The sequence below is a fragment of the Streptomyces sp. NPDC104761 genome (genome assembly GCF_055583445.1).
This window is the reverse complement of the sequence record NZ_JBVJNZ010000002.1, coordinates 113,175-228,517: the sequence shown is the minus strand read 5'-3', so window position 1 is coordinate 228,517 and position 115,343 is coordinate 113,175. Positions and strand designations below refer to the sequence as shown.

The 115,343-nt window shown below is 71.9% G+C and carries 96 protein-coding genes, 2 tRNA genes and 2 pseudogenes (2 of these 100 cut by a window edge); 59 read left to right on the top strand and 41 right to left on the bottom strand.

Features of this window, described 5'->3' with window-relative positions:
• From ACZ63F_RS07580 to ACZ63F_RS07565, 4 genes are all read right to left on the bottom strand, one after another.
• Positions 1–699, bottom strand: partial view of an S-methyl-5'-thioadenosine phosphorylase gene (locus ACZ63F_RS07580; protein ID WP_351957238.1) — the 5' portion only. 135 nt of this gene lie to the left of the window's left edge; 699 of the gene's 834 nt are visible here — the first part of the coding sequence; its start codon is at positions 697–699; its stop codon lies beyond the left edge, outside the window.
• 114 nt (positions 700–813) lie between these two features.
• On the bottom strand, positions 814–1,143 hold the full coding sequence (locus ACZ63F_RS07575) for an FmdB family zinc ribbon protein (RefSeq protein WP_469709592.1): 330 nt from the start codon (positions 1,141–1,143) through the stop codon (positions 814–816).
• 67 nt (positions 1,144–1,210) lie between these two features.
• On the bottom strand, positions 1,211–2,503 hold the full coding sequence (locus ACZ63F_RS07570; protein WP_469709591.1) for an MFS transporter: 1,293 nt from the start codon (positions 2,501–2,503) through the stop codon (positions 1,211–1,213).
• Between the two features lie 276 nt (positions 2,504–2,779).
• A complete protein-coding gene (locus ACZ63F_RS07565; protein WP_469709590.1) occupies positions 2,780–4,309 on the bottom strand; it encodes a potassium/proton antiporter in 1,530 nt (509 codons plus the stop codon).
• A gap of 234 nt (positions 4,310–4,543) precedes the next feature.
• Here ACZ63F_RS07565 and ACZ63F_RS07560 point away from each other — a divergent pair, with 234 nt between their 5' ends.
• Positions 4,544–7,306, top strand: a complete 2,763-nt coding sequence (locus ACZ63F_RS07560; protein WP_469709589.1) for a penicillin acylase family protein — start codon at positions 4,544–4,546, stop codon at positions 7,304–7,306.
• Positions 7,307–7,417: 111 nt separating this feature from the next.
• Here ACZ63F_RS07560 and ACZ63F_RS07555 read toward each other — a convergent pair whose 3' ends face one another.
• Positions 7,418–7,999, bottom strand: coding sequence for a 5-formyltetrahydrofolate cyclo-ligase (locus ACZ63F_RS07555; protein ID WP_469709588.1), 582 nt, complete (start codon positions 7,997–7,999; stop codon positions 7,418–7,420).
• A gap of 134 nt (positions 8,000–8,133) precedes the next feature.
• Here ACZ63F_RS07555 and galU point away from each other — a divergent pair, with 134 nt between their 5' ends.
• The 7 genes from galU to ACZ63F_RS07520 all read left to right on the top strand — a co-directional run bounded on the left by galU (position 8,134) and on the right by ACZ63F_RS07520 (position 14,032).
• A complete protein-coding gene (gene galU, locus ACZ63F_RS07550; protein WP_352356771.1) occupies positions 8,134–9,045 on the top strand; it encodes a UTP--glucose-1-phosphate uridylyltransferase GalU in 912 nt (303 codons plus the stop codon).
• Positions 9,042–10,364 (top strand): molybdotransferase-like divisome protein Glp, encoded by a 1,323-nt coding sequence (glp, locus tag ACZ63F_RS07545; protein ID WP_469709587.1) that lies wholly within the window; start codon positions 9,042–9,044, stop codon positions 10,362–10,364. The genes galU and glp overlap by 4 nt, the downstream gene beginning before the upstream one ends.
• A 277-nt stretch (positions 10,365–10,641) precedes the next feature.
• Positions 10,642–11,154: a cyclic pyranopterin monophosphate synthase MoaC gene (gene moaC / locus ACZ63F_RS07540; RefSeq protein ID WP_469709586.1), complete on the top strand. Its 513-nt coding sequence runs from the start codon at positions 10,642–10,644 to the stop codon at positions 11,152–11,154.
• Positions 11,151–11,687 carry a MogA/MoaB family molybdenum cofactor biosynthesis protein gene (locus tag ACZ63F_RS07535; RefSeq protein ID WP_469709585.1) on the top strand — a complete coding sequence of 179 codons (537 nt, stop codon included), beginning with the start codon at positions 11,151–11,153 and terminating at the stop codon, positions 11,685–11,687. Before moaC ends, ACZ63F_RS07535 begins: the two co-directional genes overlap by 4 nt.
• A 20-nt stretch (positions 11,688–11,707) precedes the next feature.
• A complete protein-coding gene (locus tag ACZ63F_RS07530; protein ID WP_469709584.1) occupies positions 11,708–12,388 on the top strand; it encodes a GNAT family N-acetyltransferase in 681 nt (226 codons plus the stop codon).
• A 185-nt stretch (positions 12,389–12,573) separates the two neighbouring features.
• On the top strand, positions 12,574–13,854 hold the full coding sequence (gene sepX, locus ACZ63F_RS07525; RefSeq protein WP_469709583.1) for a divisome protein SepX/GlpR: 1,281 nt from the start codon (positions 12,574–12,576) through the stop codon (positions 13,852–13,854).
• 104 nt (positions 13,855–13,958) lie between these two features.
• Positions 13,959–14,032: transfer RNA gene (locus ACZ63F_RS07520), tRNA-Ala, on the top strand.
• Positions 14,033–14,120: 88 nt separating this feature from the next.
• On the opposite strand, the gene ACZ63F_RS07515 is transcribed toward ACZ63F_RS07520, so the two are convergent.
• The gene (locus ACZ63F_RS07515; protein ID WP_469709582.1) at positions 14,121–15,119 is read right to left on the bottom strand and encodes a LysR family transcriptional regulator; all 999 of its coding nucleotides are present in this window, start codon (positions 15,117–15,119) and stop codon (positions 14,121–14,123) included.
• A gap of 166 nt (positions 15,120–15,285) precedes the next feature.
• On the opposite strand from ACZ63F_RS07515, the pseudogene ACZ63F_RS07510 reads away from it, so the two are divergent.
• Positions 15,286–15,663: pseudogene (locus tag ACZ63F_RS07510) on the top strand (nuclear transport factor 2 family protein); the annotation flags it as partial.
• Positions 15,664–15,674: 11 nt separating this feature from the next.
• Here the strand turns inward: ACZ63F_RS07510 and ACZ63F_RS07505 are convergent.
• Positions 15,675–16,175, bottom strand: a complete 501-nt coding sequence (locus ACZ63F_RS07505; RefSeq protein WP_469709581.1) for a GNAT family N-acetyltransferase — start codon at positions 16,173–16,175, stop codon at positions 15,675–15,677.
• A 58-nt stretch (positions 16,176–16,233) separates the two neighbouring features.
• Between ACZ63F_RS07505 and ACZ63F_RS07500 the strand changes: the two genes are divergently transcribed.
• Both ACZ63F_RS07500 and ACZ63F_RS07495 read left to right on the top strand, forming a co-directional pair.
• A complete protein-coding gene (locus ACZ63F_RS07500; protein WP_469709580.1) occupies positions 16,234–17,058 on the top strand; it encodes an exodeoxyribonuclease III in 825 nt (274 codons plus the stop codon).
• 70 nt (positions 17,059–17,128) lie between these two features.
• Positions 17,129–17,926, top strand: a complete 798-nt coding sequence (locus ACZ63F_RS07495) for a DUF4253 domain-containing protein (protein ID WP_469709579.1) — start codon at positions 17,129–17,131, stop codon at positions 17,924–17,926.
• Positions 17,927–17,988: 62 nt separating this feature from the next.
• Here the strand turns inward: ACZ63F_RS07495 and ACZ63F_RS07490 are convergent, their stop codons facing one another.
• On the bottom strand, positions 17,989–18,477 hold the full coding sequence (locus ACZ63F_RS07490; protein WP_469709578.1) for a MarR family winged helix-turn-helix transcriptional regulator: 489 nt from the start codon (positions 18,475–18,477) through the stop codon (positions 17,989–17,991).
• Between the two features lie 88 nt (positions 18,478–18,565).
• Here ACZ63F_RS07490 and ACZ63F_RS07485 point away from each other — a divergent pair, with 88 nt between their 5' ends.
• Positions 18,566–19,153 carry an NADPH-dependent FMN reductase gene (locus tag ACZ63F_RS07485; RefSeq protein WP_469709577.1) on the top strand — a complete coding sequence of 196 codons (588 nt, stop codon included), beginning with the start codon at positions 18,566–18,568 and terminating at the stop codon, positions 19,151–19,153.
• Between the two features lie 115 nt (positions 19,154–19,268).
• Here ACZ63F_RS07485 and ACZ63F_RS07480 read toward each other — a convergent pair whose 3' ends face one another.
• Complete coding sequence (locus ACZ63F_RS07480; protein ID WP_351957364.1) at positions 19,269–19,889, bottom strand: MerR family transcriptional regulator; 621 nt, start codon at positions 19,887–19,889, stop codon at positions 19,269–19,271.
• A 221-nt stretch (positions 19,890–20,110) separates the two neighbouring features.
• Between ACZ63F_RS07480 and ACZ63F_RS07475 the strand changes: the two genes are divergently transcribed.
• The 4 genes from ACZ63F_RS07475 to ACZ63F_RS07460 all read left to right on the top strand — a co-directional run bounded on the left by ACZ63F_RS07475 (position 20,111) and on the right by ACZ63F_RS07460 (position 23,840).
• A complete protein-coding gene (locus tag ACZ63F_RS07475; protein WP_469709576.1) occupies positions 20,111–21,637 on the top strand; it encodes a flavin-containing monooxygenase in 1,527 nt (508 codons plus the stop codon).
• Entirely contained in the window at positions 21,634–22,590 is a 957-nt protein-coding gene (locus ACZ63F_RS07470) for an alpha/beta fold hydrolase (RefSeq protein ID WP_469709575.1), read from the top strand. The genes ACZ63F_RS07475 and ACZ63F_RS07470 overlap by 4 nt, the downstream gene beginning before the upstream one ends.
• The gene (locus tag ACZ63F_RS07465) at positions 22,587–23,471 is read left to right on the top strand and encodes an SDR family oxidoreductase (protein ID WP_469709574.1); all 885 of its coding nucleotides are present in this window, start codon (positions 22,587–22,589) and stop codon (positions 23,469–23,471) included. Before ACZ63F_RS07470 ends, ACZ63F_RS07465 begins: the two co-directional genes overlap by 4 nt.
• Positions 23,472–23,570: 99 nt before the next feature.
• Positions 23,571–23,840 carry a hypothetical protein gene (locus tag ACZ63F_RS07460; RefSeq protein ID WP_469709573.1) on the top strand — a complete coding sequence of 90 codons (270 nt, stop codon included), beginning with the start codon at positions 23,571–23,573 and terminating at the stop codon, positions 23,838–23,840.
• Between the two features lie 138 nt (positions 23,841–23,978).
• On the opposite strand, the gene ACZ63F_RS07455 is transcribed toward ACZ63F_RS07460, so the two are convergent.
• On the bottom strand, positions 23,979–27,389 hold the full coding sequence (locus tag ACZ63F_RS07455; RefSeq protein WP_469709572.1) for a S41 family peptidase: 3,411 nt from the start codon (positions 27,387–27,389) through the stop codon (positions 23,979–23,981).
• Positions 27,390–27,556: 167 nt separating this feature from the next.
• On the opposite strand from ACZ63F_RS07455, the gene ACZ63F_RS07450 reads away from it, so the two are divergent.
• The 3 genes from ACZ63F_RS07450 (at position 27,557) to ACZ63F_RS07440 (ending at position 31,147) form a co-directional block, all read left to right on the top strand.
• Positions 27,557–28,159: a TetR/AcrR family transcriptional regulator gene (locus ACZ63F_RS07450; RefSeq protein WP_469709571.1), complete on the top strand. Its 603-nt coding sequence runs from the start codon at positions 27,557–27,559 to the stop codon at positions 28,157–28,159.
• 124 nt (positions 28,160–28,283) lie between these two features.
• A complete protein-coding gene (locus ACZ63F_RS07445) occupies positions 28,284–30,503 on the top strand; it encodes an MMPL family transporter (RefSeq protein WP_469709570.1) in 2,220 nt (739 codons plus the stop codon).
• 122 nt (positions 30,504–30,625) lie between these two features.
• Positions 30,626–31,147, top strand: a complete 522-nt coding sequence (locus ACZ63F_RS07440; protein ID WP_469709569.1) for a YbaK/EbsC family protein — start codon at positions 30,626–30,628, stop codon at positions 31,145–31,147.
• Between the two features lie 23 nt (positions 31,148–31,170).
• Here ACZ63F_RS07440 and ACZ63F_RS07435 read toward each other — a convergent pair whose 3' ends face one another.
• Positions 31,171–31,437, bottom strand: coding sequence for a hypothetical protein (locus tag ACZ63F_RS07435; protein ID WP_469709568.1), 267 nt, complete (start codon positions 31,435–31,437; stop codon positions 31,171–31,173).
• Positions 31,438–31,714: 277 nt separating this feature from the next.
• Here ACZ63F_RS07435 and ACZ63F_RS07430 point away from each other — a divergent pair, with 277 nt between their 5' ends.
• From ACZ63F_RS07430 to ACZ63F_RS07410, 5 genes are all read left to right on the top strand, one after another.
• Positions 31,715–32,671 (top strand): ABC transporter ATP-binding protein, encoded by a 957-nt coding sequence (locus ACZ63F_RS07430; RefSeq protein WP_469709567.1) that lies wholly within the window; start codon positions 31,715–31,717, stop codon positions 32,669–32,671.
• Positions 32,668–34,029, top strand: a complete 1,362-nt coding sequence (locus ACZ63F_RS07425; RefSeq protein ID WP_469709566.1) for an ABC transporter permease — start codon at positions 32,668–32,670, stop codon at positions 34,027–34,029. Before ACZ63F_RS07430 ends, ACZ63F_RS07425 begins: the two co-directional genes overlap by 4 nt.
• 14 nt (positions 34,030–34,043) lie before the next feature.
• Positions 34,044–36,797, top strand: coding sequence for an alkaline phosphatase family protein (locus ACZ63F_RS07420; protein ID WP_469709565.1), 2,754 nt, complete (start codon positions 34,044–34,046; stop codon positions 36,795–36,797).
• Between the two features lie 151 nt (positions 36,798–36,948).
• A complete protein-coding gene (locus tag ACZ63F_RS07415; protein ID WP_469709564.1) occupies positions 36,949–37,830 on the top strand; it encodes an NAD(P)-dependent oxidoreductase in 882 nt (293 codons plus the stop codon).
• A gap of 107 nt (positions 37,831–37,937) precedes the next feature.
• On the top strand, positions 37,938–38,213 hold the full coding sequence (locus tag ACZ63F_RS07410) for a DUF1876 domain-containing protein (RefSeq protein WP_089102439.1): 276 nt from the start codon (positions 37,938–37,940) through the stop codon (positions 38,211–38,213).
• A gap of 46 nt (positions 38,214–38,259) precedes the next feature.
• Here ACZ63F_RS07410 and ACZ63F_RS07405 read toward each other — a convergent pair whose 3' ends face one another.
• The 6 genes from ACZ63F_RS07405 to ACZ63F_RS07380 all read right to left on the bottom strand — a co-directional run bounded on the left by ACZ63F_RS07405 (position 38,260) and on the right by ACZ63F_RS07380 (position 43,221).
• Positions 38,260–39,420, bottom strand: coding sequence for a serine hydrolase domain-containing protein (locus ACZ63F_RS07405; protein ID WP_469709563.1), 1,161 nt, complete (start codon positions 39,418–39,420; stop codon positions 38,260–38,262).
• Between the two features lie 104 nt (positions 39,421–39,524).
• Positions 39,525–39,929: an organic hydroperoxide resistance protein gene (locus tag ACZ63F_RS07400; RefSeq protein ID WP_352365832.1), complete on the bottom strand. Its 405-nt coding sequence runs from the start codon at positions 39,927–39,929 to the stop codon at positions 39,525–39,527.
• Between the two features lie 270 nt (positions 39,930–40,199).
• Positions 40,200–40,673, bottom strand: coding sequence for a MarR family winged helix-turn-helix transcriptional regulator (locus ACZ63F_RS07395; RefSeq protein ID WP_469709562.1), 474 nt, complete (start codon positions 40,671–40,673; stop codon positions 40,200–40,202).
• A 10-nt stretch (positions 40,674–40,683) separates the two neighbouring features.
• Entirely contained in the window at positions 40,684–41,436 is a 753-nt protein-coding gene (locus ACZ63F_RS07390; protein WP_469709561.1) for an energy-coupling factor ABC transporter ATP-binding protein, read from the bottom strand.
• A complete protein-coding gene (cbiQ, locus tag ACZ63F_RS07385; RefSeq protein WP_469709560.1) occupies positions 41,424–42,185 on the bottom strand; it encodes a cobalt ECF transporter T component CbiQ in 762 nt (253 codons plus the stop codon). Before cbiQ ends, ACZ63F_RS07390 begins: the two co-directional genes overlap by 13 nt.
• Before the next feature lies 1 nt (position 42,186).
• Positions 42,187–43,221 carry an energy-coupling factor ABC transporter permease gene (locus ACZ63F_RS07380; protein ID WP_469709559.1) on the bottom strand — a complete coding sequence of 345 codons (1,035 nt, stop codon included), beginning with the start codon at positions 43,219–43,221 and terminating at the stop codon, positions 42,187–42,189.
• Positions 43,222–43,396: 175 nt separating this feature from the next.
• Between ACZ63F_RS07380 and ACZ63F_RS07375 the strand changes: the two genes are divergently transcribed.
• The gene (locus tag ACZ63F_RS07375) at positions 43,397–43,744 is read left to right on the top strand and encodes an SsgA family sporulation/cell division regulator (protein WP_093501907.1); all 348 of its coding nucleotides are present in this window, start codon (positions 43,397–43,399) and stop codon (positions 43,742–43,744) included.
• Between the two features lie 18 nt (positions 43,745–43,762).
• Here the strand turns inward: ACZ63F_RS07375 and ACZ63F_RS07370 are convergent, their stop codons facing one another.
• From ACZ63F_RS07370 to ACZ63F_RS07360, 3 genes are all read right to left on the bottom strand, one after another.
• Positions 43,763–45,433: a penicillin-binding transpeptidase domain-containing protein gene (locus tag ACZ63F_RS07370; RefSeq protein WP_469709558.1), complete on the bottom strand. Its 1,671-nt coding sequence runs from the start codon at positions 45,431–45,433 to the stop codon at positions 43,763–43,765.
• 102 nt (positions 45,434–45,535) lie between these two features.
• Positions 45,536–47,146, bottom strand: coding sequence for a penicillin-binding transpeptidase domain-containing protein (locus ACZ63F_RS07365; protein ID WP_469709557.1), 1,611 nt, complete (start codon positions 47,144–47,146; stop codon positions 45,536–45,538).
• 155 nt (positions 47,147–47,301) lie between these two features.
• A complete protein-coding gene (locus ACZ63F_RS07360) occupies positions 47,302–49,074 on the bottom strand; it encodes a dolichyl-phosphate-mannose--protein mannosyltransferase (RefSeq protein ID WP_469709556.1) in 1,773 nt (590 codons plus the stop codon).
• 129 nt (positions 49,075–49,203) lie between these two features.
• Between ACZ63F_RS07360 and rsmI the strand changes: the two genes are divergently transcribed.
• The 11 genes from rsmI (at position 49,204) to ACZ63F_RS07305 (ending at position 62,313) form a co-directional block, all read left to right on the top strand.
• On the top strand, positions 49,204–50,052 hold the full coding sequence (rsmI, locus tag ACZ63F_RS07355) for a 16S rRNA (cytidine(1402)-2'-O)-methyltransferase (protein WP_469709555.1): 849 nt from the start codon (positions 49,204–49,206) through the stop codon (positions 50,050–50,052).
• A gap of 456 nt (positions 50,053–50,508) precedes the next feature.
• A complete protein-coding gene (locus tag ACZ63F_RS07350) occupies positions 50,509–50,937 on the top strand; it encodes a hypothetical protein (RefSeq protein ID WP_469709554.1) in 429 nt (142 codons plus the stop codon).
• A gap of 46 nt (positions 50,938–50,983) precedes the next feature.
• The gene (locus ACZ63F_RS07345) at positions 50,984–51,886 is read left to right on the top strand and encodes a TatD family hydrolase (RefSeq protein WP_469709553.1); all 903 of its coding nucleotides are present in this window, start codon (positions 50,984–50,986) and stop codon (positions 51,884–51,886) included.
• A 157-nt stretch (positions 51,887–52,043) separates the two neighbouring features.
• Complete coding sequence (locus ACZ63F_RS07340; RefSeq protein WP_469709552.1) at positions 52,044–53,492, top strand: ubiquitin-like domain-containing protein; 1,449 nt, start codon at positions 52,044–52,046, stop codon at positions 53,490–53,492.
• Positions 53,493–53,556: 64 nt separating this feature from the next.
• Positions 53,557–54,426 carry a 16S rRNA (adenine(1518)-N(6)/adenine(1519)-N(6))-dimethyltransferase RsmA gene (gene rsmA, locus ACZ63F_RS07335; protein WP_469709551.1) on the top strand — a complete coding sequence of 290 codons (870 nt, stop codon included), beginning with the start codon at positions 53,557–53,559 and terminating at the stop codon, positions 54,424–54,426.
• Positions 54,423–55,334 (top strand): 4-(cytidine 5'-diphospho)-2-C-methyl-D-erythritol kinase, encoded by a 912-nt coding sequence (locus ACZ63F_RS07330; protein ID WP_469709550.1) that lies wholly within the window; start codon positions 54,423–54,425, stop codon positions 55,332–55,334. Before rsmA ends, ACZ63F_RS07330 begins: the two co-directional genes overlap by 4 nt.
• A gap of 170 nt (positions 55,335–55,504) precedes the next feature.
• Positions 55,505–55,741 (top strand): hypothetical protein, encoded by a 237-nt coding sequence (locus ACZ63F_RS07325; RefSeq protein ID WP_469709549.1) that lies wholly within the window; start codon positions 55,505–55,507, stop codon positions 55,739–55,741.
• A 49-nt stretch (positions 55,742–55,790) separates the two neighbouring features.
• Complete coding sequence (locus ACZ63F_RS07320) at positions 55,791–57,605, top strand: ABC-F family ATP-binding cassette domain-containing protein (RefSeq protein ID WP_352366900.1); 1,815 nt, start codon at positions 55,791–55,793, stop codon at positions 57,603–57,605.
• A gap of 262 nt (positions 57,606–57,867) precedes the next feature.
• Positions 57,868–59,604 carry an outer membrane protein assembly factor BamB family protein gene (locus ACZ63F_RS07315; RefSeq protein ID WP_469709548.1) on the top strand — a complete coding sequence of 579 codons (1,737 nt, stop codon included), beginning with the start codon at positions 57,868–57,870 and terminating at the stop codon, positions 59,602–59,604.
• Between the two features lie 79 nt (positions 59,605–59,683).
• Complete coding sequence (locus ACZ63F_RS07310) at positions 59,684–61,417, top strand: outer membrane protein assembly factor BamB family protein (protein ID WP_469709547.1); 1,734 nt, start codon at positions 59,684–59,686, stop codon at positions 61,415–61,417.
• Positions 61,418–61,620: 203 nt separating this feature from the next.
• Positions 61,621–62,313, top strand: a complete 693-nt coding sequence (locus tag ACZ63F_RS07305) for a helix-turn-helix transcriptional regulator (RefSeq protein ID WP_469709546.1) — start codon at positions 61,621–61,623, stop codon at positions 62,311–62,313.
• A gap of 105 nt (positions 62,314–62,418) precedes the next feature.
• Here ACZ63F_RS07305 and ACZ63F_RS07300 read toward each other — a convergent pair whose 3' ends face one another.
• Positions 62,419–62,751, bottom strand: a complete 333-nt coding sequence (locus ACZ63F_RS07300) for a hypothetical protein (RefSeq protein ID WP_469709545.1) — start codon at positions 62,749–62,751, stop codon at positions 62,419–62,421.
• Between the two features lie 36 nt (positions 62,752–62,787).
• Positions 62,788–64,488, bottom strand: a complete 1,701-nt coding sequence (locus tag ACZ63F_RS07295) for a sodium:solute symporter family protein (RefSeq protein ID WP_469709544.1) — start codon at positions 64,486–64,488, stop codon at positions 62,788–62,790.
• 125 nt (positions 64,489–64,613) lie between these two features.
• Between ACZ63F_RS07295 and galT the strand changes: the two genes are divergently transcribed.
• Genes galT through galK form a run of 3 tightly spaced genes read left to right on the top strand, consistent with a single transcriptional unit; the run spans position 64,614 to position 67,798 of the window.
• Positions 64,614–65,672: a galactose-1-phosphate uridylyltransferase gene (gene galT / locus ACZ63F_RS07290; RefSeq protein WP_469709543.1), complete on the top strand. Its 1,059-nt coding sequence runs from the start codon at positions 64,614–64,616 to the stop codon at positions 65,670–65,672.
• Complete coding sequence (gene galE / locus ACZ63F_RS07285; RefSeq protein WP_352366907.1) at positions 65,672–66,640, top strand: UDP-glucose 4-epimerase GalE; 969 nt, start codon at positions 65,672–65,674, stop codon at positions 66,638–66,640. The genes galT and galE overlap by 1 nt, the downstream gene beginning before the upstream one ends.
• Entirely contained in the window at positions 66,641–67,798 is a 1,158-nt protein-coding gene (gene galK / locus ACZ63F_RS07280; protein WP_469709542.1) for a galactokinase, read from the top strand.
• 3 nt (positions 67,799–67,801) lie between these two features.
• Here galK and ACZ63F_RS07275 read toward each other — a convergent pair whose 3' ends face one another.
• On the bottom strand, positions 67,802–68,248 hold the full coding sequence (locus ACZ63F_RS07275) for a GNAT family N-acetyltransferase (protein ID WP_352366909.1): 447 nt from the start codon (positions 68,246–68,248) through the stop codon (positions 67,802–67,804).
• A gap of 272 nt (positions 68,249–68,520) precedes the next feature.
• Between ACZ63F_RS07275 and ACZ63F_RS07270 the strand changes: the two genes are divergently transcribed.
• Entirely contained in the window at positions 68,521–69,294 is a 774-nt protein-coding gene (locus tag ACZ63F_RS07270; protein ID WP_469709541.1) for a LuxR C-terminal-related transcriptional regulator, read from the top strand.
• Between the two features lie 452 nt (positions 69,295–69,746).
• On the opposite strand, the gene tamR is transcribed toward ACZ63F_RS07270, so the two are convergent.
• Complete coding sequence (gene tamR / locus ACZ63F_RS07265; protein WP_352366911.1) at positions 69,747–70,244, bottom strand: MarR family transcriptional regulator TamR; 498 nt, start codon at positions 70,242–70,244, stop codon at positions 69,747–69,749.
• A gap of 89 nt (positions 70,245–70,333) precedes the next feature.
• Here tamR and ACZ63F_RS07260 point away from each other — a divergent pair, with 89 nt between their 5' ends.
• The 3 genes from ACZ63F_RS07260 (at position 70,334) to ACZ63F_RS07250 (ending at position 71,764) form a co-directional block, all read left to right on the top strand.
• Complete coding sequence (locus ACZ63F_RS07260) at positions 70,334–71,149, top strand: trans-aconitate 2-methyltransferase (protein WP_469709540.1); 816 nt, start codon at positions 70,334–70,336, stop codon at positions 71,147–71,149.
• Positions 71,149–71,511 (top strand): VOC family protein, encoded by a 363-nt coding sequence (locus ACZ63F_RS07255; protein ID WP_469709539.1) that lies wholly within the window; start codon positions 71,149–71,151, stop codon positions 71,509–71,511. Before ACZ63F_RS07260 ends, ACZ63F_RS07255 begins: the two co-directional genes overlap by 1 nt.
• Positions 71,512–71,590: 79 nt before the next feature.
• Entirely contained in the window at positions 71,591–71,764 is a 174-nt protein-coding gene (locus ACZ63F_RS07250; protein WP_351957296.1) for a CsbD family protein, read from the top strand.
• Between the two features lie 28 nt (positions 71,765–71,792).
• Here the strand turns inward: ACZ63F_RS07250 and ACZ63F_RS07245 are convergent, their stop codons facing one another.
• Positions 71,793–72,467, bottom strand: a complete 675-nt coding sequence (locus tag ACZ63F_RS07245) for a TetR family transcriptional regulator (protein WP_469709538.1) — start codon at positions 72,465–72,467, stop codon at positions 71,793–71,795.
• Positions 72,464–73,474: an acyl-CoA desaturase gene (locus ACZ63F_RS07240; RefSeq protein WP_469709537.1), complete on the bottom strand. Its 1,011-nt coding sequence runs from the start codon at positions 73,472–73,474 to the stop codon at positions 72,464–72,466. Before ACZ63F_RS07240 ends, ACZ63F_RS07245 begins: the two co-directional genes overlap by 4 nt.
• Before the next feature lie 307 nt (positions 73,475–73,781).
• On the opposite strand from ACZ63F_RS07240, the gene ppc reads away from it, so the two are divergent.
• A complete protein-coding gene (ppc, locus tag ACZ63F_RS07235) occupies positions 73,782–76,532 on the top strand; it encodes a phosphoenolpyruvate carboxylase (protein WP_469709536.1) in 2,751 nt (916 codons plus the stop codon).
• Between the two features lie 65 nt (positions 76,533–76,597).
• On the opposite strand, the gene ACZ63F_RS07230 is transcribed toward ppc, so the two are convergent.
• The 7 genes and pseudogenes from ACZ63F_RS07230 to ACZ63F_RS07200 all read right to left on the bottom strand — a co-directional run bounded on the left by ACZ63F_RS07230 (position 76,598) and on the right by ACZ63F_RS07200 (position 82,305).
• Complete coding sequence (locus ACZ63F_RS07230; RefSeq protein WP_469709535.1) at positions 76,598–77,098, bottom strand: hypothetical protein; 501 nt, start codon at positions 77,096–77,098, stop codon at positions 76,598–76,600.
• 52 nt (positions 77,099–77,150) lie between these two features.
• Positions 77,151–77,768 (bottom strand): aminoacyl-tRNA hydrolase, encoded by a 618-nt coding sequence (gene pth, locus ACZ63F_RS07225; RefSeq protein WP_352366917.1) that lies wholly within the window; start codon positions 77,766–77,768, stop codon positions 77,151–77,153.
• Positions 77,769–77,842: 74 nt separating this feature from the next.
• Positions 77,843–78,439: a 50S ribosomal protein L25/general stress protein Ctc gene (locus ACZ63F_RS07220; protein ID WP_469709534.1), complete on the bottom strand. Its 597-nt coding sequence runs from the start codon at positions 78,437–78,439 to the stop codon at positions 77,843–77,845.
• 224 nt (positions 78,440–78,663) lie between these two features.
• On the bottom strand, positions 78,664–79,644 hold the full coding sequence (locus ACZ63F_RS07215) for a ribose-phosphate diphosphokinase (RefSeq protein WP_294004061.1): 981 nt from the start codon (positions 79,642–79,644) through the stop codon (positions 78,664–78,666).
• 141 nt (positions 79,645–79,785) lie between these two features.
• A complete protein-coding gene (gene glmU, locus ACZ63F_RS07210; RefSeq protein ID WP_469709533.1) occupies positions 79,786–81,234 on the bottom strand; it encodes a bifunctional UDP-N-acetylglucosamine diphosphorylase/glucosamine-1-phosphate N-acetyltransferase GlmU in 1,449 nt (482 codons plus the stop codon).
• 122 nt (positions 81,235–81,356) lie between these two features.
• Positions 81,357–81,432: transfer RNA gene (locus ACZ63F_RS07205), tRNA-Gln, on the bottom strand.
• 14 nt (positions 81,433–81,446) lie between these two features.
• A pseudogene (locus ACZ63F_RS07200) lies at positions 81,447–82,305 on the bottom strand (hypothetical protein).
• A gap of 166 nt (positions 82,306–82,471) precedes the next feature.
• Between ACZ63F_RS07200 and ACZ63F_RS07195 the strand changes: the two are divergent.
• Positions 82,472–83,800, top strand: coding sequence for a sensor histidine kinase (locus tag ACZ63F_RS07195; protein ID WP_469709532.1), 1,329 nt, complete (start codon positions 82,472–82,474; stop codon positions 83,798–83,800).
• A gap of 14 nt (positions 83,801–83,814) precedes the next feature.
• Here the strand turns inward: ACZ63F_RS07195 and ACZ63F_RS07190 are convergent, their stop codons facing one another.
• Positions 83,815–84,312, bottom strand: a complete 498-nt coding sequence (locus tag ACZ63F_RS07190) for an SUKH-3 domain-containing protein (protein WP_469709530.1) — start codon at positions 84,310–84,312, stop codon at positions 83,815–83,817.
• A 61-nt stretch (positions 84,313–84,373) separates the two neighbouring features.
• Positions 84,374–84,913 carry a YwqJ-related putative deaminase gene (locus ACZ63F_RS07185; RefSeq protein ID WP_469709528.1) on the bottom strand — a complete coding sequence of 180 codons (540 nt, stop codon included), beginning with the start codon at positions 84,911–84,913 and terminating at the stop codon, positions 84,374–84,376.
• A 299-nt stretch (positions 84,914–85,212) separates the two neighbouring features.
• On the opposite strand from ACZ63F_RS07185, the gene ACZ63F_RS07180 reads away from it, so the two are divergent.
• The 3 genes from ACZ63F_RS07180 to ACZ63F_RS07170 all read left to right on the top strand — a co-directional run bounded on the left by ACZ63F_RS07180 (position 85,213) and on the right by ACZ63F_RS07170 (position 90,108).
• On the top strand, positions 85,213–86,238 hold the full coding sequence (locus tag ACZ63F_RS07180; RefSeq protein ID WP_469709526.1) for an SMI1/KNR4 family protein: 1,026 nt from the start codon (positions 85,213–85,215) through the stop codon (positions 86,236–86,238).
• Between the two features lie 8 nt (positions 86,239–86,246).
• Positions 86,247–88,907 (top strand): SUKH-4 family immunity protein, encoded by a 2,661-nt coding sequence (locus tag ACZ63F_RS07175; RefSeq protein WP_469709523.1) that lies wholly within the window; start codon positions 86,247–86,249, stop codon positions 88,905–88,907.
• Positions 88,908–89,220: 313 nt separating this feature from the next.
• Positions 89,221–90,108, top strand: a complete 888-nt coding sequence (locus tag ACZ63F_RS07170) for a cellulose-binding protein (protein WP_469709521.1) — start codon at positions 89,221–89,223, stop codon at positions 90,106–90,108.
• A gap of 16 nt (positions 90,109–90,124) precedes the next feature.
• On the opposite strand, the gene ACZ63F_RS07165 is transcribed toward ACZ63F_RS07170, so the two are convergent.
• From ACZ63F_RS07165 to ACZ63F_RS07155, 3 genes are all read right to left on the bottom strand, one after another.
• Complete coding sequence (locus ACZ63F_RS07165) at positions 90,125–91,735, bottom strand: sodium/solute symporter (protein WP_469709519.1); 1,611 nt, start codon at positions 91,733–91,735, stop codon at positions 90,125–90,127.
• Positions 91,732–92,187, bottom strand: coding sequence for a DUF485 domain-containing protein (locus ACZ63F_RS07160; protein WP_469709517.1), 456 nt, complete (start codon positions 92,185–92,187; stop codon positions 91,732–91,734). The genes ACZ63F_RS07165 and ACZ63F_RS07160 overlap by 4 nt, the downstream gene beginning before the upstream one ends.
• A 351-nt stretch (positions 92,188–92,538) precedes the next feature.
• Complete coding sequence (locus ACZ63F_RS07155; RefSeq protein ID WP_469709514.1) at positions 92,539–94,065, bottom strand: MFS transporter; 1,527 nt, start codon at positions 94,063–94,065, stop codon at positions 92,539–92,541.
• A 466-nt stretch (positions 94,066–94,531) separates the two neighbouring features.
• On the opposite strand from ACZ63F_RS07155, the gene ACZ63F_RS07150 reads away from it, so the two are divergent.
• From ACZ63F_RS07150 to ACZ63F_RS07135, 4 genes are all read left to right on the top strand, one after another.
• Positions 94,532–95,320 carry an ABC transporter ATP-binding protein gene (locus tag ACZ63F_RS07150; protein ID WP_093501978.1) on the top strand — a complete coding sequence of 263 codons (789 nt, stop codon included), beginning with the start codon at positions 94,532–94,534 and terminating at the stop codon, positions 95,318–95,320.
• The gene (locus tag ACZ63F_RS07145) at positions 95,317–97,896 is read left to right on the top strand and encodes an ABC transporter permease (protein ID WP_469709512.1); all 2,580 of its coding nucleotides are present in this window, start codon (positions 95,317–95,319) and stop codon (positions 97,894–97,896) included. The genes ACZ63F_RS07150 and ACZ63F_RS07145 overlap by 4 nt, the downstream gene beginning before the upstream one ends.
• Positions 97,897–98,314: 418 nt before the next feature.
• Positions 98,315–101,872, top strand: coding sequence for a transcription-repair coupling factor (gene mfd / locus ACZ63F_RS07140; RefSeq protein WP_469709510.1), 3,558 nt, complete (start codon positions 98,315–98,317; stop codon positions 101,870–101,872).
• Between the two features lie 350 nt (positions 101,873–102,222).
• On the top strand, positions 102,223–102,909 hold the full coding sequence (locus tag ACZ63F_RS07135) for an HNH endonuclease family protein (RefSeq protein ID WP_469709946.1): 687 nt from the start codon (positions 102,223–102,225) through the stop codon (positions 102,907–102,909).
• 35 nt (positions 102,910–102,944) lie between these two features.
• Here the strand turns inward: ACZ63F_RS07135 and ACZ63F_RS07130 are convergent, their stop codons facing one another.
• Genes ACZ63F_RS07130 through ACZ63F_RS07120 form a run of 3 tightly spaced genes read right to left on the bottom strand, consistent with a single transcriptional unit; the run spans position 102,945 to position 106,736 of the window.
• Positions 102,945–104,069, bottom strand: a complete 1,125-nt coding sequence (locus ACZ63F_RS07130) for a hypothetical protein (protein ID WP_469709508.1) — start codon at positions 104,067–104,069, stop codon at positions 102,945–102,947.
• Between the two features lie 45 nt (positions 104,070–104,114).
• Entirely contained in the window at positions 104,115–105,995 is a 1,881-nt protein-coding gene (locus ACZ63F_RS07125; RefSeq protein ID WP_469709506.1) for a M48 family metalloprotease, read from the bottom strand.
• A 27-nt stretch (positions 105,996–106,022) separates the two neighbouring features.
• Complete coding sequence (locus tag ACZ63F_RS07120; RefSeq protein WP_469709504.1) at positions 106,023–106,736, bottom strand: hypothetical protein; 714 nt, start codon at positions 106,734–106,736, stop codon at positions 106,023–106,025.
• A 180-nt stretch (positions 106,737–106,916) separates the two neighbouring features.
• Between ACZ63F_RS07120 and ACZ63F_RS07115 the strand changes: the two genes are divergently transcribed.
• The 7 genes from ACZ63F_RS07115 to ACZ63F_RS07085 all read left to right on the top strand — a co-directional run.
• Complete coding sequence (locus ACZ63F_RS07115; protein ID WP_469709502.1) at positions 106,917–109,073, top strand: N-6 DNA methylase; 2,157 nt, start codon at positions 106,917–106,919, stop codon at positions 109,071–109,073.
• Between the two features lie 236 nt (positions 109,074–109,309).
• Complete coding sequence (locus ACZ63F_RS07110; RefSeq protein ID WP_469709500.1) at positions 109,310–109,933, top strand: hypothetical protein; 624 nt, start codon at positions 109,310–109,312, stop codon at positions 109,931–109,933.
• A 38-nt stretch (positions 109,934–109,971) separates the two neighbouring features.
• On the top strand, positions 109,972–111,459 hold the full coding sequence (locus tag ACZ63F_RS07105) for a protein kinase domain-containing protein (protein ID WP_469709945.1): 1,488 nt from the start codon (positions 109,972–109,974) through the stop codon (positions 111,457–111,459).
• 99 nt (positions 111,460–111,558) lie between these two features.
• Positions 111,559–112,383: a glycoside hydrolase domain-containing protein gene (locus ACZ63F_RS07100; protein ID WP_469709499.1), complete on the top strand. Its 825-nt coding sequence runs from the start codon at positions 111,559–111,561 to the stop codon at positions 112,381–112,383.
• Positions 112,384–112,553: 170 nt separating this feature from the next.
• Positions 112,554–113,201, top strand: coding sequence for a SurA N-terminal domain-containing protein (locus ACZ63F_RS07095; protein WP_352364442.1), 648 nt, complete (start codon positions 112,554–112,556; stop codon positions 113,199–113,201).
• A 186-nt stretch (positions 113,202–113,387) separates the two neighbouring features.
• Complete coding sequence (locus ACZ63F_RS07090) at positions 113,388–114,395, top strand: nucleoside triphosphate pyrophosphohydrolase (RefSeq protein ID WP_469709497.1); 1,008 nt, start codon at positions 113,388–113,390, stop codon at positions 114,393–114,395.
• Positions 114,392–115,343, top strand: partial view of a cytochrome P450 family protein gene (locus ACZ63F_RS07085; RefSeq protein ID WP_469709495.1) — the 5' portion only. The gene runs 302 nt beyond the window's last position; 952 of the gene's 1,254 nt are visible here — the first part of the coding sequence; the start codon lies at positions 114,392–114,394; its stop codon lies beyond the right edge, outside the window. The genes ACZ63F_RS07090 and ACZ63F_RS07085 overlap by 4 nt, the downstream gene beginning before the upstream one ends.

Here is a 115,343-nt window from a genome sequence, read left to right as displayed (position 1 = left end):
CTGCAGCACCTCGTCGTGCGAGACGCCCTCACCGGTCTCGGCGCCCGCGTCCAGGTCGGTGACCAGCGTCAACGACGCGTAGCAGAGCTCCAGTTCACGGGCGAGCGCCGCCTCGGGATGGCCGGTCATGCCCACCACGGACCAGCCCTGTGCCTGGTGCCAGAGCGATTCGGCGCGGGTCGAGAAGCGCGGCCCCTCGACGACCACCAGCGTGCCTCCGTCCACCGGCTCCCAGTCCCGGCCGCGCGCCGCCTTCAGGGCGGCCGCCCGGCCGGTGGGGCAGTAGGGGTCGGCCAGCGAGACGTGCACCACGTTCGGCACGGCGCCGTCGGGCAGCGGCAGTCCGTCGAAGTACGACTGGGCCCGGGACTTCGTGCGGTCCACCAGCTGGTCGGGCACGAGCAGCGTGCCCGGGCCGTACTCGGGGCGCAGACCGCCCACCGCGCACGGGCCGAGCACCTGGCGCACGCCGACGGAGCGCAGCGCCCAGAGGTTGGCCCGGTAGTTGATGCGGTGCGGCGGCAGATGGTGGCCGCGTCCGTGGCGGGGCAGGAAGGCGACCCGGCGGCCGGCGATCTCGCCGAGGAAGAGGGAGTCGCTGGGCGGCCCGTAGGGCGTGTCGACCTGGATCTCGGTCACGTCGTCGAGGAACGAGTAGAAGCCGGAACCGCCGATTACACCGATCTCTGCGTTCACCATGCGCAGCACACTAGCTGCCCGCCCGGACCGGCCGCCCTGGCGGGCGGGCGCCGGGGCCGGGGAACGCCCCGGACCCCGCTGTCGCTCGACGGCGGGGTCCCAGGGGGTGGGGTCTCAGGCGGCGGAGCTGCTGGCCGAGCCGGACGAGGACGTCGACGTCGAGGACTTCGACTCGGAAGCCTTCGAGTCGGACGACTTCGACTCGGACGAGGTGCCCGCGGACGCGGAGCCGGACGACTTCGACGCGGGGCTGCTGCTCGACGAGGAGCCGCGGCTGTCGTTGCGGTAGAAGCCCGAGCCCTTGAACACAATGCCGACCGCGGAGAACACCTTCTTCAGGCGGCCACCGCAGTTGGGGCACTCGGTCAGGGCGTCGTCGGTGAACTTCTGCACCGCCTCGAGGCCCTCGCCGCACTCGGTGCACTGGTACTGGTAGGTCGGCACTGTCTTCCTCCTGGCACTCTCACTCAGTGAGTGCTAACGACGGTCCATACTGACGTATTCCCGAGGATCAGTCCACCGTCAGCGGTACGCGGTGACCGACGCCACGTGCGACGGTACGGTTCCGGGGCCGGGTGACGAGCCGCGAACGCAGCGCCAGGAGGGTCGCCAGGGCGAGCACGGTGCCCGCCATTGGCACCAGGAACCCGGCGCCGCCCCACAGCCGGTCCTCCAGCTGTCCCGCGACCGTGACCGCGGCCGCCTGGCCGAGCGCCACCGCGCCGGTCAGCCAGGTGAACGCCTCCGTGCGGGCGCCGGCCGGGACCAGGCCCTCGACCAGCGTGTAGCCGGTGATCAGGGCGGGCGCGATGCACATGCCGACGAGCAGGCCGAGACCGGCCAGGACGAGCACCGAGTGGGACGTCCACAGCGCCGACGCGGTCAGCGCGAGCGCCGTGTAGCCGACGACCAGGCGCCGGTGCGGGGCGGCCTTCCAGGCGAGCGCGCCGCAGACGACGCCGGAGAGCATGTTCCCCGCGGCGAAGGTGCCGTACAGGACGCCGTTCAGGCCGGGTTCGCCGATCGACTCGGTGAACGCGGCGAGGGAGACCTGCATGCCGCCGAAGACGGAGCCGATGCCCAGGAAGGCGACGACCAGCACACGCACGCCCGGGACGCGCAGCGCCGAGGCGTGCCGCACGCGCGCGTGGCCGGCGCCGGTCACCTGGGGCTGGGTGCTCTTGCGGGCGGCGAACAGCAGACCGCCGGCGAGGGTGAGCGCGGCCTCCGTGACCAGGCCGGCGGCCGGGGCCACGGTGGTGCACAGGGCGGTGGCGAGCAGCGGGCCGAAGACGAAGGTGAGCTCGTCGGTGACGGACTCGAAGGCGGCGGCGGTGGACATCAGAGGGGAGTCCTGGAGCTTGACGCCCCAGCGGGCGCGCACCATGGGGCCGATCTGCGGCACCGAGGCGCCGGTCGGCACGGCCGCCGCGAACACCGCCCACAGGGGCGCGTGCGCCAGCGCGAGCGCCGTCAGGGCGAGGCCCGACAGGGTGTGCACGAGGACACCGGGGACCAGTACCGCGCGCTGCCCGTAGCGGTCGGCCAGGCGGCCGCTGTAGGGCGCGAACAGTGCCATGGAAACGCCGGTCACGGCCGCGGCGGCGCCCGCGGCGCCGTACGAGCCGGTGGTGTGCTGCACGAGCAGCACGATGGAGATGGTGAGCATCGCGAACGGCTGGCGCGCCGCGAAACCGGGGAGCAGGAACGTCCAGGCGCCGCGGGTGCGCAGCAGCTGTCCGTATCCCGGGCGGGACGGCGCCGCCGGGTTCTCCGACGGCTCGGTGGTGACCGTGGATGCCACGGCCCGTGCCTTTCTGCCGCCTGGTAGCGCGGCCCCTCCGGATCAGGGGGCGGCGCCGAGAGCTGTCCTCTTGCGCGGAACTGCGGTAGATACCGGCATTCACTGCGAAGAGCGTTCCGGCCGCCATACGGTCGCGCCAGCTCTGCGTCAGGCAGAGTTGGTTCGATCAGGTGCTTTCATCGTACAGGGGAAGGGCCCGGTACACCTGTGAAAACGAGCACCATGACCCCGCTTCACCTGGGATTACCCGAGGTGTGAAGTGCCCGAAACATGCCCTTAACGCACGCCCGCCGTCCCGTTCGTGCCCAGCCAGCCCGCCAGCTTGCCCCCGTGGCCGACCGCGCGCAGCCGCCGTTCCGCGGCGTCCCGCACCGGGTCGGTGGCGACCACGAGGAGTTCGTCCCCGCGCCGCAGCACCGTCGCGGGCAGCGGAACAAACGATTTTCCTTCGCGGACGACCAGGGTGACGGCGGCCCCGGCCGGCAGCCGCAGCTCGTTGATCTCCACGCCGTGCATCCGGGAGCCCTCCGGGATCGACACGGACAGCAGGTGCCCGCGCAGCCGCTCCAGGGGCGCGGACTCGATGCCGAGGTCGGCGGCCTCGGGGCCTTCGCCGAGCCGCAGCCTGCGGGCCAGCCAGGGCAGGGTCGGCCCCTGGACGAGGGTGTAGACGACGACCAGCACGAAGACGATGTTGAAGATCCGGTGGCTGGTGTCGACGCCGTTCACCATGGGGATCGTCGCCAGGATGATGGGCACGGCGCCGCGCAGCCCGGCCCAGGACATCAGGGTCTGCTCCCCCCAGGGCACCCGGAAGGGCGCGAGACTGACGACCACGCTCAGCGGCCGCGCCACCATGGTGAGCACGAGCCCGATGATCAGCGCGGGCAGGAAGTCGTCGCCGAGTTCGTGCGGGGTGACCAGCAGTCCGAGCAGCACGAACATGCCGATCTGGGCGATCCAGCCGAGTCCCTCGGCGAAACCGCGGGTGGCCGGCCAGTGCGGCAGCTTGGCGTTGCCGAGCACCATGGAGGCCAGGTAGACCGCGAGGAAGCCGCTGCCGTGCGCCAGTGCGCCGGCGGCGTAGGCCGTGACCGCGATGGCCATCACGGCGATCGGGTAGAGGCCGGAGGCGGGCAGCGCGACGTGCCGCAGCCCCCAGGCGCCGAGCCAGCCGGCCGCGAGGCCCAGGGCCGCGCCGATGGCCAGCTCCATGGCTATCTCGGCCAGCAGCACGTACCAGTGCTGGACCGGTCCCGCGGTGGAGAAGGCGACGACCAGGATGACCACCGGGGCGTCGTTGAAGCCGGACTCCGCCTCCAGCGTGCCCGTCACGCGCGCCGGCAGCGGAATGCGCCGCAGTACCGAGAACACCGCCGCCGCGTCCGTCGAGGACACCACCGCCCCGATGATGAGCGCCTGCCGCCACTCCAGCCCGACGAGGTAGTGCGCGCCCGCCGCGGTGACGCCGACGCTCACGCCGACCCCGACCAGGGCCAGCACGGAGGCCGATGCCAGGACGGGTTCGACCTCCTTCCACTTCGTGCCGAGACCGCCCTCGGCCAGGATCACGACCAGGGCCGCGTACCCGATGACCTGGGTCAGCTCGGCATTGCTGAAGTGGATGTTCCCGATGCCGTCCTGGCCCATGAGGACGCCGATCCCCAGGTACACGAGCAGGCTGGGGAGCCCGCTGCGCGAGGAGATCCGGACGGCCGCGACGGCGACGAGCAGGACCAGGGAGCAGACGAGCAGAAGCTGGTTGAGGTGGTGGACAGTCAGCGGCGGTTCCCTTCCTTGGCTCACACGCGGGCGACGCGGAAGCGCACGTACACAGGACCGAGAGTGCGGCACCCCGCACCCAAGTACTTCGTTACCTTACCTAACTCTTGACGCTTTCTTGACGCTTCCCGAGGCAAGATCGAACGCCCGTGCCCGCCGGTTCCCTACTCCGGGTCAAGTGGCGTAGGGCCCTGCGCCTATGGTTGCTCCAGCACTCCAGGACCGCCTGCCGCTCGCGTTAGGACAGCAAGGACAGCGATGCCCCCCAACACCACCGCCACATCGGGTGACAAGCCTGGCAAGTCCGGCAGGAAGAAGGGGCGCAGAGCCCGGCTGATCGTGCTGGTGCTCGTCCTGGCCGTCGTCGGTGGCGTCTTCTACGGGGCGTACTGGTCGGTCAGCACGGTCCGTGCGTCCTTCCCGCAGACCAAGGGTTCGATCACGCTCGAAGGCCTCTCCGGACCCGTGACCGTGAAGCGCGACGGCTACGGCATCCCCCAGATCTACGCCTCGACCGACGAGGACCTGTTCATGGCGCAGGGCTACATCCAGGCGCAGGACAGGTTCTACGAGATGGACGTGCGCCGCCACATGACCTCCGGGCGCCTGTCGGAGATGTTCGGCAAGAGCCAGGTGAAGAACGACGAGTTCCTGCGCACCATGGGCTGGGACCGGGTCGCGAAGGAGGAGTACGACACCAAGCTGTCGGCCTCCACGAAGAAGTACCTCCAGGCCTACTCCAAGGGGGTCAACGCCTACCTCCAGGGCAAGGACGGCAAGGACATCTCCCTGGAGTACGCGGCCCTCGGGTTCGTCAACGACTACAAGCCCGCGCAGTGGACCCCCGTCGACTCGGTCTCCTGGCTCAAGGCGATGGCCTGGGACCTGCGCGGCAACATGGACGACGAGATCGACCGCGCCCTGATGACCAGCCGCCTCGGCCCGCAGCAGATCAGGGACCTCTACCCGGACTACCCGTACAGCCGCAACCAGCCGATCGTCCAGGAGGGCCAGTACGACGCGGTCACCAAGACGTTCGAGCAGAGCGACTCCACGAGCGGCTCCGGGACCTCGACGGGCACCAGCGGCACCTCGACCTCCTCGTCCACCGGTTCGGCCCTCACGAGCCAGCTGGAGAGCCTCTACAACGTCCTGGACGACGTCCCCACCGCGGTCGGTGTGAACGGCCAGGGCATCGGCTCCAACTCCTGGGTCGTCCGGGGCCAGTACACCATCACCGGCAAGCCGCTGCTCGCCAACGACCCGCACCTTTCGGCGTCGCTTCCGTCCGTCTGGTACCAGATGGGCCTGCACTGCACCACGATCTCCAGCAAGTGCCAGTACGACGTCACCGGCTACACCTTCGCGGGCATGCCCGGCGTGATCATCGGCCACAACGCCGACATCGCCTGGGGCATGACCAACTCCGGGGTCGACGTCACCGACCTCTACCTGGAGAAGCTCTCCGGCGACGGCTACCTGTACGACGGCAGGACCAAGCCCTTCACGACCCGCACGGAGACCATCGACGTCGCCGGCGGCGCGTCCAAGAAGATCGTCGTGCGCCAGACCGCCGACGGCATGCCGCTGCTGTCCGACCGTGACGACGAACTCGTAGAGGTCGGCAAGAAGGCGAGCGTCGACACCGCCGCACCCGATCGCGGCGACGGCTACGGCATCGCCCTGAGATGGACCGCCCTGGACCCGGGCACCACCATGGACGCCGTCTTCGCCATCGACAAGGCGTCCGACTGGAGTTCCTTCCGGGACGCGGCCGCCCAGTTCGACGTGCCCTCGCAGAACCTGGTCTACGCCGACACCAAGAACAACATCGGCTACACGCTGCCCGGCAGGATCCCCACGCGCTCGTCGGCGGACGACGGCTCGATCCCGGCGCCGGGCTGGGACTCCAAGTACAAGTGGACCGGCTTCATCAAGCAGGACGAGCTGCCCTACGAGTACAACCCGAAGCGCGGCTACATCGTCACCGCCAACCAGGCCGTGATCGACAAGGACAAGTACCCCTACACCCTCACCACGGACTGGGGTTACGGCACCCGCAGCCAGCGCATCACCGACCTGATCGAGTCGAAGATCAAGGACGGCGGCAAGATCTCCACCGACGACATGCGCCAGATGCAGACGGACAACAGCAGCGAGATCGCCAAGCTGCTGGTGCCCAAGCTGCTGAAGATCAACCTCGACGACAAGGACGTCCGGGAGGCGCAGAAGCTTCTGGAGGGCTGGGACTACACCCAGGACGCCGACTCGGCGGCCGCGGCCTACTTCAACTCGGTCTGGCGCAACATCCTCAAGCTCGCCTTCGGCAACAAGCTGCCCAAGGAGCTGCGGGTCAAGGGCCAGTGCCTGTGGGTCGACAAGATCGACAGCACCGGCCCGGTGGACGAGGACACCAAGGTGCGCGAGTGCGGCGAGCGCGACGCCGACCAGGCCCAGCCGGACGGCGGCGACCGGTGGTTCGAGGTGGTCCGCAACCTCATGAACAAGCCGGACAGCGACTGGTGGAAGACGCCGGCCGGCGCGGGTGACCGCCCCAAGGCCGACACCATGGACGAGCTCTTCAAGCGCGCCATGATCGACGCCCGCTGGGAGCTGACCGCCAAGCTCGGCAAGGACATCGACACCTGGAGCTGGGGCCGGCTGCACCGCCTGTTCCTGAAGAACCAGACCCTGGGCACCGACGGCCCGGCCGTCGTCCAGTACATCCTCAACCGCGGCCCCTGGAAGCTCAGCGGCGGCGAGGCCACGGTCGACGCGACCGGCTGGAACGCCGCCGGCGGCTACGGCGTCGTGTGGGTCCCCTCCATGCGGATGGTCGTCAACCTCGACGACTTCGACAAGTCCAAGTGGATCAACCTCACCGGAGCCTCGGGGCACGCCTTCAGCGCCCACTACACCGACCAGACCGGCAAATGGGCCGACGGCGAACTGCTCTCCTGGTCGTTCTCGGACCAGGCGGTCGACAAGAGCACCAGCGACACCCTCGTCCTCAAGCCCTGAGCCCGACGGTCACCGCCGCCGCAACGGCCCGCCACGCACGCGTGGCGGGCCGTTGCGCATGAGGGCGGCTCGCATGAGAGCGGCTTCGCGTGCGAGGCGGGCGAGCGCGGCTCAGGGGCTCGCGAACCGGCGCACCCCCGACGGCGTCACCACCGCCTGCACCGGCAGGTCGTGCGCCTCGGCGGGCACCCGCCCGACGACCTCCGTGTCGTACAGCAGCACCACCAGCGCCGGGTGCGCGCCCGCGCGTTCCAGACGCGCCAGCACCCGGTCGTACGACCCTCCGCCGCGCCCGAGCCGCATCCCGCGCGCGTCCACCGCGAGCCCCGGCAGCAGCACGGCGTCCGCACCGAGCACGGCGTCCGGCCCGAGGCGTTCACCGGTGGGCTCGAACAGCGCCATCTTCCCGCCGTGTTGGACGCGGGCGAGGGAGCCCTCCCCGGCGTACGCGCCCCAGTCCAGGTCGTGGTCCGGCAGCAGCGCGGGGAGCAGCACGCGCACCCCCCGCGTGACCAGCGCGTCCAGCAGTGCGAGCGTGCCTGGCTCGTTCCCGACCGAGACGTACGCCGCCACCGTGCGCGCACGCGCCAGCTCGGGCAGTTCCAGCGCGTGCCCGGCCAGCGCGTCGGCCGCCTCCCTGACGACATCCGCCGTCAACCTGTTCCTCACTCCGAGGAAGTCCCGGCGCAACATTCGCTTGTCACCCTCGGCCCCAGGTCCACCGTGCTCCACAGGTCGTTCCCGCACCCTTCTCCAATCCGCTCATATGAGTATCAAATGCCCGGAGCCTCAGATTCTCCATAAAGGCACCGGATAAGGTTGCGGACATGACTCAGTCGCACCCCAGGATCAGCAAGGCTGTCATTCCCGCAGCTGGCCTCGGCACCCGGTTCCTGCCGGCCACCAAGGCCACTCCCAAGGAGATGCTGCCGGTCGTCGACAAGCCGGCGATCCAGTACGTGGTCGAGGAGGCCGTGTCGGCGGGGCTCGACGACGTCCTCATGATCACCGGACGCAACAAGCGTCCCCTGGAGGACCACTTCGACCGCAACTACGAGCTGGAATCGGCGCTCCAGAAGAAGGGCGACGCCGGCCGGCTCGCCAAGGTGCAGGAGTCCAGCGACCTGGCCACCATGCACTACGTCCGCCAGGGCGACCCCAGGGGCCTCGGCCACGCCGTGCTCTGCGCCGCCCCGCACGTGGGCCACGAGCCCTTCGCCGTCCTGCTCGGCGACGACCTGATCGACCCGCGCGACCCCCTGCTCCAGCGCATGATCGAGGTCCAGGAGCAGCACGGCGGCAGCGTGATCGCGCTCATGGAGGTCGACCCGGAACAGATCCACCTCTACGGCTGCGCCGCCGTGGAGCCCACCGCCGACGGCGACGTCGTCAAGGTGACCGGCCTGGTCGAGAAGCCCGATCCGGCGGACGCCCCGTCCAGCTACGCGGTGATCGGCCGCTACGTCCTCGACCCGCACGTCTTCGACATACTGCGGCGCACCGAGCCGGGCCGCGGCGGCGAGATCCAGCTCACCGACGCCCTCCAGCAGCTCGCCCAGGACGAAAAGGTCGGCGGCCCCGTGCACGGCGTCGTCTTCAAGGGCCGCCGGTATGACACCGGCGACCGCGGCGACTATCTGCGTGCCATTGTCCGCCTCGCGTGCGAACGTGAAGACCTGGGCCCGGACTTCCGGACCTGGCTTCGCAGTTACGTAGCCGAGGAGATGCAGCAGAGTTGAGCAGCACCGCGACCCGCCCCGCCGGCCCGGACCACCTGTGGTCGGTGGACGAGCACCTGGAGGACATCCTCACCGCCGTCCGCCCCCTGGAGCCCATCGAGCTGCAACTCCTCGACGCCCAGGGCTGCGTCCTGGTCGACGACGTCACGGTGCCGCTCTCGCTGCCGCCGTTCGACAACAGCTCCATGGACGGGTACGCGGTGCGGGTCGCGGACGTGGCGGGCGCAAGCGAGGAGTTCCCGGCCGTCCTGGAGGTCGTCGGGGACGTCGCGGCGGGCGCGGTCGAGCTGACCCCGGTGGGCCCCGGTCAGGCGGTCCGCATCATGACCGGCGCCCCGCTGCCGCCCGGCGCCGAGGCCGTCGTCCCCGTCGAGTGGACCGACGGAGGACTCGGCGAGGGGCCGGTCGCCGGGATGCGGGCGCGCAGCCTCGCGCCCGAGGGTGCCGAGGGGCACGTGCGCGTGCACCGGCCGGCCGAGGCGCGCGCGCACGTACGCGCGCGCGGCAGCGACGTGAAGGCCGGCGACCTCGCCCTGGCGGCCGGCACCGTCCTCGGTCCGCCGCAGATCGCGCTGCTCGCCGCGATCGGCCGCGGCACGGCACGCGTGCGCCCGCGCCCCCGCGTGGTCGTCGTGTCCACCGGCAGCGAACTCGTCCAGCCCGACGAGGCGCTCGGCAGCGGGCAGATCTACGACTCCAACAGCTTCGCCCTCACCGCCGCCGCCCGGGACGCGGGAGCCATCGCCTACCGGGTGGGCGCCGTCGTCGACGACGCCGAGACCCTGCGCGCCACCATCGAGGACCAGCTCGTCCGCGCCGACCTGCTGGTCACCACCGGCGGGGTCAGCGTGGGCGCGTACGACGTGGTCAAGGAGGCCCTGGCGCACGTCGGCGACGCGGACGAGCCGGGCAGCGGCATCGACTTCCGCAAGCTCGCCATGCAGCCCGGCAAGCCCCAGGGCTTCGGCACCATCGGCCCCGACCACACGCCCCTGCTGGCGCTGCCGGGCAACCCCGTGTCGTCGTACGTCTCCTTCGAGCTGTTCGTGCGCCCCGCCATCCGCACCCTGATGGGCCTTGACGACGTCCACCGGCCGCGCACCACGGCCACCCTCAGGGCAGGCAAGGCGCTGAGCTCGCCCAGGGGACGCCGGCAGTTCCTGCGCGGGGCGTACGCCGACGGCGAGGTGACCGCCGTGGGCGGCGCCGGTTCCCACCTGATCGCGGCACTGGCGCACGCCGACGCGCTGATCGTCGTACCCGAGGACGTGGAGTCCGTCGAGCCCGGCACCGACGTCGAGGTCGTCCTGCTCGGCTGACGGGTGTCTTGATCGGCTGACGGTCGTCTTGATCGGCGATCGGCTGACGGTCGTCGTGCGCGGCTGACGGTCGTCGTGCGCGGTCGGCGGTCGTCGTGCGCGGTCGGCGTGCGTCCTGCGCGGTCGGCGGGCGGCCGCCGGTCGTCCCGCCCAGCACGTGTACCCGTCCGCCGGGCGGTCCTGCCCGCTGGTGCGCGCCGTCTTGGCGGTACCGTGTCGCGCACAGCAGGCCCGAGCGCCGCACCGCGACGGGCCAGGACCGGGAGCGCCACACAGCATGACTGAGCCCTTCCGGGGGGACACCCCCGGACCCTTTGCGCCAGACCGACTGACGCACCTCGACGACGCCGGCGCCGCCCGCATGGTCGACGTGTCCGGCAAGGACGTGACCGCACGCACCGCCCGCGCCAGCGGGCGGGTCCTCGTCTCGCCCCGCGTGGTCGCGTTGCTGCGCGGCGAGGGCGTTCCGAAGGGTGACGCCCTCGCCACCGCGCGCATCGCCGGGATCATGGGGGCCAAGCGCACCCCGGACCTGATTCCGCTGTGTCACCCCTTGGCCCTCTCCGGTGTGAAACTGGACCTGGCGGTCGCGGACGACGCGGTGGAGATCCTGGCCACGGTGCGGACGACGGACCGCACGGGTGTCGAGATGGAGGCGCTCACGGCGGTCTCCGTCGCGGCCCTCACGGTGATCGACATGGTCAAGGCGGTCGACAAGGGAGCGGTCATCACGGACGTACGCGTGGAGGAGAAGACGGGCGGGAAGTCGGGCGACTGGAGCCGGGCGTGAACGCCGGGCCGTACGCCGGTGGCGTGCCGCGCGCGCCGTATCGCGCGCTGGTCGTGACCGCCTCCAACCGGGCCGCCGCCGGTGTCTACGAGGACAGGGGCGGACCGCTGGTCGCGGCGGGCCTTGCGGGCCTCGGGTTCAGCGTGGACGGGCCGCGGGTCGTGCCCGACGGGGAACCCGTGGCGGCGGCGCTGCGCGCCGGGGTCGAGGCGGGGTACGACGTCGTCGTCACCACCGGCGGCACCGGGATCTCGCCCACCGACCGGACGCCGGAGGCGACCCGCGCGGTGCTCGACTACGAGGTGCCGGGCATCGCCGAGGCCGTCCGGGCGTTCGGACGGGAGAAGGTGCCCACCGCCGCGCTCTCCCGGGGCCTGGCCGGGGTGGCGGGCCGGACACTGATCGTCAACCTTCCGGGGTCCACCGGCGGGGTGCGGGACGGGCTCGCCGTCCTGGAACCGCTGCTGGCGCACGCCGTCGACCAGATCCGCGGCGGCGACCATCCCGGGCCGAGCAGTGGGGGTGCGAGCTGAACAGCCTGTCCTGGCCCGTCGTGCTGGTGGACGGCGACGTCGTCCTCCGGCCCATAAGGGTGCGTGACCAGCGGGCCTGGCGCGAGGTCAACCGGCGCAACCGGGACTGGCTGCGCCCCTGGGAGGCCACCATCCCGCCGCCCACGCCCAGCGGGCCGATCGCGCACCGGCCGACCTACCGGCAGATGGTCCGGCACCTGCGGTCCGAGGCGAACGCCGGCCGCATGCTGCCGTTCGTCATCGAGTACCAGGGGCGCCTGGTCGGGCAGTTGACGGTCGCCGGGATCACCTGGGGGTCGATGTGCTCGGGACATGTCGGCTACTGGGTGGACCAGTCGGTGGCCGGCCGCGGGGTGATGCCGACGGCCGTCGCGCTCGTGGTGGACCACTGTTTCCGCTCCGTCGGTCTGCACCGCATCGAGGTCTGCATTCGCCCCGAGAACCGGCCCAGCCGCCGGGTCGTGGAGAAACTCGGATTCCGTGAGGAGGGGCTGCGGCCGCGTTATCTCCACATCGACGGCGCCTGGCGCGACCACCTCGTCTTCGCCCTCACCGCGGAAGAGGTGCCCGAGGGGTTGCTCGGCCGCTGGCAGCGGGCACGCTCGCAGAGCACGTCCGCAAAGACGCCGGGCCCGACCGGCCCCGGCACTTCTCCGCACGTGCCCCGCAATCCGCAGAACACTCCAGGGAATCCCGGCTAGCCGAACAAATTGAATGAGTGTTCGAAATTGATCGGTTCTTGACCATCTCGGGGCGTTGAATTCGCGGCTCCGGCGGCCTACTGATCGCATCGGTCACAAAAAAAGCTCGAAATATCAGCCAGATCGTGCGACACACCGGCGCAATTGGCAGATGGCCCCACGCAAACCCCTCTACCGTGTGAGGCGTGAGCAGCAGCGGCCTCATCTACGCAGTCATTGTCGGGGCCTGGGCCGCCTACTTGGTGCCGATGTGGCTCCGTAGGCAGGACGAGCTGAACGAGGCCCGTCCGACGGAACGCTTCAGCACCGCCATCCGGCTGCTGTCCGGACGGGCGGGGATGGAGCGTCGGTACGCCAGGGACCTGCGGGCGCGCTCCGCCTCGGAGGGGGAGCAGGACGCCGGCCAACCGGACGCCGTCACCGACTCGGTGGACGTCCGGGCCTTCGCCATGCCTCCGACCCGCCGTCAGGTCCGGGCGGACATCCCGCCGGAGAGGGGGGCGGAGGCGCCCGGACGCCAGGAACCGGCGCGCGACCGGACGGTCACGCCGACGGCCACGTCCGCGCCGCCCCGCCAGGCGGGCGCACCATCCGTACCGGCCCCGGCATCCGCCCCCACGCCCGCGCCCAAGTCGGGCTCCGTGCCCGCCCGTAAACAGATCCCGACCCCTCGGCGCGCGCCCTCCGCACAGGCGGCCGCGGAACGCGCCCGGCGCTCGAAGGCGCTCGCCCGCCGCCGGCGCACCACCGTCATGCTCTTCGTCGCCTTCACGCTGGGCGCGATCGTCGCCGCGGTCGGCGGACTGGCGTTCCTGTGGGCACCGGGCGTGCCCGCCGTCATGCTCAGCGCCTACATCGCCTACCTGCGGGCACAGGAGCGCCGGCGCTTCGCCTACCAGATGGACCGGCGTCAGGCCGAGGCCGCCGCGCAGCGGTTGCGGGAGCGCCAGCCGCGCCGGCGCGCGCCCCTCGACCCGGCGGGTGTCGGTGCGGACGAACCGGAGGAGGGACCAGCGGCCGGGACCGACCCCGGCCTGTCCGCGCTGGCCGCCGACCGGCGCGCCCTCGTCGAGCAGACCGACCACGCCGAGTGGGTCGACCAGCAGCGCGAGCGGCAGCGGCGGCCCGGGCACGGGGACAGCTGGGACCCGGTGCCGGTGCCCCTGCCGACCTACGTGACCGCACCAGTCGCACCGCGCGCCACCTCCGACGTGGACCTGGGGGCGCCGGACGCGTGGAGCTCGGCGCGCTCCAGCGCGGTCGTGCCGGAGCAGGAGACCAGGCCGGCGGCGCCCGAGGCCGAGGCGGAGCAGGCGGAGTCCGCCGCCGACGGCAGCACGGCACCGGCCGACGGCAGGACCGACGCCCGCCGTGCGGCGTCCGCCCGCCGGGCGCGCGAACGCGGACGCACGCCTCTCTTCGACCAGTACGAGGACGGCGACCGCCCCCGCGCGGCCAACGAATGACCTGACGGCGAGGGCGCGGGGCGCCTCGGCACCCCGCGCCTGACCAGTCAGGGAACGGATTTCCAAGCACCCCGACGGGGATGCTAGAGTTTCACTCGTTGCAAGGGCCTGTGGCGCAGTCCGGTAGCGCACCTCGTTCGCATCGAGGGGGCCAGGGGTTCAAATCCCCTCAGGTCCACTGCACGATGAGACCCCGCACGATCGTGAAGATCGCGCGGGGTCTTCGTCGTTCTCAAGGTGACTGCTCAGCTTCCGTATCGCGTCTGTCACACCGGCCCCGGGCGGCCCCGTCGGCTTCCCTGGCGAGCGCGACCGGCTGACGCTCCGTCCGCCGCCGTCGGGTCCTTCTCGACCGACTGGTGCCCGGCTTGGGGCGGGCGGATCGCGTCGAAGGCCGCGGCGAGATGGCCGAGCAGGGGCACCGTGCAGGGGTGGGGGTCGCGGCGCGGTGTGATCGCGTAGATCCCACGGGTGGGGGGATCCACGAGGGGCACGGCGGTGACGTCGGCCCGAAGTGCGGACGTCAGCACACCGGGTATCAGCGCAATGGCGTGGCCCGTTGCCACCAGGGCCAGTTTGCCGGGCAGATCGGCCGCCGCCAGGTCGATGCGGGCGCCGACCCCGGCGCGCGCGGCGTGCCGGCGCAGGAGCGCCGCCGAGCCGTCGTTGTCCTCGACCCAGATCTGGTCGGCCAGCGTCCGCATGTGCACGGGGCCGGGCCCGGCCTGCGGGTGGCCGACGGGCAGGACGACGACCATGTCGTCCAGCCCGATGAACCGGCGTTCCACCCGCTGGTCCTCGGGCAGCCCGGGCGGTGCGTCGGTGACGACGGCGATGTCCAGACCGCCGTCGATCACACGGTTGTGCAGCTGCGCGCTGAGCCCTGGGAACAGGCTCCAGCGGACGGATCCGGACCCTTCCAGCAGGGCCCGGACCGCTTCGGGCACCACCCCCGCGGCCAGGGACGGAGTCGCACCGACCGCCAGCGGCCGGTCGGTCACCCCGTCACGGACATCCCGTACGGCGCGAACCGCGCGGTCGGCCTCGTTGAGCGTGGCCAGGGCATGGCGCCGGAACACCTCGCCGGCCGGTGTCGGACGTACGCCGCGCGCATGGCGCTCCACCAGAGGGACACCGAGCTGCCGCTCCAGTCCGGCGATCTGCCGGGAGACGGCCGACTGCGTGTGAGCGAGCTCGGCGGCCGCCGCCGACAGCGATCCGAGCCGGCACACGGTCACGAAGGTCCGCCACACCGTCAGGTCCATGGCACCCATTGTCCAGGTGATATGCGCGATCCGCAGAGCAGCACTGCCAGATCTGCGCTTGTCGCAGGCTGCACGGTGCACCACCGTGGCCCTCATGACCACATCACACACGAGCGCCGACCCCGTGCTCCTGACGTCGGGCGACGCTCCCGGCGCCGTGGAGGGCATCGCCGAGGCCGCCACGGCCTCCGCCGCCGACAGTGCCGTGCTGGAACCGCTCCGCGCCTACGTCCGCGGCCACGCCACCGGTGACCCCGCCCACTTCCGCGCCGCGTTCCTGCCCACCGCGCACGTCGAAGGGGTCCGGGACGGCGCGTTCGTCTCGTGGTCCCTCGACCAGTACTGCGCTCTCTTCCCGGGCCGGCCCGCCCCGGACGAACCGGCGCGCTCCCGCCGCGTCGACGCCGTAGCCGTCCACGGCACCGTCGCCACCGCGACCATGACGCTCTTCCACGGCGTGGACACGTTCACCGACATCTTCCTGCTGGTCCGCGGTGACGGCGGCTGGCGCATCGCCAACAAGGTGTATCACCGGCGCTCTTGAGCCCTGGGGAGCTACAGGCCGGCCGGCGGATCCGCCCGCAGGGCCTTCGCGAAGCAGCGGCTCGACTCGTAGTGGCGGTAGTAGCCGAACTTGACGCACGGTTCGTAGCCGCTTGAGGTGTAGAGGGCGATGGCCTCCGGCTGCTTGGTGCCGGTCTCCAGGACCATGCGGAGGCGGCCGGCCGCGCGGGCGTCGGCCTCCAGGGCCGCGAGCATGCGGCGGGCGAGGCCGCGGCCGCGCATCGCCTCGATGACGAACATGCGCTTGAGCTCGGCGTCGCCGTCCTCGTTGCCCTCGCCGTTCGCGTCCTGGCTGCGCCAGCCGCCGGTGGCCACCGGGCGGTCGGACTCGTCGTACGCGATCAGGTAGATGCCGTTCGGCGGTGCGAAGTCGGCCGTGTCGAGGACGGTGGCGTCGCCGCCGTCGCCGTAGCGCAGCTGGTACTCGGCCTGGACCTCGTCGTTCAGCTTGACGGCGTCGGGGTGGTCGAAGGCGACTGGGCGTATATTCATGTGAGGCATCGTATATTCGTGCGGGCGGTGAACGCGGTGGACAGCGGGACTCCGTCCAGTGTGCCGGTATCGTGCCCTGGTGCTGACTGTGACCTCGGTGAATGTGAACGGGCTGCGGGCCGCCGCGAAGAAGGGCTTCGTGGAGTGGCTCGCGGAGACCTCCGCGGACGTGCTCTGCCTCCAGGAGGTGCGCGCCGAACCGCAGCAGCTCCCGGAGGAGGTGCGCGCGCCCGGCGGGTGGCACGTGGTGCACGCCCCCGCGGCCGCCAAGGGGCGCGCGGGTGTCTCCCTCTACACCCGGCGTGAGCCGGACCGGGTGCGCGTCGGCTTCGGATCGGAGGAGTTCGACGCGAGCGGTCGCTATGTCGAGGCCGACCTGCCAGGGGTCACCGTCGCCTCCCTCTACCTCCCCTCCGGCGAGGTCGGCACCGAGCGGCAGGACGAGAAGTACCGGTTCATGGGCGAGTTCCTGGCCCATCTGAAGGACCTGCGCGAACGGGCCGCCGCCGACGGCCGCGAGGTCGTCGTCTGCGGCGACTGGAACATCGCCCACCGGCAGGCCGACCTGAAGAACTGGCGCGGCAACACCAAGAACTCCGGCTTCCTCCCGGAGGAACGGGACTGGCTCGGCAGGGTCCTGGACCCGGCCGACGGCGGATACGTCGACGTCGTACGCGCCCTCCATCCGGACGTCGAGGGGCCGTACACCTGGTGGTCGTACCGGGGGCGGGCCTTCGACAACGATTCGGGATGGCGCATCGATCTCGCCGTGGCGACCCCGGGGCTGGCGGCCCGCGCCGTGAAGGCGGTCGTGGAGCGGGCGGCCAGCCATGGGGAGCGGTGGTCGGATCACGCTCCGGTCACGGTGACCTTCGAGATGTGACGCGGACCGGCTGCGGCCCCGCCCGGGCGCGGCAGGCCGTGTTGTCAGTGCCGCGCTCTACGGTGCGGTCATGACATTCGCGCTGCCCGACGGTCTGCCTCCCGGCCGGTTCGTGCCCCTCGGTCCCACCTCGGTGTGGGTCTCCGACGACTTCCCGGACGACGTCCGACAGCTGTGGCCCCGCCTGCTGGACGGGCGGAGGGGACACGGCCTGCTTCCGCTCCTGTGCTGGCTCGACGAGATGGGGAAGCCGCTCGGCCCGGAAGAGGTCGACGCCGTCCGTCTCGAGGAGGTGCTGGCCGCGGACTTCGCCGAGTACCGCCGCAAGAGGCTCCCGTTCTGGACGAACCCCACGCCGGCCCCGGTACCGGAGGAGGAAGAGGAGGGGATCGAGCCGTGGCCGCACGACCCCGGACCGCCCTTCACGCGCTGGCCCGGCCTGGCGCCGCGGATGCCGGTCACGTCCGCCTGCCCGACCCCCGAGGGGGCCGCGTCGGGCCTGGTGTCCGGGCTTGTGGAGACCGCCCCCTACGGGCTGTACGACTGCCGCCTCGTGCTCGTTCCCGCCCGCCGCGGCAGCGACGCCCTGGCGGTGACCGGCTGGTCCGCGGAGGCACCGCTGCCCCTGCTCTGCGCACTCCTGCGCAGCTGGGAGGACCGCTTCGGTGCCGAGGCCGTGGCGGTGTTCGGCAGCGAGCTGTACGTCTCCGTCGCGCGACCTCCCGTCGAGGCGGAGCACGCGGACCTGCTCGCCCTGGAGCACGTGCTGTCGACCGCGGACAACATCGTCGACGACCCGCCCACGCCGTTCCCCGAGTACGCGGCGGAGCTCGTGGGACGGGCTTCCTGGTCGTTCTGGTGGGACTAGGTCTGTCCGACCGTGCCAAGGGTCGTATCGGCGGCGTCTATGAGGGCGGTTCGGGACGCGATCTATGCGGCGCCGTCGCCGGCAGCCTCGCTGCGGCGGGGCTCCAGGCGCTCGGCCGCTTGCTCGCTCCATGCCCGGATGACCGATGCCTGCTCGGGGGTCAGTGAGTCGAGGAAGTGGCGGCGGATGTTGCCGCCGTGCACGAGGGTGGCGTTCTGGGCGGCGCGGCGCCCCTCGGCGGTCAGCCCGATCCCCGCGCGGCGACCATCGGCCCCGTACTGGGTGCGCTTGACGAAGCCGCGTTTTTCCATGCGCGTCAGCTGATGTGAGACGCGGCTCTTGTCCCAGTCGAGCGATTCGGAGAGCTCGCCGACACGCATCTCGCGGCCGGCGGCCCGCCACAGCGTCACCAGCACGCTGAACTCGGCCTTCGAGATGTCGCAGTCACGCTGGAGACCACGTTCCAGCTCCCTGGTGAGCAGGCGCTGCGCGCGCATCCAGGTATCCCAGAACTCCCACTCCTCGGGTTCCAGCGATCGAGTCTCCGTCATGTCGCCGAGGATACCGCGACCAGCAGAGTTGTCACTTCAACTCTCATCGACCTAGAGTTGACGTGACAACTCTCCAGGGAGGAAGCCCGTGCCGCTTCGCATCGCAGTCATCCTCGGAAGCACCCGCCCCGGACGCCGCGGCGACCAGATCGCCGCCTGGGCGCTGGAGGCCGCCCGTGCCCACGGTGGAGCCGACTACGAACTCATCGACCTCGCCGACCACGACCTGGGCAACCTCGACGAGCCCGGCAACCCGAACTTCCAGCAGTACCAGCACGACCACACCCGCGCCTGGGGTGCACTCGTCGACAGCTTCGACGGCTACGTCTTCCTCGTCCCCGAGTACAACCACTCCTACCCCGGAGCCCTGAAGAACGCTCTGGACTACGTCTACCGGGAGTGGAACGACAAGGCCGCCGGGATCATCAGCTACGGCGGCTGGGTCGCCGGGGCACGGGCCGCCGAGGCGCTGCGGCTCGTCCTCGCCGAACTCCAGGTGGCCACGGTCCGCGCCCAGCCCACCATCTCGACACACGCCTCGTTCCACACCGGCGCCTTCGTCCCCCAGGAGGGCCTCGACACCGCCGTGGGCAGCATGCTCGACCAGCTGATCACCTGGTCCGGCGCCCTGCGCGGGGTGCGCCAGGCCGGGACACAGACGCCCACGGCCGCATGAGGCGACCAGAGGGCCGATCGCCGGCGCCGCGCCAGGGCCGGTGGCAGACCACCTGCCCTGCACCGCGGACGCCGAACGGCAGGCCGCCTTCCCCGACTGGCTGGACCGAGCGCCCCTAGGCCCGCTTGCGCAGCCGCCGGTCCAGTGCCAGGGACACCTCCGCCTCCACCACGCTGCGGGCCAGTGGGCGCAGGCGTTCCATGTCTTCCTCGGGGCCGTGGCGCAGGACGAGGTCGGCGAAGAGCTCGGCGAGGGCGTCGGCGTGCCGGCGGACGCTGCGGCCGGCGGCCAGGACCTCGGCGAGCGGGAAGCCCTCGCGGACCAGGGCCTCGGAGGCGTCCAGCAGGCGGCGGCTGATGTGGACGATGTCGTCGCCGTCGGTGCCGAGGTAGCCGAGGTCCATGGCGGCGGCGAGGTTCTCCGGAGTGACCTCGCCCTCGAAGCGGGCGGCGAGCTCCTCGGGGGTGAGGCGGACCGGCTCCTCCTCGGTGGGGGTGTCGACGCCGATCAGGTCGGCGACGTTGCGACCCTGGTCGAGGGCTTCGGCGAGCTCCGCGATGCCGTTCAGGGTGTGGCCGCGTTCCAGCAGCGCCGAGATCGTGCGCAGCCGGGCCAGGTGGTGGTCGTCGTACCAGGCGATGCGGCCCTCGCGGCGGGGTGGCCGGATCAGCTTGCGCTCGCGGTAGAAGCGCAGGGTGCGCACGGTGATGCCGGCCCGTGCGGCCAGTTCCTCCATGCGGTACTCGCGGCCGCCGCCCTGGGCGGAGGCCGTGGAGGTCGTTCGTCCGCCGTCGTCCGTCACGTGCGCAGCCTATGTTGTACCGCCGGTACCCGCGGCGGAGCCGCTGATGTGAACGTCCTCCGTCCGGGGCCTACCCATCGGTACGGAGCTGCTCTACAGTCCAACCGTGCCAGTGTTCACTGGCGTAATCACGGGCGAGGTGTGGAGGCTCCGGGATGGCCCAGCACGAGCATGTACGGGTGGCGGTGATCGGGTCCGGGTTCGGCGGGCTGGGCGCGGCCGTGCGGTTGCGCAGGGAGGGGATCACCGACTTCGTCGTCCTGGAACGGGCCGGCAGCGTCGGCGGTACCTGGCGGGACAACAGCTATCCGGGGTGCGCCTGCGACGTGCCCTCCCACCTGTACTCCTTCTCCTTCGCACCCAACCCCGACTGGCCGCGCACCTTCTCCGGGCAGGAGCACATCCGCGCCTACCTGGAGCACGTCACCGACGTGTTCGGGCTCCGGCCCCACCTCCGCTTCGACGCCGAGGTCAAGCGGATGGCCTGGGACGCGGAGGCGCTGCGCTGGGAGATCGAGACCGCCGCCGGCGCCTTCTCCGCCGACGTCGTCGTCTCCGCCACCGGTCCGCTCTCCGATCCGAAGATCCCCCGGATCCCGGGCCTGGACTCCTTCCCCGGCAAGGTCTTCCACTCGGCCCGCTGGGACCACGACTACGACCTGCGCGGCAAGCGCGTCGCCATGGTCGGCACCGGCGCCTCCGCGATCCAGATCGTGCCCGCCGTCCAGCCCGAGGTCGACCGCCTCACCCTCTTCCAGCGCACCCCGCCGTGGGTGATGCCCCGCGCCGACCGTGCCATCAGCGCCGCCGAGCGCCGGCTGCACCGCGCGCTGCCCTTCACCACCCAGGCCCGGCGCGGCCTGCTGTGGGGCATCCGGGAACTCCAGGTCCAGGCGTTCACCAAGCGGCCCGACGAACTCGGCCTGGTGGAGAGCCTCGCCAAGCGCAACATGGCCCGCGCGATCAAGGACCCCGCGCTGCGCGCCAAGCTCACCCCCGACTACCGCATCGGCTGCAAGCGGATCCTGCTCTCCAGCACCTACTATCCGGCGCTGGCCCGGCCGAACGTGGACGTGGTGGCGAGCGGGCTCAGCGAGATCCGCGGCTCGACGCTCGTCGCCGCCGACGGCAGCAGCGCCGAGGTCGACGCGATCATCTTCGGCACCGGCTTCCACGTCACCGACATGCCCATCGCCGAGCGGGTCGTCGGCGCCGACGGGCGGAGCCTCGCGGAGACCTGGAAGGGCGGCATGGAGGCGCTGCGCGGCGCCTCGGTCGCGGGGTTCCCCAACTGGATGACCATCATCGGGCCCAACACCGGCCTCGGGAACTCCTCCATGATCCTCATGATCGAGTCCCAGCTGAACTACCTGGCCGACTACCTGCGCCAGCTCCGCGTCCTCGGCGGCCGGGCGGCCCTGGACGCGCGCCCCGCCGCCGTGGCCGCCTGGAACCACAAGGTCCAGGAGCGCATGAAGCGCACCGTCTGGAACACCGGCGGCTGCACCAGCTGGTACCTGGACGCGAGCGGCCGCAACACCACCGTCTGGCCCGGTACGACCACGGAGTTCCGGCGGGCCACCCAGCGGGTGGACCTCGCGGAGTACGACGTGATCCGCGCGCCCCTGCCGACCGGCAGCGCCGGCGACAGTGACATGGCCGGCGCGGAGGTGGGGGCATGAGCCGGCTCACCCACGTGACCTCCGGGCCGTACGCGCCCCCCGCCCCCGCCCGCGAACTCACCGTCGTCTCCGCCGACGGCGCCCGCCTGCACGTCGAGGTGCACGGCCCCGAGGACGCGCCCCCCGTCGTCCTCACCCACGGCTGGACCTGCTCGACCGCCTTCTGGGCGGCCCAGACGCGCGAACTGGCCGTCGACCACCGGGTGATCGCGTACGACCAGCGGGGACACGGGCGCAGTCCCGCGAGCCCCGCGTGCACCACCCAGGCGCTGGCGGACGACCTCGAAGCGGTGCTCGCGCACACCCTCGCCCGCGGGGAACGTGCCGTGATCGTCGGCCACTCCATGGGCGGCATGACCGTCATGGCGGCCGCCGCGCGCCCGCGCTTCCGCGCGCACGCAGCCGCCGTCCTGCTGTGCAGCACCGGCAGTTCGCGGCTGGTCGCGGAGGCGCTCGTCCTGCCGTTGCGGGCCGGCGGCCTGCGCACCTGGCTGACGGCGCGGGTCCTGGCCTCGCGCGCCCCGCTCGGTCCTGTCACGCCCCTCGCGCGGCGCATCCTCAAGTACGCGACCATGGGCCCGGGTTCCGCCCCGCACATGGTCGAGGCGTGCGCGCGGATCGTGCACGCCTGCCCGAGCGCCGTGCGCCACACCTGGGCGCGCGTCCTCGCGCAGCTCGACCTCGACCACGGCGTACGGGAGTTGAGCGCGCCCACGGCGGTCATCACCGGCACGGCCGACCGGCTCACGCCCCCGGTGCACGCCCGCGCGCTGATCGCCGCGCTGCCGCACCCCCTCGGCCTCACCGAGCTGCCGGGGACGGGCCACATGACTCCGGTCGAGGCACCGGAACTGGTCAACGCAAAGATCCGGGAACTGGTCACCGCGTACGTGACCGGCGCCCCTGAGGAAGCCGGCGCCGACGGGCCCGCGCGGATCAAGGAGGGCTCATGAGCAGGGTCGGTCTCGAAGGGCAGGTCGCCGTCGTCACCGGAGCGGCGCGCGGTGTCGGCGAGTTGCTCGCCCGCAAGCTCTCCGCGCGCGGGGCGACGGTCGCCCTGGTCGGGCTGGAGGAGGAGGCGCTCAAGGAGGTCTCCGGCAGGCTGCACGGCGACAGCGCCCACTGGTACGCCGACGTCACCGACCACGAGGCGATGAGCCGGGTCGCGCGGGAGGTCAAGGAGCGGTTCGGGAAGACCGACATCGTGGTGGCCAACGCCGGGGTGGCGAACGGCGGTCCGTTCGCCGAGTCGGACCCCGAGGCCTGGCGGCGGGTGATCGAGGTCAACCTGATCGGCTCGGCCGTGACGGCGCGCGCGTTCCTGCCGGTGCTCACCGAGAGCCGCGGCTATCTGCTGCAGATCGCGTCGCTGGCGGCGATCACGCCCGCGCCGATGATGACGGCGTACTGCGCGTCCAAGGCGGGCGTGGAGGCGTACGCGCACAGCCTGCGCGCCGAGGTCGGCCACCAGGGCGTGCGGGTCGGGGTCGGCTACCTGTCCTGGACGGACACCGACATGGTGCGCGGCGCCGACCAGGACGAGGTGATGCGGGAGTTGCGGCAGCGACTGCCGTGGCCGGCGAACAAGACGTACCCGCTGGGTCCGGCCGTGGACCGGATCGTGGCCGGCATCGAGCGGCGCTCGGCGCACGTGTACGGGCAGTGGTGGCTGCGCGGGATGCAGGGCGTGCGCGGGTACCTGCCGGCGCTGATCGGCACGGTCGGGCAGCGGGAGATGAAGCGGTTCGCGCCCCGGCTGCAGGGCATGCGTACGGGGCTCGTCGGCGCAGGTGGGGCGGCCGACGAGGAGGCGCGCGCTACGCACCGTCATTGATCGAAATGCGCGCGTAGTCGCCCCGTGTGAGTCTGGTCGAGGCCCCGGTCGACACCGGCTGAGGGCCGATCCCCTCACCCTCCACGGGAGTGAACCCACATGGGTATGAAGGACAAGGCCGGCAAGATGCAGGGACAGGCCAAGCAGAAGATGCAGGAAGGCCGGCAGCAGGCCCCGCAGCGTGGCCAGCAGGCCCCGCAGCCCGGCCAGCAGACGCAGCAGCGTGGCCAGCAGGCCGCCCAGCACACTCAGCAGCGCGGCCAGCAGGCGCAGGAGCGCGGCCGGCAGATGACTGAGCGCGGTCGCCAGAACCTGGACGACACCGAGCAGGAGATGCAGGACCGGTTCGACCAGGACTACGACGCCTAGTCGTTGCCCTTGGCTCGGCCGAATCGACGTGGGGCGCCCTTCTTCGCGGAGGGTGCCCTGCGTCTGGTTCTGGGGGTGGTGACGGTGGTGGGGGCGGGTACGGGTGCGTGGGGGCTTGTCGCGCAGTTCCCCGCGCCCCTACAGGTCGGGACGCCCGCCGGTGTCGGGAGAAGTTCTGGGGGGCAGCTTCGGGCGGGAGCGGTCGGGGACTTCGCTGTAGTCCGGGGGGACCGCTGCCGGGTGGTCGGTGAGGAGGTCCAGGGCCAGTTGGATCGCGTCGTCCATCTCGACGTGGCGGCCCTCCGCCCAGTCCATCGGGGTGCGCAGGACCTCCAGGTCGGGGGTGACGCCGTGGTTCTCGACGGACCAGCCGTAGTCCTCGAACCAGGCCGCGTTCATCGGCACCGTGATCACCGTGCCGTCGCCCAGGCGGTGGCGGCCGGTCATGCCGACCACTCCGCCCCAGGTGCGCTGGCCGACGACCGGGCCGAGCTTCAGCAGCTTGATCGCGGCCGTGATCATGTCGCCGTCGGAGGAGGTGGCCTCGTCGGCCAGCGCGACGATCGGGCCCCGTGGGGCGTTGGAGGCGTACGACACCGGCTGGGCGTTCCGCGTCAGGTCCCAGCCGAGGATGGTCCGGGTGAGCTTCTCCACGACGAGTTCGCTGATGTGGCCGCCCGCGTTGCCGCGGACGTCGACGATGAGCGCCGGCCGGGAGACCTCCATCCGCAGGTCGCGGTTGAACTGGGCCCAGCCCGAGCCGCCCATGTCGGGGATGTGCAGGTAGCCGCACTTGCCGCCGCTCATCTCCCGTACCACCTCACGGCGTTTGGCCACCCAGTCCTGGTAGCGCAGCGGCCGTTCGTCGACCAGCGGGAGGACGGCGACCCGGCGCGGCGGCCCCGACTCGCCCTCGCCCGGGACGAACGTCAGCTCCACGGTCGTGGCCCCCGCCCCCGCGAGCAGCGGGAACGGGCCGGCCACCGGGTCCACCGGTCTGCCGTCGACATGGGTGAGGACCGCGCCCTCCCGGATGCCGGTGCCCGCGAGCGGGGAACGCGCCTTGGAGTCGGAGGAGTCGCCGGGCAGGATCCGCTGGACCGTCCAACCGCCTTCCCGGCGCACGAGGTTGGCGCCGAGCAGGCCCTGGAAGCGCTGGTAGTGCGGCGGGCCCTCGTTGCGGCGGGCCGGGGTGACGTAGGCGTGCGAGGTGCCCAGCTCGCCGAGGACCTCACGGAGGAGGTCCGCGAAGTCGTCGGGGGACGCGACCCGTTCGACCAGGGGCCGGTACTGGTCGAGCACGCCGTCCCAGTCGATGCCGCACATCCCGGGATCCCAGAAGTAGTCCCGGATGAGGCGGCCGGCCTCGGCGTACGACTGGCGCCACTCGGCGGGCGGGTCGACCTGGTGCAGGATGCGGCGCAGGTCGATCCAGACGGTCGTGTCGCCGTCGCCGGACTCGGTCGACGGCACGGCCCGCAGCTCGCCCTCGTCGACCACGACCAGCCGGCTGCCGTCGCCGCTGACCGTGAACCAGTCGAGGTGGTCCACGAGTTCGGACTTCTTCGCCTTGGTGATGTTGAAGTACTCCAGGGTCGGCCGCCCGCTGGTGTCGGCCGGGTTGACGAAGGTCTCGCCCAGCGCGCCCGAGATCGGCCAGCGCAGCCAGACCAGGCCGCCGCCCGCGACCGGGTACAGCGCCGAGTACTTGGAGGCGGTGACCGGGAACGGGGTCACCCGGCTCTCCAGCCCCTCCACCTCGACCGTCACCGCGCCGCCCTCGCCGGGTTCCTCGTCCTCGACGGGGTCCAGGCCGCCGGCCGCCGGCCGCCCGTCCGGGTTGAGCGCGAACGGGGAGGGGGTCGCCGAGGAGAGCGGGACCAGGTAGGGGCGGCAGCCGAGCGGGAACGACAGATCGCCGGTGTGCACGTCGTACACCGGGTCGAAGCCGCGCCAGGACAGGAACGCGAGGTAGCGGCCGTCGCGGGTGAAGACCGGGTTCTCGTCCTCGAAGCGGCCGTTGGTGACGTCGATGACGAGCCGGTCGCTGATGCGGGCCATCTTGATCTGCCGCAGCGAACGGCCGATGCCCGGATGCGACCAGGTCAGCCACGACCCGTCCGGTGAGAAGGCCAGATCACCGACCGGTCCGTTGACCGACTGGATCAGTTCGGTGACCACGTCGTCGGAGCCCGCACCGTCAACAGGGTCAATGTCGACGGGACCGGAGGCGTCAACGTGGTCAACTCCGGCAACTCCGTCAACGTCGTCAACTCCGGCAACGTCGTCAACTCCGTCAACGTCGACGGCCCCGACGGCCTCGGTGACGTCGCCCACCTCCTCGGTCACGTCGATGAGCAGCAGCCTGCCGTCGTGTGCCGCCACCGCCAGCCGTTCGCCGAGGGGGTCCGAGACCAGTTCGAGCACCCGGCCCAGCTTCCCGCAGGCGAGGCGGCGCGGTGGGCGGTCGCCGGTCGCCCGGGGCAGGTGGGCGATCTCGACGGCGTCCTCGCCGCCGGCGTCGGTGACGTAGGCGATCTGCCCGGTCGAGCCGAGCATCTCCGGGAGCCGTACCCGTACGCCCGGGGTGTCGGCGATGGTGCGGGCCGGTCCGTCGCGGTGGGTGAGCCAGTACAGGCTGCCGCGTACGACGACCGCGCTGGCCCGTCCGGTCTCGTCGACGGAGACGCCGTCGACGTGCTGGGCGGCCGGCACCTGGTAGGGGCGGCGCCCGGGCCGGGGCCCGGAGAGGCGTACGTCGAGGCGGCGCGGTGCGGCGTCCGGGCCGAGGTCGTCGACGAGCCAGAGGTCGCCCGCGCACTGGTACACGACCCTGGTGCCGTCGCTGGCGGCGTGCCGGGCGTAGAAGGCGTCGTGGTCGGTGTGCCGGCGCAGGTCGGAGCCGTCGTAGGCGCAGGAGTAGAGGTTGCCGACGCCCTCGTGGTCGGAGAGGAAGGCGATCCGGCCGCCGACGAACATCGGGGAGTCGAGGTGGCCGCCGATGCCCTCGAGCAGCCGCTGTCCGTGCAGCCACAGGCGGCCCATGGCGCCGCCCCGGTAGCGCTTCCAGCCGGCCGGCTCGTGCGGCGGGGTGCCGGTGAGCAGAAGGGTCCTGCGTTCGTCGGCGATGTCGGTGACCTGGATGTCGGCGACCGGCCCCCAGGGCAGTTTGCGGCCCGGGTCGCCGTCGGGGGAGACCTTGTAGGCCCAGGTGAAGTAGGAGAAGGGCTGGCCGTGCGAGGCGACCGCCAGGATGTCCCCCTCCGGCGTCCAGCCGCACACCCGGGTGTCGGCGCTGCCCCAGTACGTCAGCTGCCGGCCGGGCCCGCCGCCGGCGTCGACCAGGTGGATCTCGGGCACCAGGCTCCGCCAGCTCGTGTACGCGATCCGGCGGCCGTCGGGGGAGAAGCGCGGATGGCCGGTCTTGGTGCGGTCGACGGTGAGCCGCCAGGCGCGGCCCGGAGTGTCGATCGCGGTCAGCCAGAGGTCGTCCTCGGCCACGAAGCACAACAGGTCGCCGCTGAGGTGCGGCAGGCGCAGATAGCTCACCTCCCCATGCTTCGCCGGGGGCGGAGGGCCGGCAACTCGTGGCAGCTCGCGGTTTTCCCGGCCGCGTGAGACAGCACACGTACGAAACGGTTTCGTTTCTGTAGATCGCAGGGTATGTTCGGGGTGTAAGCACGAAGGCGATGGTGGAGCAATGAAGGGTGAGTGGCATGACTGAGGTCGCAACGGCGCGTCGCAGTCGCATCACGCCCGAGCGTGAGGCCGAGCTGTACGAGGCCGTGCTCGACCTGCTCCGGGAGGTCGGCTACGACGCCCTCACCATGGACGCCGTCGCCGCCCGCACCAAGTCCAGCAAGGCCACCCTCTACCGCCAGTGGGGCGGGAAGGCCGAACTGGTGGCCAAGGCGGTCCGGTACCAGAAGCCGGGGGCCGCGCTCGACGAGATCGACACCGGCTCGCTCCGCGGCGACCTGCACGCCATGACGCTGCGCTCCGACGACTGCGAGATGGAGCAGAACTCCGCGCTGATGCGGGGTCTCGCCATGGCGATCCACGGCAACCCGGATCTCCTGAAGGCGTTCAAGGAGCACCTGATCGAGCCCGAGATGGCCGGTTTCCGGACCGTGCTGCAGCGGGCGATCGACCGGGGCGAGGTCCGTGCGGACAACCCGGCGATCGACTTCGTGATGCACATGATGATCGGTGGATTCGCCGCCCGTTCGCTGATCGACGAGCAGCCGCCCACCCAGACCTTCCTGCTGTCGTACATCGACGCCGTGGTGCTGCCCGCCCTCGGCGCACCCACCTGCTGACCCATCCCCGCAGCCAGCCCACCTGACGTCTCCGCTCACGTCGTCGGGCCGATCACCCCTGCCACCCACCGGGTTGATCACCCCTGCCCTGAAAACCCCACGACCTGACCGGGAGTACGCCCCCGTGGCCACGTTCCTCTACAAACTCGGCCGGTTCGCCTTTCGGCGACGGCACTATGTCGCCCTCATATGGGTGGCGCTGCTGACCCTCGCCGGCGTCGCGGCCGCCTCCGCCCCCGCGGCCGGCTCCAGCTCCTTCTCGATCCCCGGCACCGAGGCCCAGAAGGCCTTCGACCTGCTGGACCAGCGCTTCCCCGGCGCCAGCTCCGACGGCGCCACCGCGCGGGTCGTCTTCAAGGCACCGGCCGGCGAGAAGATGACGGACAAGCTCAACAAGGCGACCGTCAAGAAGACCGTGAAGGAACTGGCCGCCGGCTCCGAGGTCACCTCCGTCACCGACCCCTTCAAGCAGCACGCCGTCAGCAAGGACGGCACGGTCGCCTACGCCTCGGTGCGCTACGACGTCTCCGGCACGGAGCTCAAGGACTCCTCCCGCAACGCGCTGGAGGCGGCCGGGCACCACGCCGAGAAGGCCGGGCTGACCGTCGAGGTCGGCGGTGACGCGCTCCAGTCCGGGGCCGACGCGGGCGGCGCCGGTGAGGTCATCGGTCTCGCCATCGCCGCCGTCGTCCTCGTCGTCACCCTGGGCTCGCTGGTCGCGGCCGGACTGCCGCTGCTGACGGCGATCATCGGCGTGGGCATCGGCGTCTCCACCATCACCGCCCTCGCCAAGGCGCTCGACCTCGGCGACACCACGTCCACCCTGGCGATGATGATCGGTCTCGCGGTCGGCATCGACTACGCGCTGTTCATCGTCTCCCGCTACCGCAGCGAGCTGGCCGAGGGCCGCGACCGCGAGGAGGCGGTCGGCCGCGCCGCGGGCACGGCGGGCTCGGCGGTGGTCTTCGCGGGCCTCACGGTCGTGATCGCGCTCGCGGGTCTCTCGGTCGTCGGCGTGCCGATGCTGACGAAGATGGGCCTCGCGGCCGCGGGCACGGTCGTGGTCGCCGTGCTCATCGCGCTCACCATGATCCCGGCGATGCTCGGCTACGCGGGCCGCAAGGTCAGGGCCGCGGGCGAGAAGCGCCGGACGCACGCCCATGCCACCCCGAAGGACAAGCCCGGCCTGGGCGCCCGCTGGGCGAGCTTCGTGGTCCGCCGCCCGGCGGCCGTGCTGCTCCTCGGCGTGGCCGGCCTCGGCGCGATCGCCCTCCCGGCCACCCAGCTCGAACTGGGCCTGCCCGACGACGGCTCGCAGCCCACCTCCACGACCCAGCGCCGGGCCTACGACCTGCTGTCGGAGGGCTTCGGTCCCGGCTTCAACGGGCCGCTGATGATCGTGGTCGACGCCAAGGGCAGTGACGCCCCCAAGAAGGCGGCCACCAAGGTGGCCGACGACATCAAGGGCCTCAAGGACGTCGTGACGGTGACCCCGGCGGCGTTCAACAAGGCCGGAGACACCGCGACGATCACGGTGATCCCGGACTCCAAGCCGTCCTCGGTACAGACCGAGGACCTGGTGCACGCCATCCGCGACCAGGGCGCCGACGTCAAGGCCGACACCGGCGCACGGGTCCTGGTCACCGGCACCACCGCGATGAACATCGACTTCTCGCAGAAGCTCAACGACGCGCTGGTCCCCTACCTGGCGCTGGTGGTCGGCCTCGCCTTCCTCCTCCTGATCGCGGTCTTCCGCTCCATCCTGGTCCCGCTGAAGGCGGCCCTCGGCTTCCTGCTCAGCGTGCTCGCCGCGCTCGGCGCCGTCGTCGCGGTCTTCCAGTGGGGCTGGCTCGGCGGCCTGCTCGGCGTCGAGCAGACCGGCCCGATCATGTCGATGATGCCGATCTTCATGGTGGGCGTGGTCTTCGGCCTCGCCATGGACTACGAGGTGTTCCTCGTGACCCGGATGCGGGAGGCGTACGTCCACGGCGAGACGCCCGGCCAGGCCGTGGTGACCGGCTTCCGGCACAGCGCGCGGGTCGTGGCCGCCGCGGCGGTCATCATGATCTCCGTCTTCAGCGGCTTCATCACCTCCAGCGAATCCATGATCAAGATGATCGGCTTCGGCCTCGCCATCGCGGTCTTCTTCGACGCGTTCGTCGTCCGCATGGCGATCGTCCCGGCGGTGCTCGCGCTGCTCGGCAAGCGCGCCTGGTGGCTGCCGAAGTGGCTGGACCGCGCGCTGCCCAACGTCGACGTCGAGGGCGAGGGCCTGCGCGCCCTGTCCGACGAGGCCGCCGGGGCCGGCCGGGACGACGAGGACCGGGAGCTCGTACGCGTCTGACGTACGGCTCGTGACAGACCGCCGGTGAGGGTCCGTGGGGACGGGGCGCCCTCACCGGCTTCCTCGTGTACCCCGCACTTAACCACTCGCCGCACCTTCCCCCGCCCCGTTAGCGTGCCCCCATGACGACGACAGCCGCCACCGGCGCCGGCACCGGGGACTCCGGCGCCCATCCCCGTTTCGCCGCCGCCCTGGCCGAGCTGGGCCTCGGGGAACTGACCTCGCAGATCCGGCGGTTCCCGGACGCGACCCGTACCGCGGCCGAGGCCGCCGCCGCGGTCGGATGCGAGCTGAGCGAGATCTGCAAGTCGCTGGTCTTCGCGGCCGACGGGGTGCCGGTGCTGGTGCTGATGGACGGCGCCTCCCGCGTCGACGTGGAACTGGTCCGCAAGGAACTCGGCGCCGCCCGGGTGACCCGGGCCGAGGCGGACGTCGTCCGCGAGACGACCGGGTACGCCATCGGCGGCGTGCCGCCCTTCGGTCACCGGACACGCACGCGCGTGCTCGCCGACCGGGCGCTGTTGCACCACGACGTGGTGTGGGCCGCCGCCGGCAACCCCCACGCCGTCTTCCCCATCGCCCCCGCCGCCCTGGTGAAGCACGCCGGCGCCACCGTCGTGGACGTACGCGAGCCCACCGCGTGACCCCGGCGGCCACCGCGGCCTGATCAGTCCCGCCGGAGGGACAGCAAGCGCGTCGCCACGGCCAGCACCAGCCCGGCGGCGATCAGGTACCAGCCGAGGCGCTCCTGGGGCATCGCCGGTGACCACACCCGCCAGACCGACGGGGTGTAGGCGTCGGCCTCCAGGTAGTCCGCGTACCTCATGGGCGGCGGGGCGGTGCGGCCGCGCACCCAGAGCAGGACGCCTATGGCGGCACACGTCGCGGATATCGCGTACAGGACCGGGGCGCGGTTCGAGGCGGGTCTCTTCACGGGTACTTCCTCGGCGTCGTCTTGGCGGTGCTCGGTGCTCGGTGCTCGGCTGTGGCGGGCCTCGTCCGCAGGTTAAGCCACGCTCGACGGTGCCCGGCCACATCGCCCCTGTGGCGCAGGGGCGTTGCAGACCGGGGCCCGGGCGGCCGCTCCGCTCACAGGACTTGCCGTTGCCTTGACGAACCGTTCCTCGAACGTTCAACCGGCCGCCTGTGCCCGGGTTGTGTGTTTTCCATAAAGTCCCTGCGGATCGTGGAAGAAGGGACGCACGGGACGCATGGACATACCGCACGCAGTCCGGGCCCGCGGGATCAGCAAGTGCTTCGGTGACGTCGTCGCGCTGGACGCCGTCGACCTCGACGTGACGCAAGGTCAGATCCATGGCCTGGTCGGGCCGAACGGCGCCGGCAAGACGACGCTGCTCGGCCTGCTGCTGGGGCTGGCCGTCGCCGACGGCGGCCGGCTGGAGATCCTGGGCACGCCGGTCGAGCGGGCGCTCGCCGCCCCCGACGGCGTCGCCGGCTTCGTGGACGCGCCCGGCCTCTACCCCTCGCTCACCGCCCGGCAGAACCTCGCCGCGCTGGCCACGCTGCGCGGTCTGGACACCGGGACGGCAGGGACCGCGGGTATCGACGACGTGCTCGCCGAGGTCGGTCTCACCGACGTCGCCGACGACAGGACCCGCGGCTTCTCCCTCGGCATGCGCCAGCGGCTCGGACTCGCCGCCGCCCTGCTCGTCCGGCCCCGGCTGCTCGTGCTCGACGAGCCCTCCAACGGCCTCGACCCGGCCGGCAAGAGGCACGTGCACGGCGTCCTCACCCGGCTCGCCGCCGACGGCACCGCCGTGGTGCTCTCCAGCCACCGGATGGACGACCTGGAGGCGCTGTGCTCCGAGGTCACCATCCTCGCCACCGGCCGCGTCGTCTTCTCCGGCCCGCTGACCAAGCTCGCCGCCGAGAACCGTGAACTCGACTACCGGCTGCGCACCTCCGACGCCGGGACCGCGCGCCGGCTCGCCGCGGACGCGCCCGGCATCCGGATCGTCGACGACCCCGGCCCCGGCCTGCGCAGCGACCCCGACGTGCTGGTCGTACGCGCCCTGGTGCCCGCCCTCGACGAACTCGTCGCGGACGTCGTGCGGTCGGGGGTCGCGCTGCGCGAACTCGCCCCCGTCGTCTCCCCCCTCGAAGCCGCCTTCCTCGACCTCACCGAAGACCAGGAGACCGGCCGATGACCGTCACGGAGCACGCTCCCGTCACCGGACCCGCCCCGGTCACCCGTCGCGTCCCCGTCTCGCGCGGCTACCGCTTCGAACTGGTGAAGCTGGTCTCGCAGTGGCGGATCCGGCTGCTGGTGCTCGCCTGCTGGATCGCGCCCGGGCTGTTCGTCGTGGGGGTCGGCCGGCAGAGCACGCTGCCCGCCGACACGCTCTTCGGGCGCTGGATGCACGCCACCGGGTGGGCCGGTCCGCTGGTGATGCTCGGTTTCGCCGGTACCTGGGCGCTTCCGCTGCTGACGTCGGTGGTCGCCGGTGACGTGTTCGCCGCCGAGGACCGCCTCGGCACCTGGCGCCACCTGCTGGTGGCGGTCCGTTCGCCCGCGCGGATCTTCGTCGCGAAGTCGCTGGCCAGCCTCACCGTCATCCTGCTGCTTGTGGCCGGACTGGCCGCCTCCAGCACGCTCGGCGGCCTGGCGTCGGTCGGCGACCAGCCGCTGGTCGGCCTCGACGGCCACCTCCTGTCGCCCGGCGACGCGGCAGGACGGGTCCTGCTCGCCTGGCTCGCGGCCCTCGCCCCCACCCTCTCCCTCGCCGCCATCGGGCTGCTCGGCTCGGTCGCCCTCGGCCGCTCCCCGATGGGCCTGCTGCTGCCCCCGGTCGTCGCGCTCGCGATGTCGGTCGCCCAGATGCTGCCGCTGCCCGTCGCGGTGCGCCTCGCCCTGCCCGGCTACGCCTTCATCTCCTGGAACGGCCTGTTCACCAGCCCCGCGCAGCTCGCCCCGCTGCTCATCGCCGTAGCGGTGAGCCTGGCATGGGCGGTGCTCGCGACGGCGCTCGCGTACGTGCTGTTCGTACGGCGGGACTTCACCAACCCTGCCTACGACGGCTCCGGGCGCCGCGCGCTCACCCTCGGCGTGCTGCCGCTGGCCGCGCTGACCGCCGTCACCGTCGGCGCGCTCGCCGTGGCCACCCCGTCGACGGGTTCCGGGATCCGGCAGGACAAGGTGCAGAAGTCCCTCGCCACGGTCTTCGGCCACCTCTACCGGCTGCAGACCGAGCAACTGCACCGGCCCGCCGTCACCGAGGCCCAGCTGAAGACGACGGCGGCATGCACCAAGAGCGACGGCCGGTCCGCCCAGGAGGGCGCGGGCAACGACTGGCGTTGCGTCGTCAGCTGGCACCTCCCCGGCGTCACGGCGGTCACGGGGACGGCGGTCTACCAGCTCGACATCACCTCGGACGGGCGGTTCGTGGCCGACGGCGACGGTCCCAAGGAAGTCAACGGCTACTTCCTCCTACGGACCTCGACCGGCGACGCCCCGAATCCGCTGTGGCAGTTCGACGGCAACGTCGACCTGCTCGACACCCAGTGAAGGGAAACAGTTCCGTGCAGGTAACCCGCCAGCGCCGGATCAACGAGAAGAAGCAGATCCACCTCTTCGGCAGACACGTCGGCCGCCACACCCTGCTGGTGACGGCGGGTATCGCCGTCGCCCTCGGGGTCACGGGCACCGCGGTCGCCTCGACGTACCAGTTCGGCACCCAGCAGGTCGGCCAGACCACCGCCAACGGCCAGGTCGTCTCCGCCGATCAGTACATCAACCCCTACGGCACGCGCAGCGTCATCAACGACGGCAAGATCATGTCGTCGGTCGTCAGCCCGGACGGCACCCACCTCGCCGCCTCGGTCGCCGACGGCGACGCGTCGCTCGTCATCGTGGACCTGGCGACGGGTCAGGTCACGCAGAAGATCGGCACCAACGCGGCCGACAACCTGCGCATCAGCAGCGGCGCGGTCGGCCAGGAAGGGCCGACCTACTCGCCCGACGGCAAGCAGCTGTGGCTGGGCCAGGCGAACGGCTACACCAAGTTCACCGTCAACGCCGACGGCACCCTCGCGAGCCCCACGGCCGTGCCGATCGCGGCCGACGGCACCAAGCAGGCACTGGTGGGTGCGGCGGTGTTCTCGGCCGACGGCGCCACCGTGTACTCCGCGGTCAACGGCCAGAACAAGGTGGTCGCCATCGACGCGGCGACTGGAACGATCAAGCAGACCTGGGCGGTCGGCAACGCCCCGCGCGGTCTCGCGCTGGTCGGCGGCAAGCTCTACGTCAGCAACGAGGGCGGGCGCCCGGCCAAGGCCGGCGACACCACCATCAACTCCTACGGCACCGATGTCGTGGCCAACCCGAAGACCGGCGCCAGCACCACCGGCACGGTCAGCGTCATCGACACCGCGGACCCGTCCGCCGCCGTCGGCACCGTCGACGTCGGCCTGCACCCGACCGCCGTGTACGCGAGCAAGGGCGCGGTGTTCGTCACCAACACCGCCGACAACACCGTGTCGGTCATCGACAGCCGCAAGGACAAGGTCGTCCAGACGATCTCCACCCAGCCGTGGCCCGAGGCGTCCGTCGGCTACGAGCCGAACGCGGTCACCCTCACCGACGACGGCCGCCTCCTGGTGACCCTCGGCCGCGCCAACGCCGTCGCCGTCTACCGCTACACCTCCGCGCAGCAGCCGGCCCGCTTCGTCGGCCTGCTCCCCACCGACTACTTCCCGTCGGGCGTCACCGCCCTCGGCAAGAAGATCGTCGTCGCCAACACCCGCGGCATCGACGCGCTGCGCCCCGACGCCGCCGGGCACAGCACGCACGACACCACGTCGAGCCTCACCCAGTTCACGATGCCGAGCGACCAGGTCGTCAGGTCCGAGACGAACAAGGTGTTCAAGCAGAACGGCTGGACGTCCAACTCGGTCAAGACCGCCAAGGCCAACAGCCACGAGAAGGCCGTCCCGGTCCCGAAGCGGATCGGCGACCCGTCGACGATCAAGCACGTCTTCCTGCTCGTCAAGGAGAACCGCACCTACGACCAGGTCTTCGGCGACCTGCCGCAGGGCAACGGAAACTCCGCGCTCACCCAGTTCGGCGAGAACGTCACGCCGAACCAGCACGCGCTGGCCCAGCAGTTCGGGCTGTACGACAACTTCTACGACGTCGGCACCAACTCCGCCGAGGGCCACAACTGGCTGATGCAGTCGGACAACCCGGAGTACACCGAGTCGTCGGCCGGCGAGTACACCCGCAGCTACGACACCGAGGACGACGTCCTCGGCCACCAGAAGACCGGGTTCATCTGGACCGGAGCGCAGGCGGCCGGCAAGTCCGTGAAGGACTTCGGCGAGTTCCAGTCGTACGAGAGCAAGCCCGCCGGTGCGACCTGGCAGAACCTGTACTGCGACAGCAAGAACATGGCCGCGACCGGGGCCCAGACCGCCTACCCGATCAAGACGGGCTCGGCGATCCCCTCGCTCAACGACGTCTCCGTGCAGGGCTTCCCGCTGTTCGACCTCAACGTCCCGGACATCTACAAAGAGCAGATCTGGAAGCACGACTTCGAGAAGAACGGCCCGGCGAACCTGAACATGTTCTGGTTCTCCAACGACCACACCGGCGGCCCCGCCAACGCGGCCGCCGAGGTCGCCGACAACGACCTCGCGGTCGGCCGGATGGTCGACGAGATCACCCACAGCAAGTACTGGAAGGACTCGGCGATCTTCGTCGTCGAGGACGACTCCCAGGCCGGCCTCGACCACGTCGACGGCCACCGCGCCCCGGTCCAGGTCATCAGCCCGTACGCCCAGCACGGCACGGTCGACGACCACTACTACTCGCAGATCACCATGGTCCGCACCATCGAGCAGATCCTCGGGGTGCACCCGATGAACCAGCTCGACAGCGCGGCCACCCCGATGTACGGGGCGTTCACGAGCAAGGCGGACGACACGCCGTTCACGGCCGTCCCGAACCGGACCTCGCTGACCCTCGGTGTGAGCCCGCAGCCGACCTGCGGCCCGGACACCCCGGCGGCCCAGGACGCCCATGCGGCGGCCGCGCCGACGTCGGTCTCCGTCCCGGCGGCCGAGGCCAAGGTCGCGGCGCAGTGGCGGACCTGGGCCTCGCACCAGCGGCTGACCGGCAAGAACGCGGTGCCGGACTACGCCAACCCCACTCAGATGAACCGTTACACCTGGTACCAGACCCACAACTGGACCAAGCCCTACCCCGGTGACAAGAAGATCTACTCACCGAACGACGTGCCCGGCGCCTACCTCCCGTCCGCGGAGAACGACGGCTGAGCCAGGACCGCTCACGTACCGGGACCCCGGCCCTCGCGGCCGGGGTCCCCGTGCGTTCCGCGGCGCGCCGCCGGGATACCCGGACGCCGCGCGCCGGGCGGCCCGCGGTGCGTCAAGCTGGCTGCGGAACGTACGAGGACAGGGAGACGTCATGACCGACAAGCTGACCGTGGGCGTGCTGGGCACCGGCATCATGGGCGCCGCGATGGCCCGCAACCTCCTGAAGGCCCGGCACACCGTCCGCGCGTGGAACCGCACCCGTGCCAAGGCCGAACCGCTCGCCGCCGACGGCGCCGAGGTCACGGACACACCGGCCGAGGCCGTCGAGGGTGCCGACGTCGTCCTGACCATGCTGTACGACGGCGCGACCGCCCTGGAGACCCTGCGCGAGGCCGCCGGGTCGCTGCGTCCCGGGGCCGTCTGGGTGCAGTCGACCACCGCCGGCCTCGACCAGATCCCCGTCCTGGCCGCGTTCGCCGCCGAGCACGGCCTGGTCTTCTACGACGCCCCGGTCCTCGGCACCCGTCAGCCCGCCGAGGCCGGACAGCTCACTGTCCTGGCCGCCGGGCCGCAGCAGGCCCGGGAGACGGTCACGCCCGTCTTCGACGCGGTCGGCGCCCGCACGGTGTGGACCGGCGACGACGGGTCCACGGCCGCCGCGACCCGGCTCAAGCTGGTCGCCAACAGCTGGGTCCTCGCGGCCACGGCGACGACCGGCGAGGTGGTCGCGCTGGCCCAGGCGCTCGGGGTGGACCCGCAGAGCTTCTTCGGCCTGATCGCGGGCGGCCCCCTCGACATGGGCTACCTGCGGGCCAAGGCCGGGCTGATCCTCGACGGCGCGCTGACCCCGCCGTCGTTCGCGGTGGACACCGCCGGGAAGGACGCCCGGCTGATCGTCGCCGCCGGCGCGAGCCACGGCGTGCGCCTGGACGTCGCCCAGGCGGCCGCCGAACGCTTCGCCCGCGCCGCCGCCCAGGGGCACGCCGACGAGGACATGGCGGCCGCGTACTTCGCCAGCTTCGAGGACAAGTAGCCGGGCGAGGGGGCCGGAGCGGGAGCGGGGGCCGGGCCGACGTGACGGGCCCGGCCCCGGAGGAGCACCCTGGAAGCAGCGATTCCGGAGGTGGTCCCGTGATGAACATGATGAAAACCGCTGTGGGATGGCATGTCGAGATGGAGTTCCTGGAGGACGACACGCACACGCGCGCGGTGGCCCTGGTACGCCTGCCCGACGGCACCGAGGTACGGGCGCACGGTCACGCGAGCCGGCACGAGTCCGACAGCAACCAGCCCAGAGTCGGCGAGGAGATCGCCGGCGCCCGCGCCCTGAACGAACTGGCCATGCAGCTGCTGTCCAAGGCGCACGGCGAGATCGACGCGCTGTCGGGGCGGCATTCGCACCCGATCAACGTGTGAGCGGTGCGCGGGGCGCCCGCGGGCGCGCAGGTGCGCGCGGTGGTGGTTACGACAGCGCCGTGCGCACCGCGCGGACCAGCGCCTGCGCCCGCGGGTCCGCCGTCACGCTCTTGCGGAAGCCGTTGGTGACGTAACCGAATGCGATGCCCGACTCGGGGTCAGCGAAGGCGAGCGCTCCGCCGCGGCCGGGGTGGCCGAAGGAGCCGGGGGAGAGCAGCGGGGACGCGCTGCCGTGCAGCATGTAGCCGAGCCCGAAGCGGGTGGCGACGACCAGCACCCGGTCGGGGCCGGCGGACTGCTCACCGCGGGCCAGCTCCACGGTCTCCGGCGTGAACAGCCGCCGGCCGCCGTCGAGGTCGCCGATCAGGGCGGCGTAGAAGCGGGCAAGCCCGTCGGCGGTGGCGATGCCGTTGGAGGCGGGCAGCGCGGCCGCGCGGTAGGCGGGGTCGTTCTCGTCCGGGAGCGGGTCGATCGCGCCGAACGCCCGGCGGGTGAGCGAGCCGGGGTCGGCGTACGCCTCGGAGACGGCCCGCTTGGGCCTGGTCCGCAGCGCGCCCGCGCTCTCGGGTGCCGGCACCGGACCGACGCGCCCCACGCGCGCCTGCTCGGCCTCCGGCAGCCCGAGCCACAGCCCGGCGCCGAGCGGCCCGGCGATCTCGTCCGCGATCCACTCGCCGACGGTCCGCCCGGTCACCCGCCGCACCAGTTCGCCGGTCAGCCAGCTGTACGTCTGCGCGTGGTAGCCGTGGTCGGTGCCCGGCTCCCACACCGGCGCCTGCGCCGCCACGGCGGCCGCGCCGAGGTCGGGGTCGGCGGCCTCCGCGGGCGTGAGCGGCCGGTCCAGCACCGGTACGCCCGCGGAGTGCGCGAGCAGCTGCCGCACCAGCGTCCGCTCCTTGCCGGCCGCCTTGTACTCCGGCCAGTGGTCGCCCACCGGCGCGTCCAGGTCCAGTTCGCCGCGCTGGTGCAGGAGCAGCAGGACGGCGGCGGCGACGCCCTTGGTCGCCGAGCGCACGATCTGGGCGGTGCCGTGCTCCCACGGGGTGCCACCGTCGACGTCCCTGCTGCCGCCCCACAGGTCGACGACCCGGTGCCCGTCCCGGTACACGGCGACCGCCGCTCCCCGGTCCCCGAGCAGCTCGAAGTTGCCCGCGAACGCGTCCCTGACCGGCTCGAAGCCCTCCGCCACAGTGCCGTGCACGTCCACGTCCGGATCCCTCCGCCTGCCCACTTGCCGGTGACAGTGAGTGAAACATGGCCGTGCGGTCGCGGATTCCTCGGTACGACGTGGCCTGCGGCACGTGCCCGGGGTCAGCCGAGCACGATGGTCACCTCGATGTTCCCGCGCGTGGCGTTCGAGTACGGGCACACCTCGTGGGCGGCGTCCACCAGTTTCGCCGCGATGTCCGCGTCCAGCACCGGGAGCGAGACGCTGAGGGCTACGGCGAGGCCGTAGCCGCGCTGCTTGTTGGGGCCGATGCCGACCTTCGCGGCGACCGTGGAGCCGGTCAGGTCGTAGCCCGCGCGGTTGCCGACGAGGATCAGCGCGTTGTGGAAGCAGGCGCTGTAGCCCGCCGCGAACAGCTGTTCCGGGTTGGTGCCGTTGCCGTCCCCGCCCAGCTCCGGCGGCATCGCGACCTTGAGGTCGATCTGGCCGTCCTGGCTGCTCACGTACCCGTCCCGGCCGCCGTGTGCGGTCGCCTCTGCGACATACATGATCTTCGTCGGACGAGAGTCGACGGTGGCGCCTTCGATCACGGCGGGACCTCCCCCAGGGCGGAAACGGTGGTGGGCAACACAGAAGTGTGCAAGCACATCGTGCACAAGGTACCGACCGGTAGGAAGCCCTGCGGCTACCAGGGGGTGGAAACCGTGGGTAACAGCTGTCGGCTGTCACGGCCGCGGGGCCATCGCGCCACGACGGCCGAAAGGCCAACCGGCTACGACGGCCGAAGGCCACCCACTACGACTGCCGAAGGCCACCCGCTACGACGGCCGCAAGGCCGCCCGGCCCGCCCGTTCCGCCAGGTCCCGCAGCTCCTCGCGCAGCCGGGCCACGTCGGCCCCGTCGAGCCCGGTCGTCGCGAGCAGGGCGCCGGGGATGCGCGCCGCGCGCTCCCGCAGTTCCTCCGCGCGCCCGGTGCATCCGACGAGCACGGAGCGCTCGTCCCGCTCCGAGCGCTCCCTGCGCACCAGCCCCGCCCCCTCCAGCCGCTTCAGCAGCGGTGACACCGTGCCGTAGTCGAGCCGGAGCGCCTCCGCCAGTTCCTTCACCGTGGTCTCGCCCCGCTCCCACAGGACGAGCAGGACGAGGTACTGCGGGTAGGTGAGCCCGAGTTCGTCGAGGAGCGGCCGGTAGGCGGCGGTCACGGCGCGCTGTGCCGCGTACAGCGCGAAGCACAGCTGGTCGTCCAGCCGCGGCGGCCCCGCGGGGGTCCCGGCGTCCTCTTGATGCGTCACGCGCCCATTGTCACGGACGCGGGACGAACCCGAAGGGCAGTTCAAGGCGATGGGCGCGCATCAGGGCGTCGTCGGCGAGGAGTTCGGCGGTGGGCCCGTCGGCGGCGATCGTGCCGTCGCTGAGCACCAGGGAGCGCGGGCACAGCTCCAGGGCGTAGGGCAGGTCGTGGGTGACCATCAGGACCGTCACGTCCAGGGCGCGCAGGATGTCGGCGAGTTCGCGCCGGGAGGCCGGGTCGAGGTTGGAGGAGGGTTCGTCCAGGACGAGGATCTCCGGCTCCATGGCGAGGACGGTGGCCACCGCCACCCGGCGGCGCTGCCCGAAGGACAGGTGGTGCGGCGGGCGTTCGGCGAAGCCGGCCATGCCGACCCGCTCCAGGGCGGCACGCACGCGTGCCTCCAGTTCAGCGCCCTTCAGTCCGGCCGCCGCCGGTCCGAACGCCACGTCCTCGCGGACCGTCGGCATGAACAGCTGGTCGTCCGGGTCCTGGAAGACGATGCCGACCCGGCGCCTGATCTCCGCCATGTGCCGCTTGCCCACGGGCAGTCCGGCCACCGTCACCGCGCCCGCGCCGCCGCCCAGGATGCCGTTGAGGTGCAGCACCAGGGTGGTCTTCCCGGCGCCGTTCGGCCCCAGCAGCGCGACCCGTTCGCCGCGCGCGACGCGGAAGTCCACGCCGAACAGGGCCTGGTGCCCGTCGGGGTAGGCGTAGGCGAGGCCGGAGACCTCCAGGGAAGCCGGAGCAGGGGTCACAGGGCCCATCCCAACAGGCAGACGACGAGAGCGGACAGCGGCAGCGCGAGGGCGTACGACCACTCGGCCCGCGACGCGGTCACCTCGTCGACGACCGGCATCGAGCCTGTGTACCCGCGGCTCACCATGGCCAGGTGGACGCGCTCCCCGCGTTCGTAGGAGCGGATGAACAGCGCGCCCGCGGACTTCGCGAGCACGCCCCAGTGGCGCACGCCCCGCGCCTCGAAGCCGCGCGACCGGCGGGCGATCCGCATCCGGCGCATCTCGTCGGTGACGACGTCGCCGTAGCGGATCATGAAGGAGGCGATCTGGACGAGCAGGGGCGGCAGCTTCAGCCGCTCCAGGCCGAGGAGCAGCTCGCGCAGCTCGGTGGTGGCCGCGAGGAGGACGGAGGCCGCGACCCCCAGCGTGCCCTTGACCAGAACGTTCCAGGCGCCCCAGAGGCCGTTCACGCTGAGCGAGAGGCCCAGCACGTCGGTCCGCCCGCCCTCCGCGACGAACGGCATCAGCACCGCGAAGGCGACGAACGGCACCTCGACCAGCAGCCGTTTCAGCAGGAAGCCGGCCGGCACGCGCGCGTGCCGCGCGACGACCGCGAGCAGCACGGCGTACAGCGCGAACGCCCACATCGCCGTGCGCGGGGTCGAGACCACGACGACCACGAAGGCGAGGACGGCGGCGAGCTTGGTGTGCGGCGGGAGCACGTGCACGCGTGAGTGTGCGTGCCGGTAGAGCCGGTGCGCGTGCCCGGCACCCACGTCAGCGCGCCTCGGAAGGGGTGCCGGTACGGCGCCTGCGCACCGCCCGGAACACCGCGCTGCCCGCGACCACGGTCGCACCGACCCCGATCACGCCCGCGAGACCGGCGGAGAGCCGGGCGTCGGAGACGTCCTCGACGCCGTAGTCGGCGAGCGGGGAGCCGGCCGAGGCGTGCTCCCTGGTCTGCGAGTCGATGCCGTGGTCGTGGGCGACCTTCTCCAGGCCGTCGGGGCTGGCGGAGGCGTAGTGGCTGACGAACCCGGCGAGCACCAGGGAGGTCGCCAGGCCGCTGATCCACAGCGCACGGCGGGAAGTGCGCGCCGCCACGGGCGCGGTCGGCTCCGGCGCGTCCACCAGTTCGCCGTGCACGCGCAGCTTCAGCCCCTGCCGCAGGCCGCGCGCCCCGTACACCAGATCGGGACGTACGGCGATCACCGCGCCCACCGTGAGTGCGGTGATCGCGGCCTCGCCGACACCGATGAGGACGTGCACGCCGATCATCGCGCCGGCCACCTTGCCGATGGCGACGTCGGTGGTGCCGCCGACCGCGTAGAGCAGGGTGAAGGCGACGGCCGCGGCGGGCACGGAGAGCAGGGCGGCGACGAAGGCGGCGCCGGTCACCGAGCGCCGGCCGCGGGGGAGGACCTTCACCAGGGCGCGGAAGACGGCGTAGGCGACCAGGGTGGTCACGATCGCCATGTCGGTGATGTTGACGCCGAGCGCGGTCAGCCCGCCGTCCGCGAACAGGATGCCCTGCATGAGGAGGACCACGGAGACACACAGGACGCCCGTCCAGGGGCCGACGAGTATCGCGGCGAGCGCCCCGCCCAGCAGGTGTCCGCTTGTTCCGGCCGCGACGGGGAAGTTGAGCATCTGTACGGCGAAGATGAACGCCGCCACCAGGCCGGCCAGCGGCGCGGTGCGCTCGTCGAGCTCGCGGCGGGCGCCGCGCAGGCTGACCGCGAGGGCGCCGGCCGCGGCCACGGCGGTGACCGCGGAGGTCGGGGCGTCGATGAATCCGTCAGGTACATGCACGGACCGATTTTAGGGTCCTATTGCGAAGCTTTTGCAAGTGACAGAAGGTCGTCACATGCGAACCGCGCGGGAAGAACGGCGGCCTCCGCAAGCGCATTACGGAAAATGTGGCACATTGGATAGGAAAGCGGATGCACAGCTTTCGCACAGATCACGGAGCGTAAAGGGCAGTCCGATGTCTGTAGTCGAGCAGTACGCGCGAGCCCACATCGTCACGGACGAGGACGCGCGAGACGATCCGGGCGCGGTGCCCGTCGTCCTGCGCTACGACCCCGATGCCGATCCGAGGACGGTACACATCGGTCTGCCCGGTACGGACGAGTGGACGTTCTCGCGCTCGCTGCTGGAACAAGGTCTCAGGGCACCCGCGGAGAGCGGCGACGTGCGGGTCTGGCCGCTGGGGCGGGTACAGGCCGTGGTGGAGTTCCACTCCGACCACGGCACGTCGGTGGTGCAGTTCGAGTCGAAGGCGCTGCTGCGCTTCCTCAGGCGCACCTACATGGCGACGCCGGTGGCCGGCTGAGTCGCGCCCTCGGGGGACTCAGAGGGACGCGCCCAGCTTCAGCAGTGCCGCCACGATCGGTCCTGCCGTGTCGCCGCCGTGGCCGCCCGCCTGGACCACGCCCGCGGCGGCGAAGTCGCCGCAGTAGGCGGTGAACCAGCCGTTCGGCTTCTTCTGGCCGTCGACCTCCGCCGAGCCCGTCTTGGCGCCGCAGCTCGAACTCAGGCCCGACATCGCCTTGGCCGCCGTGCCGTAGCCCGCCGTGTACTGCATGACCTCCTTCAGCTGCGCCTGCGTCTTCGAGGACATGGTGCGCGAGGCCTTCGCGATCGTCCGGTTGTCGACGCTCGGATCGACCAGGTACGGCTGGTGGAAGGAGCCGGTGTCCACCGTGGCCGACACCGACGCCATGTTCAGCGGGTTCATGCGCACCCCGCCCTGCCCGATCAGCGAGGCGCCCATCTGCGCGCCGCTCTGCACCGGCACCGAGCCGTCGAAGGTCGGGACGCCGATCGCCCAGTTGTTCATGCCGAGGCCGTAGACCTGCTGGGCCTCCGTCGTCAGGTCGCTGTTGGACAGCTTCGGCGCGAAATCGATGAAGGCGTTGTTGCAGGAGGCGCCGAAGCTCAGCTTGAACGTGCCCTGCTTGATCTCGGAGTCGTCGTCGTTGTGGAACGTCCACCCGGCGAGCTTGTACGTCTTCGGGCAGGGGTGCGAGGCGTCGGGGGTGATCAGCCCCTTCTCGAACAGCATGGTCGACGTGATGATCTTCATCGTGGAACCGGGTGCCAGGGACCCCTGGAAGGCCACGTTGAAGCCGTGGCTGGAGTTGGCGACGGCCAGGACCTCGCCGGTCGACGGGCGCATCATCACCACCGAGGCGTTCTTCTGCGTGGTGACCTGCTTCTCGGCGGCCGCCTGGAGGGTCGGGCTGAGCGTGGTCTTCACGGTGCCCGGCGTGCCCTTGCTGAGCTCCAGGAGCGTCTTGTCGGACAGCTTCGCCTTCTCGGACGCCGCGCCGCGCACCACGCGCAGTTCGACGCCCGCCTTGCCGCCGGCCTTCTTGCCGAACTTCTCCCGCAGCCCGTCGAGCACCGAGCCCAGTGACGGGTACTTGGCGGTGGTGATCTCCCCGCCGTCCCGGTCCAGCGCCTTGATCGGCGGGGTGCCGGACTCGCCGGTGACCAGGGTGTCGCCGTCCGCGAGGTCCGGGTGGACGACCGCGGCGTGCCAGTTCACCACCGGCTTGCCGTCACTGGTCCGCCGGATCACGGTGAACGCGGAGTCGTACGACAGCGGCTTGCTGACGCCCTTGTACGACACGGTCGCCTTGACGGAGAACGGGACCTTGCCGCCGGTGCGGGTGCCCTCGGTGAGGGTGACGCCCGTGACGTGGGCGTCCTTGGTGTAGCCGGTGAGGAGCTTGATGCACGCCTTGCTGTCGTCCGTGACGGCGGCGGCCTGCGTGACCTTGCCCTGCTGCCAGGACGACAGGAAGGTGCGCGCGGTCGTCTGCACCTCGGTGGCGGACAGCGGGCCGGTCTTGACGGGCTTGTGGTCGGCCGTCCCCGCCGTCGAGGCGTCGGCGGCCCCGCCGTCGTAGAGCGCGTAGAGGCCGAAGCCCACGCCGCCGACGACGACGGCGATCACCCCGCCGATGACGGCGGGTCTGTGCTTCCGTCGCTCGGCGACGCGCCTTCTCTTGCCCACTGGTCAGTTCCTCCGCGCATTCCCCAGGGTCCCCGTCGCCCCGTAGCCCTCACGCTCCCCAACGACGGCACCAGCCTAGAGTCCCGCCCTGTGAGGGTGACGTCACCCACCGATCCGTAGCACGCTTGCGACAATCGGACCGGCCGCGTCGATGCCGTGGCCGCCGTCCTGGGTCATGGCCGCGGCCGCGACGTCGTCGCGGTAGCCGGCGAACCAGCTGTTCGACTTGGACTGGCCGTCGACCTCCGCAGACCCCGTCTTGGCGCCGATGCTGCCGCTCAGCCCGCGCATCACACCGGCCGCGGTGCCGCTGGTCGCGGTGCGGTTCATCATGGCACGCAGCTGGCCGGCCGTGGACGCGGACAGACCCTTCGCGGTGGCCAGCTCACGGCCGTCCAGCTTCGGCGAGACGAGCACCGGCTGCCGGAAGGTCCCCGTCATCGCGGTCGCCGCGACCGACGCCATGTTCAGCGGGGACATCTGCACCCGGCCCTGCCCGATCAGGTTGGCCGCGGTGTCCGGGCCGCCGGAGGCGGGGACCCGGCCGTCGAAGCTCGGGATGCCCACCTTCCAGTTGTTCTTCCCGAGCCCGAACCGGTCCTCGGCCTCCTTGGTGAGCGAGTCGACCTGGACCGAGTCGGCGTACTTCACGAACGCCGTGTTGCAGGAGCGCGCGAAGCTGTCCGAGAGGGTGGCCTTCTCGTCCGGCTGGAGTCCCTTGAGGTTGCTGAAGGTCTGGCTCTGCCAGGTCGCGGTCGGCGGGCAGGGCGCCGGGCCGCTCGCCGTCGTCAGGCCCGTGTCGATGAGGGTGGCCGCGCTGATGATCTTCATGGTGGAGCCGGGCGCCAACTCGCCGAGGAAGGCAGCGTTGAAGCCGTCCTCGCGGTGGTTGGCGACCGCCAGCACCTCGCCGGTGCTGGGCTTGACGGCCACCACCGACGACTCGGCGTACTTCGTCACCGCGGTCTCCGCGGCGGCCTGCACGCGCGCGTCGAGCGTCGTGCGCAGCTTGCCCGCCTTCCCCTCCGCGAGGGTCAGCAGCGTGGTGTCGGCGGACTCCGCGGACGCGTGCTGGATGACCAGCTCCACACCGGGGGTGCCGCCCGCCTTGTCGCCGTACCGGCTGCGCAGCTCGTCCAGGATGGGGCCCAGGGACGGGTACCTGTCCTTCGTGAGGACCACGCCGTTGCGGTCCACGGCCTCGATGGGCGGGCTGGCCGCCTCGCCGGTGGACAGGGTGTCGCCGCGCTTCAGCTCCGGGTGGACCACCGACGGGTCCCAGTCGACCAGCGCGCGGTGCGTGGTCTGGCCGCGCACGACCGTCAGCCGGCTCTTGTAGGCGAGCGGCTTCGACTTCCCGCCGTAGGACACGGTCGCCCGCACGCTGTACGGCACGGTGGCGCCGGTCGCCTTGCCGGGCGTGATGTGCACGTCCTTGATGTGCGCCACGTCGCTGAAGGAGGTGAGCACGGGTTCGGCGTCGGCGGAGTCGTTCGTGAGCGACGCCGCGGTCGCCGACCGGCCCTTCTCCCAGGCGCCGAAGAACTTCTGCGTGGTGTCCTTGATCTCGTCCTTCGTCGGCGGCCCGGTCCGCACGGCCGGCGCGGCGTCGCCGTGCAGCGCCGACAGAACGTTGTAGGCGCCGTACCCGCCCCCGCCCAGCACGGCCGCGCAGACGCCGCCGATCAGAGCGCCCTTGACCCCCTTGCGCATGATGCGAAAGTCCCTCCCCGTGAGCTTTTGCGCATTTTGTGAACGCGTTCAAAAGCTGGTTGTGACGCGCACTCTAGGTCGTTGTGGGGCTCCTGTGACAGGCGTTGACCGATTGTTGGCCGAACTGTTGGTCGAACAGAGATCAGGGATGTGGCTCACACCCAGGTATCCAGCCACATACGTGAACGCCAGGAGTCGATCGGGATCGCCGTGCCCGTGTACAGCGGCCAGAAGTAGATGAAGTTCCACACGATCAGCAGCACCAGGACGCCCGCACTCGACGCGCCGACCAGCCGGCGGGTGTCACTGGAGCCCGGCGGGCCGATGATCGCGCCGATCATCATCGCCACCGCGAGACACAGGAACGGCACGAAGACGACGGCGTAGAACAGGAAGATCGTGCGCTCCTGGTACATGAACCAGGGCAGGTACCCGGCCGCGATCCCGCACGCGACCGCTCCGGCCCGCCAGTCGCGGCGGAACGCCCACCGCCACAGGACGTAGGCGATCGCGAAGCAGGCCGCCCACCACAGCAGCGGGGTGCCGATCGCGAGCACCTCACGGGCGCACTTCTGGCCGGCGTCCGACGGGCAGCCGTCCACACCCGGGGACGGCGACTCGTAGTAGTACGACACCGGGCGGCCCAGCACCAGCCAGGACCACGGGTTCGACATGTACGTGTGCGGCGAGGACAGGCCGATGTGGAAGAGGTAGACCTCGTGCTCGTAGTGCCACAGACTGCGCACCCAGTCCGGCAGGAACGTCCAGTTCCCGCCCTTGCCGGCGGTGGCCGCCCAGTTGCGGAAGTAGCCGCCGCTGCCGTCGGTGGGGGAGAGGATCCAGCCGATCCAGGAGGTCAGGTAGACGGCGACCGCCACCGGGACCGTCGCCAGGAACGTGATCCCCGTGTCATGCGCCAGGACCGCCCGGTACGGGTGCCGGGCGCCGGCCACCTTGCGGGCGCCGACGTCCCACAGCAGCGCCATCACGCAGAACGCGGCCAGGATGTACAGGGCGTTCCACTTGGTGCCGAGCGCGAGGCCCAGCAGCACCCCCGCGGCCCAGCGCCAGGGACGCCAGCCGAACCGGAAACCGTCGGCCACGCGCGCGTCCGGGCGGACCCGGCCGTCGGCCTCGGCCGGCAGCGCGGCCGCGAGCTTCTCCCGCGCCTTGTCCCGGTCGATGACCAGGCAGCCGAACGCGGCCAGCACGAAGAACATCAGCACCCCGTCGAGCAGCGAGGTGCGGCTCATCACGAAGTGCAGACCGTCCACCGCCATCAGCGCGCCCGCCAGGCAGCCCAGGAAGGTGGAGCGGAACATCCGGCGCCCGATCCGGCACAGCAGCAGCACGCTCAGCGTGCCGAGCAGCGCCGTCATGAACCGCCAGCCGAACGGGTTGAAGCCGAAGACCAGCTCCCCGAGCCCGATGACGTACTTGCCGACCGGAGGGTGCACGACGTACGCGGCGTCCACCGGGATGCCGACGTGACCGGCCTTCTGCAGGATCAGGTCGTTGGCGTTCTTGTCCCAGTTGACCTCGAAACCGCGGTGGACGAGCGCCCACGCGTCCTTCGCGTAGTACGTCTCGTCGAATATCACCGCCTTGGGGCTGCCCAGGTTCCAGAACCGCAGCAGGCCCGCCATCAGTGTCACCAGCAGCGGGCCGACCCAGCCCGACCAGCGCGTGATCCGCTCGGCGAGCACCGGGGGCACCCCGAGGGCGGCCCACAGCCGGGGGTTGGGCTCCGCGTACGGCGGCACCAGACGGTCGACGACACCTGCGTGCGCGCCGGAGCCGACGGCGCCTCTGTCACCGGAGGCGTGCGCCGGGTAGCCGAACCGGTGCAGCCGCTGCTGCCACGTCGGCCGCTCGTCGAGCACTGCCTGGCCCTGCCGGGTGTCCGAGGAGGACGCGGTACTGGTCACCGCGCCATCGTAGGGAACCGTTCTGTGTGAGTCCCGTGCAATGGGGCTTCGCGGTGGGTTCCTTTGCGTTCACCGCCCCCGGGGTCCGGCGGGGACGGCGCTGTCGGTGGCGGCTGCGAGGATGGGGGTGTGACTGGAACCCTTGTCCTCGCAGGCACCCCCATCGGCGACGTCGCGGACGCGCCGCCCCGGCTCGCCGCGGAGCTGACCGGCGCCGACGTGATCGCGGCCGAGGACACGCGGCGGCTGCGGTGGCTCACCCAGGCACTGGGGGTGACGCCCAAGGGGCGCGTGGTGTCGTACTTCGAGGGCAACGAGGCCGCCCGCACCCCGGAGCTGGTCGAGGAACTCGTCGGCGGCGCGCGCGTGCTGCTCGTGACCGACGCCGGGATGCCGTCCGTCTCCGACCCAGGCTACCGGCTGGTCGCGGCCGCCGTGGAGCAGGAGATCCGGGTCACGGCCGTACCGGGGCCGTCCGCCGTGCTCACCGCGCTCGCGCTGTCGGGGCTGCCCGTCGACCGGTTCTGCTTCGAGGGGTTCCTGCCGCGCAAGGCGGGCGAGCGCCGCTCGCGGCTCCAGGAGGTCGCCGAGGAGCGCCGCACCCTCGTCTACTTCGAGGCCCCGCACCGCCTCGACGACACCCTCGCCGCCATGGCCGAGGTCTTCGGCGCCGAGCGGCGGGCCGCCGTCTGCCGCGAGCTGACCAAGACGTACGAGGAGGTGCGGCGCGGGCCGCTGGCCGAGCTGGCGGTGTGGGCCGCCGAGGGGGTGCGCGGCGAGATCACCGTCGTCGTCGAGGGCGCGCCCGAGCGGGGGCCGGAGGAGCTCGACGCGGAGGAGCTGGTGCGGCGGGTGCGGGTGCGGGAGGAGGCCGGGGAGCGCCGCAAGGAGGCGATCGCGGCGGTTGCGGTGGCGGCGGGGATTCCCAAGCGGGTCGTTTTTGACGCCGTGGTCGCCGCGAAGCGTGTTGATGGGTGAGGTCGGTCTTCGGAGCGCCGTTGTGGTTGCTCTTGTGTAGTCGTGTGCGAGGCGGTGGGGGCTGGTCGCGCAGTTCCCCGCGCCCCTGACGGGGCGCTTCCGGACCCGGCGTTCCAAGGGGCGCACCCTGATCTCCGAGCGGGTCGCTCCTCTTCTGAGCGTGCGCCCCTGACCTGCGGTGATGTGTCCTCTGAGCGGGGTGCTTCTCCTCTGAGCGCGCGCCCCACGGGACGGTAAAGCAAGGGCGGGAAACGCAAAGCCCAGCCCTGTCCGGTGAGGCCCGTTTGGCAAGCCGGCGCCAAATCGCCTCCAACACTCGGCAGGCCTGTCGCATTCGCGTGGGCGAAGGCGTCCACTGGTCGTGAGGGACGCACCCGTCCCTCACCCCCATGGGATTCCGGGGGGAATCCCCGCGCCGGGGGTGCGTGCTTGTCCAAGCGGACAAGAGGAGCTGGCATGAGTGAGATCGCAGGGCAGACCGGCCTCCACGGTGCGGCCACGGCCGTCGTCCACGAGTCGTATTCCTTCGCCTGCATGCGATGCGGGCACGGCTGGGAGCAGTCGTACGAGATACAGCACCACACCGACGCCGACCACCACGAGTACGTCAGGTACGTGGCCGACGGCCGGGTCGTCCCGTCGCCGCTGAGCAGGCCCTCGTGCCAGAACTGCGACGGTCATGTCCTGCGGATCATGCGCGCGGGGCAGGTCTCGTCGGTGCGCAACGCCGCGCAGCGCTCGCACCAGCCGACGGCTCGTCCCGCGGGACAGTCCGGTGCGCAGGGCGGGCCGGCCGAGGCGGCGGAGACCTCCGCGGAGGCCGGGCAGCCGCACCACTGGCACCTGTCGGACCTCCTGCATCCCTTCCAGCGCGAGGCGAGCTGACCCGGGCGCGGGACCGGCGGGCATGCCCCTTTCGTAGGATCGGGGCATGCCTTCGAACGCCTCCGGTACGGCCTCCCGTACGGCCGACAAGAACGCGGCGCCGCCGCTCCCGGAACCCCTCCGGGTGCCCGTCGCCGACTCCCACACGCACCTCGACATGCAGTCCGGCACGGTCGAGGAGGGCCTCGCGAAGGCCGCGTCGGTGGGCGTCGCGACCGTCGTCCAGGTCGGCTGCGACATCAAGGGCTCGCGGTGGGCGGCCGACACCGCCGCCGCGCACGCGAACGTCCACGCGACCGTGGCGCTGCATCCCAACGAGGCGCCGCGGATCGTGCACGGCGACCCCGACGGGTGGTCCCGGCAGGGGGCGCGCGCCGGGGGCGGGGACGCGGCGCTGGACGAGGCGCTCGCCGAGATCGACCGGCTGGCCGGGCTGCCCCAGGTGAAGGGCGTCGGCGAGACCGGCCTCGACTACTTCAGGACCGGGCCCGAGGGCAAGGCCGCCCAGGAGCGCTCCTTCCGCGCCCACATCGAGATCGCCAAGCGGCACGGCAAGGCCCTCGTCATCCACGACCGCGACGCCCACGCCGACGTCCTGCGCGTCCTCAAGGAGGAGGGCGCCCCCGAGCGGACCGTGTTCCACTGCTACTCCGGGGACGCCGTGATGGCCGGGGAGTGCGCCCGCGAGGGCTACTTCATGTCCTTCGCCGGCAACGTCACCTTCAAGAACGCCCAGAACCTGCGGGACGCGGTGGCGGTGGCCCCCCTGGAACTGCTCCTGGTGGAGACCGACGCTCCCTTCCTGACCCCGGCGCCGTACCGCGGACGGCCCAACGCCCCGTATCTCATTCCGGTCACGGTGCGCGCGATGGCCGCCGTGCGCGGCATCGACGAGGACGCGCTGGCGACGGCCCTGGGCGCGAACACGGCCCGCGCTTTCGACTACTGAGCGTATATCGATCGTAACTGCCGCATAACGTTCGGCGGGGTGCGCCTTCGGTCCGCACGCGACGGTGGGTAGTCGTGCCGCTTTGGAGAGTGACGGACGCTCCGCTAGGTTCTGGGGGCCCGATCCGGACCCCTCTGGCCCTCTGGAGCGTGTCGGCGTGAGCACATCGCAGTACGAGACGTCTGGGACGTACGACCCCTACGGCGCGCCCGGAGTGCACGGCGCGCAGGAGATGCACGGCGCGCAGGAGACGCACCGAACGCACGGCGTGCACGACGCCGGGGTGCCGGCGCACCCCACGGCGTACGGGGACGACACGTACCAGCCGGCGTACGAGGCCGCGGCGCAGGCAGCGCAGGCCGCCGCGCAGGCCGCGCAGGCGTACGCCGGAGAGCAGGTGCCGCCGCGGCCGGACGAGCGCGTGGCGGCAGGGGAGGCGCGAGGGGCGGGTGAGCGCCCCGGCGCGGGGCGACGCGCCGCGCGCCGGCGCAAGGCGCGGTACTCCAGGCGCCCCGAGTCCGCCGTCCGCCGGCTGCTGCCGCAGGCGCTCGTCGTCGCGTTCCTCGCGGGCGGCACCACCGCGTTCCTCGCCAAGGACAAGGCGATCGAGCTGACCGTGGACGGGAAGCCGCGCACCCTGCACACGTTCGCCGACGACGTGACGGGACTGCTGGCCGAGCAGGGCGTACCGGTCGGCGCCCACGACGTGGTCGCCCCCGCCCCCGGTACCGCCCTGGCCAGCGGTGACGAGGTCGCGGTGCGCTACGGCCGCCCCGTACGGCTCACGCTGGACGGCGAGCGGCGCGAGGTGTGGACGACGGCGCGCACGGTGGACGGGGCGCTCAGGCAGCTCGGCGTGCGGGCCGAGGGCGCCTACCTGTCCGCCTCGCGCTCCCAGAACATCGGACGCGCCGGGCTCGCGCTCGACGTCCGCACCGAGCGCACGGTCACGATCCTGGCGGACGGCCGGACCCGGACCATCCGCACCAACGCCGCGACCGTCGGCGAGGCCGTCGAGGAGGCCGGGATCACCCTGCACGGCCAGGACACCACCTCCGTGTCCCAGGCCGGCTTCCCGCGCGACGGACAGACGGTGACCGTGCTGCGCGTCACCGGCAGCAAGGAGGTCCGCGAGGAGACCATCCCTTTCCAGGTGCGGCGGACGGCGGACCCGACGCTGTTCAAGGGCACCGAGGTGGTGGAGCGGGCCGGGCGGCCGGGGCTGCGCCGTGTGACATATTACTTGCGCTCCGTCAACGGAGTCCGGCAGAAGCCGCGCCGTGAGACGGCCGAGGTGGTCCGGGAGGCGCGCACCCAGCTGGTCAAGGTGGGGATCAAGCCGCACCCCGACTCGGTGACCGGCGCCGACGGCCTGAACTGGCACGGTCTCGCCGTCTGCGAGTCCGGCGGCCGGCCGCACGCGGTGGACCCCTCCGGGACGTACGGCGGGCTGTACCAGTTCGACACCCACACCTGGCACAGCCTCGGCGGCAGCGGACGCCCGCAGGACGCCTCGGCCGAGGAGCAGACGTTCCGCGCGAAGAAGCTCTACATCAGCCGCGGCTCCACACCCTGGCCGCACTGCGGGGTGCGGCTGCACAAGTGACCGCCGGAAGCCGCCGCACGGGCGGCCGGCCGGAGGCGATCGCGGCGGCCCGTACCCTTGTCCCGTGAGCAGCCCCACCCCCGACGCCCTCCTCGGCCCCGCCGACATCCGTGAGCTGGCGGCAGCGCTCGGTGTCCGCCCCACCAAGCAGCGCGGCCAGAACTTCGTGATCGACGCCAACACGGTCCGCCGTATCGTCCGCACCGCCGAGGTCGGCCCGGCCGACGTCGTCGTGGAGGTCGGCCCGGGGCTCGGGTCCCTCACGCTCGCGCTCCTGGAGGTCGCCGACCGGGTCACCGCCGTCGAGATCGACGACGTGCTGGCCGGCGCCCTGCCCGCGACGATCGCGGCGCGCATGCCGGCGCGCGCGGACCGGTTCGCGCTCGTCCACTCCGACGCGATGCACGTCACCGGGCTGCCGGGACCGCCGCCGACCGCCCTCGTCGCGAACCTCCCCTACAACGTCGCCGTCCCCGTCCTCCTCCACATGCTCGACACCTTCCCCAGCATCGAGCGGACGCTGGTGATGGTGCAGTCCGAGGTCGCCGACCGGCTCGCCGCCGGACCTGGCAACAAGGTGTACGGCGTGCCGTCCGTCAAGGCCAACTGGTACGCCGAGGTCAAGCGCGCCGGCGCCATCGGACGCAACGTCTTCTGGCCCGCGCCCAACGTCGACAGCGGGCTCGTCTCCCTCGTCCGGCGCGCGGAGCCCCTGAAGACGACCGCCTCGAGGCGCGAGGTCTTCGCGGTCGTCGACGCGGCGTTCGCGCAGCGCCGCAAGACCCTGCGGGCGGCGCTCGCCGGCTGGGCCGGGTCCGCGGCGGCCGCCGAGGCGGCGCTGATCGCGGCCGGGGTCTCGCCGCAGGCCCGCGGCGAGGCGCTGACGGTCGAGGAGTTCGCGCGGATCGCAGAGCACAAGGAGTCCGGCCAGTGAGCGTCACGGTACGCGTCCCCGCCAAGGTCAACGTCCAGCTCGCGGTGGGCGCCGCGCGCCCCGACGGCTTCCACGACCTGGCCAACGTCTTCCTCGCCGTCGGCCTCTACGACGAGGTCACGGTCACGCCCGCCGACGAGCTGACCGTCACCTGCGAGGGCCCGGACGCCGCCGAGGTCCCCCTCGACCGCACCAACCTCGCGGCGCGCGCCGCGCTCGCGCTCGCCGCGCGCCGGGGCATCGAACCGGCCGTGCACATCCACATCGCCAAGGACATCCCGGTCGCCGGCGGCATGGCCGGGGGGAGCGCGGACGGCGCGGGCGCGCTCCTCGCCTGCAACGAGCTGTGGCAGGCGGGCGCCTCCCGCGCCGAACTCCTCGCCATCTGCGCCGACCTGGGCAGCGACGTACCGTTCAGCCTGGTCGGCGGGGCGGCCCTCGGCGTCGGGCGGGGCGAGCAGCTGACCGTGCTGGAGACCGGCGGCACCTTCCACTGGGTCTTCGCGATGGCCGGGCGGGGTCTGTCGACGCCGGCGGTCTTCCGCGAGTTCGACCGGCTCGCACAGGGGCGGGACATCCCGGAGCCGGTGGCCTCGCCGGAGCTGCTGCAGGCGCTGGCCAAGGGGGACGCGGACGCGCTGGCCGCCGCCGTCTCCAACGACCTGCAGCCCGCGGCCCTGTCCCTCTTCCCGGAACTCGGCGACACCCTGGACGCGGGGCGCGGGGCCGGAGCGCTCGCCGCCCTCGTCTCGGGCTCGGGGCCCACGACGGCCTTCCTCGCGCGCGACCCGGAGACGGCCACCAAGATCGCCGACGCCCTGCGCACCTCCGGCACCTGCCACACGGTACGCACGGCGACCTCCCCCGCCCCGGGCGCCACGGTGACCCGGCACGCCGCCGCGCCGTAGCGCCCCGAAGGGGCGCGGGGCCGTATCCGACGTGCGGCTCCACCGCGCGGGCGCGACCAGCCACGACGGCGCGGCAGCCGGCAGGCCGCGGCACTTCCCGCAGAGCAGCTACGCTCCCTCGGCCGCTCGTCACACGGTCGGCCACGCGCGGGCACGGGGGGAGCACACAGATGACCACGGGGGACGCGGTCGCCGACCGGCTCGTCGCGGCCGTACGGCGAGGCGACGCCGGCCGGGCCGAGGACCTGCTGGCCGCGGGCGCCGACCCGGACACCCTCGACGGGAGCACGGGCCTGCCGGGCCCCGCCGGCGGACCCGGCACGAGGACGAGAGCGGCTGCGGGCACGAGCGGCTCCGCGGTCTGGTGGTATCACCGGCGTCGGCGGGAGCAGAAGGATCACGGCTGACCTCCGACTACCCTGGATGGGCGATCCATCCCCCGTGCGCAGGAGTGAAATGGCCGTCAACCTGGTCAATGTCGAGAACGTCAGCAAGGTCTACGGCACCCGTGCCCTGCTGGACGGCGTCTCGCTCGGCGTGTCGGAGGGGGACCGCATCGGCGTGGTGGGCCGCAACGGCGACGGCAAGACCACCCTGATCCGGATGCTCGCCAAGCTGGAGGAGGCCGACACCGGCCGGGTCACCCACTCCGGCGGGCTGCGGCTCGGCGTCCTCACCCAGCACGACTCCCTGGACCCGGCCGCGACCGTCCGGCACGAGGTCATCGGCGACATGGCCGACCACGAGTGGGCCGGCAACGCCAAGGTCAGGGACGTCCTGACCGGTCTCTTCGGCGGGCTGGACCTGCCCGGTTTCCCCAAGGGCCTGGACACCGTCATCGGACCGCTGTCCGGTGGTGAGCGGCGGCGCATCGCGCTCGCCAAGCTGCTCATCGAGGAGCAGGACCTGCTCGTCCTCGACGAGCCGACGAACCACCTCGACGTCGAGGGCATCGCCTGGCTCGCCCGGCACCTGAGCACGCGCCGCTCGGCGCTGGTCTGCGTCACCCACGACCGGTGGTTCCTCGACCAGGTCTGCACCCGCATGTGGGACGTGCAGCGCGGCGCCGTCTACGAGTACGAGGGCGGCTACTCCGACTACGTCTTCGCCCGTGCGGAGCGCGAGCGGATCGCGGCCACCGAGGAGACCAAGCGGCAGAACCTCGTCCGCAAGGAGCTGGCGTGGCTGCGCCGCGGCGCCCCGGCCCGTACCTCCAAGCCGCGCTTCCGGGTCGAGGCCGCCAACGAGCTGATCGCCGACGTGCCGCCGCCGCGCGACTCCAGCGAGCTGATGAAGTTCGCCTCGTCCCGGCTCGGCAAGACCGTGTTCGACCTGGAGGACGTGACCGTCCAGGCGGGGCCCAAGGTGCTGCTCAAGCACGTCACCTGGCAGCTCGGCCCCGGCGACCGCATCGGCCTGGTCGGCGTCAACGGCGCCGGCAAGACCTCGCTGTTGCGCGCCATGGCCGAGGCCGCCCGGACGGAGGGCGAGACGCAGCCGGTGGGCGGCCGGATCGCCGTCGGCAAGACCGTGAAGCTGGCCTACCTCTCCCAGGAGGTCGCCGAACTGAACCCGAACACGCGGGTCCTGGAGGCCGTCCAGCAGGTGCGTGAGCGCGTCGATCTCGGCAAGGGGCGCGAGATGACCGCCGGGCAGCTGTGCGAGACCTTCGGCTTCAACAAGGAGAAGCAGTGGACGCCGGTCGGCGACCTGTCCGGCGGTGAGCGCCGCCGCCTCCAGCTGCTGCGCCTGCTGATGGACGAGCCGAACGTCCTCTTCCTCGACGAGCCCACCAACGACCTCGACATCGAGACCCTCACCCAGCTGGAGGACGTCCTCGACGGGTGGCCCGGCTCGATGATCGTGATCTCCCACGACCGGTTCTTCGTCGAGCGGACCACCGACCGCGTCTTCGCCCTCCTCGGCGACGCCACGCTGCGGATGCTGCCGCGGGGCATCGACGAGTACCTGGAGCGCAGGCAGCGCATGGAGGAGGCGGTCGCCGCCACCGCCGGTGCCGCGGCCGCGGCCGCCAAGCCCGCCACGACCGAGCGGAGCGCCGCCGACCAGCGGGCGGCCAAGAAGGAACTCCAGAAGATCGAGCGGCAGTTGGACCGGGTCTCCGAGAAGGAGAGCAAGCTGCACGACCAGATCGCCGCGAACGCCACGGACTTCGCGAAGGTCGCCGAACTCGACGCCCAGTTGCGCGACCTGGCCGGAGAGCGCGAGGAACTGGAGATGCGCTGGCTGGAGTTGGCGGAGGACGCGTAACCGGCGTACCCACCGGCGTGAATCGGCCCTCCTCACGTCCCCGCGCAACCCCCTTGCGCGGGGACGGTGGAGGGGGCGTGAAGGCGCGTAACGGCGCCATCACGGGCCGGTTCTCCCTTGGGAACAGCGGCAGATGCGGGCCCGTGGGCTGTCGGTGCCGGGTGGTACAAAGGTCAGTCTGAGAACTGCCTGAGTGCGACCGTGGGTCCGTCACCGGCCTCCGGCAGTGGCTCGAAATCAGTGAACGAGGGGGAGAACGCTGATGTCACAGGCGTCCGGTCAGCCGCCGCAGGGCGCTTTCGGAGCACCACAGGACCCGCCGGCACCGGGCGGCTTCGGCCCTCCGCAACAGCCGCCCGCGCAGGGAGGCTTCGGCGCACCCCAGGGCATGCCCCCGCTCCCTCCGCAGCCGCCCCACCAGCCGCAGCCGGGGTACGGCTACCCGCAGCAGCCCGCCCCCGGCCCCTACGGCACGCCGGGCCCGTACGGGCCGCAGCCCGGGTACGGCTACCCCCCGCAGCAGCCGCAGTACCCCGGCGGACCGGGGATGCCCCCGCCTCCCGGCGGAGGCGGCCGCGGGCCGTTCAAGGGGAAGCCCGCGCTGATCGTCGCGGCTGCGGTGGCCGGACTGCTGGTCGTCGGCGGCACGGTGTACGCCGTGACCAGCGGCGGGGACGGCGGCGGGAAGCCGGTCGCCGGGCAGTCCGACGACCCCGGGGCCTCCGGCACCCCGGTCGACCCCGGTGACGGCAGCGGCGACGGCGGCGCGGACCCGGAGAACCTCAACGCGGGCCGCAGGTCCGGCGAGGCCAAGGTGCTCTGGTACAAGTCGGCACCCGACGCGCCCGCCTCCGGCGCCGACGCACCCGGCATGTGGATCACCGCGAGGACAGCGGTGAAGGCGGCGTACAAGCAGGTCTTCGCCTACCGAGTGGGCAACGGCGACCCGGCCTGGGCCCCGATCACGTTCCCGCAGAAGATCTGCGCGGTCACCTCGCAGAAGTCCGCGGACGACAAGGTCGTCGTGGCCTACATGAACGGCACCAGCGACCGCGCCAAGTGCAACCAGCTGCAGGAGATCGACCTCGACACGGGCCGCAGGGGCTGGACCGCGACCGTCGCCGACGGCGGGCTGTTCGACAGCGCGCTCAGCATCGAGCTGACCATCAGCGGAAAGACGCTGATGGTGGGCCGTTCCCAGTCCGGCACGGCGTACGACCTCGGCAGCGGCCACAAGCTGTACGACAAGAAGGAGTACGGCGCGTCCTGCTTCCCGACGGCGTTCGCGGGCGGCACGGACCGGCTGGTCCAGGTGGCGTCCTGCGCCGCCGGCGCCGCCGCCGAGCACGACGAGATCTCGCAGCTCGACCCGGCCACCGGCAGGGTCGAGTGGACCCGTCCGGTCAAGAAGGGCTGGCAGGTCGAGCGCACCTACTCCGTCGACCCGCTCGTGGTCTACATGACCAACGAGGAGAAGAAGGCCTGGAACATCTCGGTCCTGGACGGCAAGGGTGCGTTCCGTTCCGAGGTGAAGGTGAACGAGAAGTTCGCGCCCGAGTGCGGCTGGGCGCTGCTCGCCCGCGACCTGCAGGGCTGCCAGGGCGTGGCCGTCGACGCGAACACCCTCTACCTGCCGACGGACGTGAGCGGCAGCGCCAACGAGATCGTCGCGATCAGCCTCACCGACGGCACCGCGAAGTGGCGGGTGAAGTCCCCGACGGACGAGTCGATGTACCCGGTCGAGGTCGAGGGCGGCAGACTCGTCGCCTACGTACGGCCGTCGTACGACGCGGGCGGCCAGGTCGTGTCGGTCCCGACCACCGGCGCGAGCCACCGGACCACCAGGCTGCTGCAGAACCCGCGGCACACCGCCGACATCGAGGGCGGCTTCTACGACGGCGCGGTCGACTGGGCCGGCGGCCGCTTCTACCTCTCCTCCACACGGCTGACCGGCAGCGACGACGCGAAGGAGAAGCTGATGATGGCCTTCGGCAACTGAGCGGAGCCCGTCCCGGGCCGTCCCGCAGCCCACGCCGTCCCCAGCCGTCGCACGCGCCGTCTCCCGAGGTACCTCCGCCATGACCCAGCCGCCCCCGCCCAACCAGCCCCCGAACCCGTACGCCCAGCAACCCGGTTACGGCTACCCGAACCAGCCGCCCCCGCAGCCCGGTCACGGCTATCCGCAGCAGCCCCCGGTCCCGAACCCGTACGCCCAGCAGCCCGGCTACGGCCACCCGCAGCAGCCGCCCCAGCCCGGCTACGGCTACCCGCAGCAGCCGCCCCAGCCCGGCTACGGCTATCCAGGCGGCCAACCAGGCCAACCAGGCCAACCAGGCCAACCAGGCCACCCAGGCCAACCGGGCGGCCCCCGCCGCAACAACGCCGCGCTGTTCATCGTCGTCGCCGCGGTGGTCGCCATCGCGCTGATCGTCGGCGGCGGCATCTGGTACGCCAAGTCCTCCGGCGGCGACGGCAAGAGGGACGACACGGCGAACTCCACCGGTGGTGGCACCGGCGGCCAGGGCGCGGACGGCGGCGAGAACGGCAAGGGGACCGAGAAGGTGCCCGCGGACACCACCTCCAAGGTCCTCTTCCAGGTCCCGCTGCCCACGGCGAAGGACACCACCGTCACCGCCGGTTCCTGGCTCACCGGCAAGGTGTACGCGAAGACCGGCATCGCCCGGATCACCGGCTACGACCCCGGGACGGGCGCCCGGCTGTGGACGATCCCGCTGTCCGGCCCGGTCTGCCACGCCACCGGGCACGTCAGCGCCGACGGCCGGACCGCGGTCGTCTTCCAGCCGAGGATGCCCGCGAAGGGATCCACGGCCGGCTGCACCCGGGTTGCCGCGATCGACCTGAACACCGGCAGGAAGCTCTGGACCCGGACGGTCAGGTCCGGTGACGTGCCGGTCAACTTCGACAACGTGACGGTCGCTCAGCAGACGGTCGCGGTCGGCGGCTCCAGCGGCGGCGCCGCCTTCGACCTCGCCTCCGGCAAGGTCCGCTGGCAGCCGAAGGCGGCCGACAGCTGCGACGACGCCGGCTACGGCGGCGGTGCCAAGCTGGTCGCGGTCCGCAGGTGCGGCAGCGGGGACGCCGGCCAGCTGCGCATCCAGACCCTCGACCCGGTCTCCGGCAAGGTGCTCTCCGAGTACCGGATGGCCTCGGGCATCGACTACGCCAGCGTCGTGTCGACCGACCCGCTGGTGGTGGCCGCCGACGTCAACGACAGCGCCGGCGACGGCAGCGGCTTCTCGGACGTCTTCTCCATCGACAACAGGACCGGCGCCCTGCGCACCCGCATCTCCACGCCGGGCAGCTCCTACGCGGCCCGCTGTGACGGCATCTACGAACTGGAGAAGTGCACGGGCGTGGTGGTCGGCAACGACCGGCTCTACCTGGCGACCGAGCGGCACGACGGCGACGGGGACTACACGAAGACCAACGAGATCGTCGCCTTCGACCTGGGCACCGGCAAGCAGACCGGCCAGCGCGCCGACGCCGGGGACAACTACACGATCACGCCCCTGCGCATGGACGGTCCCGATGTGATCGCCTACAAGAACGCCCCGTACGACAAGGGCGCTCAGGTCGTCAGCATCGACGGCGGCTCGTTCAAGGAGACCAAGCTGCTGGAGAACCCGGTGACCACCGCGGTCAAGGCCGTGGAGACCACCATGTCACCCGACTACGCCGAGGTCCGCTACTCCCAGGGTCACCTCTACCTGTCCGCCGCGTACGCCCACGCCCCGACGTCCTCGTCGTCGGCCAAGGACTACCTGGTCACCGCCTTCGGCGCGGGTGGCTGATACGCGCTCTTCACCCTCGAATACGAGAAAACCCAGAGATTCCTCCGATCCGGGGCAGTTCTCATCAGTAGGGGCAGCGCAACGTCGAACAAGCGTGTAGCTTCCGGGGGCATGAAGGACGGGGTGCCGGGGGGCCCTCTGTCCACGCGGACCAGTGGGCATCCATAGTGGGGCATCCATTGGGGGGACTGGGGGGTTGCTCTATGGGAGTGCGGCTCATGGTGGTCGACGACCACCGGTTGCTCGCGGAGGCGCTGGCCTCGGCGCTGAAACTGCGCGGCCACCGGGTGCTCGCGGCGGCGGCACCGGCGGCGGGCGCGGCCGAGCTGGTGATCACACGGGCACCCGAGGTGTGCCTGCTGGGGACGGCGGCACCGGCCGAGCCGGGGATCTTCGACCCGGTGGTGAAGATCAAGCGGGAGCGTCCGCAGGTCGCCGTCCTGGTCCTGGGCCCGGTGCCGTCCCCGCGGGGCATCGCGGCGGCCTTCGCCGCGGGCGCCTCCGGGTACGTACGGCACGACGAACGGATAGAGGGCGTCGAGCGGGCCATCATGAAGGCGCGGGCCGGGGAGGCCGCCGTGGCACCCGCCCTGCTCCAGGGTGCCTTCGGCGAACTCCTCAACCCGGCCGCCCAGCCCGACGACGAGGGCCAGCGCCTCCTGCAGATGCTCACCCCGAGGGAGGTGGAGGTCCTGGTCCGCGTCGCCGACGGCGAGGACACCCGCCTCATCGCCGCCGGCATGGGCATCGCCCCGAGCACGGCCCGCACCCATGTGCAGCGGGTGCTCATGAAGCTGGGGGTGGGGTCGAGGCTGGAAGCGGCGGCATTGGCGGCACGTACAGGCCTACTGGACAGGGCGGGCCCACTCGGCAATTCGACAGGGCTGGACCTTTAGCCCACGGCAGGACCGCCCACCCAGGGGCGCTGGGGGTACCCCCGGCCGAAGGCTGGGGGAGGAACTGCGCGACCAGCCCCCACGCACCCGCAGACAACCGACTCCTTACTCCGCCTCCTTCTCTCCTTCCACCGAAGGAACCGGCGGCGGGGTAGGCCGAAGCCATAGCCACACCAAGAAGAACACCCCCAGCAGCAGCATCCCGATCCCGGTCCACAGGTTGATGTTGATCCCCTGTGCCTTGTCGATCTCGGCCTGCGAGTCCGTGATGCCGGTGATCGTGACGATGATCCCGTACAGCACGAACAGCCCGCCGATGATCCGCCGCAGATCGAAGATCCGCGCGGCGGTCGCGGACCGGCCCTCCAGCTCGGTGACCTCGCGCTGGACGTCCTGCTCGGAGTAGTGGAACCCGGAGTGTCCGGAGTCGTCGGTCATGGTGTTTCTCCCTTCTCCATTCTCCAGCGACGGCGATCAGAACGAGAACGGGATGTAGCAGAGGGCCGCGAGGACCACCGCACCCCATCCCAGCAGCGCCGGCCGCCGGTACCAGGCCTCGTCACCGGGCGCGGGCGCCTCGGCCATGCCGGGGGAACTCGTGCCGTAGACGAGCCCGGCCAGCTCCGCCTCCGGCTTCGGCGCGGTGAACAGGGACACGATCACCATCACCACCGCCCCGGCGACGAACCCGGCGATCGCGGAGACGAAGTTGGCGCCCTGGTCGGAGGGGATGCCGATGATGCCCTTCTTGTAGAGGACGAAGTAGTTGACCATCGCGGTCACGGTCCCCGCGAGGAGCCCCCAGAAGCCGGATTTCGCCGAGGCCCGCTTCCAGAACATGCCGACGATGAAGACGACGAACATCGGCACGTTGAAGAAGGAGAACAGCGTCTGGAGGTAGCTCATGATGTTCGAGAACGACGACGCCAGGAACGCCGTGCCGATGGACGCGCAGACACCGATCGCGGTGATGAGGCGTCCGAAGCGCACGTAGTAGCCGTCCTCCCGGCCCTTCACCACGTACTTCGCCCAGATGTCCGTGGTGAACACGGTGTTGAAGGACGACACGTTGGCCGCCATGCCGGCCATGAAGGCGGCCAGCAGACCGGTCACCGCGATGCCGAGCACCCCGTTGGGCAGCAGCTGTGACATCAGGTACGGGATCGCGTCGTTGTACTGGAGGCCGGACTTCGCGGTGCCGATGTTCGGCACCAGCGCGGCGGCGACCAGCCCCGGGATCATCACCAGGAAGACGATGAAGATCTTCGGGTAGGCGGCGATCAGCGGGGTGCGCTGGGCGGCGGACAGGTTCTTCGCCGACAGGGCGCGCTGCACCTCGGCGAAGTTCGTCGTCCAGTAGCCGAAGGAGAGCACGAAGCCGAGGCCGAGGACGATGGTCAGCCAGTTCGCGCCGAGCGGGTTGGCGGAGCCGATGCCGGTGCCGCCCCAGGCGGTCGTGAAGTTGTGGCCGTGGGTGGCGGTGAGCTTGTCGACCAGGCCGCCCCAGCCGCCCACCTTCTTCAGGCCCAGCACGGACAGCGGGATCAGGGCGGCCAGGATCACGAAGAACTGCAGGACCTCGTTGTAGATGGCCGAGGAGAGACCGCCGAGGGTGATGTAGGCCAGCACGAACGCGCCGGCCACCACGATCGCCACCCACTGCGGCCAGCCGAGCAGTGCCTCCACGACGATCGCCAGGGCGTACAGGTTCACACCGGCGATCAGAATGGCAGCGAAGGCGAACAGGATCGAACTGAGCAGGTGTGCGGCTCTGTCGAAGCGGAGCAGCAGCATCTCGGGGACCGAGCGGACCTTGCTGCCGTAGTAGAAGGGCATCATCACCAGGCCCAGGAAGACCATGGCCGGGATGGCACCGATCCAGTACCAGTGCACGGTGTACGCGCCGTACTGCGCGCTGTTGGCGGCCATGCCGAGGATCTCGGTGGCGGCCAGGTTGGCGGAGATGAACGCGAGGCCGGTGATCCAGGCGGGCAGGGACCGTCCGGAGAGGAAGAAGTCGAGGCTGGTCCTCACCGAGCGGCGGGCCGCGAAGCCGATGCCCAGGACGACGGCGAAGTAGATCGCGAGGATCGCGTAGTCCAGGCCGTTGGTCGGGAGCCGCAGCCCCGCAGCGAGGAATGTGGGGGATGCGGGGGCATCTGTGGGGTTCTGCACCCAGTAATTCAACACTTTCGTTGTCTCACCTTGATTGATTGCGATGTTGACTGGCGTGGTGAGTTGTGTTTTGGTGTGTTCGGTTCTGTTGGATGGTTGGCTGGCTCGATCAATGGGAGTCCGCAGTGAAGAAGACCTCGACCCGGCTGGCCGACGGTCGCGAACTCATCTACTACGACCTGCGCGACGACACCGTGCGGGACGCGGTGGACCGCCGCCCGCTGGAGCGGACGCACACCACCTCGGAAATCCGCCGGGACGCGCTGCTCGGCGACCAGGTCGCGATCGCCTCGCACCGGCAGGGCCGCACCTACCACCCGCCGGCCGACCAGTGCCCGCTGTGCCCGACCCGGGGCGACCGGCTGAGCGAGATCCCCGACTCGTCGTACGACGTCGTGGTCTTCGAGAACCGTTTCCCCTCGCTGGCCGGCGACTCCGGGCGCTGCGAGGTGGTCTGCTTCACCTCGGACCACGACGCGTCCTTCGCCTCCCTCACCGAGGAGCAGGCGCGGCTCGTCCTCGACGCGTGGACCGACCGGACCTCGGAACTGTCGCATCTCCCCTCCGTCGAGCAGGTGTTCTGCTTCGAGAACCGCGGCGAGGAGATCGGCGTGACGCTCGGTCACCCCCACGGCCAGATCTACGCCTACCCCTTCACCACCCCGCGCACCGCCCTGATGCTGCGTTCTCTCGCGCAGCACAAGGAGGCCACCGGCGGGGAGAACCTCTTCGACGCCGTGCTGGAGCGTGAACTCGCCGGCGAACGGGTCGTCCTTGAGGGTGAACACTGGGTCGCCTTCGTGCCGTTCGCGGCACACTGGCCCTACGAGGTCCACCTCTACCCGAGGCGCCGCGTCCCCGACCTGCTCGGGCTCGACGAGGCGGCACGCTCAGAGTTCCCCCAGGTTTATCTGGAACTCTTGAGGCGCTTCGACCGTATCTTCGGTGACGGTGAGCCTCCCACGCCCTACATCGCCGCCTGGCACCAGGCGCCGTTCGGGACGCTGGAGGAGTTCGAGGGTGTCACGCGTGACGATTTCGCGCTGCACCTGGAGCTTTTCACCATTCGCCGAACGTCCGGCAAGCTGAAGTTTCTCGCGGGTTCCGAATCAGGCATGAGCGTGTTCATCAACGACGTGCCGCCGGAGCGCGCGGCCGAGCGACTGCGAGAGGTAGCGAGTTGATGAAGTACCTGGTGACGGGCGGGGCAGGATACGTCGGCAGCGTGGTCGCCCAGCACCTGCTGGAGGCGGGCCACGAGGTCACCGTCCTCGACAACCTGTCCACGGGCTTCCGCGAGGGCGTCCCCGCGGGCGCCGCCTTCGTCGAGGGCGACATCCGCGACGCCGCCAAGTGGCTGGACCCCTCCTACGACGCGGTGCTGCACTTCGCCGCGTTCTCCCAGGTCGGCGAGTCCGTCGTGAAGCCCGAGAAGTACTGGGACAACAACGTCGGCGGCACCATGGCGCTGCTCGCCGCGATGCGCGAGGCCGGCGTGCGCAAGCTCGTCTTCTCCTCCACGGCGGCCACCTACGGCGAGCCGGAGCAGGTCCCGATCGTCGAGACCGCGCCGACGCGGCCCACCAACCCGTACGGTGCCACCAAGCTCGCCGTCGACCACATGATCACCGGCGAGGCCGCCGCGCACGGCCTGGGCGCCGTCTCCCTGCGCTACTTCAACGTGGCCGGCGCGTACGGCGCACAGGGCGAGCGCCACGACCCCGAGTCGCACCTGATCCCGCTGGTCCTCCAGGTCGCCCAGGGCAGGCGCGAGGCCATCTCCGTCTTCGGCGACGACTACCCGACGCCCGACGGCACCTGCATCCGCGACTACATCCACGTCGCCGACCTGGCCGACGCCCACCTGCTGGCCCTGACGGCCGCCAAGCCCGGCGAGCACCTGATCTGCAACCTCGGCAACGGCGAGGGCTTCTCGGTCCGCCAGGTCATCGAGACCGTCCGCCAGGTCACCGGCCACCCGATCCCCGAGGTCGTGGCCCCGCGCCGGGGCGGCGACCCGGCCGTCCTGGTCGCCTCGGCGGCCACCGCCCGCGAGAAGCTGGGCTGGAACCCGACCCGCGCGGACCTCGCGGGGATCGTCGCGGACGCCTGGGAGTTCGCGCAGCGCACCGGCACAGCAAGGGAGCGGTAAGTGGGGGCAGCACAGCAGGTCGCGGGCGCCTTCGAGGAGCTGTACGGCACGGCTCCCGACGGCGTCTGGGCGGCGCCGGGCCGGGTCAACCTGATCGGCGAGCACACCGACTACAACGACGGCTTCGTGATGCCGTTCGCACTGCCGCACGTCGCGACGGCCGCCGTCGCCCGCCGCACCGACGGTGTGCTGCGGCTGCACTCCTCGGACGTCGAGGGCGGGGTCGTCGAGTTCTCCCTCGACGCCCTGGAGCCCGGCACCGACCAGGAGTGGACGGCGTACCCGGCGGGCGTGGTCTGGGCGCTGCGGGAGGCCGGCCACCCGGTCACCGGCGCCGACGTGCACCTCGCGTCCACCGTGCCGACCGGCGCGGGCCTGTCCTCCTCCGCGGCCCTGGAGGTGGTGATCGCCCTCGCCCTCAACGACCTGTTCGCACTGGGCCTGCAGCGCTGGCAGCTGGCCCGCCTGTGCCAGCGCGCCGAGAACGTCTACGTCGGGGCGCCGACCGGCATCATGGACCAGACGGCGTCCGCCTGCTGCGAGCAGGGCCACGCCCTGTTCCTGGACACCCGCGACCTCTCGCAGAAGCAGATCCCCTTCGACCTCGCGGCCGAGGGCATGCGCCTGCTCGTCGTCGACACCCAGGTCAAGCACGCCCACAGCGGCGGCGAGTACGGCAAGCGCCGCGCGGGCTGCGAGAAGGGCGCGGCCCTGCTCGGGGTGGACGCCCTGCGGGACATCCCCTACGAGGAGCTGGACTCCGCGCTCGACCGCCTCGGCGACGAGGCGGAGGTACGGCGCCTGGTCCGGCACGTCGTCACCGAGGACCACCGTGTCGAGCGCGTGGTCGCCCTCCTCGAAGCGGGCGACACCCGTGCCATCGGCCCGGTCCTCACCGAGGGGCACGCCTCGCTGCGCGACGACTTCCAGGTCTCCTGCCCCGAGCTGGACCTGGTCGTGGAGGCGGCGAACGCGGCCGGCGCGCTGGGCGCCCGGATGACCGGCGGTGGCTTCGGCGGCTCGGCGATCGTCCTCGCGGAGGCGGCCGACGTCGACACGATCGCGAAGGCGGTCGAGGAGGCCTTCGCGGCGGCCGGGTTCACGGCTCCGCGGGTCTTCGAGGCGGTGCCGTCGGCGGGCGCCCGCCGGGCGGACTGAGGCTCAGCCCAGCCGCTTCACCAGCGTGTACTCCGTGATCCCCGGCGGGTAGTCGGGGATCACGCACACCACGTCGTATCCCTGCTTCTTGTAGAACTCCGGGGCCTGGAAGTCCCAGGTCTCCAGGCGGGCCGCGGTGCAGGCGCGGTCGGTGCGGGCGATGCGCTCGGCCTCCGCGAGCAGGCTGCCGCCGAGGCCGGTGCCGCGGTGCCGGGCGTCCACCCACAGGTACGTGACGTGCAGCCAGGACGCCCAGCTGTGCCCGACCAGGCCGCCGGCCATCCCGCCCGAACTCTCGTCCATCGCCCACAGGTGCAGCGGCACGTCGCGTTCGGCCGGGGTGCCGCGCAGCGCGGCCAGGACCGGAGAGGCCGCCGTGTTGGTGGCCAGCAGCCGCGCGCGGAGCAGATCGCGTCGTTCCTTGTCGACTTCCGCCTCAATACGAAACATGCGGCACACCATAAACGCGTCGGCCGGGCAGTTCTGCAAATTGCCTTCCGCTCACGGCGACCGGTCGTACTCTGATGAGCAGTGCCGGTGGGGGCCGGCGCTGATCAGGGGGCGAGACAAGTCGGATACGACGCCCGCGGTGGGGGTAGCAGTTCAGGCACGGCGGCGGCCGTGCGTTCCGCCCTCGCGCGGGTGTCGTGTCCGCATGGGTCGTCGTTCTCCGGACCTTGGGGTATCCCCGGCTCGTGAAGAGCACTGGGGAAGGGGGTTTCGTGGTTCGCATCCGAGTCCTGGTCGTCGACGACCACCGCATCTTCGCCGAGTCACTGGCCGCGGCACTGGCCGCCGAGCCGGACGTCGACGTGTCCGCGGCCGGCAGCGGTCCGGCCGCGCTGCGCTGCCTGGAGCGCGCGGCCGCCGAGGGCCGCCGCTACGACGTGCTGCTCGTCGACGCCGACCTGGGCGGTCAACTGCCGGGCGGCCGGGCGGCCGTGCCGGTGCAGGAGGCCAACGCGGAGGGGCTGGTCGACGGCATATCGCTGGTCTCCGGGGTCCGTTCGGCCCATCCGGCCGTCCGGGTCGTCGTCCTCGCCGAGAAGGACGACCCGCGGCGCGCGGCCCTGGCCCTGCAGGCCGGCGCCTGCGGCTGGGTCGCCAAGGACTGCTCGCTCTCCCGGCTGCTCAACGTCATCCGGGGCGTGCTGCGCGACGAGACGCATCTGCCGCCCGCCCTGCTCACGGGCGTCCTGCGGGAGCTGACCGCGGCCCGCAAGCACCGCACCGAGAGCGAGCGGCTGGTGGAGTCCCTCACGCCGAGGGAGCGCGAAGTGCTCCGGTGCATGGTGGCGGGCCTGGGGCGCAAGGCGGTCGCCGAGCGCCTCTTCCTGTCTCCGCACACCGTCCGCACCCACATGCAGAACGTCCTCGGCAAACTGGGCGTCCACTCCACCCTGGCCGCGGTGGCACTGGCACGCCGGGCCGGGGTAGGACCGGTGGACCTGGCACCCGCCGGCCGAATCCTCCCGGAGGAAAGCAGCAGCGCCTGACCGCCGCCCCGCAAGGGACGCGGGAACTGTGGCGATCCGGCAGTGCCCCGTCAGGGTCGCGGGGAACTGCGCGACCAGCCACGACGGCGCGGCAGCCGAGAGGCACCGGAGTGCGGCGCTTGCAGGTGCAGTCAGCCGCGGTCCGGCAGTGCCCCGTCAGGGGCGCGGGGAACTGCGCGACCAGCCACGACGGCGCGGCAGCCGAGAGGCGCCGAGGTGCGGCGCTTGCAGGTGCAGTCAGCCGCGGTCCGGCAGTGCCCCGTCAGGGGCGCGGGGAACTGCGCGACCAGCCACGACGGCGCCGCAGCCGAAAGACACCGAAAAGCGGCGCTTCCAGGTGCAGTCAGCCGCGGTCCGGCAGTGCCCCCGTCAGGGGCGCGGGGAACTGCGCGACCAGTCACGACGGCGCGGCAGCCGAAAGGCACCGAAAAGCGGCGCTTCCAGCGGAGCGCCTAGCCGGGGATGTTGTCGAACGGCGCCGTCAGCTGGCGCAGCAGCCCGGCGAGTTCCGCCCGCTGTGCGGGGGAGAGCTCGCCGAGGATCGCCCGCTCCTGGTCGAGCAGGCCCGCCAGGGCCTGGTCCGCGCGGTCCTGGCCCTCGGTGGTCAGCCGGACCAGCACGCCACGCCGGTCGCTCGGATCCGGCAGCCGCTCGACCAGGCCCTTCTTGGCCAGCCGGTCGATGCGGTTGGTCATCGTCCCCGAGGTGACCAGGGTCTGGGTCAGCAGCTGGCCGGGGGAGAGCTGGTACGGCGTGCCGGCGCGCCTGAGCGCGGTGAGCACGTCGAACTCCCAGGGCTCCAGGCTGTGCTCGGCGAAGGCCAGCCGACGTGCCCGGTCCAGGTGCCGCGCCAGTCGGCTCACCCGGCTGAGCACCTCGAGCGGTTCCACGTCGAGGTCCGGGCGCTCCCGGCGCCACGCAGCGACCAGCCGATCGACCTCGTCCTCCATGGCGATCAGTGTAGTGGTTGTGTCGACGTGAAGTCTCTTGATGTCGAGTCTCTTGACATCGAGATATATGCCCGGGGAAGGTGGAGGACATGACGACTCCTGCCTGGGACCCCGCCCAGTACCTCCGCCACTCCGGCCACCGCGCCCGCGCCTTCGCCGACCTCCTCGCCCACGTCCCCGGCCTCCCCGGCGACCCCCCGGCCATCGCCGACCTCGGCTGCGGCCCCGGCAACGTCACCGCCGTCCTCGCCGACCGCTGGCCCACCGCGCGCATCACCGGCTACGACAACTCGACCGCGATGCTCGACAAGGCCGAGGTCGACCACGCCGGCCCCACCCCCGGCGGCGGCCGCCTGGACTTCGCCCACGCCGACCTGCGCACCTGGGCGCCCGAACGGCCGTACGACCTGATCGTGTCCAACGCGGCACTCCAGTGGGTCCCCGGTCACCTGGACCGCTTCGCCGACTGGCTCGACGCGCTCGCCCCCGGCGGCACCTTCGCCTTCCAGGTGCCCAACAACATCGACGCGCCCCTGCACGCCCTGATGCGCGAGCTCGCCGCCACGCCCCGCTGGAAGGCCCGGCTCGCCGACGTGCTGCGCCACGAGGACTCCGTCCACCCGCCCGCCGCCTACCTCGACCGGCTCGCCCGCCTCGGCTGCGCCACCGACGTCTGGGAGACCACCTACCTGCACGTCCTGACCGGCGAGGACCCTGTCCTTGACTGGGTCAAGGGCACCGGGCTGCGCCCCGTCCTCACCGCCCTCGGCGACGACCCCGAGGCCCGGGACGCCTTCGTCGCCGACTACCGCGACCTGCTCCGGGAGGCCTACCCGAGCGCCCCCTACGGCACGCTCCTGCCCTTCCGCCGCCTCTTCGCCGTCGCCCGCAAGGAGGACGCCTGATGCTCACCGCCCTCGACCACGTCCAGCTCGCCGCACCGCCCGGCTCGGAGGACCTGCTGCGGGCCTACTACGTCGACCTCCTCGGCATGACCGAGATCCCCAAGCCGCCCGTGCTCGCGGCGCGCGGCGGCTGCTGGTTCCGGGCCGGGACCGTCCACCTGCACCTGGGGGTCGAGGCCGCCTTCCGGCCCGCCCTCCAGGCCCACCCGGGACTGCGGGTCACGGACATCGAGGCCTACGCCGAACGGCTCGAAGCCGGCGGCGCCCCCGTCACCTGGGACCACGACCTCCCCGGACACCGCCGCTTCTACTCCCAGGACCCCGTCGGCAACCGCCTGGAGTTCCTGGAACCGGCGCCCTGAGCCCCCGTTTGCCCCGGCCCGCTCCTGGTTACCCGAAGCAATGACCCCACGTACCTATCCGCCTCAGGAGGGATCGACGGTGTCAGGACACCAGAAGGCCAAGGGCAAGAAGGAACAGATCAAGGGCAAGACCAAGGAGGTCGGCGGGCGCGCGACCCGTGACGTTCCCCTGGAGGCCGAAGGGCGCCTGGAGCAGTCCAAGGGTGACGCCCGCCAGGCCAAGGAGAAGATGAAGGACATCTTCAAGCACTGATGCGCATACTGCGCGCGGCCCGCAGGGCTCACGCCTTGCGGTGCCCTATCAGCCGCGGCTTCTGCTCCAGGCCGTCCAGGCCGTGCCAGGCCAGGTTCACCAGGTGGGCGGCCACCTCCGCCTTCTTCGGGCGGCGCACGTCCAGCCACCACTGGCCGGTCAGCGCGACCATCCCCACCAGCGCCTGCGCGTACAGCGGGGCCAGCTTGGGGTCGAAGCCGCGGCTCTTGAACTCGCGGCCCAGGATGTCCTCCACCTGGGTCGCGATGTCCGAGATGAGCGAGGCGAAGGAACCCGTCGACTGCGGGATGGGGGAGTCCCGGACCAGGATCCGGAACCCGTCCGTGTACTCCTCGATGTAGTCGAGCAGCGCGAACGCCGCCTGCTCGCACAGCTCCCGCGGGTGCCCGGCCGTGAGCGAGCCGGTCACCATGTCCAGCAGCCGCCGCATCTCCCGGTCGACCACCACGGCGTACAGGCCCTCCTTGCCGCCGAAGTGCTCGTACACCACCGGCTTGGACACCCCGGCCTTCGCCGCGATCTCCTCCACCGACGTGCCCTCGAACCCCTTCGTCGCGAAGAGGGTGCGACCGATCTCCAGCAGCTGCTGGCGGCGCTCCGCACCGGTCATACGGGTACGACGCGCCCGCCGCTGTTTGTCGGTGCTGGGGGTGCTGGAGTCGGTCGCCACGGCGTCAATCATGCCGCCTTCGCGGCCTCGGCCCCCCGCGGAGAGCCGCCTTCCCCGGTGTTACGGCGCGAATCGATACGCGAGCGTGACGGCCAGCGCACGTCGTACGCCCAGCCCAGCTGCTCGCACCAGCGGATGATCCGCGCCGACGAGTCGATCTGGCCGCGCTCCACCCCGTGCCGCGCGGACGTCGGGTCGGCATGGTGCAGGTTGTGCCAGGACTCGCCGCACGACAGGACCGCCAGCCACCACACGTTGCCCGAGCGGTCCCGGGATTTGAACGGCCGCTTGCCCACCGCGTGGCAGATCGAGTTGATCGACCACGTCACATGGTGCAGCAGCGCCACCCGGACGAGTGAACCCCAGAAGAACGCGGTGAACGCACCCCACCAGGACATCGTCACCAGCCCGCCGATCAGCGGCGGCAGCGCCAGGGAGAGCACGGTCCAGTAGATGAACTGCCGGGAGATCGCCCGGATCGCCGGGTCCTTGACCAGATCCGGCGCGTACTTGTCCTGCGGAGTCCGCTCCTCGTCGAACATCCAGGCGATGTGCGCCCACCACAGGCCCTTGATCAGCGCCGGCACGGTCTCGCCGTACCGCCACGGCGAGTGCGGGTCGCCCTCGGCGTCGGAGAACTTGTGGTGCTTGCGGTGGTCGGCCACCCAGCGCACCAGCGGGCCCTCGACCGCCATCGACCCGGCGATCGCCAGCGCGATCCTGAGCGGCTGTTTCGCCTTGAAGGAACCGTGGGTGAAGTAGCGGTGGTAACCGATGGTCACACCATGGCAGCCGAGGTAGTAGAAGAACACCATCAGGCCCAGGTCGAGCCAGCTCACCCCCCAGCCCCACGCCAGCGGCACCGCCGCCAGCAGCGCGAGGAACGGCACGACGATGAACAGAAGCAGGGTGACCTGCTCCAGCGAACCCTTCCGCTCACCCCCCAGGGTGGCGGACGGGGGTGCGGTGTCGGCCGCCTTCCGGGGGTCTTCGATCACATCGGGATGAGAGGAGGTCATACGCGTCCCCTGTGGGGTCGAGGGTTGAGAGATGCGCCGATCCGCGGCGACCGAACGGGACGGCAAGAAGCTTCCCTACGGTTCCGTAACCTACGGCGACGTAAGTATGGCAGCGGGGCGTCTCACGGCAAGAGCCCCAGCACCTGCGCGTCCTCATGGACACCTATCCTTGGAGTCGGTCGGACAGCGCGGTCCGCTCTGTTTCCTTCCCTGATGTCCGGCCGCTATGCGGACAGGCGCCACCTGCCGCCCGGCCGACGGAAGGGTTCCCTCCAGACGAGCTTCAACACTGCAAGGAGCCGCACCTGTGAGCAGTGCCGACGACCAGACCACCACGACCGGCAGTGAGCTGCGCGCCGACATCCGCCGACTGGGCGACCTCCTCGGCGAGACCCTCGTCCGCCAAGAGGGCCCCGAGCTGCTGGAGCTCGTCGAGAAGGTCCGCCGCCTCACCCGCGAGGACGGCGAGGCAGCCGCCGCACTGCTGCGCGGCACCGAACTGGAGACCGCCGCCAAGCTGGTACGCGCCTTCTCCACCTACTTCCACCTCGCCAACGTCACCGAGCAGGTGCACCGCGGCCGCGAGCTGCGCGCCCGCCGCGCCGCCGAGGGCGGCCTCCTCGCCCGCACCGCCGACCGGCTCAAGGACGCCGACCCCGAGCACCTGCGCGAGACCGTGCAGAACCTCAACGTCCGCCCGGTGTTCACGGCCCACCCCACCGAGGCCGCACGCCGCTCCGTCCTCAACAAGCTCCGGCGCATCGCCGCGCTCCTGGACACCCCGGTCATCGAGTCCGACCGCCGCCGCACCGACGTCCGCCTCGCCGAGAACATCGACCTCGTCTGGCAGACCGACGAGCTGCGCGTCGTCCGCCCGGAACCCGCAGACGAGGCCCGCAACGCCATCTACTACCTGGACGAGCTGCACGCCGACGCGGTCGGCGACGTCCTGGAGGACCTCACGGCGGAGCTGGAGCGGGTCGGCGTGAAGCTCCCCGACGACACCCGCCCCCTCACCTTCGGCACCTGGATCGGCGGCGACCGCGACGGCAACCCCAACGTCACCCCCCAGGTCACCTGGGACGTCCTCATCCTCCAGCACGAACACGGCATCAACGACGCCCTGGAGATGATCGACGAGCTGCGCGGCTTCCTCTCCAACTCCATCCGCTACACCGGCGCCACCGAGGAACTCCTCCAGTCCCTCCAGGCCGACCTGGAGCTGCTCCCCGAGATCAGCCCCCGCTATAAGCGCCTCAACGCCGAGGAGCCCTACCGCCTCAAGGCCACCTGCATCCGGCAGAAGCTCACCAACACCAAGCAGCGCCTGGCCACCGGCACCCCGCACGAACCCGGCCGCGACTACCTCGGCACCGCCGAACTCCTCGCCGACCTGCGCCTGATCCAGACCTCCCTGCGCGAACACCGCGGCGGCCTGTTCGCCGACGGCCGCCTGGCCCGCACCATCCGCACCCTGGCCGCCTTCGGCCTCCAGCTCGCCACCATGGACGTCCGCGAACACGCCGACGCCCACCACCACGCCCTCGGCCAGCTCTTCGACCGCCTCGGCGAGGAATCCTGGCGCTACGCCGACATGCCCCGCGACTACCGCACCAGGCTCCTCGCCAAGGAACTCCGCTCCCGCCGGCCGCTCGCCCCCACCCCGGCGCCCGTCGACGCGGCGGGCGCCAAGACCCTCGGGGTCTTCGAGACGGTGAAGAAGGCCCTGGAGATCTTCGGCCCCGAGGTCGTCGAGTCCTACATCATCTCGATGTGCCAGGGCGCCGACGACGTGTTCGCCGCCGCCGTCCTCGCCCGCGAGGCCGGACTGATCGACCTGCACGCCGGCTGGGCCAGGATCGGCATCGTCCCCCTCCTGGAGACCACCGACGAGCTCAAGGCCGCCGACACCATCCTGGAGGACATGCTCTCCGACCCCTCCTACCGCCGCCTGGTGGCACTGCGCGGGGACGTCCAGGAGGTCATGCTCGGTTACTCCGACTCCTCCAAGTTCGGCGGCATCACCACCAGCCAGTGGGAGATCCACCGCGCCCAGCGCAGGCTGCGCGACGTCGCCCACCGCTACGGCGTACGCCTGCGCCTCTTCCACGGCCGCGGCGGCACCGTCGGCCGCGGCGGCGGCCCCTCCCACGACGCCATCCTCGCCCAGCCCTGGGGCACCCTGGAGGGCGAGATCAAGGTCACCGAACAGGGCGAGGTCATCTCCGACAAGTACCTCATCCCCTCCCTCGCCCGGGAGAACCTGGAACTGACCGTCGCGGCCACCCTGCAGGCCTCCGCCCTGCACACCGCCCCCCGCCAGTCCGTGGAGGCCCTGGCCCGCTGGGACGCCGCCATGGACATCGTCTCCGACGCCGCCCACGCGGCCTACCGCCGCCTGGTGGAGGACCCGGACCTGCCGACGTACTTCCTCGCGTCGACCCCGGTGGACCAGCTCGCCGACCTGCACCTGGGCTCCCGGCCCTCCCGCCGCCCCGGCTCCGGCGTCTCGCTCGACGGCCTGCGCGCCATCCCCTGGGTGTTCGGCTGGACCCAGTCCCGGCAGATCGTCCCCGGCTGGTTCGGCGTCGGCTCCGGCCTCAAGGCCCTGCGCGAGGCCGGCCTGACCGCGACACTGGGCGGAGAGGGCGTCCTCGACGAGATGCACGAACAGTGGCACTTCTTCCGCAACTTCATCTCCAACGTCGAGATGACCCTCGCCAAGACCGACCTGCGGATCGCCCAGCACTACGTCGACACCCTCGTCCCCGACGAGCTCAAGCACGTCTTCGACACCATCCGCGAAGAGCACGCCCTGACCGTCGCCGAGGTCCTGAAGATCACCGGTGAGGCCGAGCTCCTCGACGCCACCCCGGTCCTCAAGCAGACCTTCGCCATCCGCGACGCCTACCTGGACCCGATCTCCTACCTCCAGGTCACCCTGCTCAAGCGCCAGCGCGAGGCGGCAGCCGCAGGCGAACCGGCCGACCCGCTCCTCGCCCGCGCCCTGCTCCTCACCGTCAACGGCGTGGCAGCGGGCCTGCGCAACACCGGCTGACGCCCATCAGCCAGACATGACGGTGCCCCCGGGGTCGTACCACGACCCCGGGGGCACCGGTCGTCCTACTGCAACGCGGCGAACGCCGCCGTGAGCAGCGCGATCCCCGAAACCCCCAGCACCCACGCCACCCGCCGCAGCCGCAGCCCCCCGGCCACCACCACCGACGCCAGCAGCAACGCACCGCCCAGCGGCACCCACGCGTACAGCACACCGGCCGTCCCCGACCGGACCACATCCCCGGTACCGGGCTTCACGATCACGTCGTACGTCTGCCCCTTGCGCACCCCGACCGACTTGTCGAGCACGACACTCGCCCGCCTCGACGCGCCGGCCGAGGCAGGCGCGAACGGCCCCGTGCAGGTGTCGGCACCGCACGCCGACACCGTCACCGTGCCCCGCTCCTTGCCCTTCGTCAGCATCACGTCCTGCGCGGTGCCCCACGACCCCCACACCCCGGCGACCAGGATCAGCACGGCGACCGCCCCCATCAACAGGACACGCAACACGTCGACCGGGGCCGTACGGGAGGAAGAGGCGGAGGCAGCAGGCATGGCCGGGATCATTGGCCATGTCCCCACGGCCGGTCAACTGCCGTAGGGACGAGCGGGGGACAAGTCAGGAGTTGTACGAGCTTTGCGCCCGCTCAAGACCCTCGGCGACCAGCGCCTCCACCGCGTCGGCGGCCCGGTCCACGAAGTAGTCCAGTTCCTTGCGCTCGGCCGAGGAGAAGTCCTTCAGCACGAAGTCCGCGACCTGCATACGACCCGGAGGCCGCCCGATCCCGAACCGCACCCGGTGATAGTCCGGGCCCATCGCCTTCGTCATCGACTTCAGCCCGTTGTGCCCGTTGTCGCCGCCGCCCAGCTTGAGGCGGAGCACGCCGTAGTCGATGTCCAGCTCGTCATGGACCGCGACGATGTTGGCGACCGGCACCTTGTAGAAGTCGCGCAGCGCGTTCACCGGGCCACCGGAGAGATTCATGAACGACATCGGCTTGGCCAGCACCACCCGCCGGCTGCCCGGCCCCGGCGCCCCGAGCCGCCCCTCCACGACCTGCGCCTGAGCCTTCCCCGCCCGCTTGAACTTCCCGCCGATCCGGTCGGCGAGCAGGTCCGCGACCATGAACCCGACGTTGTGCCGGTTCATCGCGTACTCCGGCCCGGGATTACCGAGCCCGACGATCAGCCAGGGGGCGTTGGCGGGGGAGGCCCCGGTGGGGGTGGTCACGTCCATGTCTCCTTGATACGCGCCAGCCGCCGCTCCCGGGAGGAAGCAGCGGCTGACGAACGATGAAACGAAGGTGAGGATCAGGCCTCGGCGGCCTCTTCGCCCTCGGCGGCCTCGCCCTCCGGGGCCTCCTCCGCCTGCGCGGCCAGCACCTGGAGGACGACCGCGTCCTCCTCGACGGCCAGCGTGGTGCCCTTCGGGAGGGTGATGTCCTTGGCGAGGACGGAGGCGCCGGCCTCCAGGCCCTCGACGGAGACGGTGACGGCCTCGGGGATGTGCGTGGCCTCGGCCTCGACCGGCAGCGCGTTGAGCACGTGCTCCAGCAGGTAGCCGCCGGGAGCCAGCTCGCCCTCGGTGTGCACCGGGATCTCGACCGTGACCTTCTCGCCGCGCTTGACCAGCAGCAGGTCGACGTGCTCCAGGAAGCCCTTGATCGGGTCACGCTGCACGGACTTCGGGATCGCCAGCTCGTTCGACTTGCCGTCGATGTCGAGGGAGATCAGGACGTTCGGCGTACGCAGCGCGAGCAGCAGGTCGTGGCCCGGCAGGGTCAGGTGGAGCGGGTCCGAACCGTGGCCGTACAGGACACCGGGAACCTTGCTGTCACGACGGATACGGCGCGCGGCACCCTTGCCGAACTCGGTGCGCGTGCTGGCGGTGATCTTCACCTCGGACATGGTGATCACTCCTCGTAGAGATAGGAACGGACGTGGTCACCCGGCCACGAACGGCCTGCTACGAAGAGCGCGTCGATAACGGAGGCGTGGCCTCCCTCGCCGAGCAACTGGAGAAGTCTACTCGGCGAGGGAGGCCACGGAGAAATCGATCAGTGTCCGCCGGACGCGGACGATCATGCAGAAGCGTTTTTACAGCTCACTGCGCGCTGGATACCGCCCGCTGCTCACTGCTCGTCGAACAGGCTCGTCACCGAACCGTCCTCGAACACCTCACGCACCGCACTCGCGATCGTCGGCGCGATCGACAACACCGTGATCTTGTCCAGATCCCGGCTCAGCTCACCCGGCGTCGGCAACGTGTTCGTCAGCACGAACTCACTCACCCGCGAGTTCTTCAACCGGTCCGCCGCCGGACCCGACAGCACACCGTGCGTCGCCGTCACGATGACGTCCTCCGCACCGTGCGCGAACAACGCGTCCGCCGCCGCACAGATCGTGCCGCCCGTGTCGATCATGTCGTCGACCAGAACACACACCCGGCCCTTGACCTCACCCACGACCTCGTGGACGGTCACCTGGTTCGCCACGTCCTTGTCACGCCGCTTGTGCACGATGGCGAGAGGCGCGCCCAGACGGTCGCACCAGCGGTCCGCCACCCGCACCCGGCCGGCGTCCGGAGACACGATCGTCAGCTTGTCCTTGTCCACCTTCGTGCCCACGTAGTCCGCGAGCAGCGGAAGCGCGAACAGGTGGTCCACCGGACCGTCGAAGAAACCCTGGATCTGGTCCGTGTGCAGATCCACGGTCAGGATCCGGTCCGCGCCCGCCGTCTTCATCAGATCCGCGATCAGCCGCGCCGAGATCGGTTCACGACCCCGGTGCTTCTTGTCCTGCCGCGCGTAACCGTAGAACGGCACAATCACCGTGACGGACCGCGCCGACGCCCGCTTCAACGCGTCGATCATGATCAACTGCTCCATGATCCACTGGTTGATCGGAGCCGTGTGGCTCTGGATCACGAAACAGTCGGCACCACGCGCCGACTCCTGATAACGGACGTAGATCTCGCCGTTCGCGAAGTCGAAGGCCTTCGTCGGGACGACCCCGACACCCAGCTGGTGGGCGACCTCCTCGGCAAGCTCGGGGTGGGCGCGGCCGGAGAAGAACATCATCTTCTTCTCGCCGGTCGTCTTGATCCCGGTCACAGCACTGTCTCCTCAGAGGTGTCTCAGCCGTACAGCTGGATCTTCCGCGCCCCGAGTGCCTGACGCGGAAGGGCGAAACAGCTGGTTAGGTGCGGGTGTGCACTTATCACGGTACGACGTCTTCGGCGCACCTGTTTCCGGTCAGTCCTCGCTCACGCCCCGCCGGGAAGCCACCTCGGCAGCCTTCGCCGCCGCACTCCCCGGACGCTTCCGAGCCACCCAACCCTCGATATTCCGCTGCTGACCGCGGGCCACGGCCAACGAACCGGGCGGCACATCCTTCGTGATCACGGACCCGGCAGCGGTGTACGCACCGTCCCCGACCGTGACAGGCGCCACAAACATGTTGTCCGAACCCGTCTTGCAGTGCGACCCGACCGTCGTGTGGTGCTTGCTCTCACCGTCGTAGTTCACAAACACACTCGCCGCACCGATGTTCGAATACTCGCCGATCGTCGCATCACCCACATACGACAGATGCGGAACCTTCGTCCCCTCCCCGATCGACGCGTTCTTCGTCTCCACGTACGTACCGATCTTGCCCTTCGCCCCCAACCGGGTCCCCGGCCGCAGATAGGCATACGGTCCCACGCTCGCGTCCGCACCGACATGAGCGGAATCGGACACCGTGTTGCTCACCCGCGCCCCCGCGCCGACCCGGGTGTCCTTCAGCCGGCTGTTCGGCCCGACCTCGGCACCCCGGGCGAGGTGCGTCGAACCGAGCAGCTGCGTCCCCGGAAGCACGACGGCGTCCTGCTCGAACGTCACGGTCACGTCCACCCACGTCGTCGCCGGGTCCACGACCGTCACGCCGTCCAGCATCGCCCGCTCCAGCAGCCGGTCGTTGAGGATCCGCCGCGCCTCCGCCAGCTGCACCCGGTTGTTGATCCCGGCGATCTCGCGGTGGTCGTCCGCCACCGAGGCCCCCACCCGGTGCCCGGCCTCCCGCAGGATCCCCAGCACGTCGGTCAGGTACTCCTCACCCTGGCTGTTGTCCGTCCGCACCTTCCCCAGCGCGTCCGCCAGCAGCCGGCCGTCGAACGCGAACACCCCGGAATTGATCTCCCGGATCGCCCGCTGCTCGTCGGTTGCGTCCTTGTGCTCCACGATCGCCGTCACGGCCCCCGAAACGGCGTCCCGCACGATACGGCCGTAACCCGTCGCGTCCGGCACCTCGGCGGTCAGCACCGTCACGGCGTTCCCGTCACCGTGATGCGTACCGGTCAGCCGCGTCAGCGTCTCCCCGGTCAGCAGCGGAGTGTCCCCGCACACCACGACCACGGTCCCCTCGACCGACCCGCCCAGCTCCTCCAACGCCATCCGCACCGCGTGCCCGGTGCCGTTCTGCTGCTCCTGCACAGCCGTACGGACGCCGGCGTCGACCTCGCCGAGATGCGCGGCGACCTGCTCACGCGCGTGGCCGACCACGACGACCAGGTGCTCGGGGTCCAACTCGCGGGAGGCGGCGAGCACATGACCCACCAGGGAACGGCCGCAGATGTCGTGCAGGACCTTGGGTGTGGCCGACTTCATACGGGTGCCCTCACCCGCTGCGAGAACGACGACGGCTGCCGGGCGAATGGCGCTCACGGGGTTGCCCTTCGGCTTCTTGGACGGGGGTGACATCCGCAGGATACCGGGGCGTTTCAGGGGCGACATGAGAGCGGGCCCTGACGGAGCTGTCAGGGCCCGAACCGAGGTCTTGTGTGCTGTGGCTCCCCCGCAAGGATTCGAACCTTGTCCTGCTGGTACCAAAAACCAGTGTGCTGCCAGTTACACCACGGGGGACAGCGCTCCTGACCTTACCGGAGACGTGCCTCGGCCTGAGCCACGATTCCGTTCCACCAGCCTTCGATCCGGTTGTACAAGTGGGCGCTGCGGGCAACCCCGATGGTCAGGCAGCCGTGATAATCGTCGCCGGTGTTCTTGCGGACGGTCTTCGGGTTGTGCCTCTTGAGGGTCGGCCTGGCGAAGACCGCCGGGTCGACGTCCGCGATCCCCGCCCAGAACCGGTGCGCCGCTTCGACGTCGGCCGATTCGTGGATGAGCAGCCTGAAACCCAGCCTCTCGCGCTCCACCTCCAGAAGGTCGAGCCAGGCGAGGTAGACGCGGATGACACCCGGGTCGCTGTTTACGAAGATCGCCCGCTCTCGTCGGTCGTACGGTTTGCTCTTCGAGCCCTCGGCCCAGTACAGCGCGACACCTGCCATGAACAGCTCGCGGTCCGTCATCGTGCCGATCTCCTGATGAGCCCCGGCCCTGGTCTTCTTCCGCTCCTCGTCGTCAGCCGCGCGGCGCTTCGCGAGTCCTCCTGCATGAGTGCACGCTGCTCTTCCGGTGTGTAACGGGGCTCGGGCGCGGCAGATCCCGGACCCACAGCGAAACCGAGCTCCTCGAACAGCCCAGCTCCATCTCGATCTGGTCGTACGTCCAGCCCTGCAGTCGCAACTCCCGGGCCCTGGCCCGCAAGTCGTCCTTCGCGTTCGGTCGCTTGGTCCACTCGGGCGGGGGCTCCCCTTTCACCAGCTGGTTGAGGATGTCGTTGTTGAAGATCTTCAGTTCGTCCCGGATCTGCCGAAGGCTGTAGCCGCCGCGCCGCAGCGCCACCGCCTGCTCCCGCAGCCCCTCGAAGTCCCGGTATTTGCTGTGTGGATGTGCCATGGGCATACCGTCCGGGCGGAATGGTCGGTTCCGGGGTCGAACGTGAGTGGTTCAGTAGTTCGAGGGATTCTGGTGGGTTTCGGTGTTGTTCGGTTACGGAGTGTGGTGTAGGCGAGTAGACGAAACTCACCGGAAAAGCCCACCCTCGCGCCCGTAGGCTGGAGGCATGACCACGACGGGGGCAGACCACGCGACGGCCTTGACCGGGCCGTGGTGGTGGGTGCGGTGGCGTAGTGCGGTGCTGGACGTGGGGCTCGCGCTGGTGTCGGCGCTGGAGTGCGCCGCGGAGGGGATTCCGTTCGCGCGGGACGCGGGGATCCCGGTGTCGGTGGGGATCGTGTTCGGTTTGCTGGCCGGTTCGGTGCTGGTGCTGCGCCGGAAGTGGCCGATCGCGGTGGTGCTGGTGGCGATCGCGATCACGCCGGCCCAGATGGGTTTCCTGATGGGGATCGTCGGCCTGTACACGCTGGCGGCGGCGGAGCTGCCGCGGCGGATCATCGTGGCGCTGGCGGGGATGACGTTCCTGGGGACGTTGATCGTGACGTTCGTGCGGGTGCGGCAGAGCATGGCGCGGGGGGATCTGACGCTGGGGGACTGGTTCGTTCCGTTCGCGTCGCTGGCGACGTCGTTGGGGCTGACGGCGCCTCCGGTGCTGTGGGGGTTGTACGTGGGGGCGCGGCGGCGGTTGATGGAGAGCCTGCGGGAGCGGGCGGACAGTCTGGAGCGGGAGCTTCAGTTGCTGGCGGAGCGGGCGGAGGAGCGTGCGGAGTGGGCGCGGGGTGAGGAGCGGACGCGGATCGCGCGGGAGATGCATGACGTGGTGGCGCACCGGGTGTCGTTGATGGTGGTGCATGCGGCGGCGTTGCAGGCAGTGGCGCGGAAGGATCCGGAGAAGGCGGTGCGGAACGCGGCGCTGGTGGGGGACATGGGGCGGCAGGCGTTGACGGAGTTGCGGGAGATGCTGGGGGTGTTGCGTTCGGGGGAGGCGGCTCAGCGGCGTACGTCTGCGACTGCGGCTTCGGCGTCGGTTGCGGTGCCGTTGGCTGCGGTGGGGGTGGCGGCCGCGGCGGCGGCTTCGCGGGTGGCGGTGGAGGAGGAGGGGCCGTGGCTGTCGGAGCTTGAGGTGCTGGTGGGGCAGTCGGCGGCGGCGGGGATGGTGGTGGATCTGTCCGTCGAGGGGGATGTGCGGTCGTATGCGGCGGTGATCGAGCAGACGGCGTTCCGGGTGGTGCAGGAGGCGTTGACGAACGTGCACAAGCATGCGGCGGGTGCGAAGACGCATGTGCGGTTGGCGCATCGGGTGGCGGAGATCGCGATGCAGGTGGAGAACGAGCCGCCGCCGGAGCCGGCGTCCGCGGCGGCCGCGGGCCTGCCGTCGGGTGGGAACGGTCTGGTGGGGATGCGTGAGCGGGTGCTGGGGCTGGGTGGGGTGTTCGTGTCGGGGCCGACGGATGCGGGGGGTTTCCGGGTGTCGGCGGTGATTCCGGCGGCGTGACTGCTGGGCAGTCCCTAGGGCTGGGTGGTGAGGCGTTGGGGTTCGACGCCTGCGATGAGGGTGGTGAGGGCGTGGTCGATGTCGGGGCCGACGTACCAGTCGCCGGTGTGGTCGAGGGTGTAGATGCGGCCTTCGGCGTCGATGGCGAGGACGGAGTGGGTGTCGGTCTCGGCGCCGAGGGGGCAGATCTGGGTGTCGAGGGCGCGGCCGAGGTCGCCGAGGGTGCGGGCGAGGTGGAGGCCGTGGAGGGGGTCGAGGTGGAGGGTGGCGGGGGCGATCTGGCGGCCGGTGCCGGTGGGGTTGATGTGGAGGCCGCCGAATTCGGCCCAGGCTTCCACGGCGGCGGGGAAGACGGCGTGCCGGTGTCCGGCGGGTGAGGCGTGGTCGCGCAGGGTGTCGGCCCATACTTCGGCCTGCTTTATGTCCCAGCGTCCGGGTTGCCAGCCGGCGGCGCGCAGGGCTGCGTCGACGGGCACGGAGAAGCGTGTGGAGGTGGTGCGGTCGGCGTGCATCTGCCCTTCGATCGTCCTGGTTGCTGTGCGGGTGCGGGTGTGTGGCGCGTGGGGGTGTGGGTCAGGCGTCGTCGGTGGTGGGGTCGACGACGCGGACGCCGAAGTGGGCGGTGAGGGCGGCGCAGGCCCGGCAGGGGGCGGCGAAGCTGCCGTGCAGGGGGTCGCCGTCCTCGCGTATGCGGCGGGCGGTGAGTTTGGCCTGCTTGAGGGATTTGCGGGCTTCGCCGTTGGTCATGGGTTTGCGGGCGGCGCGTTTGCTGCGGGCGCTGTCGGCGGTGCTGAGGTGCCGTGAGATGAGGATGGCCTCGGCGCAGCGGCCGGTGAAGCGGTCGCGCTGTCCGCTGGGGAGGGAGTCGAGGAACTCCTGGACCAGCGGGTGCAGCGGGGGCGGCTGGTCGCCGCGGGCGGCGGTGCCGGTGAGGGTGGCGCCGCGGACGGAGAGCGCGGCGGCGACGGTGGGCAGGATGCCGTCGCGGCGGTGCTGGAGGGTGGGGGCGGGAGGTATTTCGTTGCTGCTCCAGCCGATGCGGGGGTCGCCGTTGGTGGCGCCGTGGGTGGCGCCGGACATGGCGGTGTGTGGTCCCGTCTGTGTGGTGTTCATGATCGTCTTCCCCTCCCGGGCATCCCCCCGAAAGTCACAGACTGCCAAATCCCGTGGCGGGTGCGGTAGCTGGGGCGGCGCGACACGCCCGGGTCTGGGCAGGCTGTCACGTTGGGGTGACGGCTGGTCACGGAACCGGAGGGCCGGTGACCGGGGTTCGTGTACCGCATAGGCTGTCGGCAACCGGGACGGGCGCGGTCGACGCGTCCGGGACGTGGGAGAGACAGCCGGATACGGGCCGTGCCGCGCCGCAGGGGTGTGATGCCGGTTCGTACAGAGTGCCGCAGGGGGCATCGGTCATGACGACAGGTCGGCTCGGGCTGGGGGCACCGCCCAGCGGCCAGGCTGGGGGACAGGCCGTGCCGCCGAACGCGGCCTATGCCGGGCAGGTCGTGCATTTCCCGGATCCGGTTCGGGCGGCACGTCACCCGAGAGGGGTACGGATCGACGAGCGTGGTTACCCCGATTTCTCGCCTTACGCGCGTGCGGCGGCGGAGATCGCCGATCCGCCGGAGGGTTTCGGTGTCGACGAGTTGCGGCTGACGGACTTCGTGTCCGCGAACGCGGTGCTGGCGGCTTCCGGTCATGAGCTGTGGGACACGGTGCCGGCGGTGGCGACTCCGCACGGCTGGACGTGGCACCACGTGGCGGGGTCACGGCGGCTGGAGCTGGTGCCGGTGGAGGTGAAGGCGCTGCTGCGGCACCACGGTGGGGTGGCGACGGCGCGGGTGGACCACGACAAGCGGGGGACGCGGCCGTTGCAGGAGACGCGGCCGGCGCACTTCGGGCTGCCGAAGTCGGGTGTGGCGGTGTCGGAGTCGCAGGTGCAGGGGGTCGAGGAGGATCTCGGGTACCGGTTGCCGGGTGCGTACCGTTCGTTCCTGAAGGCGGCGGGGGGTTGTGCGCCGGTGGGGACGGCCCTGGACGCGGGTCTCGGACTGCTGGTGGACCAGCCGTTCTTCACGGTTCGGGACGAGGCGGCAGTGAACGACCTCGTGTACGTGAACAAGTGCCTGCGCGACCATCTCACCAAGGACTACCTGGGCGTCGGTTTCGTGCAGGGCGGTCTGGTGGCGGTGAAGGTCAAGGGGGACCGGCTGGGTTCGGTGTGGTTCTGCGCGTACGACGACGCGCGTGACGTGGATCCGGGGTGGGCGCCGGCGGAGCGGGTGGAGCGTCTGCTGCTGCCGTGCGGTGAGGACTTCGACGTGTTCCTGTCGCGGCTGGCGGGGTCCCCGCCGGAGTTGGAGACGGTGGCGAACCTGATGGTCGACGGTGGTTTCGCGCGTGCCGTGCCGGTGGCCTCGGCCGGCTCGGGGGAGTGAGGTCCGGCATGGTGACGTTCGCGCAGGCGCAGGAGCGCGCGGAGGAGTGGGTCAACGGTGACGTCCCGGCGTACCAGCATCGTGAGGTGCGGGTGCGGGAGTTCGGTCTCGGGTTCGTGGTGTGGGGCGAGGACCGTGCGGAGGGTCCGCGGTCGGACGGGGGCGGGCAACGGCTGGTGATCGCCCGTGACAGCGGTGAGGCCACGCTGTGGCCGGCGCTGCCGGTGGGTGAGGTGATCCGCCGGTACGAGGAGGAGTACGGCCGTGAGGCGGAGGTCGCCGACGCGGTGCCGGCGCCCGCGGCCCGGGTGGACCTGAACCAGACGTCGTTCCTGTTGAGTCCGCCGGAGTGGCTCCAGGAGGCGGCGGACAAGATGGGTATTCCGGATCGGCGGCCGGGGGGTGACGGGGCGTCGGCCGGTGCGGACGCCGGTGCTGGCCCGGTTCCCGGTTCCGGTTCTGGTTCCGTTGGGCTCGCCGAGACGCAGGCCGGGGTGCCGGCGGCTGCCGGTGGGACTCCTTGGGCCGGTACCGACACCAACGCCGATGCCGGCGAGGACCGTTCCGTCCCGTTGCCCGCGACGGTGTTCGCACCGCCGCTGAGCGATGCCGATGACGGGGCCCTGGGAGAGGCCGAGACGGCGCTGATGGCGGGCGGCAGCCAACTGCCGCGCACGTCGGTGAATCCGGCGCTCGACGAGGCGCGTGCGCAGGGCGGCACGCCCCCGTCGCCTCCGCGGGATGCCGCGTCGTACGGCTACCCGCAGGGGCCGGCGGCTCCCGGCGCACCTTCGCCGAGTGCGCCGTCGCGCCCGGAGGCGCCCGCGACGCCGCCCGCGTCCTCCTACGGCCACCCGCAGGCCGCGGCCGCTCCGGGCTACGGCTATCCGCAGGCGCCGGCCGGTGCTCCGGGCGTGCCCCAGCCGTCGGCGGGTCCGGCGGGTCCGGCAGGTCCGGCGGGTCCGGCCGCTCCCGGCCGGCCGTTCGCGCCGAACGCCAGTGACATAGCGGACGCCGCGACGAGCCGGGCCGCGCCTCCTCCGCGCAGGGCGCGCGGCGGGGCCGGTGCGCCGCCTCCGCCGCCGGGCGTACCAGGAGCGCCGGGAGTGCCGGGAGCGCCGGGTGCTCACCCCGGGGGTGGGCCTCAGCCGCCCGCGGTTGGCTATGCGCCGACGCAGATGGTGTCGGCGCCCGGTGCCAAGGGGCCCGAAGTCCCGGCACCGGCGCCGGGCGCGCAGACCCCGCCGGGCGCCCCCAACTCGCCCGGTGCGCCGGGTGCTCCGGGCGGCCCGCCGCCGGGCGACGTTCATCGTGCGGCCACCATGCTGGCCGACCCGAGCGGCATGGGTGGCGGCGCGCAGCGGCCCCCGGGCGCCCCTGGCGCACCCTTCGCCCCCGGCGCGTCGCAGCCTCCGGGCGCCCCCGCCGCCTCTCCCACGCCCCCCGTGCCTCCCGCGCAGGGCTCTGCCGGTGGTGCGGGCGGCGCGGGGGTGCACCACGCGGAGACGGTGCTGGCCGCGCCTCCGGTGGGTGCTCCGCCCGCCCCCGGCAGGCCGCCGGGCACTCCGCAGATGCCGCCGCCGATGCCGGCCGGTGCGATGCCGCCGCCCGGTCAGCCTGTTCCCGGTCAGCCCGTTCCCGGTCAGCCCGTGCCGGGGCAGCAGCCGCCGGCCTACGGCTATCCGCAGCAGGGGCAGCCGACGGTCGGGCCGGGATATCAGGCGGTGCTGCGCTACCGGGCGCAGGACGGTTCGGAGCAGCAGCTGATCCGGCGTTCGGCGCCGGGCACGCCGCACCCGGAGTGGCAGATCTTCCACGAGCTGCGGGCGATGAACGTGCCGCCGGACCAGGTGCTGGAGCTGCACACGGAGCTGGAGCCGTGTGAGCTGCCGGGTGCGTACTGTGCGCGGATGATCCGGGAGCAGTGGCCGCAGGCGCGGCTGGCGAGCATCGCGCCGTACGGCACGGATCACGCGAGCCGGCAGCAGGGGATGCGGCAATTGCTGGCGCATCAGGGCGAGTTGCACCAGGTGGCGGCGGGTCCCGCGCGGCCCGCGCCGGTGCGGGCGCCGCTGCCGCAGGTGCAGGCGGCGCCGCCGATCCCGCCGGAGGCGGTCGCGCAGGAGCTGGCCGCGGCGTTCGGTCCCGGGGTGTTCCGGTTCGAGCAGGCGGCGGTGTCGCGCCAGGGCGTGCCGCCGATCGTGGCGCACACGCTGGTGGCGGCGGGGCTGCCGCTGGACATGGGGCCGTTCTTCTGGGCGCAGGCGCAGCCGGGCCGGCCGGTGCCGACGCTGGCGGAGCTGGCGCAGGAGCGCGGGTTGCAGCCGGCGCCGGACGCGGCGTCGTACCTCGTGATGGGGACCGACTTCGGCAAGGCGGTCTGTGTGCAGTACGGGACCGCGAACATCGTGGCCGTGCCCGTGGAGGCGGGGCCGGGCGGGGCGTCGGTGCCGCCGCAGTTCGTGAACACGGGGCTGCCGGAGTTCGTCCGCTGTCTGGCGTTGCTGGGCCGGATGTGGCGGCTCAGGTTCGGCCTGAACCAGGAGCAGGCGGGTCGCTGGACCGTCGACTTCCAGGCCCAGTTGGCCTCCCTGGACCCGGCGGCGCTCGGCTCGCCGGAGAGCTGGTGGTCGGTGCTGCTGGAGCAGATGTGGGACGGGCTGCTGTAGCGCGGGGGTAGGACGGCCTTACGGGGGCCGGTCGGGTCGGGAGACCTGGCCGGCCCCTGCGCGTGCGTGCGCGTCGCGTCCGGCGGGTCCGCCGGTTTCGCGTGGATCGGCTGTGGGTGCGAGGGTGCCGGCCGCTGCCGAGGGGCGCGCGGTTGGGCTTGCGCGCCCCCAGGCGCGCTTCCCTCTTCCCGGTACGGCGTGCGGTGTTTCCGGCGCGGCATGCGGAGTGTCGCGTTATGAACACTTACGTCCGATCCATCAAGATGTCCGCGAAATCATCATTTCGTGCGGGTCAGGCGGAGAGGGGTTCCAGGTGAGCAGCGCATCGATGTCGCCGTACGAGTTCGTGACCGTCCGGGGGCGTGGCTACCGCCCCGACCAGGTCGACGCGTTCATGGTGGAGCTGGGTGAGGACCGGGACGCGGCGTGGGAGCGTGCCGCGCGGCTCACCGTGCTCGCCAAGGAGATGGAGGCGGAGGCCGAGCGGATGCGCGCCGTGGTCGAGGAGCTTCCGCCGCAGACGTACGAGGCGCTCGGGGACCGCGCGCACCGGATCTTCCGGCTCGTGCTGGAGGAGGCGAAGACCCTGCGCGAGGGCGCCCGCCGCGAGCTGACGGAGGGGGTCGTGGAGGCCGCGGCGCGCGCCGACGGCGAGTGCGACGCGGTACGGGAGCGGGCCGACGCGCTCCGTGCGGACACCGAGGAACGCGCCCGCCAGGTGCTCCTCGCGGCGAGCGCCGAGGCGGACGACATCCGCATCAGTGCCCGTCTGGAGGTCAAGGAGCAGCGGGGCGAGGCGCTTGCGGCCCTGCGCGAGATGCGGCAGCGCACCACCGCGATGCTCGCGGAGCTGGCCAAGGAGCACGCGGAGCGCTGGGCCGAGGAGGAGCGCGAGGAGGCCGCGCGGGCCGCCGCCGTCGACGCGCACAATGCCGAGCGCATCGCGCGCGCCGAGGCCGCCCTGGCGGAGGCGGAACGGGCTCTGGAGGAGGCCGGGGAGTCGGCGCGCCGCTCCGAGGAGGAGGCCGAGGAGCGTGCCCGCGAGGTTCTCGCGGAGGCCAGGGCCCGCGAGGAGCAGATCGCGCGGGAGACCGAGCGGGTGCTGCGCGAGCACGGCGAGACCTGGGACGACGTGCAGGCGCACATGGACCACATGCGGGACAGCCTCATGACCCTGACGGGGCGCGCGGCGGCGGAATAGCGCTCCCGCCGCGCCCTCAGTCGCTTCTTCGTACCGCCCCCGCCAGGATCCACCCCTCCACCGCCTCGTACTGCCGGCGCTGTTCCGCGGCCTTGTGCCGGCCGGAGGCCACCGTCCCCAGCCAGCCCAGGAAGAACCCGGCCGGGATGGAGACCGGGCCGGTGGTGGTGAAGGGGAACCAGTTGAGGTCGGCGTGCGGGAAGGCGGCGCCCGGCGAGCCCGAGACCAGATTGGTGCCGGGCATCAGGAGCAGGACGGCGAGGGTGCCGCCGAGCAGGGTGCACAGCAGGCCGGTGCGGGTGTAGCGGCGCCAGAAGAGGCCGTAGACCAGGGCGGGGGCGAGGGCGGAGGCGCCGACGCAGAAGGAGAGGGTGATCAGCGGCTGCAGGCTGTGGTGCTGCACGAGGGTCGCCAGCAGGATCGTGGGGACTCCTATGGCGAGCGCGGAGACGCGGGCCAGGGTCATCTCGCGGCGGGCCGGCATCTCCTGGTCGCGGGTCGCGAAGACGTCGTGGGCGAGGGAGTTGGCGCAGGCGAGGATCATGCCGGCGACGGAGGCGAGCAGGGTCAGGAAGATCGCCGTGGTGACGGTGGTGAAGAGCAGGGTCTCCGCCGTCGAGACGTCGGTGCCGAAGGCCGCGCGGGAGCCCAGCAGGTAGGCGGTGTTGCCCTGCGGGTCGGCGGCGGTGACGGCGGCGCGGCCGACCAGGGCGGTGGCGCCGAAGCCGACGACGCTGACGACCAGCACGAACAGGGCCACGCACGACACCGCCCAGGACATCGACCGGCGGACCTGGCGGGCGCTGGAGGCGGTGTACATGCGCATGGTGATGTGCGGCAGGCAGGCGCCGCCGAGGACGACGGTCAGCTCCGAGCTGATCATGTCGAGGCGGGGGGCGGGGCCGCCGGTGAACTGGAGGCCGGAGCGCAGGTAGGCGGTTTTGGCGCCGCTGCCCCGGGCCGCCGCGGCGAGCAGGGCGCCCGGGTCCCAGGCGAAGCGGTGCAGGACCAGCAGGGCGACCACGGTGCCGGAACCGAGCAGCATCACGATCTTCAGGATCTGGATGAGGGCGGTGCCCTTCATGCCGCCGATGGCCGCGTAGCTGATCATGAGGGCGCCGAGGCCGATGACGCAGCCGGTCTGCACGGCCTCGTTGGAGAAGCCGAGGACGAAGGCCATCAGCTGTCCGGCGCCGGCGAGCTGGACCAGCATCAGCGGCAGCAGGGCGGCGATGGTCACCGCGCAGGCCGCGATCCGTACGCTGCGGCCGGGCATCCGGCGGGCCAGTGCGTCGCCCATGGTGAACCGGCCCGCGTTGCGCAGCGGTTCGGCCAGCAGGAACATCAGCAGCAGCAGTGACAGGGCCGTGCTGAGGGCGAGGACGACGCCGTCGTAGCCGCACAGGGCGATCACACCGCCGGTGGCGAGGACGCCGGCCCCGGAGATGTAGTCGCCGGCGATCGCCAGGCCGTTGCGGAGCGGGGAGAGGGAGCCGTAGCCGGTGTAGAACTCGTCGAGGTCGTCGCGGTCCGGGCCGGTCATCACGCACAGCAGGAGGGTGAGTGTCGCGACGACGGTGAAGGCGACCAGCGACATGGACTGGGCGGAGCCGCTGAAGCCGGTCACCGCTGGGCCCCGCGCCTGGCGTCCAGTTCGGCGGTGCGGCGGATGCGGTCGGCGAGCGGGTCGACGTGGCGGCGCGCGGAGTGCTCGTAGAGGGCGATCGCCAGCCAGGTGACGGGAAGCTGGAGGAGCGCGAGGAGCAGGCCCGCGGGTACGCCGTCGGCGACCGTGCTCGTCATCAGGGCCGGGGCGAACGCCGACAGCACCAGGAACAGGGTGAAGTAGCCGAGTGCGGTGAGGGTCGCGGTGCGCCGCCGCAGGCGGTAGGCGCCGCGCAGCACCCGCAGGTCGCTGTGGTGGCCGACCGGCTCGCGGTGCGGCACGGGGCGGGGTCTCGGCGGCTCGGGCGGCAGTGGCTGCCAGGGGTAGGTGAGGTGGGCCGGTCCGTGCGCGGACGGGCCGGAAGAGGCGGCTGGGCCGGCTGGGCCGGCTGGGTCGGAAAGGTCGTGGGCCATCCCGGTGCTCCTTGCGTGGCTCGGGTCCGTGGCGGCGGACCGCAGGGAGAGGAGGGAGCGGGGGACGCACGTTACTCGCAGGTATGCGGTGTGTGCGGCTTTTTCCTGCAACTGGCCGGCCGGTATGCGCTTACTGCACGGCAACGGCCCTGACCTCGGGTGTTACCCGCGTTAACCCAAATGTTCCGCGCGTTCTCGCGGGCGCCGCCGCGGTGGCCGTCGCCCTCGCCGCGGGCGCGGTCCTGGTGGCGCGTCGCCGCGCGCACGGGCGGTAGCGGGGTCCGGCTTCCGGGCTGTGGCGGGGTCGGGCTTCCGGACGGCGCCGGCCGCCCGGGGGGAGGGCGGCCGTCCTCACCGCTCCGTCAGGACCGGGAACCGCCGGGGCGCCAGTACCAGGAGCACCACGAACGCCAGTGCGGCCGCGCACGCCGCCCCGAAGTACACCGCGTGGACCGCGTCCGCGATGGCGTGCCGGGTGGCCTCGGGGGCCGTTCCGTCGTCCAGTGCGCGCGTGACGGAGTCGAGGTCGCCCGCGCCGCCCAGCCGGGTGGCCAGCACCCCGTTGGCGACCGCGCCGAACACCGACGCCCCGATCGTCTGGCCGGTCTGCCGGCAGAACAGCACCGACGCGGTCGTCGTGCCCCGCTCCGCCCAGCCCACCGTCGACTGCACGCCCACGATCAGCGGCAGCTGGAACAGGCCCAGCGCGGCGCCGAGCAGGAGCATGAGCAGCGTCGGCTGCCAGGCCGAGCCCGGGTAGGGCAGGAACGGGAACGCGAACAGGATCAGCGTGGCCGCGCCGATGCCGAGCAGTGCGGTGTCGCGGAAGCCGATCCGCCGGTAGACGTGCTGGCTGAGGGCCGCCGAGACCGGCCAGGTCAGCGTCCACACCGACAGCACGAACCCGGCGGCCACCGGGGCGAGCCCGAGCACCGACTGCGCGTACATGGGCAGGAACACCGTCGGCGCCACCATCAGCAGGCCCAGCGCGCCGAGCGCGAGGTTGACGGCCGCGATCGTACGGCGCCGCCACACCCACCCCGGGATGATCGGCTCGGCGGCCCGGCGCTCGGTCCACACCACGAGCCCCGCCAGCGCGAGCCCGGTGGCGAACAGCGCGCACGACGGTGCGGACCACCACGCCCACGCCACCCCGCCCTGCACGAGCGCCGTCAGCAGCACGCCACCGCACGCGAAGACGGCCAGCGCGCCCGCCCAGTCCACCCGCGGGGGCGTGCGCGGCGCGCGCTTCGGCTCGTGGAGGTGACGCACTATCAGCCAGAGCGCCGCCGCGCCGATCGGCAGGTTGATGAGGAAGATCCACCGCCAGTCCGCGTACGCGGCCAGCACCCCGCCGAGTCCCGGCCCGGCGACCGCCGACACCGCCCACACCGTGGACAGCTTCGACTGGATCTTCGGGCGGTCCTTGAGCGGGTACAGGTCGGCCGCGAGGGTCTGGACGGTGCCCTGCAACGCCCCGCCGCCGAGGCCCTGCACGATCCGGAACGCGATCAGCGCGGCCATGTTCCAGGCGGCCGCGCACAGCAGCGACCCCAGCAGGAACACCGCGGCGCCCGCGACCAGCACCGGCTTGCGGCCGAAGGTGTCGGAGAGCTTGCCGTACACCGGCAGTGTCACGGTGACGGCCAGCAGGTAGCCGGAGAAGAGCCAGGAGAAGACCGAGAAGCCGCCGAGGTCGCCGACGATCTGGGGTACGGCGGTGGAGACGACGGTGGAGTCGAGCGCCGCCAGCGCCATGGCGAGCATCAGGGCGGCCACCACGGCCCCCCGCCGGTCCGTCCCGGCCTCGCGCGCCACCGCGCGTCTCGCGGGTTCCGCCCTCCCCTTCTTCGCCGTCTCCGCGTTCTCCCGCTCCACGCCGGATCCCCTCCCCGTGCCTCCGCCATGTATCTATGTCGCGCACAACAGCTTCCCACCCGTCCCGGTGCGGCGGGAGTCCGCGTCCACCTGGTGAGAGGGTGCGGCAACTTGACCCTCACGCGGCGGAAGGGTGGACGCTTCCTGGGGCGGTGGGTGGAGACCGACCCCGAGAAGGACTCCACCCGGCGGTGGACGTCCCCTAGGGGCTTCTCCGTACTACGGCTCGGGGAGGGTTCGTACCGCCGGAGGACGAGACGGCGCCCCGCCCGTCCTTAACCTGGCTTTACGCCGCCGGGGGGCGGTTGACCGAACCGGGGGGGTGGGGTTTTCCCCCGGGCAAGACGGGGCTCCGCACCAGCGCGGAGCGACCCCGCCGGCCGCGAGACTCGTCGTCGTACCGACCACCGCACAGCAACGCACAGCGCAGGGCTGTCCGTTCGCTGACCGACTTAGGAGATATACCGTGACATCGGCTGTGACCATTCCCAGGCACGGGGGTACTGGAGGGCGTACGGCCGTTGCCGCGCGGGCGCGGCAGGTCGTCAAGGCGTACGGGGCCGGGGAGACCCGGGTCGTCGCCCTGGACCACGTCGACGTGGACATCATGCGCGGGCAGTTCACCGCGATCATGGGCCCCTCGGGGTCCGGCAAGTCCACCCTGATGCACTGCCTCGCCGGGCTCGACACCGTGACCAGCGGTCAGATCTACCTGGACGAGACCGAGATCACCGGCCTGAAGGACAAGAAGCTCACCAAGCTGCGCCGCGACCGGATCGGGTTCATCTTCCAGGCGTTCAACCTGCTGCCGACGCTGAACGCGCTGGAGAACATCACGCTGCCCATGGACATCGCCGGGCGAAAGCCCGACAAGGAGTGGCTGCGGCGCGTGGTCGACACCGTGGGGCTCGCGGACCGGCTCAAGCACCGCCCCACCCAGCTCTCGGGAGGCCAGCAGCAGCGCGTGGCCGTGGCGCGCGCCCTCGCCGCCCGCCCCGAGATCATCTTCGGGGACGAGCCGACCGGAAACCTCGACTCGCGCGCGGGCGCCGAGGTCCTCGGCTTCCTGCGCAGCTCCGTCGACGACCTGGGCCAGACCATCGTGATGGTCACGCACGACCCGGTCGCCGCCTCCTACGCGGACCGCGTGCTCTACCTCGCCGACGGCCGGATCGTCGACGAGATGTTCAAGCCCACCGCGGAGACCGTCCTGGACCGCATGAAGGACTTCGACGCGCGGGGGCGTACGTCATGACCGTCCTGAAGACCTCGATGCGCAACTTCTTCGCGCACAAGGGACGCATGGCCCTCTCCGCGGTCGCCGTGCTGCTGTCGGTGGCGTTCGTGTGCGGCACGCTGGTGTTCACCGACACCATGAACACGACGTTCGACAAGCTGTTCGCGGCCACCTCGTCCGACGTGACGGTCAGCGCCAAGGGCGCCTCCGACACCGGCGAGACCACCTCCGACAACGGCAGGCCGCCGGTCATGCCGGCCGCGGTGGTCGGCAAGGTCCGCGCCGCGAACGGCGTCAAGGCGGCCGAGGGGACGGTCTTCTCGACCTCCGTGACCGTCGTCGACGCCAAGAAGGACAGCCTGTCCCCGTCGAGCGGCGCGCCGACCATCGTCGGCAGCTGGAACTCCAACGACGCCCGCACCATGAAGATCACCTCCGGTGCGGCGCCGCGGAACTCCGGCCAGGTCATGGTGGACGCCGACACCGCCGACAAGCACCACCTGCGGCTGGGTGACGAGATCGGCGTGATCAGCGCGGTCGGCACGCACACCGCGAGGATCTCCGGCATCGCCGACTTCACCGTCACCAACCCCGGTGCCGCGATCTTCTACCTGGACACGAGGACCGCCCAGCAGACCCTCGTCGGGCGGACCGGCGTCTTCACCAACGTCAACGTGACGGCCGCGCCGGGCGTGACGGACGCCCAGCTGAAGAAGAACGTCACCGGCGAACTCGGCACCGCCTACAAGGTGCAGACCGCCAAGGAGACCGCCGACGCCAACCAGAAGGACGTCGAGAGCTTCCTGGACGTCATGAAGTACGCGATGCTCGGCTTCGCCGGGATCGCCTTCCTGGTCGGCATCTTCCTGATCATCAACACCTTCTCGATGCTGGTCGCCCAGCGCACGCGTGAGATCGGCCTGATGCGGGCCATCGGCGCCGGCCGCCGCCAGGTCAACCGGTCCGTGCTCGTCGAGGCCCTGCTTCTCGGCGTGGTCGGCTCGGTCCTGGGCGTCGGCGCGGGCGTCGGCATCGCCGTCGGCCTGATGAAGCTCATGGGCTCGATGGGCATGCACCTGTCGACCAGTGACCTGACGGTCGCCTGGACGACCCCGGTGCTCGGCCTGGTCCTCGGCGTCGTCGTCACCGTCCTCGCCGCCTACCTGCCCGCACGCCGCGCCGGCAAGGTCTCCCCGATGGCCGCGCTGCGCGACGCCGGCGCCCCCGCCGACGCCAGGGCGGGCCGCATACGCGCCCTGATCGGCCTCGTGCTGACCGGCGCCGGCGGCTACGGCCTCTACCTCGCCTCCGCCGCCGACAAGGCCCAGGAGGGCTCGGCCTGGCTCGGCCTCGGCATCGTCCTCTCCCTCCTCGGTTTCGTCGTCATCGGCCCGCTGCTCGCCGGCGGTGTCGTACGGGTCCTCGGCGCCGTCCTGCTGCGGATGTTCGGCCCGGTCGGCCGCATGGCCGAACGCAACGCGCTGCGCAACCCGCGCCGCACCGGCGCCACCGGCGCCGCCCTGATGATCGGACTGGCGCTGGTCGCCTGCCTCTCGGTGGTCGGCTCCTCCATGGTCGCCTCCGCCTCCGACCAGCTCGACAAGACCGTCGGCACGGACTTCATCATCCAGTCCGACAGCGGCCAGCGGATCACCCCGCAGGCCGTCAAGGCCGTCAAGGACGTCCCCGGACTCGCCCGCGTCACCGAGTACCGCACCACCACCGCCGACTACACCACGCCCGACGGGAAGACCCTCAAGGACACCGACATCACGGCGGCCGACCCCACCTACGCCACCGACCTGCGCACCAAGACCGTGGCCGGTGACCTCAAGGACGCCTACCTGCCCGACTCGATGTCCGTGCACGACAAGTTCGCCAAGGCGCACGGCATCCACCTCGGCTCGAAGATCACCGTCAGGTTCAGGGACGGCCGCACCGCCCACCTGACGGTCCGGGCGATCACCAGCAGCGACGGCCTCATCGACGCCGGCGCCAAGTACACGAACATCACCACGCTCGCCAAGTACGTGCCGGCCGCCAAGATGCCCCTCGACGACCTGGTCTTCGCCACCGCCAAGGACGGGCAGCAGGACGCCGCGTACACGGCGCTCAAGTCCGCGCTGCACGGCTACCCGCAGTACACCGTCCGCGACCAGACCGACTACAAGAAGGCGCTCAAGGACCAGATCGGCCAGTTGCTGAACCTGATCTACGGCCTGCTCGCCCTCGCGATCATCGTCGCGGTCCTCGGTGTCGTGAACACCCTGGCACTGTCGGTGGTCGAGCGGACGAGGGAGATCGGCCTGATGAGGGCCATCGGCCTCTCCCGCCGCCAGCTGCGCCGCATGATCCGCATGGAGTCCGTGGTGATCGCCCTCTTCGGCGCCCTGCTGGGCCTCGGCCTGGGCATGGGCTGGGGCGCGACGGCCCAGAAGCTGCTCGCCCTGCAGGGCCTGAAGGTCCTGGAGATCCCCTGGCCGACGATCATCGGGGTCTTCGTCGGCTCGGCCTTCGTGGGCCTGTTCGCCGCCCTGATCCCGGCGTTCCGCGCGGGCCGCATGAACGTCCTGAACGCGATCGCGACCGACTGACCGCGACCGCCCGACAGACCACCGCACACGGGGGTTGCGGGGGAACGCCCGGCGCCGCGGAGTCCTGGGGACTCTTCGGCGCCGGGCGCTGTCGTACCCTCCGGGCCCGCCTCCCGGCCGACCGCCCCGCCTTCCAGTCCCACTTCGCAGTCACCGAGTCGGGCAGGGGCTTGTCTTCGTCTTTTCGAGTCCCGCTTCTCGGCTCACCGAGTCGGGTGGTGGGTGGGCATAGGCTTCGGGGGTCCAGGGGGCGGAGCCCCCTGGGACGGCCGCCGTGGCGCGGGGCACCTCGCAGGGCGACGGAGGTTGTCCACAGCCCCCGGCAGCCGCGCCCGCGTAGTCGTAGGCTGGAGACCCCCCGGTCGCCGCCCGCGCCGGGCACTTCGCGTTGCCCACCCCCCGACGAAAGCCGCCCTCAATGAGCCTGCACGGTCTGCTCGACGCCGTAGTCAAGGACCCCGCCCTCGCGGAAGCGATCAAGGCGGCCGCGGACGGCAACCGCATGCACGTCGATTTGGTCGGCCCCCCGGCGGCCCGCCCCCTCGCCATCGCCGCCCTGGCCCGCGAGGCCGGCCGCCCCGTCCTCGCCGTCACCGCCACCGGCCGGGAGGCCGAGGACCTGGCGTCGGCGCTGCGCACCCTGCTGCCGTCCGAGGGCGTCGCCGAGTACCCCTCCTGGGAGACGCTCCCGCACGAGCGGCTCAGCCCGCGCAGCGACACCGTCGGCCGCCGCCTCGCCGTCCTGCGCCGCCTCGCCCACCCCCGCTCCGACGACCCCGAGACCGGCCCGGTCTCCGTCGTCGTCGCCCCCGTACGCTCCGTGCTCCAGCCGCAGGTCAAGGGTCTCGGCGACCTGGAGCCGGTGGCCCTGCGCACCGGCCAGAGCGCCGACCTGAACGAGGTGGTGGAAGCCCTCGCGGCCGCCGCCTACGCGCGCGTGGAGCTCGTCGAGAAGCGCGGCGAGTTCGCCGTACGCGGTGGCATCCTGGACGTCTTCCCGCCCACCGAGGAACACCCCCTGCGCGTGGAGTTCTGGGGCGACGACGTCGAGGAGATCCGTTACTTCAAGGTCGCCGACCAGCGCTCCCTGGAGGTCGCCGCACACGGCCTGTGGGCGCCGCCCTGCCGCGAGCTGCTGCTCACCGAGGACGTCCGGGCACGCGCGCGGGCCCTCGCCGAGGAGCACCCCGAGCTCGGCGAGCTGCTCAACAAGATCGCCGAGGGGATCGCCGTCGAGGGCATGGAGTCCCTCGCCCCGGTCCTGGTCGACGACATGGAGCTGCTGCTCGACGTGCTGCCCAAGGGCGCGATGGCCGTCGTGTGCGACCCGGAGCGGGTCCGCACCCGTGCCGCCGACCTGGTGGCCACGAGCCAGGAGTTCCTGCAGGCGTCCTGGGCGGCCACCGCGGGCGGCGGCGAGGCGCCCATCGACGTCGGCGCGGCCTCCCTGTGGTCCATCGCGGACGTCCGCGACCGTGCCCGCGAGCTGGACATGATGTGGTGGTCGGTGTCCCCGTTCGCCGCCGACGAGTCGTTCACCCACGCCTCCGACGTGGTGGGGGCGGCCGACACCCTCAAGCTGGGCATGCACGCCACGGAGACCTACCGCGGCGACACCGCGAAGGCGCTCGCCGACACCAAGGGCTGGCTGGCCGACGGCTGGCGCACGGTCTACGTCACCGAGGGGCACGGCACCGCCGCCCGCACCGTCGAGGTGCTCGGCGGCGAGGGCATCGCGGCCCGCCTCGACGTCGACCTGGGCGAGCTGAGCCCCTCGGTCGTGCACGTGTCGTGCGGCTCGATCGACTACGGCTTCGTCGACCCGGCGCTCCGGCTCGCCGTCCTCACCGAGACCGACCTGTCCGGGCAGAAGGCGGCCGGCAAGGACGGCGCGCGGATGCCGGCCCGCCGCCGCAAGACCATCGACCCGCTCACCCTGGAGGCGGGCGACTACATCGTCCACGAGCAGCACGGCGTCGGCCGCTACATCGAGATGGTGCAGCGCACCGTGCAGGGCGCCACCCGCGAGTACCTGGTCGTGGAGTACGCCCCCGCCAAGCGCGGCCAGCCCGGCGACCGGCTGTACATCCCGACCGACCAGCTGGAACAGATCACCAAGTACGTCGGCGGCGAGGCCCCCACCCTGCACCGCCTGGGCGGCGCGGACTGGACCAAGACCAAGGCGCGCGCCAAGAAGGCCGTCAAGGAGATCGCCGCCGACCTGATCAAGCTCTACAGCGCCCGGATGGCCGCCCCCGGACACTCGTTCGGCACGGACACCCCCTGGCAGCGCGAGCTGGAGGACGCCTTCCCGTACGCGGAGACCCCCGACCAGTTGACGACCATCGCCGAGGTCAAGGACGACATGGAGAAGTCGGTCCCCATGGACCGCCTGATCTGCGGTGACGTCGGCTACGGCAAGACCGAGATCGCGGTGCGGGCCGCCTTCAAGGCCGTCCAGGACGGCAAGCAGGTCGCCGTCCTGGTCCCCACCACCCTGCTGGTGCAGCAGCACTTCGGGACGTTCTCCGAGCGGTACTCGCAGTTCCCGGTGAGCGTGAAGGCGCTCTCCCGTTTCCAGACCGACACCGAGGCCAAGGCGACCCTGGAGGGCCTCAGAGAGGGCGCCGTCGACGTCGTCATCGGCACCCACCGTCTCTTCTCCTCAGAGACCAAGTTCAAGGACCTGGGCCTGGTCATCGTCGACGAGGAGCAGCGCTTCGGCGTCGAGCACAAGGAGCAGCTGAAGAAGCTCCGCGCCAACGTCGACGTGCTCACCATGTCGGCCACGCCCATCCCCCGCACCCTCGAGATGGCGGTCACCGGCATCCGCGAGATGTCCACGATCACCACGCCCCCGGAGGAGCGCCACCCGGTGCTCACCTTCGTCGGGCCGTACGAGGAGAAGCAGATCGGCGCCGCCATCCGCCGTGAACTGCTGCGCGAGGGCCAGGTCTTCTACATCCACAACCGGGTCGAGTCGATCGACCGCGCCGCGGCCAGACTCCGCGACATCGTCCCCGAGGCCCGCATCGCGACCGCCCACGGCCAGATGTCCGAGTCGGCCCTCGAACAGGTCGTCGTCGACTTCTGGGAGAAGAAGTTCGACGTCCTCGTCTCGACCACGATCGTCGAGTCCGGCATCGACATCTCCAACGCCAACACCCTCATCGTCGAACGCGGCGACACCTTCGGCCTGTCCCAGCTGCACCAGCTGCGCGGCCGCGTCGGCCGTGGCCGGGAGCGCGGATACGCGTACTTCCTCTACCCGCCCGAGAAGCCCCTGACGGAGACGGCCCACGAGCGCCTCGCCACCATCGCCCAGCACACCGAGATGGGCGCCGGCATGTACGTCGCGATGAAGGACCTGGAGATCCGCGGCGCGGGCAACCTGCTCGGCGGCGAGCAGTCCGGGCACATCGCGGGCGTCGGCTTCGACCTGTACGTCCGCATGGTCGGCGAAGCCGTGGCGGACTACCGGCGGCAGCTGGAGACCGGCGAGATCGAGGAGGAGCCGCCGCTGGAGGTCAAGATCGAGCTGCCCGTCGACGCGCACGTCCCGCACGACTACGCGCCCGGCGAGCGGCTGCGCCTCCAGGCCTACCGCGCCATCGCCTCCGCCAACTCGGAGGACGACATCAGAGCGGTCCGCGAGGAACTCACCGACCGCTACGGCAAGTTGCCCGAGCCGGTGGAGAACCTGCTGCTCGTCGCCGGGCTGCGGATGCTCGCCCGCGCGTGCGGGGTCGGCGAGGTCGTCCTCCAGGGCACCAACATCCGCTTCGCCCCGGTGGAGTTGCGCGAGTCGCAGGAACTGCGCGTCAAGCGCCTCTACCCCGGAACGGTCATCAAACCGGCCGCCCACCAGTTGCTGGTACCCCGCCCCAAGACCGCGAAGGTCGGCGGCAAGCCGCTCGTCGGGCGGGAACTGCTGAGCTGGGTCGGGGAGTTCCTCGCCTCGATCCTGGGGTCGTAGCAGGACCCGGTCTCCGCAGCCGTGGAGTCGTGAAGCCGCGGCTCCGCGGTGCGTCCCCCGGCCGGAAGCCGTGCGCGCACGGCAAGGCGTGAGGCGGTCCATCGGGGGCATTCGCCCGCCGCGGGGAGTGAGCGGGCGCGAAGGCGTAAGGGCCGGGCTTCGCCGGGGGTGACAACCGGCGCCTATGGCGGCGAGTTGCGGGCATGTGTCGTTCTGTGCCCCGTCTGGGGCGAACCGCGCGGCGGTTACCTTGGGACCAGCGGAGATCCGCCCGTGCGGAGGCGGACCGGGGCAAGGAAGAGGGGGCGCACGTGGCGCGTCTGAGGGGCGGGGCGGTCGTGGCCGTCATCATGGTGTTCGCCGTGGCCGGCTGCAAGGACCTGCAGGACAAGGGGGCTTCGGGAGCCTCGGCAGCTCCGGGCGCGACAGGCGGGGGAGCGGCCCTGACGGCCGCCGACTCGCTGACCGTCAAGGGGCGGGCGCCGAAGACCGGTTACTCCCGGGAGAGGTTCGGCTCCGCCTGGGCGGACACCGACTCGAACTCCTGCGACACACGGGACGACATACTCAAGCGCGACCTGAAGGACGTGAAGTACACCGGCGGCGACTGCAAGGTCTCCTCCGGCGTGCTGGACCCGGACCCGTACTCCGGCAAGGAGGTCACCTACAAGCGTGGCCGCAGCCTGGTCGACATCGACCACCTCGTCGCCCTCTCGGACGCCTGGCAGACGGGCGCCAAGTACTGGGACGCCGGCAAGCGGATAGCCCTCGCCAACGACCCGCTCAACCTGCTGGCCGTCGACGCGAGCGCCAACCGCGGCAAGGGTGACGGAGACACCGCCACCTGGCTGCCGCCCGACAAGTCCTACCGCTGCACCTACGTCGCCGCACAGGTCGCCGTGAAGAAGAAGTACGGCCTGTGGGTCACCGCCGCCGAGAAGGCCGCGATGAAGAAGGTGCTCGCCACCTGTCCGGGCCAGAAACTCCCCTCGGGCGGCAACCCGACCAACGCACCGTCCCGCTTCAAGGCGCGCTGAACCGGCGCTGTACCGGCGCGGGACCGCCGCGTGTGTCACTGCCCCGGGTAGTGGCCGCGCGGCGCAGGGGCCGGGCGGCCCGCCTTCTCCCACGCCACGAAGGTGTTGGTGCGGGCGAAGACGAACGCCTTGACCGGGTTGCCGGAGTACGACCACGGCGGGCTGCCGACGTATCCGCCGACCGCCCGGAACTGCTCGACGGCCTCCGGGTAGCGCTTCGTCTGGAACAAGGTGTCCGCCAGCAGGTGCCGGACCGTCGGCAGCCGGTGGTGTCCGGCCGGAGCCCGGTCCACGGCGTCCAGGGTGGCGTCCAGGGCCGCCTGGACGAACGGCTGGTTGTACACGGGTGCCTTGGGCTCCCGGAACGCGTGCTCCATCAGGGCGTACAGGGGCAGTACGGACAGCAGGCTGCCCTGCGGTGCGGCGGCCGCGGCCTGCCCGGCGAACGCGTACATCAGCTCGTGCGAACCACGCCACTTGGCGCACCAGTACTGCAACGCGCTCATGTGGGCCCCGAAGTGGTGCGGGTCGCGGGCGGTGACCTCGGCCCACAGCGCCCGGAAGTCGTCGTGCGACCAGCCGAGTCCCAGCGCGATGGTGATCTGCGCGACCCAGGGGCAGGGGTCTTCGGGCGCCATCCAGGCGGCCTCCCGGCAGGCGGGCAGCGCCTCGGCCAGCAGCCGGTGGAAGCCCTCGAACTGCTCCGCCGTGGTGTTCTTCGCCAGCTTCGCGCCGCGTACCTGGCCCGCGAGCACGATCAGCGCGTCGGCGTGCACCAGGGCGGCGGACGGGTCGCCGGGGTACTCGGTCCGCCACGCCTTGAGCCAGGCGTCGTCCTCGGCTGCGGCGTGCACGAGGATGCCGAGCCGGTACCACCGCAGGTCCCAGTCGCGGCCCGCCCCCGCCAGGTAGGCGGCGGCCCGCCGCCAGTCACCGGCGAGGGCGGCCGCCGCGACCGCGTCGGCTTCGGGATCGGGGCCCGCCGAACGGCTGTCGAGCTGAGCGGCCGGCACCAGCCCGTACTTCGCGGCGTCGATGGTGACCGGCGCCTTGGCCTTCGCCTCCGCCCGGAGCGCACGCCCCTTGCGGATATTGCGCGGGAGGGTGACGAGCGCATAGACGAGAATGCCGGCACCGGCTATGTCGATCAGGACGTTCATAACGGGTCTTTCGGGTAGGGGCCGCCGGAGGAGACGGCTGAGAGGCTAGAAGGTCGACGAGGCCGTGGACGTGGCCGTCGGAGGACGGCCGCCGCCGGCCAGCAGAGCCCGCAGGGGGGACGTGCCGGGCGGCTCGGCGATCGCGTGGTCCAGCGCCTCCTCCAGCGCCTCGGCGAATCCTTCGGGTGCCACGGTCCGCACCGCGGGTCCGGACCAGCACAGGTCCCACCGGCACAACCCGGTGTCCAGCGCGGTGAGCAGGGCGAGCCGGCCGAGCGCGGAGCGGAAGGCCGTCCTGGCGAACTCGCGTGCCGCCCGCCCGCTGCTCCGGCCGGCCTGCTCCGACCTGGGCAGCCGGCCGGCGATGTCGTGCAGCAGACCGTGGTCGATCAGGTCAAGGAGCTGGTGGAGGTGCGGCACCGCGGATGCCCGGGACACGTGGACGCTCCTCGCGCCGGTCAGCTGGGCCATGGCTTCCAGCAGCGGCTGCGCTTCCCGCGCCCAGCTCTCGCGCCGGGTCCACGCGGGCAGTTCCGCCCAGGGCACGCGCCGCCAGGACAGCGTCTCCCGGCTCAGTACGGCTCGTTCCAGTCCCGTGAGGACGCGGTCCGGCTCCCGGAGCAGCTCGAGGGCGGGGCGCCGGGGGTGCGTGATGGTGCGTCCGGCGTCGGGGAGTTCGGGAAGTGCGTGGAGCGGGGGAAGTTCGTGGAGTGCAGGTAGTTCGTGGAGTGCGGGGGGTGCGGGGAGTGCCTCCAGCGCCGCGATGCGGTCGGCCGTGAGCGGGTGGCTGTCGTACGGAGAGCTCTCCTCGGGCACCACCTCCTGGAGCGGCCCGCGGGTCCACGCGTCCAGTTCCGCCCGGCGCGCGGGGTCCGCGAGCAGCTGGGCGAGACCGCCGTGGAACTGCCCTTCCGGCGGCAGCAGGCCGGCGTCCCGGCCCATCAGGGCGTACTCGCGCAGATAGAGGTCGTCGGCGGCTTCGAGCGCGGGGATGCGGCGCAGTGCGGAGGCCGTGGTGTCCCGTCCGGCGACGCGGGCGGCCACCCGGTCGGCCGCGTACTCCTGCCTGCGGCTGACGGCCTCGGTCAGGCGCAGGCACAGCCGCGCGTACGCGCAGAAGAGAAGGGCCACATAGTGGTCCGGTCCCGGCTTCGGTGCCCGCTTGAGCGCCAGCGGCTTGCCGGCCGCACGGCGCCGGGCGGCCCGTGCGGCGGTCCTCGCCCGCTCCTCGGCCTCGTCTCGCGCAGCCCGCCGACGCAAGGTGTGGACGGTGTGCTGCAGCCTGCCGTGCAGCGCCCAGAGCAGGCCGCCCAGTCGGGTGTCGTCGTGGGCATAGTGGCCGAGTTCGTGCCCGAGCACGGCGTCCAGTTCGTCCTGGGGCAGGCCGATCAGCAGGGTGACGCCGAGGAAGAGCCGCCGTTCGCCCGCGATCAGCCCGAGCCACCGGGCGTTCTCCCGCACCATGGCGTTGGCCCCGGGGACCACCCGGATCTCCGTGGGCGGCCGGGTGCCCACCCGCTCGGCCAGGTCCCGCACATGCCGCCACAGCTCCGGCTGCTCACTCGGTGTCAGCGACACTCCGGCCACCTCGTCCTGCCCGTCCCCGGGACCGCGGGTGAGCAGGACGACCCGCACCACGCACCAGGCGATCGCCAGCGAGCCGAGATAGCCCTCGACCGCCACGACCGTGAGGCCGGGGCCCCGGGCCAGGAAGAGGTCCAGGACCGCCAGCACGCAGAGGAGGAGCAGGGCCAGCACGTAGAACCCGAGGAGCAGACCGAGAACGAGCGCGGCACGCAGCGGCGTTCCGGGCACGCCGCGTTCTCGTACGGCGCGTTCTCGTACGGCGCGTTCTCGTACGGCGGGTTCTCCTACGGCGGGTTCGCCGGCAGCCGCCCGGTCGGCAGGGCGGGACGTCAGGCGCATCGGCATCCTTCGCGGGAACGGATCAAGCTACTTCTTCAGCGCCGACAGGACCGTCGTCGTCACCTTCCTCGCGGTCGCGGCTCCGTTGTCGGTGCCCGCCGTGGACAGCACGGTGACCACGGAGCCGCCGGAACGCGCCGCGATCAGCGTGGTGCCGTTCTCCCAGTAGCCGCTCGTCAGCGTCATCGTGTAGGCCTCGTCGCCGAGTCCGGCCGTGTCGCTGCCGGTGAGCTTCACCTTGGCGTGCGCGTCGGTGTCCGTGTACGTCGCACACTCGGCGGCGACGGTGCGCAGCGCCTTCATCACCGCGGCCGCCGTGCTGCCCTGGAAGGCGTCGATCTCCTGGTCCACTTCCTCCGTCTTGCTCGCGTAGCCGTTCTGCGCGAACGACACCCCGCCCTTGTAGCCGGACACCTGGATCCAGGACGTGGTCTCCAGTCGCGTGCAGTCCGGCTTCCCCGCCTTCCGGGCGGCCGGGGAGAGGAACTGGCCGCCGCTGTCCGCGGAGCCGTCGGACTCGAGGGTGAGCCCGGACGGGAAGGCCGATGCGGGCGCCAGCGCCTTCTTCAGCTCGGTGCCCGTGAGCAGGCCGGAGTCGGGGTCCTTCGCCTTGGCCGGCTCGGCGCTCGTGCCGGTACCGGAGTCGGTGCCCGCGCCGGTGGATCCGGCGGAGCAGGCGGTCAGGGCCAGCGGGAGGGCCGCGGCGGCCAGCAGCATCACGGCACGGGACGGGAGGCGCATCGGGAGTCCTTCGGGAGTCGTTGACACAAGGTCGTTGAAGCTGTGGGTCAATAACAGCAGAGGCTGTGAACCGAGTCAACATTATGAAGTCGAGGCGGGGTGTACACGTCCGTGAAGGAGGGGATCTTGTGCGCGTCGGTATGCTCGGTGCACACATGGGACGAGGGGAGCGGAAGCCGCGTGCAGGACAACACCACAGAGGTGACCGCGGCCGGCATCGCACGGCTCGCCGGGGTGGGCCGCGCCGCCGTCAGCAACTGGCGCCGCCGGCACGCCGACTTCCCCAAGCCGGTCGGCGGCACCGAGACCAGCCCGTCCTTCGCGCTCGCCGAAATCGAGTCCTGGCTGCGCAAGCAGGGCAAACTCGCGCAGGTCCCGCTGCGTGAGCGGGTCTGGCAGCAACTCGCCGGGCACCCCGAAGGCCCGCTGACGGCGCTGGTGCACGCGGGCTGTGTGCTGTTGCTGATCCACGAGCGCCCCACCGTCTGGCTGCACGTGAGCGCCGGCTCGGACGAGCGGCTCGCCGCGATGCTGCCGGCCGCGCTGGACGAGGTGCTGACCGCACGTCTCGGCGGGACGGCCGACCCCACGGTTCACAACGGCCGGGGTGCGGACGCCGCCGAAGCCGTGAACAGGTCGGGCCGCACGATGGCTGTGAACAGGTCCGGCGGTGCGGAGGGTGTGAACACCCCCCACCCCGCTGCCGCCACCCCCGCCGTCCGCACCCCCACCGGCCCCCAGCTCCTCCCCTCCGCCCCTCTCCTGCGCGGCGCGGCCGAGCTGGCCGCCGAGGCCGGGGCCCGGCAGGCCTTCGAGTTCCTGCTGGGGCGGCACCTGGACGCCAACCCACGCCAATACACGCTCACCCCGTCCGAACTCGCCGGCCTCATGGCCGACCTGGCCGGCCCCGCCCGCACGGTGCTGGACCCGGCCTGCGGAACCGGCGCCCTGCTGCGGGCCGTCGGCGTCCGCCCCGACCAGGAGCTGTACGCCCAGGACAGCGCCCCCGACCTCGCCGCGCTCACCGCGCTGCGACTCGCGCTGCACTCCCGGGCCGGCGTGCGCGGCGCCGCCGGCGACACCCTGCGCGCCGACGCCTTCCCGGAGCTGCGCGCGGACGCGGTCCTGTGCCATCCGCCGTTCAACGAGCGCAACTGGGGCCACGACGAGCTGGCGTACGACGCGCGCTGGGAGTACGGCTTCCCCGCCCGTACCGAGTCCGAACTGGCCTGGGTGCAGCACGCCCTGGCCCGGCTCGCCGACGGCGGCACCGCGGTCCTGCTGATGCCGCCGGCCGTGGCGTCCCGCCGTTCCGGACGCCGGATCCGGGCCGACCTGCTGCGCCGGGGCGCGCTGCGGGCGCTCGTCGCGCTGCCGGCCGGGGCGGCACCGCCGCACAGCGTCCCGCTGCACCTGTGGGTGCTGCGCCGGCCGGAGCGGACGCCGGCCACGCCCGAGGTGCTGCTCGTGGACACCGGGAGGTTCGGCGGGGAGGGGCGGGGCGGCCCCGACCTGGCGGCGGTAGGGGACGCCGTCCTGGACGCCTGGCGTGCCTTCGAGCGCGACGGGGGGCCGGTGGAGCGCCCGGGGCTGGCCCGTTCGGTGCCGGTCATCGAACTCCTCGACGACGACGTGGACCTCGCGCCCGCCCGCCACCTGCCCCCGGCCGCCGCGGCCGACGGCGCGGAGGAGCTCACGGCCGTCCGCGAACGGCTCGGCGCGACCCTGCGCCTGACCGTCGACCTCACCCCGCCGCCCGCCGACCAGGTACCGCCCGCGCGGTGGCCGCTCACCACCGTCGGCGAACTCGCCCGCGGGGGCGCGCTGCTGCTGCGCACCGGAGGCAACGGCGGCCACGCGCGCGTGCCCGTGCTCACCGACCACGACGTCCTCGCCGCGACGGCTCCCTCGGGCACGCTTCCCGAGAGCGACGAGGAGGCCGTGCTGACCGAGCCGGGCGACGTCGTCGTACCGGTCCTCGGCGGAGGCTCGGTGGCGCGCGTGGTCGACGAGGCGACGGCGGGGGCCGCCCTGGGACGCAACCTGGTGCTGCTGCGACCCGACCGCACGGCCCTCGACCCGTGGTTCCTCGCCGGCTTCCTGCGCGGCACCGCCAACAACCGGCAGGCCAGCAGCTACGCCTCCACGGCGACCCGGCTTGACGTGCGCCGGCTGCAGTTGCCCCGGCTGCCCCTGGAGGAACAGCGGCGCTACGGCGCGCGGTTCCGCGCACTCGACGAGTTCGAGCGGGCGCTGCGGCACGCGAGCCGGCTCGGGGAACACCTGGTGCGCGGGATGTACGACGGCCTCACCGACGGGACCGTCGCGCCGGACTGACCGCCGACCGGGACCCCCGGGGCTCCGCCGGGACCCCCGGGCTCTGCCGGGACCCCCGGGCTCTGCCGGGATCGGCCGGCAGTCGGTCCGACAACGGTTCGGTACAACCCGAACCGGTTGTCCGTGCCGGGCCATATGCTCGATCCGACCATCGCACGACCGGTGCCGTCCCCGGGCGGACGGCACCGGACGGGCACGTACGCCCTTTTCCAGGCACCAGGCACACAGGAGCGACCATGCAAGGCCAGGGCCATGCGCAGCCGGTGCGGCGGCCGCCGCACGACGCGGTACTGGTCCTGGTGCGTGTGGTGTTCGTGGCGCTCGGGGTGCTCAGCCTCGGCTTCCTGGCGTGGGCGATGCTGGTGCGGCTGGCCGTCGTGACCCGCAGGCCGGTCGACGTCGGCGTGCTGGTGACGGCGGTGGCGGCCGACGTCCTCAGCATCGTGCTGCTGGGCAGCGAACCCGGCGACGACGTGCACACCGCCGGCGGCTACCTGGGGATCACGCTGCTGTTCGGCACGCTCCTGGGCGCCGTCGTCTACTACGTGGCGGCCGACGTACGCCACTTCCAGCGGCAGCGCGAGGCGTACACGGCGCAGCAGACGGCGCAGCAGTACGCCTACGCGCCCCCCACCTCGCCGTACACCACGGGGACGATGCCCCCGCACACTCCGGCCCCGTCCGCGCACTCCGTCTCCCCGATGCCCCGGCCGCCGCACCCCCAGCCACCGATACCCGCGCCGCCGCAGCGCCCGGCGCCCGCCCGGATCGAGCAGGTGCGCGCCGAACTCGACGAACTCAGTGACTACCTGCGCAAGCACGACGGGCACCGCGAGGGCGGCCACGAGGGCGGACGGTGACCGTGGCGGCAGGACGTGTCGTCGCCGGCCGCTACGAGCTGTCCACGCTCATCGGGCAGGGCGGGATGGGCCAGGTGTGGACGGCGTACGACCAGCGGCTCGACCGGCGGGTGGCGGTGAAGCTGCTGCGCCCCGACAAGGTGGCGGGCGCGGAGGCGGAGGAGCTGCGCCGCCGGTTCCTGCGGGAGTGCCGGGTCACCGCGCAGGTCGACCACCCCGGCCTGGTCACCGTGCACGACGCGGGCAGCGAGGGCGAGGAGCTCTTCCTGGTCATGCAGTACGTGGACGGCGCCGACCTCTCCGACCACCTGGCCGAGCACGACCCGTACCCGTGGCAGTGGGCGGTCGCGGTGGCCGCACAGCTGTGCGCAGTGCTGAGCGCCGTGCACGCCGTGCCGATCGTCCACCGCGACCTCAAGCCGCGCAACGTCATGGTGAAACAGGACGGCACGGTCACCGTCCTCGACCTGGGCGTCGCCTCCGTCATGGATACCGACACCACCCGCCTCACCCACACCGGCTCACCGATCGGCTCGCCCGCCTACATGGCGCCCGAGCAGGCGATGGGCGGCGCGGTCGGCCCGTACACCGACCTGTACGCGCTCGGCGTGCTCCTGCACGAACTGCTCAGCGGAGAGGTCCCGTTCGCGGGGTCCACGGCGCTCGGCGTGCTGCACCGGCACCTGTACGAGCCGCCGGTGCCGGTACGCCGGACCCGCCCCGAGGTCCCCGAACCACTCGAAAGCCTCGTACTGCGCCTGCTCGCCAAGGACCCGCAGCACCGCCCGGCGTCCGCACAGGAGGTCTACGAGGACCTGGCGGTGCTCCTGCCCGCGCGCGGGACGCCGTCCGGGTCGCCCCTGGACCCCACGCGCCCGTTCCTGCGCCCCCACGCCCCCTGGCCCGACCGGGCGCGGACCCCCGCACCGCAGCCCGCCGCCCCCGTGGCCGCCGTACCCGGCAGGCCGGATGTCGCCGCCGCCGTCGACGAGGTCAAGCGGCTGCTGGGGGAGGGGCGCATCACCCAGGCCGTCGACATCCTGGGCGCGATCCTGCCTGCCGCCGCCGACCAGCACGGTGAGCGCTCCACGGTCGTCCGCACGCTGCGCAAGCAGTACGCGGCCACGCTCATGGACGACGGACAGTACCGGCGGGCGCTGCCCGAACTGCGCCGCCTCGCCGACGAACGCGCCGCCGAGGCGGGCCAGGCCGACCCGCAGGTCCTGCGCTTCCGCTACGAGACCGCCCAGTGCCTGGAACAGCTCGGCGAACCGGCGGCGGCGCTCGCGGAGTACCGCGCACTGCTGCCGTACTACGAGAACCAGTACGTGGCCGGCGACCCGCAGCTCGCGCACGAGGTGCGCCGCCGGATCGGGCATCTGCTGCTCGCGCTCGGCGACCGGCCGGCCGCCCACGACACGCTCACCCGGCTGCTGTTCGACGTGGAACGGCTGCACGGGCCCGGCCACCCGCTGGCGGGCGAGGTACGGCGGACGCTGCACTGGCTGGGGCAGATGCGCGGCTAGTTCCCGCACAGTGCATACTGCACCTGCTTTTCGTACAACCTGTCGCACAGCAACGGCACAGGCCAAGACACGAGTAAAGACACAGGGTGGGGTTCCGGCATGTCCAGCCATCGGCAGTCGAAGAAGCGCAGATACATCACCTGGGGCGTCGCGGGTGCCGCGGTCGTCGCCGGGGGCGGTATCGCCGCGCAGACCTCCATGGCGGCCACCACCTGGCCCGCCCAGAAGACGTTCACCGGCCGCGCGTTCGACACCTGCGCCGCGCCCTCGCTCGCCGCGATGAAGGCCTGGAACACCGGCTTCTACGGCGCCGCCGCCGTCTACATCGGCGGCAAGAACCGCGGCTGCGCCCAGCCCAACCTCACCGCCTCCTGGGTCAAGTCCGTCTCCGCGGCCGGCTGGAAGCTCATCCCGCTCTACGTCGGCGCCCAGCCGTCCTGTGGATCCGGCGGCTCCGTGAAGATCAGCGCGGCCACCGCGGCCGCCACCGGCAAGTCCGAGGCGGACGACGCCGTGGCCAAGGCCGCCGCACTCGGCATGAAGGCCGGAAGCCCGATCTACCTCGACATGGAGGCGTACGACACGACGAACACGTCGTGCAACAACGCCGTGCTGACCTATGTCCGCGCCTTCGACAAGGAACTGCGCGCGAAGACCTACCGCGCCGGCTACTACGGCTTCACCAGCTCCAGCGCCAAGGCGATCGCGAACGCCGCCGACAAGACCGACCTGCCGGGCAACCTCTGGTACGCGCTGTGGGACAAGCAGAACACCACGACCACGGACTGGCCGTTCGGCTCGACCCAGTTCACCGGGCACAGCCGGGCGCACCAGTACCTGGTCAACAGCAAGGAGACGCGCGGCGGTTACACGATCACCGTGGACCGTGACGCGTGGGACGCCCCGGTGGCGATCACCGGCTGAGCGGGATCCGCACGGGATCAGTACCGCAAACCCTTCCGGAGGGTGGTGCGGCGGTGCCGGAAGTGCGTGTGAATCGTTGGTCGAATGGGTTGGCCAGAGCTTGCCCACTGCCTACCATCGATCACCGCAAGACTTTGTGCACCGTCGCACAATCTCCTCGGGAGGCACCCTTGCACCGCCGCCGTCGCACCGCGCTCCTCCTCTCCGCCGCGATCGCCGCCGCGGCCCCCTTCCTGACCGCCTGCGGAAGCGACGCGCACCCGGGCGCGGCGGCCGTCGTCGGCGGCCAGCGGATCAGCGTCTCGCAGCTGGAGAACCGCGTGAACGAGGTGCGCCGGGCGCAGCGCGCCGCGGTGCCGGACGCGACGCAGTACCAGCAGGTCCTCGCCTCCACCAGCAGCCTCACCCGGGACACCCTGTACAACATGGTCCTCGACAAGGTGCTGCACCGGGCCGCCCAGGACGCCGGCGTCAGCGTCACCCGCGCGGAGGTCGAGCAGATGCGCTCCGGCCTCGAACAGCAGGCCGGCGGTTCCGCGGCGTTGCAGACGGCCTGGCTGCAGAAGTACGGCATCGCCCCCCAGCGACTGGACGACAACCTCCGCTTCCAGGTGGAGGCCAAGAAGCTCGCCGAGGCGCTCGGCACCGACACCTCGCAGCCCGCCTTCTGGAAGGCCCTGGCGAGTGCCTCCAACGAGCTCCACGTGGACCTCAACCCGCGCTACGGCGCCTGGGACGTCCAGAAGAGCAGCCGGGTGGACGCCAAGACGCCGTGGGTACGGGAGGTCACCTCGGGCGGGACGCAGGTGTCGGCGTAGGGCGGGCCCGGCCACCGGTGCGGCCGTCTCCGCTGTGACCACGGTGATCACCGCGACGACGGTGATCCCCGCGATCCCCGCGATCACCGCGATCACCGCGATCATGGCGGTCATACGATCACTTGACCGCCCCCACCCTGTGGACAAACCGCGAGGTGGGCAGCGGCGGTGCGTTACGTTCGGAGCGTGAACACCACCAGGCCCGAACCCACCACCCCGGACCCCTCTCCCGCGGCCGCCGACGCCGGCCGGGTCGTCCTGCTCACCACCAGCCACCGGGTCGCCCCCGGCCTGCTGTCCTGGCCCGCCTGGCAGGCCCTGCGCGCGGCGGACCGCGTGCTGTGCGCGGACGGCGCGCATCCGCAGCTGCCGTATCTGCGGGAGGCCGGGACCGCCGTGGACGAGGCGGCCCCCACCGCCGAGGAACTGGTCGACGCCTGCGCCGGCGGCCGGACGGTGGTGGTCGTGGCGACGGGCGAGGGCGAACCGGCGCTCACGGACGGCCTGGCCCGCCTGGCCGGCTCGGGCCGGGTCCGGATGCCCGAGCTGGAGCTCCTCCCCGCCTCCTACGACCTGCCCGGCGCCCGCCTCCTCGACCTCGTCCAGGTCATGGACCGGATCCGCGCGGAGTGCCCCTGGTCGTCCCGGCAGACCCACCGCGGCCTCGCGAAGTACGGCATCGAGGAGGCCTACGAACTCGTCGAGGCGATCGAGGAGGGCGACCGCGACGAACTGCGCGAGGAACTGGGCGACGTGCTGCTCCAGGTCGTCTTCCACGCGCGGATCGCGGAGGAGGACCCGGAGGCCCCCTTCTCGATCGACGACGTCGCGGGAGGCATCGTCGCCAAGCTCATCCACCGCCACCCGCACGTCTTCGGCGACGAGACCGCCTCGACGCCGGAGGAGGTCAAGGAGCACTGGCTGCGGACCAAGGCGGTGGAGAAGCGGCGCGAGTCGGTGACGGACGGGATACCCCTCGCGCAGCCGGGCCTCGCCCTGGCGGCGAAGCTGGCCTCGCGGGTGCGGACGGCGGGACTGGAGGTGCCGCTGCCGCAGGAGCAGGGCATCGGCTACGAACTGCTCGCGCTGGCGGCCCGCGCGGAGGCGGAGGGCGTCGACCCGGAGGCGGCCCTGCGGGCGGCGGCCCGGGCCTACCGGGACGCGGTGCGGGCGGCGGAGGGAGTGGCGAAGTGACCGCCGCCCCGGACCTGTTCACCTGGGAGTTCGCCGCCGACCCCTACCCCGCCTACGCCTGGCTGCGGGAGCACGAGCCGGTACGGTGGACCCGGCTGCCCAGCGGGGTGGAGGCCTGGCTGGTCACGCGGTACGCCGATGCCAAGCAGGCCCTCGCCGACCCCCGTCTGTCCAAGAATCCGGCGCATCACGACGAGCCCGCGCACGCCAAGGGGAAGACCGGCATCCCCGGTGAGCGCAAGGCCGAGCTGATGACGCACCTGCTGAACATCGACCCGCCGGACCACACCCGGCTGCGGCGGCTGGTGAGCAAGGCGTTCACACCGCGCCGGGTGGCCGAGTTCGCGCCGCGGGTGCGGGAGCTGACCGACCGGCTCATCGACGGGTTCGCGGAGCGGGGCGAGGCCGACCTCATCCACGAGTTCGCCTTTCCGCTCCCCATCTACGCCATCTGCGACCTGCTCGGCGTCCCGCCCGGGGACCAGGACGACTTCCGGGACTGGGCGGGGATGATGATCCGGCACGGGGGCGGGCCGCGGGGCGGGGTCGCGCGGTCCGTGAAGAAGATGCGCGGGTATCTGGCCGAGCTGATCCACCGGAAGCGGGAGGCGCTGTCCGCCGAGGCCGGTCCCGGCGAGGACCTCATCTCGGGGCTCATCCGGGCCTCGGACCACGGTGAGCACCTCACCGAGAACGAGGCCGCGGCCATGGCCTTCATTTTGCTGTTCGCCGGTTTCGAGACCACCGTCAACCTCATCGGCAACGGCACGTACGCGCTGCTCACCCACCCCGGGCAGCGGGCCCGGCTGCAGGATTCCCTGGCCGCCGGCGAGCGCGGGCTGCTGGAGACCGCTGTCGAGGAACTGCTCCGCTACGACGGACCGGTGGAGCTGGCCACCTGGCGGTTCGCCACCGAGCCGGTCGCGATCGGCGGGCAGCACATCGCGC

What these genes read in the sequence shown, in the direction of transcription:
- ACZ63F_RS07560 (WP_469709589.1), top strand. Translation starts at nt 4,544, where the DNA reads ATGCCCCCCAACACCACCGCCACATCGGGTGACAAGCCTGGCAAGTCC.
- ACZ63F_RS07555 (WP_469709588.1), bottom strand. Translation starts at nt 7,999, where the DNA reads ATGTTGCGCCGGGACTTCCTCGGAGTGAGGAACAGGTTGACGGCGGAT.
- galU (WP_352356771.1), top strand. Translation starts at nt 8,134, where the DNA reads ATGACTCAGTCGCACCCCAGGATCAGCAAGGCTGTCATTCCCGCAGCT.
- moaC (WP_469709586.1), top strand. Translation starts at nt 10,642, where the DNA reads ATGACTGAGCCCTTCCGGGGGGACACCCCCGGACCCTTTGCGCCAGAC.
- ACZ63F_RS07515 (WP_469709582.1), bottom strand. Translation starts at nt 15,119, where the DNA reads ATGGACCTGACGGTGTGGCGGACCTTCGTGACCGTGTGCCGGCTCGGA.
- ACZ63F_RS07505 (WP_469709581.1), bottom strand. Translation starts at nt 16,175, where the DNA reads ATGAATATACGCCCAGTCGCCTTCGACCACCCCGACGCCGTCAAGCTG.
- ACZ63F_RS07495 (WP_469709579.1), top strand. Translation starts at nt 17,129, where the DNA reads ATGACATTCGCGCTGCCCGACGGTCTGCCTCCCGGCCGGTTCGTGCCC.
- ACZ63F_RS07490 (WP_469709578.1), bottom strand. Translation starts at nt 18,477, where the DNA reads ATGACGGAGACTCGATCGCTGGAACCCGAGGAGTGGGAGTTCTGGGAT.
- ACZ63F_RS07480 (WP_351957364.1), bottom strand. Translation starts at nt 19,889, where the DNA reads ATGGAGGAACTGGCCGCACGGGCCGGCATCACCGTGCGCACCCTGCGC.
- ACZ63F_RS07475 (WP_469709576.1), top strand. Translation starts at nt 20,111, where the DNA reads ATGGCCCAGCACGAGCATGTACGGGTGGCGGTGATCGGGTCCGGGTTC.
- ACZ63F_RS07470 (WP_469709575.1), top strand. Translation starts at nt 21,634, where the DNA reads ATGAGCCGGCTCACCCACGTGACCTCCGGGCCGTACGCGCCCCCCGCC.
- ACZ63F_RS07465 (WP_469709574.1), top strand. Translation starts at nt 22,587, where the DNA reads ATGAGCAGGGTCGGTCTCGAAGGGCAGGTCGCCGTCGTCACCGGAGCG.
- ACZ63F_RS07460 (WP_469709573.1), top strand. Translation starts at nt 23,571, where the DNA reads ATGGGTATGAAGGACAAGGCCGGCAAGATGCAGGGACAGGCCAAGCAG.
- ACZ63F_RS07450 (WP_469709571.1), top strand. Translation starts at nt 27,557, where the DNA reads ATGACTGAGGTCGCAACGGCGCGTCGCAGTCGCATCACGCCCGAGCGT.
- ACZ63F_RS07440 (WP_469709569.1), top strand. Translation starts at nt 30,626, where the DNA reads ATGACGACGACAGCCGCCACCGGCGCCGGCACCGGGGACTCCGGCGCC.
- ACZ63F_RS07430 (WP_469709567.1), top strand. Translation starts at nt 31,715, where the DNA reads ATGGACATACCGCACGCAGTCCGGGCCCGCGGGATCAGCAAGTGCTTC.
- ACZ63F_RS07425 (WP_469709566.1), top strand. Translation starts at nt 32,668, where the DNA reads ATGACCGTCACGGAGCACGCTCCCGTCACCGGACCCGCCCCGGTCACC.
- ACZ63F_RS07415 (WP_469709564.1), top strand. Translation starts at nt 36,949, where the DNA reads ATGACCGACAAGCTGACCGTGGGCGTGCTGGGCACCGGCATCATGGGC.
- ACZ63F_RS07410 (WP_089102439.1), top strand. Translation starts at nt 37,938, where the DNA reads ATGATGAAAACCGCTGTGGGATGGCATGTCGAGATGGAGTTCCTGGAG.
- ACZ63F_RS07400 (WP_352365832.1), bottom strand. Translation starts at nt 39,929, where the DNA reads ATGTATGTCGCAGAGGCGACCGCACACGGCGGCCGGGACGGGTACGTG.
- ACZ63F_RS07390 (WP_469709561.1), bottom strand. Translation starts at nt 41,436, where the DNA reads ATGGGCCCTGTGACCCCTGCTCCGGCTTCCCTGGAGGTCTCCGGCCTC.
- ACZ63F_RS07375 (WP_093501907.1), top strand. Translation starts at nt 43,397, where the DNA reads ATGTCTGTAGTCGAGCAGTACGCGCGAGCCCACATCGTCACGGACGAG.
- ACZ63F_RS07365 (WP_469709557.1), bottom strand. Translation starts at nt 47,146, where the DNA reads ATGCGCAAGGGGGTCAAGGGCGCTCTGATCGGCGGCGTCTGCGCGGCC.
- ACZ63F_RS07350 (WP_469709554.1), top strand. Translation starts at nt 50,509, where the DNA reads ATGAGTGAGATCGCAGGGCAGACCGGCCTCCACGGTGCGGCCACGGCC.
- ACZ63F_RS07345 (WP_469709553.1), top strand. Translation starts at nt 50,984, where the DNA reads ATGCCTTCGAACGCCTCCGGTACGGCCTCCCGTACGGCCGACAAGAAC.
- ACZ63F_RS07325 (WP_469709549.1), top strand. Translation starts at nt 55,505, where the DNA reads ATGACCACGGGGGACGCGGTCGCCGACCGGCTCGTCGCGGCCGTACGG.
- ACZ63F_RS07320 (WP_352366900.1), top strand. Translation starts at nt 55,791, where the DNA reads ATGGCCGTCAACCTGGTCAATGTCGAGAACGTCAGCAAGGTCTACGGC.
- ACZ63F_RS07315 (WP_469709548.1), top strand. Translation starts at nt 57,868, where the DNA reads ATGTCACAGGCGTCCGGTCAGCCGCCGCAGGGCGCTTTCGGAGCACCA.
- ACZ63F_RS07310 (WP_469709547.1), top strand. Translation starts at nt 59,684, where the DNA reads ATGACCCAGCCGCCCCCGCCCAACCAGCCCCCGAACCCGTACGCCCAG.
- ACZ63F_RS07305 (WP_469709546.1), top strand. Translation starts at nt 61,621, where the DNA reads ATGGGAGTGCGGCTCATGGTGGTCGACGACCACCGGTTGCTCGCGGAG.
- ACZ63F_RS07300 (WP_469709545.1), bottom strand. Translation starts at nt 62,751, where the DNA reads ATGACCGACGACTCCGGACACTCCGGGTTCCACTACTCCGAGCAGGAC.
- galE (WP_352366907.1), top strand. Translation starts at nt 65,672, where the DNA reads ATGAAGTACCTGGTGACGGGCGGGGCAGGATACGTCGGCAGCGTGGTC.
- ACZ63F_RS07275 (WP_352366909.1), bottom strand. Translation starts at nt 68,248, where the DNA reads ATGTTTCGTATTGAGGCGGAAGTCGACAAGGAACGACGCGATCTGCTC.
- tamR (WP_352366911.1), bottom strand. Translation starts at nt 70,244, where the DNA reads ATGGAGGACGAGGTCGATCGGCTGGTCGCTGCGTGGCGCCGGGAGCGC.
- ACZ63F_RS07260 (WP_469709540.1), top strand. Translation starts at nt 70,334, where the DNA reads ATGACGACTCCTGCCTGGGACCCCGCCCAGTACCTCCGCCACTCCGGC.
- ACZ63F_RS07255 (WP_469709539.1), top strand. Translation starts at nt 71,149, where the DNA reads ATGCTCACCGCCCTCGACCACGTCCAGCTCGCCGCACCGCCCGGCTCG.
- ACZ63F_RS07245 (WP_469709538.1), bottom strand. Translation starts at nt 72,467, where the DNA reads ATGATTGACGCCGTGGCGACCGACTCCAGCACCCCCAGCACCGACAAA.
- ACZ63F_RS07240 (WP_469709537.1), bottom strand. Translation starts at nt 73,474, where the DNA reads ATGACCTCCTCTCATCCCGATGTGATCGAAGACCCCCGGAAGGCGGCC.
- ACZ63F_RS07230 (WP_469709535.1), bottom strand. Translation starts at nt 77,098, where the DNA reads ATGATCCCGGCCATGCCTGCTGCCTCCGCCTCTTCCTCCCGTACGGCC.
- pth (WP_352366917.1), bottom strand. Translation starts at nt 77,768, where the DNA reads ATGGACGTGACCACCCCCACCGGGGCCTCCCCCGCCAACGCCCCCTGG.
- ACZ63F_RS07220 (WP_469709534.1), bottom strand. Translation starts at nt 78,439, where the DNA reads ATGTCCGAGGTGAAGATCACCGCCAGCACGCGCACCGAGTTCGGCAAG.
- ACZ63F_RS07195 (WP_469709532.1), top strand. Translation starts at nt 82,472, where the DNA reads ATGACCACGACGGGGGCAGACCACGCGACGGCCTTGACCGGGCCGTGG.
- ACZ63F_RS07190 (WP_469709530.1), bottom strand. Translation starts at nt 84,312, where the DNA reads ATGCACGCCGACCGCACCACCTCCACACGCTTCTCCGTGCCCGTCGAC.
- ACZ63F_RS07185 (WP_469709528.1), bottom strand. Translation starts at nt 84,913, where the DNA reads ATGAACACCACACAGACGGGACCACACACCGCCATGTCCGGCGCCACC.
- ACZ63F_RS07180 (WP_469709526.1), top strand. Translation starts at nt 85,213, where the DNA reads ATGACGACAGGTCGGCTCGGGCTGGGGGCACCGCCCAGCGGCCAGGCT.
- ACZ63F_RS07175 (WP_469709523.1), top strand. Translation starts at nt 86,247, where the DNA reads ATGGTGACGTTCGCGCAGGCGCAGGAGCGCGCGGAGGAGTGGGTCAAC.
- ACZ63F_RS07160 (WP_469709517.1), bottom strand. Translation starts at nt 92,187, where the DNA reads ATGGCCCACGACCTTTCCGACCCAGCCGGCCCAGCCGGCCCAGCCGCC.
- ACZ63F_RS07145 (WP_469709512.1), top strand. Translation starts at nt 95,317, where the DNA reads ATGACCGTCCTGAAGACCTCGATGCGCAACTTCTTCGCGCACAAGGGA.
- mfd (WP_469709510.1), top strand. Translation starts at nt 98,315, where the DNA reads ATGAGCCTGCACGGTCTGCTCGACGCCGTAGTCAAGGACCCCGCCCTC.
- ACZ63F_RS07135 (WP_469709946.1), top strand. Translation starts at nt 102,223, where the DNA reads ATGGTGTTCGCCGTGGCCGGCTGCAAGGACCTGCAGGACAAGGGGGCT.
- ACZ63F_RS07130 (WP_469709508.1), bottom strand. Translation starts at nt 104,069, where the DNA reads ATGAACGTCCTGATCGACATAGCCGGTGCCGGCATTCTCGTCTATGCG.
- ACZ63F_RS07125 (WP_469709506.1), bottom strand. Translation starts at nt 105,995, where the DNA reads ATGCGCCTGACGTCCCGCCCTGCCGACCGGGCGGCTGCCGGCGAACCC.
- ACZ63F_RS07120 (WP_469709504.1), bottom strand. Translation starts at nt 106,736, where the DNA reads ATGCGCCTCCCGTCCCGTGCCGTGATGCTGCTGGCCGCCGCGGCCCTC.
- ACZ63F_RS07110 (WP_469709500.1), top strand. Translation starts at nt 109,310, where the DNA reads ATGCAAGGCCAGGGCCATGCGCAGCCGGTGCGGCGGCCGCCGCACGAC.
- ACZ63F_RS07100 (WP_469709499.1), top strand. Translation starts at nt 111,559, where the DNA reads ATGTCCAGCCATCGGCAGTCGAAGAAGCGCAGATACATCACCTGGGGC.